At 66.4% G+C, this 112,511-nt stretch carries 105 protein-coding genes and 12 pseudogenes; 71 read left to right on the top strand and 46 right to left on the bottom strand.

The features are described from left to right. Positions 1–34: 34 nt before the first annotated feature. The 11 genes and pseudogenes from HYG77_RS33415 to HYG77_RS33370 all read right to left on the bottom strand — a co-directional run bounded on the left by HYG77_RS33415 (position 35) and on the right by HYG77_RS33370 (position 11,845). Entirely contained in the window at positions 35–1,876 is a 1,842-nt protein-coding gene (locus tag HYG77_RS33415; RefSeq protein WP_244461531.1) for a GAF domain-containing protein, read from the bottom strand. A 114-nt stretch (positions 1,877–1,990) separates the two neighbouring features. After that, complete coding sequence (locus HYG77_RS33410; protein ID WP_208963907.1) at positions 1,991–3,235, bottom strand: bifunctional 3,4-dihydroxy-2-butanone-4-phosphate synthase/GTP cyclohydrolase II; 1,245 nt, start codon at positions 3,233–3,235, stop codon at positions 1,991–1,993. A gap of 5 nt (positions 3,236–3,240) precedes the next feature. Beyond that, positions 3,241–3,735: a flavin reductase family protein gene (locus tag HYG77_RS33405; protein ID WP_208963906.1), complete on the bottom strand. Its 495-nt coding sequence runs from the start codon at positions 3,733–3,735 to the stop codon at positions 3,241–3,243. Positions 3,736–3,797: 62 nt separating this feature from the next. Next, positions 3,798–4,895, bottom strand: coding sequence for an LLM class flavin-dependent oxidoreductase (locus tag HYG77_RS33400; RefSeq protein ID WP_208963905.1), 1,098 nt, complete (start codon positions 4,893–4,895; stop codon positions 3,798–3,800). Between the two features lie 47 nt (positions 4,896–4,942). After that, positions 4,943–5,362, bottom strand: coding sequence for a nuclear transport factor 2 family protein (locus HYG77_RS33395; RefSeq protein ID WP_208963904.1), 420 nt, complete (start codon positions 5,360–5,362; stop codon positions 4,943–4,945). 173 nt (positions 5,363–5,535) lie between these two features. Continuing rightward, entirely contained in the window at positions 5,536–6,261 is a 726-nt protein-coding gene (locus HYG77_RS33390) for an SDR family oxidoreductase (protein WP_208963903.1), read from the bottom strand. Then, entirely contained in the window at positions 6,258–7,058 is an 801-nt protein-coding gene (locus HYG77_RS40155) for an alpha/beta hydrolase (protein ID WP_244461530.1), read from the bottom strand. The genes HYG77_RS33390 and HYG77_RS40155 overlap by 4 nt, the downstream gene beginning before the upstream one ends. A gap of 225 nt (positions 7,059–7,283) precedes the next feature. Then, positions 7,284–8,222, bottom strand: a pseudogene (locus HYG77_RS40150) (LLM class flavin-dependent oxidoreductase); the annotation flags it as partial. 72 nt (positions 8,223–8,294) lie between these two features. Beyond that, the gene (locus tag HYG77_RS33380; protein WP_208963901.1) at positions 8,295–9,932 is read right to left on the bottom strand and encodes a long-chain-fatty-acid--CoA ligase; all 1,638 of its coding nucleotides are present in this window, start codon (positions 9,930–9,932) and stop codon (positions 8,295–8,297) included. Further along, positions 9,929–10,969 (bottom strand): LLM class flavin-dependent oxidoreductase, encoded by a 1,041-nt coding sequence (locus tag HYG77_RS33375; protein WP_208963900.1) that lies wholly within the window; start codon positions 10,967–10,969, stop codon positions 9,929–9,931. Before HYG77_RS33375 ends, HYG77_RS33380 begins: the two co-directional genes overlap by 4 nt. 123 nt (positions 10,970–11,092) lie before the next feature. Continuing rightward, the gene (locus HYG77_RS33370; RefSeq protein ID WP_208963899.1) at positions 11,093–11,845 is read right to left on the bottom strand and encodes an SDR family NAD(P)-dependent oxidoreductase; all 753 of its coding nucleotides are present in this window, start codon (positions 11,843–11,845) and stop codon (positions 11,093–11,095) included. A gap of 279 nt (positions 11,846–12,124) precedes the next feature. Between HYG77_RS33370 and HYG77_RS33365 the strand changes: the two are divergent. Next, a pseudogene (locus HYG77_RS33365) lies at positions 12,125–12,506 on the top strand (4-hydroxyphenylacetate 3-hydroxylase N-terminal domain-containing protein); the annotation flags it as partial. A gap of 421 nt (positions 12,507–12,927) precedes the next feature. Beyond that, a complete protein-coding gene (locus HYG77_RS33360) occupies positions 12,928–13,329 on the top strand; it encodes an SPW repeat protein (RefSeq protein WP_244461470.1) in 402 nt (133 codons plus the stop codon). A gap of 1,008 nt (positions 13,330–14,337) precedes the next feature. Here HYG77_RS33360 and HYG77_RS33355 read toward each other — a convergent pair. The 4 genes and pseudogenes from HYG77_RS33355 to HYG77_RS33345 all read right to left on the bottom strand — a co-directional run bounded on the left by HYG77_RS33355 (position 14,338) and on the right by HYG77_RS33345 (position 17,510). After that, complete coding sequence (locus HYG77_RS33355) at positions 14,338–16,176, bottom strand: FAD-dependent oxidoreductase (protein ID WP_208963898.1); 1,839 nt, start codon at positions 16,174–16,176, stop codon at positions 14,338–14,340. A gap of 647 nt (positions 16,177–16,823) precedes the next feature. Next, positions 16,824–16,937: pseudogene (locus tag HYG77_RS40145) on the bottom strand (DNA starvation/stationary phase protection protein); the annotation flags it as partial. A 54-nt stretch (positions 16,938–16,991) separates the two neighbouring features. Continuing rightward, positions 16,992–17,222 carry a hypothetical protein gene (locus HYG77_RS33350; RefSeq protein ID WP_208963897.1) on the bottom strand — a complete coding sequence of 77 codons (231 nt, stop codon included), beginning with the start codon at positions 17,220–17,222 and terminating at the stop codon, positions 16,992–16,994. A gap of 60 nt (positions 17,223–17,282) precedes the next feature. Then, positions 17,283–17,510 (bottom strand): hypothetical protein, encoded by a 228-nt coding sequence (locus HYG77_RS33345; protein ID WP_208963896.1) that lies wholly within the window; start codon positions 17,508–17,510, stop codon positions 17,283–17,285. A 266-nt stretch (positions 17,511–17,776) separates the two neighbouring features. Between HYG77_RS33345 and HYG77_RS33340 the strand changes: the two genes are divergently transcribed. Then, positions 17,777–18,370 carry a TetR/AcrR family transcriptional regulator gene (locus HYG77_RS33340; RefSeq protein WP_208963895.1) on the top strand — a complete coding sequence of 198 codons (594 nt, stop codon included), beginning with the start codon at positions 17,777–17,779 and terminating at the stop codon, positions 18,368–18,370. A gap of 187 nt (positions 18,371–18,557) precedes the next feature. Here the strand turns inward: HYG77_RS33340 and HYG77_RS40140 are convergent. Then, positions 18,558–18,641, bottom strand: a pseudogene (locus HYG77_RS40140) (peptidase); the annotation flags it as partial. On the opposite strand from HYG77_RS40140, the pseudogene HYG77_RS33335 reads away from it, so the two are divergent. Then, positions 18,636–18,950, top strand: a pseudogene (locus HYG77_RS33335) (peptidase); the annotation flags it as partial. The pseudogenes HYG77_RS40140 and HYG77_RS33335 overlap by 6 nt on opposite strands. Positions 18,951–19,444: 494 nt before the next feature. Here HYG77_RS33335 and ygiD read toward each other — a convergent pair. Further along, positions 19,445–20,290: a 4,5-DOPA dioxygenase extradiol gene (gene ygiD, locus HYG77_RS33330; RefSeq protein ID WP_208964251.1), complete on the bottom strand. Its 846-nt coding sequence runs from the start codon at positions 20,288–20,290 to the stop codon at positions 19,445–19,447. Between the two features lie 616 nt (positions 20,291–20,906). Between ygiD and HYG77_RS33325 the strand changes: the two genes are divergently transcribed. Both HYG77_RS33325 and HYG77_RS33315 read left to right on the top strand, forming a co-directional pair. Continuing rightward, the gene (locus HYG77_RS33325; RefSeq protein WP_208964250.1) at positions 20,907–21,515 is read left to right on the top strand and encodes an NADPH-dependent FMN reductase; all 609 of its coding nucleotides are present in this window, start codon (positions 20,907–20,909) and stop codon (positions 21,513–21,515) included. A gap of 795 nt (positions 21,516–22,310) precedes the next feature. Continuing rightward, positions 22,311–22,918, top strand: a pseudogene (locus HYG77_RS33315) (hypothetical protein). Positions 22,919–23,398: 480 nt separating this feature from the next. On the opposite strand, the pseudogene HYG77_RS33310 reads toward HYG77_RS33315, so the two are convergent. Further along, positions 23,399–24,833, bottom strand: a pseudogene (locus tag HYG77_RS33310) (wax ester/triacylglycerol synthase family O-acyltransferase). A gap of 510 nt (positions 24,834–25,343) precedes the next feature. On the opposite strand from HYG77_RS33310, the gene HYG77_RS33305 reads away from it, so the two are divergent. The 3 genes from HYG77_RS33305 (at position 25,344) to HYG77_RS33295 (ending at position 26,920) form a co-directional block, all read left to right on the top strand. After that, positions 25,344–25,517, top strand: coding sequence for a hypothetical protein (locus tag HYG77_RS33305; protein ID WP_208963893.1), 174 nt, complete (start codon positions 25,344–25,346; stop codon positions 25,515–25,517). After that, positions 25,514–25,888 (top strand): hypothetical protein, encoded by a 375-nt coding sequence (locus tag HYG77_RS33300; RefSeq protein ID WP_208963892.1) that lies wholly within the window; start codon positions 25,514–25,516, stop codon positions 25,886–25,888. The genes HYG77_RS33305 and HYG77_RS33300 overlap by 4 nt, the downstream gene beginning before the upstream one ends. An 834-nt stretch (positions 25,889–26,722) precedes the next feature. Beyond that, positions 26,723–26,920, top strand: coding sequence for a hypothetical protein (locus HYG77_RS33295; protein ID WP_208963891.1), 198 nt, complete (start codon positions 26,723–26,725; stop codon positions 26,918–26,920). Between the two features lie 235 nt (positions 26,921–27,155). Here the strand turns inward: HYG77_RS33295 and HYG77_RS40135 are convergent, their stop codons facing one another. The 7 genes from HYG77_RS40135 to HYG77_RS33265 form a co-directional block, all read right to left on the bottom strand. Next, on the bottom strand, positions 27,156–27,506 hold the full coding sequence (locus HYG77_RS40135) for a hypothetical protein (RefSeq protein ID WP_244461529.1): 351 nt from the start codon (positions 27,504–27,506) through the stop codon (positions 27,156–27,158). Next, positions 27,491–27,796, bottom strand: a complete 306-nt coding sequence (locus HYG77_RS40130) for a transposase (RefSeq protein ID WP_244461469.1) — start codon at positions 27,794–27,796, stop codon at positions 27,491–27,493. The genes HYG77_RS40135 and HYG77_RS40130 overlap by 16 nt, the downstream gene beginning before the upstream one ends. 275 nt (positions 27,797–28,071) lie before the next feature. Continuing rightward, positions 28,072–30,723, bottom strand: a complete 2,652-nt coding sequence (locus tag HYG77_RS33285; protein WP_208963890.1) for an ATP-binding cassette domain-containing protein — start codon at positions 30,721–30,723, stop codon at positions 28,072–28,074. A 52-nt stretch (positions 30,724–30,775) separates the two neighbouring features. Next, positions 30,776–31,654 carry a branched-chain amino acid ABC transporter permease gene (locus tag HYG77_RS33280; protein WP_208963889.1) on the bottom strand — a complete coding sequence of 293 codons (879 nt, stop codon included), beginning with the start codon at positions 31,652–31,654 and terminating at the stop codon, positions 30,776–30,778. A gap of 29 nt (positions 31,655–31,683) precedes the next feature. Next, positions 31,684–32,874 carry an ABC transporter substrate-binding protein gene (locus tag HYG77_RS33275; RefSeq protein WP_208963888.1) on the bottom strand — a complete coding sequence of 397 codons (1,191 nt, stop codon included), beginning with the start codon at positions 32,872–32,874 and terminating at the stop codon, positions 31,684–31,686. A 175-nt stretch (positions 32,875–33,049) separates the two neighbouring features. Continuing rightward, a complete protein-coding gene (locus tag HYG77_RS33270) occupies positions 33,050–33,808 on the bottom strand; it encodes a class II aldolase/adducin family protein (RefSeq protein ID WP_208963887.1) in 759 nt (252 codons plus the stop codon). 53 nt (positions 33,809–33,861) lie between these two features. After that, positions 33,862–35,127: an amidohydrolase family protein gene (locus HYG77_RS33265; protein WP_208963886.1), complete on the bottom strand. Its 1,266-nt coding sequence runs from the start codon at positions 35,125–35,127 to the stop codon at positions 33,862–33,864. An 891-nt stretch (positions 35,128–36,018) separates the two neighbouring features. On the opposite strand from HYG77_RS33265, the gene HYG77_RS33260 reads away from it, so the two are divergent. The 7 genes from HYG77_RS33260 (at position 36,019) to HYG77_RS33230 (ending at position 44,067) form a co-directional block, all read left to right on the top strand. Beyond that, a complete protein-coding gene (locus HYG77_RS33260; RefSeq protein ID WP_208963885.1) occupies positions 36,019–37,866 on the top strand; it encodes a 2-oxoacid:acceptor oxidoreductase subunit alpha in 1,848 nt (615 codons plus the stop codon). A gap of 52 nt (positions 37,867–37,918) precedes the next feature. Further along, positions 37,919–38,968, top strand: a complete 1,050-nt coding sequence (locus HYG77_RS33255) for a 2-oxoacid:ferredoxin oxidoreductase subunit beta (protein WP_208964249.1) — start codon at positions 37,919–37,921, stop codon at positions 38,966–38,968. A 75-nt stretch (positions 38,969–39,043) separates the two neighbouring features. Continuing rightward, a complete protein-coding gene (locus HYG77_RS33250) occupies positions 39,044–39,904 on the top strand; it encodes a 3-hydroxybutyryl-CoA dehydrogenase (RefSeq protein ID WP_280123332.1) in 861 nt (286 codons plus the stop codon). A gap of 20 nt (positions 39,905–39,924) precedes the next feature. Continuing rightward, the gene (locus HYG77_RS33245) at positions 39,925–41,538 is read left to right on the top strand and encodes an AMP-binding protein (protein WP_208963884.1); all 1,614 of its coding nucleotides are present in this window, start codon (positions 39,925–39,927) and stop codon (positions 41,536–41,538) included. Next, positions 41,535–42,308, top strand: a complete 774-nt coding sequence (locus tag HYG77_RS33240; protein ID WP_208963883.1) for an SDR family oxidoreductase — start codon at positions 41,535–41,537, stop codon at positions 42,306–42,308. Before HYG77_RS33245 ends, HYG77_RS33240 begins: the two co-directional genes overlap by 4 nt. A 40-nt stretch (positions 42,309–42,348) precedes the next feature. After that, a complete protein-coding gene (locus tag HYG77_RS33235; RefSeq protein WP_208963882.1) occupies positions 42,349–43,398 on the top strand; it encodes an LLM class flavin-dependent oxidoreductase in 1,050 nt (349 codons plus the stop codon). A gap of 36 nt (positions 43,399–43,434) precedes the next feature. Then, entirely contained in the window at positions 43,435–44,067 is a 633-nt protein-coding gene (locus HYG77_RS33230; RefSeq protein WP_208963881.1) for a TetR/AcrR family transcriptional regulator, read from the top strand. Positions 44,068–44,094: 27 nt separating this feature from the next. Here HYG77_RS33230 and HYG77_RS33225 read toward each other — a convergent pair whose 3' ends face one another. After that, positions 44,095–44,847 (bottom strand): SDR family NAD(P)-dependent oxidoreductase, encoded by a 753-nt coding sequence (locus HYG77_RS33225; RefSeq protein ID WP_208963880.1) that lies wholly within the window; start codon positions 44,845–44,847, stop codon positions 44,095–44,097. Positions 44,848–45,075: 228 nt separating this feature from the next. Here HYG77_RS33225 and HYG77_RS33220 point away from each other — a divergent pair, with 228 nt between their 5' ends. The 12 genes from HYG77_RS33220 (at position 45,076) to HYG77_RS33165 (ending at position 54,449) form a co-directional block, all read left to right on the top strand. Next, on the top strand, positions 45,076–46,314 hold the full coding sequence (locus HYG77_RS33220) for a Rieske 2Fe-2S domain-containing protein (RefSeq protein WP_208963879.1): 1,239 nt from the start codon (positions 45,076–45,078) through the stop codon (positions 46,312–46,314). After that, positions 46,307–46,741: a nuclear transport factor 2 family protein gene (locus tag HYG77_RS33215; RefSeq protein WP_208963878.1), complete on the top strand. Its 435-nt coding sequence runs from the start codon at positions 46,307–46,309 to the stop codon at positions 46,739–46,741. Before HYG77_RS33220 ends, HYG77_RS33215 begins: the two co-directional genes overlap by 8 nt. Next, positions 46,738–48,399, top strand: a complete 1,662-nt coding sequence (locus HYG77_RS33210) for an FAD-dependent oxidoreductase (RefSeq protein WP_208963877.1) — start codon at positions 46,738–46,740, stop codon at positions 48,397–48,399. The genes HYG77_RS33215 and HYG77_RS33210 overlap by 4 nt, the downstream gene beginning before the upstream one ends. Beyond that, positions 48,396–48,746, top strand: coding sequence for a ferredoxin (fdxA, locus tag HYG77_RS33205; protein ID WP_208963876.1), 351 nt, complete (start codon positions 48,396–48,398; stop codon positions 48,744–48,746). Before HYG77_RS33210 ends, fdxA begins: the two co-directional genes overlap by 4 nt. Positions 48,747–48,792: 46 nt before the next feature. Next, on the top strand, positions 48,793–49,503 hold the full coding sequence (locus HYG77_RS33200) for a PIG-L deacetylase family protein (RefSeq protein WP_208963875.1): 711 nt from the start codon (positions 48,793–48,795) through the stop codon (positions 49,501–49,503). Continuing rightward, positions 49,500–50,201 carry a 4-carboxy-4-hydroxy-2-oxoadipate aldolase/oxaloacetate decarboxylase gene (locus HYG77_RS33195; protein WP_208963874.1) on the top strand — a complete coding sequence of 234 codons (702 nt, stop codon included), beginning with the start codon at positions 49,500–49,502 and terminating at the stop codon, positions 50,199–50,201. The genes HYG77_RS33200 and HYG77_RS33195 overlap by 4 nt, the downstream gene beginning before the upstream one ends. A gap of 37 nt (positions 50,202–50,238) precedes the next feature. Then, positions 50,239–51,144 (top strand): fumarylacetoacetate hydrolase family protein, encoded by a 906-nt coding sequence (locus tag HYG77_RS33190; RefSeq protein ID WP_208963873.1) that lies wholly within the window; start codon positions 50,239–50,241, stop codon positions 51,142–51,144. A 6-nt stretch (positions 51,145–51,150) separates the two neighbouring features. Beyond that, entirely contained in the window at positions 51,151–52,089 is a 939-nt protein-coding gene (locus HYG77_RS33185) for a hypothetical protein (RefSeq protein WP_208963872.1), read from the top strand. 32 nt (positions 52,090–52,121) lie between these two features. After that, positions 52,122–52,376, top strand: a complete 255-nt coding sequence (locus HYG77_RS33180) for an acyl-CoA dehydrogenase family protein (protein WP_208963871.1) — start codon at positions 52,122–52,124, stop codon at positions 52,374–52,376. A 162-nt stretch (positions 52,377–52,538) separates the two neighbouring features. Continuing rightward, positions 52,539–52,667: an acyl-CoA dehydrogenase family protein gene (locus tag HYG77_RS33175; protein WP_280123338.1), complete on the top strand. Its 129-nt coding sequence runs from the start codon at positions 52,539–52,541 to the stop codon at positions 52,665–52,667. A 28-nt stretch (positions 52,668–52,695) separates the two neighbouring features. Further along, the gene (locus tag HYG77_RS33170; protein WP_147437036.1) at positions 52,696–53,487 is read left to right on the top strand and encodes an enoyl-CoA hydratase/isomerase family protein; all 792 of its coding nucleotides are present in this window, start codon (positions 52,696–52,698) and stop codon (positions 53,485–53,487) included. A gap of 134 nt (positions 53,488–53,621) precedes the next feature. Beyond that, on the top strand, positions 53,622–54,449 hold the full coding sequence (locus tag HYG77_RS33165) for a siderophore-interacting protein (protein ID WP_348273599.1): 828 nt from the start codon (positions 53,622–53,624) through the stop codon (positions 54,447–54,449). A 183-nt stretch (positions 54,450–54,632) separates the two neighbouring features. Here the strand turns inward: HYG77_RS33165 and HYG77_RS33155 are convergent, their stop codons facing one another. After that, complete coding sequence (locus HYG77_RS33155) at positions 54,633–54,806, bottom strand: hypothetical protein (RefSeq protein ID WP_208963868.1); 174 nt, start codon at positions 54,804–54,806, stop codon at positions 54,633–54,635. Positions 54,807–54,879: 73 nt separating this feature from the next. Between HYG77_RS33155 and HYG77_RS33150 the strand changes: the two genes are divergently transcribed. Continuing rightward, the gene (locus tag HYG77_RS33150) at positions 54,880–55,272 is read left to right on the top strand and encodes an IclR family transcriptional regulator C-terminal domain-containing protein (protein WP_208963867.1); all 393 of its coding nucleotides are present in this window, start codon (positions 54,880–54,882) and stop codon (positions 55,270–55,272) included. Between the two features lie 278 nt (positions 55,273–55,550). Here HYG77_RS33150 and HYG77_RS33145 read toward each other — a convergent pair. Further along, positions 55,551–56,224: pseudogene (locus HYG77_RS33145) on the bottom strand (serine/threonine-protein kinase); the annotation flags it as partial. A 308-nt stretch (positions 56,225–56,532) separates the two neighbouring features. Between HYG77_RS33145 and HYG77_RS33140 the strand changes: the two are divergent. The 7 genes and pseudogenes from HYG77_RS33140 to HYG77_RS41035 all read left to right on the top strand — a co-directional run bounded on the left by HYG77_RS33140 (position 56,533) and on the right by HYG77_RS41035 (position 64,572). Next, entirely contained in the window at positions 56,533–57,705 is a 1,173-nt protein-coding gene (locus tag HYG77_RS33140; RefSeq protein ID WP_208963866.1) for a cytochrome P450, read from the top strand. A 58-nt stretch (positions 57,706–57,763) separates the two neighbouring features. Further along, a complete protein-coding gene (locus HYG77_RS33135) occupies positions 57,764–58,852 on the top strand; it encodes a zinc-binding dehydrogenase (RefSeq protein WP_208963865.1) in 1,089 nt (362 codons plus the stop codon). Beyond that, on the top strand, positions 58,849–60,315 hold the full coding sequence (locus HYG77_RS33130) for an aldehyde dehydrogenase family protein (protein ID WP_208963864.1): 1,467 nt from the start codon (positions 58,849–58,851) through the stop codon (positions 60,313–60,315). The genes HYG77_RS33135 and HYG77_RS33130 overlap by 4 nt, the downstream gene beginning before the upstream one ends. A 131-nt stretch (positions 60,316–60,446) precedes the next feature. Continuing rightward, entirely contained in the window at positions 60,447–61,448 is a 1,002-nt protein-coding gene (locus tag HYG77_RS33125) for a PDR/VanB family oxidoreductase (protein ID WP_208963863.1), read from the top strand. An 85-nt stretch (positions 61,449–61,533) separates the two neighbouring features. Beyond that, complete coding sequence (locus HYG77_RS33120) at positions 61,534–63,363, top strand: CoA-transferase (protein WP_208963862.1); 1,830 nt, start codon at positions 61,534–61,536, stop codon at positions 63,361–63,363. Continuing rightward, the gene (locus HYG77_RS33115) at positions 63,360–63,611 is read left to right on the top strand and encodes a hypothetical protein (RefSeq protein ID WP_208963861.1); all 252 of its coding nucleotides are present in this window, start codon (positions 63,360–63,362) and stop codon (positions 63,609–63,611) included. The genes HYG77_RS33120 and HYG77_RS33115 overlap by 4 nt, the downstream gene beginning before the upstream one ends. A 651-nt stretch (positions 63,612–64,262) precedes the next feature. Continuing rightward, positions 64,263–64,572, top strand: a pseudogene (locus HYG77_RS41035) (hypothetical protein). 117 nt (positions 64,573–64,689) lie between these two features. Here HYG77_RS41035 and HYG77_RS33110 read toward each other — a convergent pair. After that, positions 64,690–64,970, bottom strand: a pseudogene (locus HYG77_RS33110) (DUF4193 domain-containing protein). Positions 64,971–65,816: 846 nt separating this feature from the next. Then, the gene (locus tag HYG77_RS33105; RefSeq protein WP_208964247.1) at positions 65,817–66,431 is read right to left on the bottom strand and encodes a hypothetical protein; all 615 of its coding nucleotides are present in this window, start codon (positions 66,429–66,431) and stop codon (positions 65,817–65,819) included. A gap of 509 nt (positions 66,432–66,940) precedes the next feature. On the opposite strand from HYG77_RS33105, the gene HYG77_RS33100 reads away from it, so the two are divergent. Continuing rightward, a complete protein-coding gene (locus HYG77_RS33100; RefSeq protein WP_208963860.1) occupies positions 66,941–67,111 on the top strand; it encodes a hypothetical protein in 171 nt (56 codons plus the stop codon). Between the two features lie 363 nt (positions 67,112–67,474). Here the strand turns inward: HYG77_RS33100 and HYG77_RS33095 are convergent, their stop codons facing one another. Then, positions 67,475–67,918: a WhiB family transcriptional regulator gene (locus HYG77_RS33095; RefSeq protein WP_208963859.1), complete on the bottom strand. Its 444-nt coding sequence runs from the start codon at positions 67,916–67,918 to the stop codon at positions 67,475–67,477. Between the two features lie 709 nt (positions 67,919–68,627). Here HYG77_RS33095 and HYG77_RS33090 point away from each other — a divergent pair. Continuing rightward, positions 68,628–69,218, top strand: coding sequence for an HAD family acid phosphatase (locus tag HYG77_RS33090; RefSeq protein WP_244461468.1), 591 nt, complete (start codon positions 68,628–68,630; stop codon positions 69,216–69,218). A gap of 370 nt (positions 69,219–69,588) precedes the next feature. Here the strand turns inward: HYG77_RS33090 and HYG77_RS33085 are convergent, their stop codons facing one another. Next, entirely contained in the window at positions 69,589–69,789 is a 201-nt protein-coding gene (locus HYG77_RS33085) for a hypothetical protein (protein WP_208963857.1), read from the bottom strand. Positions 69,790–70,770: 981 nt separating this feature from the next. Between HYG77_RS33085 and HYG77_RS33080 the strand changes: the two genes are divergently transcribed. The 7 genes and pseudogenes from HYG77_RS33080 (at position 70,771) to HYG77_RS33050 (ending at position 74,500) form a co-directional block, all read left to right on the top strand. Beyond that, the gene (locus tag HYG77_RS33080; RefSeq protein WP_208963856.1) at positions 70,771–70,920 is read left to right on the top strand and encodes a hypothetical protein; all 150 of its coding nucleotides are present in this window, start codon (positions 70,771–70,773) and stop codon (positions 70,918–70,920) included. Between the two features lie 154 nt (positions 70,921–71,074). Beyond that, positions 71,075–71,376, top strand: a pseudogene (locus HYG77_RS33075) (hypothetical protein). An 84-nt stretch (positions 71,377–71,460) separates the two neighbouring features. Further along, positions 71,461–71,782 (top strand): annotated as a pseudogene (locus HYG77_RS33070) (hypothetical protein). Positions 71,783–72,016: 234 nt separating this feature from the next. Next, entirely contained in the window at positions 72,017–72,355 is a 339-nt protein-coding gene (locus HYG77_RS33065) for a hypothetical protein (RefSeq protein ID WP_208963854.1), read from the top strand. Then, positions 72,352–72,891 carry a hypothetical protein gene (locus tag HYG77_RS33060; RefSeq protein ID WP_208963853.1) on the top strand — a complete coding sequence of 180 codons (540 nt, stop codon included), beginning with the start codon at positions 72,352–72,354 and terminating at the stop codon, positions 72,889–72,891. Before HYG77_RS33065 ends, HYG77_RS33060 begins: the two co-directional genes overlap by 4 nt. A gap of 584 nt (positions 72,892–73,475) precedes the next feature. Continuing rightward, complete coding sequence (phoU, locus tag HYG77_RS33055) at positions 73,476–74,123, top strand: phosphate signaling complex protein PhoU (protein WP_208963852.1); 648 nt, start codon at positions 73,476–73,478, stop codon at positions 74,121–74,123. Between the two features lie 173 nt (positions 74,124–74,296). Then, positions 74,297–74,500, top strand: coding sequence for a hypothetical protein (locus tag HYG77_RS33050; protein ID WP_208963851.1), 204 nt, complete (start codon positions 74,297–74,299; stop codon positions 74,498–74,500). Positions 74,501–74,929: 429 nt separating this feature from the next. Here the strand turns inward: HYG77_RS33050 and HYG77_RS33045 are convergent, their stop codons facing one another. Further along, complete coding sequence (locus tag HYG77_RS33045; RefSeq protein ID WP_208963850.1) at positions 74,930–75,358, bottom strand: hypothetical protein; 429 nt, start codon at positions 75,356–75,358, stop codon at positions 74,930–74,932. A gap of 235 nt (positions 75,359–75,593) precedes the next feature. On the opposite strand from HYG77_RS33045, the gene HYG77_RS33040 reads away from it, so the two are divergent. Beyond that, a complete protein-coding gene (locus HYG77_RS33040; RefSeq protein ID WP_244461467.1) occupies positions 75,594–76,040 on the top strand; it encodes an antitoxin Xre/MbcA/ParS toxin-binding domain-containing protein in 447 nt (148 codons plus the stop codon). Beyond that, the gene (locus HYG77_RS33035; RefSeq protein WP_208963849.1) at positions 76,041–76,598 is read left to right on the top strand and encodes an RES family NAD+ phosphorylase; all 558 of its coding nucleotides are present in this window, start codon (positions 76,041–76,043) and stop codon (positions 76,596–76,598) included. A gap of 742 nt (positions 76,599–77,340) precedes the next feature. Here the strand turns inward: HYG77_RS33035 and HYG77_RS33030 are convergent. Further along, a complete protein-coding gene (locus HYG77_RS33030; protein WP_208963848.1) occupies positions 77,341–77,706 on the bottom strand; it encodes an enoyl-CoA hydratase-related protein in 366 nt (121 codons plus the stop codon). Positions 77,707–78,081: 375 nt separating this feature from the next. Here HYG77_RS33030 and HYG77_RS41030 point away from each other — a divergent pair, with 375 nt between their 5' ends. Then, positions 78,082–78,324 (top strand): transposase, encoded by a 243-nt coding sequence (locus HYG77_RS41030; RefSeq protein ID WP_348273598.1) that lies wholly within the window; start codon positions 78,082–78,084, stop codon positions 78,322–78,324. Between the two features lie 271 nt (positions 78,325–78,595). Here HYG77_RS41030 and HYG77_RS33020 read toward each other — a convergent pair whose 3' ends face one another. Genes HYG77_RS33020 through HYG77_RS33005 form a run of 4 tightly spaced genes read right to left on the bottom strand, consistent with a single transcriptional unit; the run spans position 78,596 to position 82,772 of the window. Further along, positions 78,596–79,111, bottom strand: coding sequence for a MarR family transcriptional regulator (locus HYG77_RS33020; protein WP_244461466.1), 516 nt, complete (start codon positions 79,109–79,111; stop codon positions 78,596–78,598). Positions 79,112–79,168: 57 nt separating this feature from the next. Continuing rightward, positions 79,169–80,719 (bottom strand): AMP-binding protein, encoded by a 1,551-nt coding sequence (locus HYG77_RS33015; RefSeq protein ID WP_208963847.1) that lies wholly within the window; start codon positions 80,717–80,719, stop codon positions 79,169–79,171. After that, positions 80,716–82,149 carry a pyruvate, phosphate dikinase gene (locus HYG77_RS33010; RefSeq protein ID WP_208963846.1) on the bottom strand — a complete coding sequence of 478 codons (1,434 nt, stop codon included), beginning with the start codon at positions 82,147–82,149 and terminating at the stop codon, positions 80,716–80,718. Before HYG77_RS33010 ends, HYG77_RS33015 begins: the two co-directional genes overlap by 4 nt. 14 nt (positions 82,150–82,163) lie before the next feature. Beyond that, positions 82,164–82,772 (bottom strand): hypothetical protein, encoded by a 609-nt coding sequence (locus HYG77_RS33005; protein ID WP_244461465.1) that lies wholly within the window; start codon positions 82,770–82,772, stop codon positions 82,164–82,166. A gap of 254 nt (positions 82,773–83,026) precedes the next feature. Between HYG77_RS33005 and HYG77_RS33000 the strand changes: the two genes are divergently transcribed. Genes HYG77_RS33000 through HYG77_RS32980 form a run of 5 tightly spaced genes read left to right on the top strand, consistent with a single transcriptional unit; the run spans position 83,027 to position 87,611 of the window. Continuing rightward, positions 83,027–83,650, top strand: coding sequence for a histidine phosphatase family protein (locus tag HYG77_RS33000; RefSeq protein WP_133987222.1), 624 nt, complete (start codon positions 83,027–83,029; stop codon positions 83,648–83,650). After that, on the top strand, positions 83,641–84,159 hold the full coding sequence (locus tag HYG77_RS32995) for a hypothetical protein (protein WP_208963845.1): 519 nt from the start codon (positions 83,641–83,643) through the stop codon (positions 84,157–84,159). Before HYG77_RS33000 ends, HYG77_RS32995 begins: the two co-directional genes overlap by 10 nt. Further along, a complete protein-coding gene (locus HYG77_RS32990; protein ID WP_208963844.1) occupies positions 84,156–85,586 on the top strand; it encodes an FAD-dependent oxidoreductase in 1,431 nt (476 codons plus the stop codon). Before HYG77_RS32995 ends, HYG77_RS32990 begins: the two co-directional genes overlap by 4 nt. Before the next feature lie 38 nt (positions 85,587–85,624). Next, positions 85,625–86,641 carry a thiamine pyrophosphate-dependent dehydrogenase E1 component subunit alpha gene (locus tag HYG77_RS32985; protein ID WP_208963843.1) on the top strand — a complete coding sequence of 339 codons (1,017 nt, stop codon included), beginning with the start codon at positions 85,625–85,627 and terminating at the stop codon, positions 86,639–86,641. Further along, positions 86,634–87,611 carry an alpha-ketoacid dehydrogenase subunit beta gene (locus HYG77_RS32980; protein ID WP_244461464.1) on the top strand — a complete coding sequence of 326 codons (978 nt, stop codon included), beginning with the start codon at positions 86,634–86,636 and terminating at the stop codon, positions 87,609–87,611. The genes HYG77_RS32985 and HYG77_RS32980 overlap by 8 nt, the downstream gene beginning before the upstream one ends. A 69-nt stretch (positions 87,612–87,680) precedes the next feature. Here the strand turns inward: HYG77_RS32980 and HYG77_RS32975 are convergent, their stop codons facing one another. Continuing rightward, a complete protein-coding gene (locus tag HYG77_RS32975; RefSeq protein WP_208963842.1) occupies positions 87,681–88,094 on the bottom strand; it encodes a VOC family protein in 414 nt (137 codons plus the stop codon). A gap of 97 nt (positions 88,095–88,191) precedes the next feature. Between HYG77_RS32975 and HYG77_RS32970 the strand changes: the two genes are divergently transcribed. The 6 genes from HYG77_RS32970 (at position 88,192) to HYG77_RS32945 (ending at position 92,906) form a co-directional block, all read left to right on the top strand. Next, positions 88,192–88,956 (top strand): SDR family oxidoreductase, encoded by a 765-nt coding sequence (locus HYG77_RS32970; protein WP_208963841.1) that lies wholly within the window; start codon positions 88,192–88,194, stop codon positions 88,954–88,956. Between the two features lie 52 nt (positions 88,957–89,008). Beyond that, complete coding sequence (locus tag HYG77_RS32965; protein WP_208963840.1) at positions 89,009–90,355, top strand: aromatic ring-hydroxylating dioxygenase subunit alpha; 1,347 nt, start codon at positions 89,009–89,011, stop codon at positions 90,353–90,355. Between the two features lies 1 nt (position 90,356). Continuing rightward, on the top strand, positions 90,357–90,560 hold the full coding sequence (locus HYG77_RS32960) for a hypothetical protein (protein WP_208963839.1): 204 nt from the start codon (positions 90,357–90,359) through the stop codon (positions 90,558–90,560). A gap of 15 nt (positions 90,561–90,575) precedes the next feature. Next, positions 90,576–91,355, top strand: a complete 780-nt coding sequence (locus HYG77_RS32955; RefSeq protein WP_208963838.1) for a ThuA domain-containing protein — start codon at positions 90,576–90,578, stop codon at positions 91,353–91,355. A gap of 36 nt (positions 91,356–91,391) precedes the next feature. Next, on the top strand, positions 91,392–91,859 hold the full coding sequence (locus HYG77_RS32950) for a VOC family protein (protein ID WP_208963837.1): 468 nt from the start codon (positions 91,392–91,394) through the stop codon (positions 91,857–91,859). A gap of 69 nt (positions 91,860–91,928) precedes the next feature. Continuing rightward, positions 91,929–92,906 (top strand): nitronate monooxygenase family protein, encoded by a 978-nt coding sequence (locus HYG77_RS32945; protein WP_133987203.1) that lies wholly within the window; start codon positions 91,929–91,931, stop codon positions 92,904–92,906. Positions 92,907–93,154: 248 nt separating this feature from the next. On the opposite strand, the gene HYG77_RS32940 is transcribed toward HYG77_RS32945, so the two are convergent. Together HYG77_RS32940 and HYG77_RS32935 are read right to left on the bottom strand one after the other, a co-directional pair. Beyond that, positions 93,155–93,703 carry a nuclear transport factor 2 family protein gene (locus HYG77_RS32940; protein ID WP_208963836.1) on the bottom strand — a complete coding sequence of 183 codons (549 nt, stop codon included), beginning with the start codon at positions 93,701–93,703 and terminating at the stop codon, positions 93,155–93,157. A 5-nt stretch (positions 93,704–93,708) separates the two neighbouring features. Then, positions 93,709–94,566, bottom strand: coding sequence for a MaoC family dehydratase (locus HYG77_RS32935; RefSeq protein WP_208963835.1), 858 nt, complete (start codon positions 94,564–94,566; stop codon positions 93,709–93,711). Between the two features lie 113 nt (positions 94,567–94,679). Here HYG77_RS32935 and HYG77_RS32930 point away from each other — a divergent pair, with 113 nt between their 5' ends. The 8 genes from HYG77_RS32930 to HYG77_RS32895 all read left to right on the top strand — a co-directional run bounded on the left by HYG77_RS32930 (position 94,680) and on the right by HYG77_RS32895 (position 102,058). After that, positions 94,680–95,072, top strand: coding sequence for an OB-fold domain-containing protein (locus HYG77_RS32930; RefSeq protein WP_208963834.1), 393 nt, complete (start codon positions 94,680–94,682; stop codon positions 95,070–95,072). A 2-nt stretch (positions 95,073–95,074) separates the two neighbouring features. Then, complete coding sequence (locus tag HYG77_RS32925; protein ID WP_208963833.1) at positions 95,075–96,277, top strand: thiolase family protein; 1,203 nt, start codon at positions 95,075–95,077, stop codon at positions 96,275–96,277. Between the two features lie 25 nt (positions 96,278–96,302). Beyond that, a complete protein-coding gene (locus HYG77_RS32920) occupies positions 96,303–97,448 on the top strand; it encodes a CaiB/BaiF CoA-transferase family protein (protein WP_208963832.1) in 1,146 nt (381 codons plus the stop codon). Then, positions 97,445–98,590, top strand: a complete 1,146-nt coding sequence (locus HYG77_RS32915) for an acyl-CoA dehydrogenase family protein (RefSeq protein ID WP_244461463.1) — start codon at positions 97,445–97,447, stop codon at positions 98,588–98,590. The genes HYG77_RS32920 and HYG77_RS32915 overlap by 4 nt, the downstream gene beginning before the upstream one ends. A 15-nt stretch (positions 98,591–98,605) precedes the next feature. After that, positions 98,606–99,559, top strand: a complete 954-nt coding sequence (locus HYG77_RS32910; protein WP_208963831.1) for an acyl-CoA dehydrogenase family protein — start codon at positions 98,606–98,608, stop codon at positions 99,557–99,559. A 65-nt stretch (positions 99,560–99,624) separates the two neighbouring features. Next, positions 99,625–100,842, top strand: a complete 1,218-nt coding sequence (locus tag HYG77_RS32905) for an acetyl-CoA C-acetyltransferase (protein ID WP_208963830.1) — start codon at positions 99,625–99,627, stop codon at positions 100,840–100,842. 22 nt (positions 100,843–100,864) lie between these two features. Further along, positions 100,865–101,653, top strand: a complete 789-nt coding sequence (locus tag HYG77_RS32900) for an enoyl-CoA hydratase/isomerase family protein (RefSeq protein ID WP_208963829.1) — start codon at positions 100,865–100,867, stop codon at positions 101,651–101,653. Between the two features lie 135 nt (positions 101,654–101,788). Next, a complete protein-coding gene (locus HYG77_RS32895; protein ID WP_208963828.1) occupies positions 101,789–102,058 on the top strand; it encodes a hypothetical protein in 270 nt (89 codons plus the stop codon). Between the two features lie 106 nt (positions 102,059–102,164). Here the strand turns inward: HYG77_RS32895 and HYG77_RS32890 are convergent, their stop codons facing one another. The 3 genes from HYG77_RS32890 to HYG77_RS32880 form a co-directional block, all read right to left on the bottom strand. Continuing rightward, positions 102,165–102,566: a hypothetical protein gene (locus tag HYG77_RS32890; protein ID WP_208963827.1), complete on the bottom strand. Its 402-nt coding sequence runs from the start codon at positions 102,564–102,566 to the stop codon at positions 102,165–102,167. A gap of 417 nt (positions 102,567–102,983) precedes the next feature. After that, positions 102,984–103,403 (bottom strand): nuclear transport factor 2 family protein, encoded by a 420-nt coding sequence (locus HYG77_RS32885; protein ID WP_208963826.1) that lies wholly within the window; start codon positions 103,401–103,403, stop codon positions 102,984–102,986. 43 nt (positions 103,404–103,446) lie between these two features. After that, a complete protein-coding gene (locus tag HYG77_RS32880; RefSeq protein ID WP_208963825.1) occupies positions 103,447–104,634 on the bottom strand; it encodes a cytochrome P450 in 1,188 nt (395 codons plus the stop codon). A gap of 366 nt (positions 104,635–105,000) precedes the next feature. Between HYG77_RS32880 and HYG77_RS32875 the strand changes: the two genes are divergently transcribed. Together HYG77_RS32875 and HYG77_RS40785 are read left to right on the top strand one after the other, a co-directional pair. Then, positions 105,001–106,434, top strand: coding sequence for an FAD-dependent oxidoreductase (locus HYG77_RS32875; protein WP_208963824.1), 1,434 nt, complete (start codon positions 105,001–105,003; stop codon positions 106,432–106,434). A 209-nt stretch (positions 106,435–106,643) separates the two neighbouring features. Beyond that, positions 106,644–108,377, top strand: coding sequence for a PEP-utilizing enzyme (locus HYG77_RS40785; protein ID WP_280123331.1), 1,734 nt, complete (start codon positions 106,644–106,646; stop codon positions 108,375–108,377). Between the two features lie 82 nt (positions 108,378–108,459). Here HYG77_RS40785 and HYG77_RS32865 read toward each other — a convergent pair whose 3' ends face one another. Continuing rightward, on the bottom strand, positions 108,460–109,107 hold the full coding sequence (locus tag HYG77_RS32865) for a histidine phosphatase family protein (protein ID WP_208963822.1): 648 nt from the start codon (positions 109,105–109,107) through the stop codon (positions 108,460–108,462). Positions 109,108–109,387: 280 nt separating this feature from the next. Here HYG77_RS32865 and HYG77_RS32860 point away from each other — a divergent pair, with 280 nt between their 5' ends. After that, a complete protein-coding gene (locus HYG77_RS32860; protein ID WP_208963821.1) occupies positions 109,388–110,368 on the top strand; it encodes a zinc-binding dehydrogenase in 981 nt (326 codons plus the stop codon). Then, complete coding sequence (locus tag HYG77_RS32855) at positions 110,365–111,375, top strand: LLM class flavin-dependent oxidoreductase (RefSeq protein ID WP_208963820.1); 1,011 nt, start codon at positions 110,365–110,367, stop codon at positions 111,373–111,375. Before HYG77_RS32860 ends, HYG77_RS32855 begins: the two co-directional genes overlap by 4 nt. Positions 111,376–111,514: 139 nt before the next feature. Here the strand turns inward: HYG77_RS32855 and HYG77_RS32850 are convergent, their stop codons facing one another. After that, positions 111,515–112,468 carry a PDR/VanB family oxidoreductase gene (locus HYG77_RS32850; RefSeq protein ID WP_208963819.1) on the bottom strand — a complete coding sequence of 318 codons (954 nt, stop codon included), beginning with the start codon at positions 112,466–112,468 and terminating at the stop codon, positions 111,515–111,517. Positions 112,469–112,511: the final 43 nt, after the last annotated feature.

The raw sequence follows: 112,511 nt of genomic DNA, 5'->3' as shown, positions 1-112,511 counted from the left end.
TCCTACAACGCTCTCTGGGTAGTGTCCGCGCTGGTCAGTGGGCTGCGAAGTCGAGAATTTGGAAGGCCAGGCGCGCGGAGAGCAACACGTCGAGGCTCGTCGGGTCCAGGCCGGTCAGTTCCTTGACCTTCCCCATTCGGTACCGCACCGTATTCTCGTGCACGTCCAGTGCGACAGCGGCGCCTTGCACGCGTCCCTCGGCCGCGACGAAGGCGCGCCACGTCTCGAGGAGCAGTCCGTCGTCGGCGCCCTGGACCACGTGGACGTAGTCGTGGGCGAAGCGGACTGCTTCCTTGACGCGGCCCGAGCTGACGACCACGCGGAACAGTCCGAGTTCGGTGACGTCGAGGACGCCGTCGGACCACTCGAACGATCGCGCAATGTCGGCGACCTCGCGCATCTCGCGCGCGGCAGGCGGGAAGTCGGTGACGTCGCGGCACACTCCGGAGATGACGGTCGTGCCGGTCGCGAGGTGTGGCTGCAGCGAGGTTCGCACGTGTCCGACTCGTTCGCGGACGGTCCGGAGTTCCTCGGCGGAGCCGCCGGCGGGCAACGGTATGAGCACGATGATGCTGCCGGGCAGCTTCACCGCCGCCGGTTCCTCGATGCCCAGGATCTCTCGGAAGCGGCGAGTGACCAGCCGTTGCGCCGCGGAGGCGGTCATCCGCGGATTCGCCGAAAGAGTGAACCGAACCAGCATGTGGGGATGGGTCAGATCGATGCCGAACTGCGGGCCGCGGCGCAGCAGGTGTTCCTTGTCGCGGGTGTTGCGCAGCAGGTCGGACAGGTAGTCATCGCGGGCCTGCCCCTGGGTCTCGATCTGCCGGCGTTCGGAGAGGATCTGCAGCGAGAGAACCGTCGCTCCGTGCTCGGCGAGGTTCGCATCCACGGTTTCGAGCGACCGGCCGACTTCGACGATACCGAGGTATCCGTTGGGTTGGCCTTCGATCACGAGACGGCACATCAGGTGCCGACGACCGAGCCCGACGGACAGGGTGGGCGGCACCACCGCGGACGGCCGCTCCGGGCTCAGCGCCGCGAGTTCGGCCTCGACCGACGGCATGCCGCGGATCTGATCGGAGATCACCGGGGGACGGTCGAGACCGAGTGTGGCGGGAGCAGCCCAGGCGAGCACCCGGAAATCCTCGTCGTAGAGCACGACGGGTTTGGCCGACAGTTCACTGAGCAGTGCCACCACGCTGTGGATGTCGGCGCCTTCGAGGACGGCATTGGTGAGCTTGCGGTGCACGTCGGCGAGGTACGCGAGTGTGTTGCGGCTGCGGGCAATTTCCGACGCCTGGTTGCGCAAGCGGACGTTGAGCATCGCTTGGCTGATGAACAGCGCGCTGAGCTGCGCGAACATCTCAGCGATCTCGATGTCTTCCTGGGTGTAGAGGTGCTCGCGGTCCTTGTTGTCGACGAAGAGCAGTCCGATGACCTCACCGTCGAACACCAGCGGGACGCCCAGCATTGCGTGCACCCGCCAGTGCTCCATAGTGCGCCGGTGTGGCCGCGGATCGTTGGTGACATCGTCGATGAGCACCGGTCGCGCGGTGTCGATGACCTCCCGGCTGAACCGGTCGCCGGCGACGCCCGACTCCTGTCGTTTGACGGCCTCGGTGATGTCTCCTTCGTCGGAGCAGTGACCTGCGGCGCCGCGGAAGCGGCCGTCAGGCTTCTTGAGGTAGAGCGACGAGCGTGACACCCCGATCACGCTGCAGAGTTTCACACACACCGAGCGCAGCAGCTGTTCGAGGTCGGCATCGCCGATGGCCTCGCCGGTGATCTCGGCGAAGGCGGTGATGACATCGCGTTCGCGTGGTCGTCCGGTCGGGGACAGCGTCGCGTCGCCGGTAGCGTCGGGATGCGGAGTCATCGTCTCGGTACCCATGCTCCGCAGCACTGCCATGCTTTGTCCCTCATTTCCGCGGATGCAGTCGCTGTATCCCTACCCTGCCGCCTTTGTGGAATATCACAACGTACCGCCTTCTCAGGTAGCGATTACTGTCGGGAGGGCGGTATCGAGGTCGTGTCCCATTCGGTCCCGCTTCGCGCGCAGGTACCGCACGTTGTGGGCGGTGATCACGGTGGGGAGCGTCACGCGGCCGACGATGTCGATCGAATAACCCTCCAAACCGCCAAGTTTGCTCGGGTTGTTGGTGATCAGCCGCATCCGGCGGACGCCGAGGTCGGCGAGGATGCGTGCGCCGACACCGTAGCTTCGTGAGTCGTCGGGCAGCCCCAGTGCGCGGTTGGCATCGACGGTGTCGAGTCCCTGTTCCTGCAGTGAGTAGGCGCGGATTTTGTGAGCGAGTCCGATCCCACGCCCTTCGTGGCCCCGCAGGTATACCAGCACTCCGCATCCCTCGCGGGCGATCTCGGCGAGGGCTCGTTCGAGTTGGGCTCCGCAGTCGCAGCGCAGGGAGCCGAGGATGTCACCGGTGAGACATTCGCTGTGCACCCGCACCAGCACTCCGTCCGGTGTGCGTCCTGCGGCCGCGACGTCGCCCATCACCAGCGCGAGGTGTTCGGTCCCGTCGAGGACCGACCGGAACGCCACCGCCCGGAACTGACCGAATTCGGTGGGCATGGCCGATTCGGCGACGAGTTCGACGAATGGTTCGGTTGCGGTGCGGTAACGGACCAGATCGGCGATGCGCAATATCGGTAGGTCGTGCTCGCGGGCGAACTCGATCAGGTCGGCGCCGCGGCGCATGGAGCCGTCCTCGGCGACGATCTCGCCGATCACTCCCACGTCACCGACACCGGCGAGCCGAAGCAGGTCGACGGTCGCCTCGGTATGGCCGGCGCGTGCCAGGACCCCGCCCTCACGGGCGCGCAGCGGGAAGATGTGGCCGGGTCGGCGCAGGTCCGCGGGCACCGTCGTATCGGCGGCGAGAGCGCGCACCGTGGCGGCTCGGTCTGCGGCGCTGACGCCGGTGCCGGTGGAGACGTGGTCGACGGTGACGGTGAAGGCGGTGCCGTGTGCATCGGTGTTGCGTTCGACCATGAGCGGGAGGTCGAGTGCGTCGGCGCGGTGCGTCGTCATCGGCGCGCAGACGATGCCGGTCGTATGCCGGACGATGAACGCCATCTGCTGGGTAGTGATCGACGCCGCGGCTGCGACGAGATCGCCTTCGTTCTCACGGTCGTCGTCGTCCACGACGACGACCATGCCGCCGGCGGCGAGGGTCTCGACCGCGAGTTCGACATCCTGGGCGGGGGTCCGTGGCATGGCGGCTACTCCTGTTCTGCGATGTGGGTGCCGAAGGTGCGCAGGTGATATGTCAGCGGCGGGTGATCCACCCGATCGGCGTGCTCGACGCGCCCGAGAACGACGACGTGGTCACCGCCATCGACCAGCCCGGCGGCACTGCATGCCACCCACCCGGGGACGCCGTCGATGCGGGGCACACCTGCGGACAGCGTCCATCCGATGCCGTCGAACTTGTCGATGCCCTTACGGGCGAAGGTCAGGGCTAGGTCGTCCTGACCACGGCCGAGGACGTTGATTCCGAACCTGCCGTGCTCACGTATCACCGTGAGCAGGTCGGAGCCGCGGTCGAGGGCGACCAGGACCATCGGAGGGTTCACCGACAGCGACGCGAAGGCGCTCACGGTGGTGCCGTGCGGGCGGGCATCGTCCAGTGCGGTCACCACCGTAACCGGGGTGCACACGCTGGCCATCACATCGCGGAATTCGATGGTGAAGTCTCGAGTGGCAGTGGAATTCATATTGTCCTCCGACGGGATGGGAAAGGCGGTGCCCGGTGTGCCCGGGCACCGCCCAGCTGGGGTCAGGCGCTGGCCGTAACCGGTGCCTTCATCTTCTGGAGCTCGGGGACTACCTTCTCGCCGTAGAGTTTCAGTGCCTTCTCGGCCTGGTCGATCGGCATGCCACCGAACGCGAAGGCGGCGTTGGCGAAGAAGTCACCGATCTTCTCGTGCCGGGCCGCGTACTTCTCGACGATCTGTTCTGGCGTGCCGTACACGTTGGCCTCGACGTAGGCGTCGGCGGCGGCTTCCATGCCGGCTTCGCGGATCATGTCCGCGCCCACCTGGTAGGTCTCGTAGCCCTTCGTGTTCCGCCAGTGCTCGCCGGCGAAGTCGTAGTGCTTGATGACCGACAGGAAGTAGCGGGTGGTGTGCGCGTAGGCGAGTCGGCGTGCTTCCTCCTCGTCCTCGTGGCAGACCACGAAGTCCTGGATGACCGGCGGCAGCGGCTCGGTGCCCCAGCGCTCGCGGTAGAGGTCGCGCCACCGGGTGATCGTCTCGACGTGCTTGTCGAACTCGAACTGCATGAAGGTCATCATGCGCACGCCGAGATCGGCGATGACCGGTACCGAGTCGGGCGACATCGCGGCGCCGAACAGACGGTCGCGTCCCCACTCGTACGCCGGGTTCGGGGCGGGGCGGATCTCGACCCGCGACTGCGGGTAGAACTCCCCGTCGGGGTTGTCGACGACGCCGGTGCGCAGGCCCTCGATGGTCATCTTGGCGCCTTCGATGAAGCGTCCACGCGCCTCGTCCATCGGGATTGCGAACGCGTCGTATTCCATCTTGGCCAGGCCGCGGCCCATGCCGTACAGGGCGCGACCACCCGACATCATGTCGAGCATCGTCATCTTCTCGACAACGCGGACGGGGTTGTTCCACGGCAGGATCACGGCACCGGTACCGAGCTTGACCGTCGAGGTGCGTGCCGCGAGATACGACATGATCTGCATGTTGTCCGGACACATCGAGTAGTCGTCGAAGTGGTGCTCAGCGGACCAGACGGCGTTGAAACCGTACTTTTCCGCGGCGACGCCCATTTCGAGCTCGCGGACGAACACCTCCTGATCACTGACGTTTTCGTGGTAGTTCTGGAAGACGAGCAGCATTCCGACATCCATGGATGTATCTCCTTGCGTAAGAGGGTGAATGGGGGAGTGGTTCGGGATCAGAGGAATACGGCCCGCGTGTGTTCGGTATCGAGGAACTCCTTGACGGACTGAATGAGTCCGTCTCGGACCTCGAAGACGAAGTGGTAGAGGTTGTTGTAGACGCGGCCGTTGTTCATCTCCGAGTACGACTCGGTTTCCACGGCGACACGGTCGCCTTCGGCGGTCCACGCAAGTGGGGTCAGCGCGATCGCGCCGGACTTGGTGTTGGCGGACAGGCCCGAGAGCATCTCGCGGAATTCCTGCTTGGTCTTGGTTCCGGAGATTCCCTCGATGGTGCCGGCCACCCACCAGGTGGCGGTGGGGGCGAGGTAGCCGAGGATCGCCTCGACGTTGCCGGTGGAGAAGACCTCCATGAATTCGGTGACGAGCTTCTTGTTGGCTGCTTCGAGGCTTCCAGTATTCGCGACGTTGTCCATGTGAGCTCCTTGGAGAGAGGAAATTCGGACGAATCCTGCAGTATGGGAAGGACTGACGAATCCTGCAGTATGGGAAGGACTTCCGAGCTGCTGATGTCGAGAGTAGCCGGGCCGCTGTGGTGTGGGTCACGCCGTCTTTCGGGTCGTTGTAGGCCGCTACAACGGCTCGGAGGTCAAGAGCGGGAGCTGAACGAGCTCATCAACCCGCCGTCGGTGGCCACGATGCTGCCAGTCATGTAGGTCGAATCCGCGACACCTACGATGACCTGCGCAATCTCTTCGGCACGGCCGGTACGGCCCATCGGGATCGCCCCGACAAGCCGCTCGCGCGCACGTCCGGTCAACGCCGAGGTCATGTCGGTATCCACGACCCCGGGGATCACCAGATTCACCCGGATGCCCCGTGGGGCCAGCTCGACGGCCAGCACCTGCGTCAATCCGCTGAGCCCGGCCTTCGCCGCGCCGTAGGCGACATCTCCGGGAAAACCCCGGAAACCCACGACGGCACCGACATTGATGATCGACGCGCCGTCCTGCAGGCGAGGGACCACCGTGCGGGCGAGTTCGAACGCCCCGGTGAGGTTGGTGGCGAGCACCTCGTCCCAGTGCGCACGCGAAAGGTCCCCGATCCGGCCGCCGCGATGCACGCCGGCGGCGTTGACCACCACGCCGAGCGAACCGAACGTCTCGAACACCGTGTCCACAGCGAGCCCCAGGGCGGCAGCGTCACTGATATCGGTGGGGATCTCCACGACCCGCTCGGGGTGCGTCCACTGCTCGGTGGCAGGCTTGCGGGCGAACACTGCGACCCGGTCGCCGCGCGCGGTGGCGTTCTCGACGACGGCGCGACCGATGCCGCGGGATCCGCCGGTGACCAGCCAGGTCTTGGGTGTGCTCATCGGTTCAGGAATCCTGTCAGCTCGGCGAGGTAGCGATCGCGCTCCTCGAGGAACGGTGCGTGGCCACTGGAGGTGAACTCGACGACCTCGGCGCGGTGGTTTAGCGTGGGCACGGCTTCGGCGGCGGAGAAGGGGACGAACGCGTCGGCGCGGCCGTGCAGCAGCAGGATCGGTACCTCGAGCGAGGCGATTTCCTTGCGTAGATCCACCGTGGCCAGATCGCGCAGTGAATCGTCGCCACGTGGGCCCATCGCCATGAACATGTCCCAGATCGAATCGAGCACGGCCTCGCCGGGATTCTCGGCGCACACCGCGGCGGCGACCCCGCGGAAGGTTTCGGCGCGGTTGGCGGCAGCCGACGCCAGCACGGCTTCGACGTCGGCGACGGCACCACCGTGTGGCCAGTCGTCGGTCGCGGTGTACCGCGGGGAGGCACCACCGGTGAGGACCAGCGCCGAGGCCCGGTCGCCGAGCTGCGCGACCGCCGCGGTGGCGACGGCGCCGCCGAGCGACCAGCCGTTGACCACCGGTCGATCGAGGCCGAGATGGTCGACGAGCCGGACGATGTCGGAGGCCAACGCGGCGATCGTGACGTCGTCGAAGTCCTTGTCGGAGCGGCCGCAGCACCGCAGATCGACGGTGACGACTTCGTTTCCGTTGGCAAGCAGCGCCGGGAGCGTGGTGTCCCAGGCGCGGGTGGTCGCGCCCCAGCCGTGGACCAGGACGATCGGCCGACCTTCACCGCGGTGGTGTTCGAAGTAGATGCTGCGGTCGTTCTCGACGGGCAGAAATCCCATGGTGTCCTCCTGTGCGAGTAGGGAAGTGGGGTTGAGCAGATGAGAAGAGGTGTGGGGCACCGGGTGGTCACGCAGGGCCCGGGGCACGACGGGTTCGCGGTCCCGGAAGCGGGGGATGATGTGTTCGGCGAACAGTTCGAGCGAGCGCATGACCTTTTCGTGCTCGAGTCCGCCGAAACGCATCCAGCAGATCAGGTGCTGCAGGCCGGTTTCGTCGTGTAGGGCGTCGATCTGCCGGATCAGCCCGTCGGGGTCGCCCACGTAGACGACGCCGCCATCGCGCAGGCCCTCGACGGTCATGCCGCCGGCCTCGTCGGTTGCGGTGACCAACTCGGCGTACCGCTCGTACGTCGGCGGCACCTCCGGGCCCTGTGGAACCGCAGCGAGAGCGGCGTCGAAGTACCAGGTCAACGCGTCGCGGGCGTTCTCTACCGCGGTCTCCTCGCTGTCGGCGAGGTGGATCTGCCAGTTCATCGGGAAATCGAGATCGAGGATGTCGCGGCCGTGATCGCGCAACCGGCGTTTCGCGTCGACGACGAACGCGTTCAGTTCGGGCATCGTCATCAAGGTGGGGGTGACCAACATGTTGTAGCCCTGGTCCGCGGCCAGGTCGAGGGTTTCGGGGCTGATCGAGGCGATGTAGATCGGCGGGGTCGGGCGCTGCACCGGGGTGGGCCGGCAGTCGACGTTGTCGAGGTGGAAGTGCTTGCCGTGAAAGGAGAATGGCTCGCCGACCGGCTTGCTCCACAGTCCTCGCACGATTTCGAGAGCTTCGACGAACACCTCCCGGCTCTCACCCTGTCTGTCGCCGACGCCCATGTTGTGGAATTCCTGCGGCTGGTAACCACGTCCCACGCCGAAGTCGAGGCGCCCACCGGAGAGGACGTCGACCATCGCGTAGTCCTCCGCGATGCGCACCGGCCAGTCGAAGGTCAGGTTGCTCACCGCGATGCCGATGCGCATCCGTTGGGTGCGTTCGGCGATCGCCGCGGCGGCGACCTGCGGCGAGGGCATCGACCCGTAGTCGGTGCCGTGGTGCTCGGCCAGCCATACCTCGTCGAAGCCGAGCCGCTCGGCGTAGGAGATCTGTTCGAGCATCTCCCGGTAGGCCCGCGCAAAATCGTGGTCCGGGCACTCCAGGACATAAAAGATTCCGAACCTCACGGTGTTCCTCCTCGTGACGGCGGATGCCCCTCTGCGGCGGGCCGGTGCAACCGACGCTAGAGCGAGGCGGCCTTACCCGAGAGAACCCGCGACCGAACCGTTGTGGGTATCCACAAAAAGCTGGTCCTCGACCGCACCGCGCAGGCGCTTCTTGTCGAGTTTGCCCACGCTGGTGCGGGGCAGGGACTCGACGATCTCGATGCGTTCGGGCAGCCACCACCGCGGGACGAGGGCAGCGAGGGCATCCAGTACCCCGGCGGAATCGAGGGAGTGGCCGGTCTCGGGAACAACGAACGCCAAGGGGCGTTCCTGCCACCGCTCGTGCACAACCGCGATCACCGCTGCCTCCGCGACGTGCGGAATCGTCGTCAGGGCCTGCTCGAGCGCGAGCGAGCTGATCCATTCACCGCCGCTCTTGATCAGGTCTTTCGCCCGATCGACGATGGTCAGGTAGCCCTCGGCGTCGATGGTTGCGATGTCGCCGGTGCGCAGCCAGCCGTCGACGAACGCCTCGGGGTGCTCGTCGCGGAAGTAGCGTTCGGCCACCCATGGACCGCGCATGAGCAGCTCACCGCTGTCCACTCCGTTGTGGGGAACTACAGCACCGTCGTCGTCGATGAGCTTCCACCGCAGGCCGGGCAGTAGACGGCCTTGCCGTCGGATGTAGTCGTAGCGTCGCCGCGGATTGCCGTCGGCCGAGCGGGGCGGGCGCGCGAAGGTGCCCATCGGAGACAACTCCGTCATGCCCCAGCCCTGGTAGGCCGGCACCCCGAGATCCTCTTCGATGCTGCGGATCAACTCCGCAGTCGGAGTCGAACCGCCGAGCACGAGCGCGCGCAGACACGTCAGGTCGGTACCCGAGGCGAGCGCGTGACGGACCAGATCGACCGCGACCGTCGGCACCATGCCGGTGTAGGTGACCTGTTCGCTTTCGAGGATCGCCACGATCTCCGGCACTGCGGGGTGAGCTCCGGGGAGCACCTGGTTGGCTCCGGTCATCAACGCGGCGAACGGAATACCCCAAGCATTGGCGTGGAACATCGGCACGACATGGCAGACGGTGTCGCGCTCGCCGATCGCGTGCCCGTCGACCAGGCATGCCGTGAACGTGTGCAGGTACAACGCCCGGTGCGAATATCCCACGCCCTTCGGTGACCCTGTTGTCCCGGACGTGTAGCACAGTGCCGCGAGGTCGTTCTCGTCCCGAGGCACCGGGTCGGTGAGCGGGTCGGCCGCGGCGATCAATCCGTCCTGGCTCGGCAGCGCGGCACCGTCGCCGTCGGTGGTGATCACCGGCATGTCGGGTCGTCGCGCCCGCGCGATGTCGAGCAGGGGAAGTAGCGAGGTGTCGGCGAAGACGATGCGGTCGTCGGCGTGGTCGACGATGTAGGCGATCTCGTCGGGTTCGAGCCGCAGGTTGACAGTGTGGAGCACGGCACCGGCCAGCGGGACCGCCAGATACAGCTCGAGATGGCGGTAGTGGTTCCATGCGAGGGTTGCGACGCGGTCGCCGGGCCGGACCCCGAGGTCGACCAGCGCCGCAGCCAGCCGGAAGACTCGGTCCGCGTAGTCGCCGTAGGTGTACTCGAAGGTCCTCTGGCCGTCCTGATATTGCGTGATCGTTTTCGCCGAGAACAGCTCTTGCGCCCGGAAGAGGAAGTCGGTGATCACCAGCGGACTGCTGGAACCGGGCGACGGTATTGGGGTCATGCGGAAACCTCCTGCCGGGCGGTGGCGACCGCGGCGCGTACCTGTGGAATCACTTTGGAGGTGAGCAGTTCGATGCGCGCGGAGCCGCTGTCGACCGGCTCGCCGGGCAGTTGCGCCCAGAAGTGCACGTCCTTGATCTGCGGGCGGGATGCCAGCAACGCCGTGAGTTCGATAACGGCGGTGTCGACATCCCACAACGTGAAGGCGCCGGCGTCGAGGAGGTCCTGCGGTGTCGCGAAGGTGGGAGTGGACTCGGGCGGCCCGAAGGCCCCCATCTCGATATATCCGTTGATCTGGTACAGAGCGTGCTCACCGATGCGGGCCCATTCGCGCTCGGGGTCGTCGGCCACCACCGCCCACTGGCCGGCGTAGATGCGACCGTCGTCCCGCGACCGGCCGACGCGCTCGAGGGCATCGAGATACATCTCGTGGTGCGCATTCTGCGTGCTCAGATACCCGTCTGCGATCCGCGCGGCCCGCTCGATGGCCGGTTCGGCCATCGCGCCCACCAGAAGGCGTGGGATGGATTCCGGTTGCGGAGTGACCGGGAGCGCTGGGAAGTCGAATCGTTTGCCGTGGAACTCGGCGGGTTCACCCGACCACGCGCGTCGGATCAGATCGATGCCTTCCTCGAGCAGGCTGGGCCGGTTGCGCAGGGCGCGTCCGAAGGCGGCGAACTCCGGTTGCCAATAGCCCTGCCCCACACCGAGGTCGAAGCGACCACCCGTGAGCAGCGACAGTGTCGCGGCGTCTTCGGCGAGCCGAATCGGGTTGTGCAGTGGGGAGACGATCAGGTTCGTGCCGATTCGCATCGATTCGGTCCGGGCTCCGATTGCGGCAGCGAGCACGAACGGCGACGGGGTGTACCCATCCGTCATGAAGTGGTGTTCGGTCAGCCAGACCGACTCGATTCCGCGGCTCTCGGCCCACGCAATCTGCTCGAGACTCTGTGCGTAGAAGTCGGTGAAGGTGCGCGGCCATCGCGCCGGGTTTCGGAAGTCGTACCACAGGCCGAAAGTGCAGTGCTGATCGTCCACGGCGCATCTCCTCGGATTTGCTCACATTGGTCATCGGTTATGTCGTGGATCACAGAATGTCGTGCTCGCCCCGGCCGGAGAAGAGGTCGGAGCGAGTGCGATTGTCGGTGGGCACAAACTCCGTCAGAAGTTGCCCTTGGCCGCCCAGCCACCGTCCACCGGGTAGATCTCGCCGGTGAGGAAGCTGCCCTCGCGCATGAGGTACGCGACCATCGAGGCGATCTCGGACGGCTGACCCAGGCGCCGGACGATGTGGGCATTGGCGTTCGCTTCGCGCATCTCGTCGGTGATGTCCGCGAGAATCGGGGTGTCGATCGTGCCCGGACAGATGGCGTTGATGAGAATGTTCTTGTCTCCGTACTCAACCGCGGCCTGCTTCGTGAGGGAGATGACCCCGCCCTTCGCGGCCGAATAGGACGCGAGATTCGGCAAGCCACGCAGCGCCGCCATCGACGAGACGTTGACGATCCGTCCACCGCCGCGCTCGATCATGTTCGGAATCACCGCCTGCATGCCCAGCCACACGCCCTTGAGGTCGGTGCCGATGACGTGATCCCACGCATCTTCGGTGAGCCCGACGACACTGTCCTCGCTGAGCATGTTGACCACACCCGCCACGTTGGCAAGCAAATCGACGCGGCCGTGTCGCTCGAGCACTTCGCGTCCGGTCACGGCCCAGTTGCTCTTGATCCGCACGTCGAGCACGTGCGCCTCGGCCTTGCCGCCGGCGGTGACGATGGCATCCACCGTGCGCGCCGTGTCCTGGATGTCTGCTGCGATCACCGTCGCGCCCTCGGCAGCCAATCGTTTCGCGGTGGCCTCCCCGATGCCTTGTGCAGCACCGGTGACGATCGCAATCTTCCCGTTCAGTGACATCTCTGACTCCCTCTCATGTGGTGAGCAAACTTGCGCGAGCTGGTCGAGTCTCGCCGTGAAAATGTGAGTCACACGCGGTGCACCGCAAAGGGAAGGCCCAGTGGGTGACTAGGCACTGTGAACCCCGCCTGGCGGGGTAGCCCTCGTTCAGGTGCACGTGACCGGCAATGCCTAAAGCGCCACGATACGAAGCAGGCGTGTTCTAGGGCACATCTTTCTGTACAGCATTTGGAACAAATTACAATCCGAATTCCGCCAGGCACGGGAGACAGCAGAAGCGTGAGGCTGGTCTGCCGCAAGTCCTACACCCAGCAGGCCGCCGTGATCGGCAGCCCGTCGTTCGACTACCCGCTGACGAGCCGGATGGACGAGAACGACACCATCTCGTCTTCGGTAAAGCTGTCGTGCCGTGGGAGAACGTCTTCGTGTACGGCGACGTCGACAAGACGCCCTTCTTCCTGTAGTCCGGATTCCTGCTGGACTACACCGGCAAAGATGCACCCGTCGCGCTGCGAAGCTCTACGTCACTGCCGGCCTGCCGATGAAGGCCCTCGACGCCACCGGAGCGGGCGGCTTCCGCAGCGTGCAGACCCGCGTGGACGATGTGATCGGCTGGCGAAACCTATTCTGGTCACGCACCGTATCGATGGTCCGTAATCCGGAGCCGTGAGCCGTGAGCCGTGGGTGGGCGACACGGTCATCCCGGACCGAATACCGCCTGACCTAGATTTCGAACCAACCCGGATGGGCGCGAGACGCACTACGACTTCGCCCTCGATCCCGTCCAACCCTGAGAACTGCCCTGAGAACGGAACACCATGCACGCCCTGATGGTCTCCTACGGCCAACCTACCGACCCCGAAGCCTTCCGCATACCGGCTCACATTGTCAGCACGGTGTCGTGATCCCCGCGGGCGACGGCTAAGGTGTCGGCGACATGTCCTCGCCGTGGTGGCGTCGTGTCGACCGTCTGCCTTTCGGTGCCGAAATCTCATCACCGGAATATCGCCTGGCCGTGGAGCGCTACACTTGACATAGCTACGATACCCGTAGCGTATCTTAATGTGGGAGGTGCCTGAACAATGACGGCCCAAACAATGACGATCCGGAATTCGTGGTCGGGATGGTCGGCGATGTTCCTCGGTGTTGTCACGATGTCGGCGTCGTGGTGGGCGGACACCACGCCCGTTGGTGCGGGGCTCACCCTGGGATTCGGTGCGTTGGTGACTATCTATGCGGCGTGGTCGCTGATCGCGCGGGATCCCACGAAGGATCACTGGGCGCTGTCGGTGGTGGGGTTGGCGCTCTTCATTGCGCCGTGGGTCGGGTTGTTCGCCAGTGACGGTGCGGCCTGGACCGCGTGGATCTGCGGCGCGTTGATCATGCTGGTTGGCGGCGGCGCGTATCTGAGTGACGAGTCGGCCAACGTGACCGAACAGGTGCAGGTGCACAATCGTGCGAGCTATGAGGCGTCGATCCGATGAAGCCCGGTCTCGCGGCGGCCGGTCGTCGCGGGAACGCGAACGCTGTACACGGCAGGAGGGACATCGGTCGATGTCCCTCCTGCTGTGTGCCTCAGGGACGCCGACGACGACGGTCGACTGCGCCAGGACCGCTGCCTTTGACCGATTGGTTGACTGCGTTACGAGGAACAAGAACGGTCCATGGGGAGTGATGGTGCGTCGAGATTCGCGAAACAGCGACGTTAATTTCAGCCGCGTCCAGGTGAATTACGAACCTATCGTCGAGCAGACGTCTTTGCTGGTCCCGCAGGGTAGTTCGACGAATTCCATCAACATTGTGTCGGAAGAGTGTCCTTGCGGGCAGGGTAACTTCGATCGAACGCGTCATCGCCCCGCTGCAGGAGCCGGCCAGCCGTCGACCAGGGGCCGGCGCAACGCAGTCGGCAAGCCGGGAGTGGTGCACCCCGGCCGAGCGCTCCGTCGATCATCGTGATCGACGAGGGTGGTCCGCTCGCGGAGTGCCGGCTTGGTCGGCGGACTCGATGAACGTGGCCCTTTGGGTGCGGTATTTCGGTGAGTGTTTCCTGGGGTGGACTGCCGCCACCGGTGATTTCGGTTCGGTTCGGGGAGGGGTGCGGGCGGCGCGTCGGCTATCTGAGGCGGGACCGTGGCCGTGTCCGAAACGATCCATACAGCGGAAGTCGACCCTCGCCGTGGTGCATCCGAAGACCGATCTGATCACCCCGATTCGGAGCTGAGGATTGGGTGACAGTGCTCATCGGGTGAACTGGTGTTCTCAGACGAGCTTTCGTTGCAGTTGCGCTGAGTCGAGCAGAGGGGTGTGCCCCTATGAGATGGGCAATGCGGTTTCGCAGGGGTAGGTTCTTCTCGGTTGGCTGTGTCGTGGGCCGGGGACTTACCAGGACGAGGGCACACGATGGGTCATGCGAATACCGGCAGCGAATGCTGTTGCCGGGGAAGGGGTTACCTCGACCGCCGTCTGGGCGGTCGAGGCCATCCATGAGATGCTCAGGCGTCCTTGTGACGGTTGGCTGCTTCGCGTCCTGCCAGGTAGCCGAAGACGAGCCCGAGGGAGATCGTTCCGCCGGCGCCTCCGTAGAAGCCCTTCGTGGGTGCGCCACCGGAATTGCCTGCGGCGTACAGGCCTGGGATGATGTTGCCTTCGGTGTCGAGCGCGCGCCCGGCTGCGTCGGTCTTCGGGCCGCCCACGGTGCCGAGCGCGCTGGCCTTCACCTCGAGCGCGTAGTACGGGGCGGTGTCGACCGGTCCCAGCACGCTCGACTTCGGGCTGTTCAGCACGGGTCGGATGATCTTCGCCAGGGGCCCGACCACGAGGGAACGGACGCGTTCGGGGTCGTTGTTCTTCGCTACCCGCCGGGCGAGTTTGCTCACGATCGGACCGATCGCCGCGGCGATGCCCTTGCGGGCCTTGGCGGCGGCGGCGGGGAACCGGGCGTCGGGTGAGTTGTTGCCCAGCCGGGGATTGTAGGCGCCGAAGTAGCGGTCGAACAGCGTGTCACCGCGGTGGAACTGCGGGTCACGCGCTCGTGCGGCCTCGGGATTGAACCGGTCGACCGTGCGGAGCAGCCCCGCCTCGTCGACCCCGATCGTGCATGCCAGCTCCGACAGGGTGCCGGCACGGTGGAGGTAGTCGGGCACCTCACCGCCCGGCGTGACGCTGAAGATTCCGTATTTCGTCCAGTAGTTGTGGTCGAAGATCAGCCACGCCGTGGCGTTCGGCATGGTGCCGGTCTCCGGGTCGACCTCGCGCATGATCTGTCCGAACTGGTCGTAGGGCAGGGCCTCGTTCGCGAAGCGTTCGCCCTTGGTGTTGACCATGATGCTGTGCGGCAGCGCGCGTTCGCCCAAAAACACTCGAGCGAGTGGGCGGCCTTCGAGCTCCTCGCCGGGCAGCTGCACCCCGGGCATCCACCAGGCGTCGTCCATGCCGGTCAGATCGGCGCCCACTTCCTGGGCCAGCTGCACCGCGATGCCGTCATGGCCCTTGGGGGAGACCTGCACGCCGAAGGGTGCGTCGAGGTAGGTGGTGGTGATGTCGGTTGAGCTCTCGAATCCGCCGCTGGCCAGCAGGACGCCCCTGGTGGCGCGCACCGTGTGCTCGACGCCGTCCGGCCGGACGACGATCCCGTGCACCCCGGACCCGTCCGTGATTAGCCGGATGGCGGGCGTCTCGACGCGTACGTCGATGCCGTTGCGCAGGCCCGCCTCGAGCAGGGCTCCGATCAAGGCCGGTCCGGCGAGCCAGACGTCGTCGATGCCGATCCCACCCAGTAGCCAGAACGGGAGCGGGTTCTTGGCCATGCCCGTCGCCAAGGCTGGTCGCACGAACTTCGCGTTCTCTCCCAGTCCCTTCGGGGAGTAGGGGCCGGGGAACAGTGCCCGGCCGACGGACGCGCCGTCGATGTCGGATCGGTAGTCCGGCCAGATCGTCGGGATCCACCCGAAAGGGGTGTGCTCTTCGATGAACCGGGCGACGTGCGGTCCGGTGTGAAGAAACTCCTCCACCAGATCGTGGTCGAGGAGCTGGTCGCGGCCTTGGCCGTAGATGTACCGTCGGGCCTGGTCCAGGTCGTCGTGCACCTTCAAGGCCTTGGTCGAGAAGCCGTGGTTGGGGATCCAGGCGGCACCCGCCGAGATCCCGGTTGCGCCTCCGACGATCTCGCGGGACTCGACCACGAGGACTCGTGCGCCCTCCTTGGCGGCGGTCAGTGCCGCCATCAGGCCGGCGCCGCCGGACCCGACGATCGCCACGTCCACCTCCTGGGGGATGCCCTTCTGGGACACGGTCCCGATGGAACCACTGTGCTGAGTCGAACTGCTAACCATGATCCTCCGTACTGTGAGTTTCGGTCGCACCCTTCCGGATCGGAAGGATGCGACACCTATATTTAGTTGAAAGATCAATCATGCTGGCCTATTTCCGTGTGAACCTGGCCCTGCGAAGGCCACTCGGACTCTTACTGGGAACGGTGCCCTACCGGCTCCGTGCCGCTCAGGGCTGACATGCTCATCTGCCGCGCGTCGAGCGCCCCCGTTGCGTCGACAACTGGGCGGGGCGAGGATTCGGCTGAGCCGATCCTGTTGACAGATCGAGACCCCGAATTGATCACGATTCGTCGCGACGGGAGCGTAGGGTAAGCGCGTCTGGGCAATGTGTAAGACGCTGTGCCCGACAATATTTGGGTAACTCGGTTTCGGGTGTTGTCCGATCGGCAGTGGGAAGCGATGCCGCCGGGACGTGCTTGATGATCTGCACGGAAAGGGCGAGAACGTCTTTCGCCCAGAGGGCAACCGTCCAAGCTAGCCGCAGTCGGCCCAGGCCGGTCGGATGGTGGAGAACCTGCCGCGCAGCGCGGCCAGGAGCCGGTGAGCGGGGTCGGGATCCTTTGCGATCGTTGAGGAATTGCTGACCGAGGCAACCGGTGCCGATCGTTCGTCGCGGCTCCACTTCGTTCGCGTACCGGCTGGCGGAGCTATCCGCTGAGCAACTGTCCGAGCCGACGGCGCTGGGCAGATGGTTGCGCGCTCTGGGCCTGCCACATCCAGTGCAGTTGCTCGAGTCGAGCGGTGATGCCGATCAGCAGGTCCAGCTCGTCTGCATGACTGCATTCCTGCGCGTCGACATTCGTGCACGCAGGACGTTACTGCGACAGTCTCACCTGGTTCGAACTCGACGAACTGACTTCTGCGGACGGCGGGGTGGGGAGGGTTCCGCCCTCGTTTTCCCATCGATCGAGTTGTTTCGCTTCGGGCGCGGGTCGGGAGGACTCGAACATGGCCTCGATGTGGGACTTGATGTCGACGGTGCTCATCGATCCGCCGTAGGCGACGGATCCGTAGAGGGTGTGGGTGGGTGTTCTCGACAGGTTCATTGCGGGGTTCCTGTTGTGGGTGGGCAAGATCCGGGTTGTGGTGGTGCCAGTGCGGGTTTGTCAGATCATCCGGGCCGCCAGGATGACGGCCGCGAACATCAGCAGGGCGATCAGGGCTCCGGTGGTCACCGACCGGGCGACGACTGCCGCGAACGCAGAGGTCGGCGCCGCCGCCGCGACCGCGATCAGCGGCACCACCGGTGACCGCGCCTCGCGGCCGGTGGTGGGGTTGTGTGCGTTCGTCGCCGGCAGCCGATCTGCTCGTTCGAGTGCGGATGTGGGTGTCATCTCCTGCTCCCTTCTCTGAAAGCGCATGTCGGTGGTGACGTCACTCCGGCCCCGGCGACCGGGTGGGGTCGTTGTTCCCCTCCGGCGGGCGGCGACGGCATCGGGTGGCGAACTGCGGGCCACGCCCGAGAGTTCGCTACGATACGATCAGCGTAGCGAATGATTCTGAGGGTTCGCTGAGCGTCTCCCACCGGCCACCCGCGCGGTGAGAACGCCCCGCCGACCCGAGAAAAGAATGTCCACGACCCGAGAGGACGCGACAAACGATGCCCACGACAGACGGTCCACCGCCGCAGGCCCTGCCGTACGCGCTGCGCGGACAACGCAGCGTTGCCCGGATCATCGAGGCCACCCTCGACTTGTTGCGCGCCCAGGGCCCGCAACGGGTCACCATCGACGCAGTGTCCGCACGCTCGGGTGTCGCGAAGACCACCATCTACCGGCACTACCAGGACCGGGCGCAGATGTTGCGGGCGGCGCTGGCGGCCGCCGTCGACGAGGACGCCCCCCGCATCCCGGGGGACCTGCCGATTCGGCAGCAACTGCTGTGGATGTTCGACGACACCCGCCGGGTCCTCGAGGAACAAGCCGGTATGGGGACGATCGCGGCGATCCTGACCGATCAGGACCCCGAGTTCACCGACCTGTTCCGCGCCGTCACCGCCGCCCGCCGCCGCACCATGATCGATGTTCTCGACGCCGGTATCGCCGCCGGCGCCCTTCCGTCGGACCTCGACACCGATCAGACCATCAACATCATCATCGGCTCCTACCTCGCCGCGGCGCTGCGTCACGGCACCGTCGCCGGCGACTGGGCCGACCGACTCCTGCGCACCCTGTGGCCTGACCTGGCCGAGTAAAGAGCGCCGATCACCGCGTCCCGCGACCGCACTAGAGCGGCGACGGCAGGCGGTGATCGGCACGCACCGAGAGCGAACTCTGTGTGTCGCGGGCATTACGTTCCCTGCGTACTTCGTACGCCACTGTGCCGGAGGACATTTCCGATCACCGCGCGGGCCGGCGAGCGTCGCCACCTGTTCCAGGCCTCGCGGCCAGCACCACCGGGTCGACCGTGGCCTGCGGCATGGAGCCGTGTCTACCCCGGTCGTGGACGGTGATCCGAATGCTGTCGACAACGACCCGGAGAACGCCACCCGGGTCGCGTCCCCGTTCGGCGAGCATTTCGGTGATCGCAGCCGGGTGATGCCGATGCAGACTGCGAGTGAGGATTTCAGCGACATCCCGACCGCGCTCGGTGTGCCGTGCACGTATTGGGGTTTCGGCGGCATCGACCCCGACACCTACCGCGAGGCAGAGCAGGCCGGGCGGGTATCGGAGGACATTCCGGTCAATCATTCCGCGTCCTTCGCCCCGGTGATCCAACCCACCCTCGACACCGGCACCGAGGCGTTGGTCGTCGCCGCACTCGCGTGGCTGTGACCCCGGCGGCGTGCGCTGCCGCGACACGGGTTTCGGTGCCGACCTGCACAACTTCAACCGGGAGTCCTGGCATCGACTTCACGGTCGGTGAATGCCGGCACGTCGAGCGCGTATTCGACCGCGACGAAACGGCCTTCGGTGCTGTCGGTGTCGGCTATCACCGGCCTGATCGACTGCCTGCGCACACTCGCCGAAACCGACGAGGAACGTAGACCGCGCTTCCCGTGCTATCGGGTGTGGTGGCGTAGGGGAAGCCCGATCCCTGGTGTTCGTCGTCCGGGTACTTCGCCTCGGGTAGGTGTCCCGCGGGCATTCGAGGGCGGGGTGGAGTCACGGGCCGACGTCGGGATCGACGCGGTAGCCTCCCTTCACCACCGCCCGACCTACTTCATGGGGTCCGCCGATGGGCCACGTTCACAAGCAGATGGATGTGCGGATCCGGCGAGGCCAGCCGTTCCGCGCTGCACCTGCTGTGGTGGTATCGGTCGCCGCTCTCAGATGTTGGAGGCATCTGGTGGGAGTTCTGCCGGCGGCAGGGGGGATCCGCCCAGTTCGGGGGTGTTCGGGCAGGGGAGATCGATCGTGTAGGCGGTCATCGACAGTGAGCCGTATGCGTAGCCGTCGACGAGGACATCGATGTCGGGTTTCGGTGAGGCGGCTGCGAGCCCGGCCAGATACAGGGCGGGGATGAAATGGTCCGGAGTCGGTACTGCCTGGGCGAAGTCGCGGTGGGCGTCGAGTGCCGCGAACTCGGTGGGGTTGGTGAGCATGCGGGTCTTGGCGTCTTCGTTGAATCGTCTGGCCCAGTGGTAACCGTCGTCGGCGAGTGCCCAGTTCATGCCGCGGAGGTTGTGGACGATGTTGCCGCTTGCCATGACGAGTATGCCGCGCTCGCGCAGCGGGGCCAGCTTCGCACCGAGCTCGAGGTGGTAGTCCAGCGGTTTGTCCGCGTTGATGCTCAGTTGGACGACGGGGATGGTGGCGTCGGGGAAGGCGTGGACGAGTACGGACCAGGTGCCGTGGTCGATTCCCCAGCTGTCGAGATCGGCACCGATCCAGGTGGGGTGGACGGCGTCGCTGATCTCGGTGGCGAGTTCGGGCAGTCCGGGTGCGGGGTAGTGCACGTCGAACAGCTCCGGGGGGAATCCGTAGAAGTCGTGGATGGTGCGCGGGCGCGGCATGGCGGTGACCGCGGTCGCGTTGATGTACCAGTGCGCGCTGACGACCAGGATCGCGCGGGGGCGGGGCACCGCCTCCCCGAACGCCTTCCATGCGGCGGTGTAGCGGTTGACCTGCACTGCGTTCATCGGGTTGCCGTGTCCGACGAACGCCGCAGGCATGGTGAGGTTCGATGTGCTGCCTGTCGCTGCGTCCACGAGTTGTCGACCTTCTTCCGTCCGAGGCAATATCATTGTCCGCGACCGTCCGCGATGGTGTGGCCTATAACGACGGTGCGGGTCGAGCCACTCGAACGGGGGCGTGTCCCCGGGTCGCTGGTCGCCCGCCTCGCGTGTGGGTAGTTCGGGAACGGTGACGTCCGCAGCCTGATCACCAGTGCGGCCCTCGGAGGCGACCCGCTGTTTCCGTGCCGCGTGCCGCGGGTGGCGATTGCCGCGACTTCCCTGTCTGATTCGGACGGCGGCTCTCGTGCTCACCTGACCGCATTCGTGTCGGCCGGCGGTGACAGGGGACCGTGATGCGTGACGGCCGGGTTCTTCGCGTCCTCCGGTGCAGTGTCCCGCGGATCACGCCGCTCACCTTCACGGTTCGTGACCGCCATCTCGATCGCGCCCACGATCCAGCGAACCGGTTCGGATCCTCGCCGGCGATGACCAACCCGTCGCCCTGGGTCGAGTCGGCCCGCGAACCGGATCGCGTCGCGTTCTCGATGGCATGACGAAGTTCGGGCGCGCGGATTGGTCGATCGCCGGCGACGCGGCCTACCGAACAGGGATGATGGAGGGAATCCGTCTCCGCGCGAAGGGAACACCGGTGAGCACCTACATGGTCGGTTACATCGTCGGAAGTCTGTCCTCCACCTCGATCAACCGGATCCTGGCCACCGCGCTGATTAACCTCGCCCCGGACGATCTGGAGTTCGTCGAGATCCCCATCGGGAATCTGCCGCTCTACAGCCAGGACTACGACGCCGATTACCCGCCCGAGGGGCGGGCGTTGAAGGAGGCGATCGCCGCGGTGGACGCGATCTTGTTCGTCACCCCGGAGTTCAATCGGTCGATCCCGGGGGCGTTGAAGAACGCGATCGACTGGGCCTCCCGGCCGTGGGGCCAGAATTCGTTCGACCACCTGCCCGCGGCCGTCATCGGCGCCTCCCCGGGCGCGATCGGCACGGCGGTGGGGCAGCAGAGTCTGCGCGCGGTGTTGAGCTTCACCAACGCGCGGCAGATGACCGCCCCGGAGGCGTACATCACGTTCAAGCCTGAGATCTACGGCGACGACGGCACGATCTCCGACGAGTCGACCGCGCAGTTCCTGCGGGGGTACATGCGGGAGTTCCGCGACCACATCGAGCGGGTGCTCACCGTCCTCCCGCGCACCCGATGAGGACACCGGCGGTGCCGCGGTGCTTAACAGGTGTTTGTCGGGTCTTCGGCCACTGGTCGTCGCCACTGCCAGTGGAGTTCGTCCCGGGAAGTTCCGAGTGGAGCCAACCGGGGCCGCCCACAAATACCCTATCGATCGCTGGAGGCAGTGATGACTGACAGTGACGGGCTGATCGGTGCGTGGAAACGGTTGTCGTAAGGCGATTCCGGTGGATGGGTCCGATTCGTCCGAGTCGCTGGGAAATGAGCCGCGCGGCCTGATCTTCTACACGCCCGACGGCTACATGTCGGCGCAGCTGTCCAAACCCGACCGTCCGAACTTCACCTCGGGGGACTGGTTCGCTTGGCGTGGACAGTGCACGGCAGTGATCCTCCAGCCACCACCAGACCCGCGGCAAACGGGGACATACACGTCAAGACAGCTATACGCGTGAGTACCCTGCCGCGCCCGAACTGTATTCGTGCAGTTCGGGTCGCCGAGGACTCCCGCCCCGCACCATCGCGTTGACGGATCGTGACCCGCCTGTTCGTGATCAACACCGGTGACCCGCGGTCCGCTCGTCGCGCGCTCCCCATGCGCCTGTTCGCGCCGCGGGACGCATACGGCCCGTTCGACTTCCACCCGGGCCGGGCGCTACCGGTGTGTGCCCCGCCCCGCGGGGTGGGCGGAGAACAATTGGGTACGCAGTGGCTGCGGCCGCGGGCCGTCGACGCCCGCCGGCGGTGGACCGCGACGGGTCGGCCACCGCGATGCACTTCACCGAGGGGATATGCGTCCCCGCGGAGGAGGCATCCAATGCTCATCCAAGTCATCCAGGGAAAGGTTTCGGATCTGCCGCGGCTGCGCGAATGCATGGACCGCTGGACCGACGAACTGCAACCGGGGGCCACCGGCTACCTCGGGTCCACCTCCGGCACCCGTGAGGACTGCGCGTACCTCGCGCTCGTTCGGTTCCTCTCGGAGGAGGCGGCCCGCCGCAACAGCGAGCGTCCCGAGCAGGGGCGCCTGATGGGCCGAGACGGAGCGGTGCTTCGACGGCCCGGTCTCGTTCATGGACTGCCCGGACGCGACCACGTGACTCGGCGGCGGCTCCGACGATGCCGGGTTCGTGCAGATCATGGAGGGCCACACCACCGACGCACAGCGGCTGCGGGAGCTTATGATCGAGGCCGGCGACAAGCTGCCCGGGGTGCGGCCCGAGATTATCGGCGGCACGTTCGGCTCCGCCGGCGACGGCGGATACGTCGAGGCCGTGTACTTCACCACCGAGTCCGAGGCCCGCTCACACGAGAAGATCACCGTCCCCGACGACCTGGGTTCGCTGTTCGAGGAGGAGGGCCCGCTGATGGGCGCAGGTCGACTACTTCGGCCTGCGCGAGCCGATGCTGGTCTCCGCCCGGTAACGACACCCCCCGCCGCGCGGCGCACCGGGCGCTCACCTCGGGCCGCGACGACGGGGGTGCTTTGGGGCGACCAGTCCACCTTGCGGGAGGGCCGGGGCGAGATCGTCCTCGCAAGGTGAGCGGCTGAAGGAGTATGTCATCGACTGCAGGGCATGGTATCCGGTACGGGTGAAGCGTTCCGTTGGGCTGAATCGGAGCCGGTACCGTCTTCGGCGCTGCGGATCGTGTTCCCGCGCAGGTCGGCTGCGGCGCCTCCGGGACACTCGGCACGGGGGACTCGTCGATGCGATGCGATGCGATGCGATGCGATGGCAGGCATGGTGTGCGCGAGGCGGTGACGCCGCGGTGGGCGAGGCCGGATGGATGTCTTCGCGACCGGTGGGTGGTGGTGGTTGCTGCCCGGGGGAGATTCGAGGTTCCGGCGCGCTGTTCGACGACGATGTCGTCATGGTCGCCCGGCGAGGATGCCGACGGGGTGATCTAGAGGCCGACGGTGGTGTCGAGGAGGTCGAGTTCGGTGTCGAGGTGGTCGAGCATCGGGGTCAGGTCGGGCAGGGTGCGGCGGCAGCCGGTGAGCGCGAAGACGATCTGGGTGTCGTTGCTGGTGCAGGTGATGTTCAGTGCCTGCCCGGTGGTGGGGGCGGAGACCGGGTACAGGGCGTCGAGGCGGGCGCCGTTCCAGAACAGCGGTGTGTTCGGTCCGGCAAGGTTGGAGATGACCAGGTTGAACGGGGGCCGCCACGGGCCGCGGCGGCCGATCAGCATCTCGACTCCGAGTGGTGCGGCGGCGAACGCGGACATCGCCAGTGCCTGTGCGGGGCTCATCGCCCGGAGGGCGGCCTTGCCCTCGCGCATGCAGGTGCGGATGGTGTCGAGTCGGGAGGCGGGGTCGGGGAGGTGGGTGGCCAGGTTGCACAGCAGAACCCCCACCCGGTTGCCCCCGGGCCCGGAATCCGATATGGAGTGAGCGTCGATGGGGTGCAGGGAGACCGGGACCATCGCGATCAGCGGTTGGTCGGGGAGGGCGCCGCGGGCGGACAGGTAGGCGCGTAGGGTGCCGGCGGACATGGCCAGGATGATGTCGTTGATGGTGGCATCGGCGTGTTTGGCCAGTAGCCGGACGCGTTCGAGTGGGAGGGTGCGGGCGGCGGCGTGGCGGACGCCGCCGGTCGGGACGTTCAGCAGGGTGTGCGGGGCGGTCAGCGACAGTGCACCGCCGCGGCCGCGGGCGGCCCGGTCAACGGTGCCGGCCAGTGCCGGGACCAGTCCGGCGACCTCCCCGGCCGCGGCGCGGGCGGCGTCCCACGCCCTCGCCGGCAGTCCGGATCCCGGGAGGCCGGCCGTGGTTCGGTCGCCGCCGGGTGCCTGCGGGTCCGGGACCGCGAAGATCCGGGGTTGGGGTTGCCAGGGGGCGGGCATGTGCGCCGGTGCGGGTCCTCGCTCATCACCCCGCGGAGCATTCGCATCGCCGACGTTCCGTCGGCGAGGGCGTGGTGGATCTTGGTGTAGACGGCGTAGCGGCCGTCGGCGAGGCCCTCGATCAGGTGCATCTCCCACAGCGGACGGCTGCGGTCGAGCAGGGTGGCGTGCAGGCGGGAGACCAGGGTCATCAATTGGTCCATTCCGCCCGGGGCGGGCAGGGCGTCCCGGCGGAGGTGATGGCCGAGATCCACCTCCTGCTCGGGCAGAGCGTCCCAACCCCACTGACCCAACGAGATCAGGGAGCGGCGGGCGCGTGTGCGCAGCAGCGGTGCCACCCGGTCGTCGGTGAGGGCGGCCTCGAACAGCGCCCGCACGTCCGCCGCGGCCGCCCCCTCCGGCGGGTGAACAGGGTCAGGCCGCCGACATGCATCGGATGGCCGGGGGATTCGCCCAGCAGGAACAGTGAATCGGTCGGCGCCATCGGCAACAACACGCACAAACCCCCTCGTCGTGTCGACCGCACGTCCCGCGGAACGATGCTCCTCGACCAACCGCCATCCAGGTCGCGGCAACGATCCGGTCAGGTAACGGAAAGACGCGTTTCGGGTCACAAACGGGTCTCCCTGATCTACTTGTACCGCACGCACGTCCGATCGCACCAGAGGACGAAGGTCCCTATTTCCGTTGCCGCTCAGGACAACACGCTCCCACGACGAACTGGACACGCGTTCGAGTGGCGGGCGGGGCGACGCCGGTGTACAACTGTTCACCACAGCGTCTGATGTGTGATGCGGGTCCCGTTTTGGTGTGACGGGAGGGAACAGAAAGCGCATGCGTGCTCCACGATTCCCCTCGGCGTGCGCCCTCCGCCCGGCCCGGGTCGCGGAACCTTACCGGGGCCGTCCCCCCGGCCGCGGGGACGACCCGGCACCCGCGGAATCCTCCCTGGCGCAGCGCCGCTCCCTTCCGTTCCCCTCCTGCCCGTCGATGAAAGGAAGCCCAATTGGCTACCGCCTCCACTGTCGCCCCCGCCCACCGCGCCGCCGCGCGGTCGATGAGCACCGCCGAGATCAAGCGCCGTGTCGAGGCGATGTTCGCCGACCACCGTGCCGGCGAGGATCCGGGCCCCGGTCGGTCGCCCGCACGGCCGGTCACCGGCGCGGCGGCGCACCGATGACCATCCGCGGAGCTCGTGGGGCGGCGGGACGGGTGCTGTTCATCGGCACCCCGTCCGCCCTCGGCGAGGTGGCCGGGTGGGCCGGGTTTCGGCAGTGGGCGGCCGAGAACGGTCTCACCCTCACCCGCGCCCTGTCGGATACTCCGGGTGCGATCGCGGCCGCGGTGGTCACCGACGACATCCGCGCCGGGCGGTGCACCGCGGAGCAGGTGGCGCCGCTCGCCCGGGCGCACGCCGCGCAGATCCCGTGTGTGAGCGTGCACGACGCCCCCACCGCGATCACGCATCGTCTCGCCTCCGGAATCGGATGTCCGAGAGGGAAATTTGCGCCCGGGTTGGCCGCCGCGAGGACCGGCGGGAGAACGCTGTGAATGTGATCAATATCGTGCTGCTCCTGTCGCTGCTGGTCGCGGCCGGTGTCGCCGTCGCGGCCGTGCAGCAACATCACCGCTAGCGTGCGTCTCGGCGCCGGCCACGCCCGCGCCCGACCTGGCAGGCTGCACGGCAAGTGGGCCCAGGGAACTACGTACCACCCAACGGCGACGACGCCGGCGAGTGTCAGGGCGTGAATCGACGGTCCTCGGGCCGGTGAGCCGGTTCCGGCTACCCGACTCCGGACTCGGGACGGTCGGCCCGCCGGATTCACGTCACGACGCCGGGCGCCGGAGCGCGTGGGCCGCGAGTGCTGGACGGTGGTGAACATCGGCCGAGCGTGGATCGCTCACGGAGGGACCGTGTGCAGGGTGTCGGGACCGACACCGATCTGGTCCACGAGTTTCGGCGACGTGTTTTCTGGTCATCGATTTCGAGCACATCGCCGCCGCGCGGGACGCCTCTGATTCGTCGTCCGGGGACGACCGCCGCCAACGAGCATCACGCGCGTGGCCGAGGCGGTCGTACCGGTAGAGCTCACGATCGGAGCGCGGCAGTCGTGCGGCGCCGCAGCTCCGTGGCCGCTCCGACCCGATGGCATCGGCGAGCTGGACTCGGCACACGACGTCGAACCGTCCACTGTGAAAGGGGGCAGGGTGGCCACGGCCCGAGTGCGCGGCCTCGAATGAGTCCGCGGCGCCTCGGGGCTCCCGGTAACTCGCCGAATGGTCAAGTTGTTCCGCCCGTGGACTTTCCGGCAGCGATCGAGCGGTTTCGTGGATTTAACCCGTTTAGTGGTGTGGAACTTCGCTGGCCGTGGCATATTGCTGGCCATGCCGAAGTACCAGGTGACTCTTCGCAACGGAACCTCGAGTGACAGAACCTTCGACTCGGACTTTCAGGCGATCAACGAGACGTACAGGCCTACTGCATCCCAAGCGGGCATCATCCAGATCACTCGCTACGAGGAAGATGGGGGCTTGACCGACGTGTGGTCGCATGCGGCCACGGGCCGGGCCAACCGCAGTTGATGTCCGTCATGCGCGGCGAGGCGACACGCTCACGGCACGGATGCGATCGCCGGAGTCGGTGATATGGACGATGACCGGTCGCTGGCCCACCTGTCAGCGGTCGGACGCGACCAGCTGCTGGTCGTCGTCTACGCCTGTCCGCCCCGGTTCGTTGTGGCACCCTGACATCTCATGTTCGTAAGAGAGCGTCCGGATACTCATGAGGTTCGTGCAAGTCGTCGAGTCATGAGGCCGATCACGGCGATGTACACCATGGTTTCGTGGTGGTCGGGTCTGGTTTCGTAGTCGCGGACGCAGCGGCGGTGCTTGTTGATCCAGGCGAAGGTCCGCTCCCACACCAGACCTGGGGCCGCCCGTGGAATCCGGTGCTGCCCGGGATGCGTTTGATGATCCAAATCCGAAGGGCGACGACCTGGTTCGCCCGGCCTATCAGCCGCCGGGGGTAGCCTCCGTCGGCCCAGACCAGCCGGATCGTGGAGAAGGTGTCACGCAGACGCGCGAGTAGTCGGAACGCGGCATCGCGGTCCTCGATCGACGCGGCGGTGACCATCCCGGCCAGCAGCAACCCGGTCACATCCGCCGCGATGTGTCGCGTGCGCCCATTCGTCCGTTTCCCGCCGTCCCATCGCGACTGGACCGGGGCACCGTGTCGGCGGCGGGCAGGTCTGCGAGTCGATGACCGCCGCGGTCGGGCATCGGTCTCGTCTGGCTCGCACCCGTAGCCGGTCTCGCAGCGCGTCGTGGATGCGCCGCCACCCCGGCTCGGACCCAGTGGGTGAACACGTCGTAGACGGTGGTCGGCGGCGGGAAGTCGGCGGGCAGCTGGCGCCACGCGATCCGGCCCCGCACCAGGTGCAAGATGGTGTCCAGGATCATTCGGCGGTAATGCTTTTCGGGCCGCCCGCTGGCCTGCCGTATTACCTGGCGGCAGCAGCGGTTCCAGCATCGCCCACTGCGCGTCAGCGACGAGGACGGATACACCGTGCGGCGATGCCCGCGCGCCGCGTGGGGCGGCCACGACGAACACTGCGGCATCAGCGCTGATGATATTGGTGGAATCCTGGGTGGCCCTGTCGACCTACTCCTGAGCCTATGAGGTGGATATAGTGAGACTTTGCCGGGGTGCCCTGTCGTAGGGGGTAGTCGCCTCGTCAGAAATATACTTCTTGCAATTCATGAAGCGATCCGCTGTTTCCCTCGAGTTCGACGAGAGACCCGTCCCGTAAGACGTACATCCGATCACAGACGCTTGCGAGGGTCTGGATGTTTTGGTCAACGACAAGCACACCCTCGCCGCTCTCGCGGGTAAGCCCCACCAACGCTTGCAGAGCTTCGCTGGTGGCCTTGGGGGATAGCCCCAGGCTGAGTTCGTCTACCATCAAGATGGAAGGCTTGGCGGCAAGTCCCCGGGCTATCGCGAGCATCTGTTGCTGGCCGCCACTCAAGAACCCGGCGGGGCGCTGCAATAGTGGCCTGAGTGCAGGGAATCGGCTCAGGATTTGATCTAGGTTTTCGTTGGTCAATTTGTGCCCGATCGCCAAGGCGCCGACCTGCAGGTTCTCTAGCACAGACAGTGATCCGACGACGCCCCTACCCTCGGGCACGTGGATCAATCCAGCCCTGGCTGCGTCCACCGGTGACGGGGGAACGGTGACCGCGTCAAGGTTGACCAGGCCATCACCGCGACCGATCATTCCGGACAGGGCTCGAAGCAACGTCGTCTTCCCCGCACCATTTCGGCCCGTAAGCCCCACGAGTTCCCCTCGGGAGACACGCAGGGAGATCTTGTCGAGGACGCACGCCGGCCCGTATCCTACGGTCAGGTCGGTCACTGCCAACCCCTGCGACGACGTATCTGTGCGAGATATTGTCAGCTGCAATGCCTTTGAGTATGGCAGAGCGCTATCAGCCGGTTCGACCGACGAGTAGCGAGGTGGTTCCCCCGCCGTGGAACCACCTGCACCCTCCCGGTGCAGCACTTCGACAGGCTTGCCGACGAACGCTTCCAGTACCCGCTCGTCGGATGTGACCTGGTCTGGCTGACCGGAGGCCAGTACCTTTCCCCCGTCCAGTACGGTGACCGTATCGGCCACCCGCCGAACAAAGGCGACATGGTGCGCGACAAGTAAGACCGTTACGCGTCCATTGGCACGAAGTTTGAGTATCGCGTCTTCGACGATGTGGATCTCGTGTTCTCCCAGTCCGGCAGTGGGCTCGTCGAGGAGCAGGATCGTCGGCTCTGCCACGAATGATCTAGCCAGGTCGACCAGTTTCCGGTCAGCTAGCGAGATTTCATCGGCTCGCTTGTTCCAGGTGGATTCTGCAACCCCGACCAGGCGCAGAGCCCCTTCGCACCTTGCTCGAGTGTCGGCGTCTGCTTTCCGCCCGAGAGTAGGGCGTAGCAGATCCACGAGCAACCAGCGCCGTTGCTGGCTCAAGAGTCCAAGTGCGACGTTCTCGACTGCGGACAAATCGTCGACGAGCGACGGATTCTGGAAGGTCCGCCCTACTCCAGCAGCACGAATTTCCGGTGGTGACAGCTTGGTAGTTGCAAGGCCATTGACTCGGATCTCTCCACTCGTCGGTCGGAGTAGACCGGTGATCGCGTTGATCAGCGTCGTCTTACCAGCACCGTTTGGTCCGATCAAGGCATGAATCTGTCCTTGGGTCACGGTGATGTCGACTCCACTCAGTGCATGTACTCCATCGAATGCCACACTCACGTCGGCAATCTCCATTGCGGCCGCAGTCGCTGCCACGTCGCATTCGTCGGCAAACGTCCGGCCAGAGTCCAGCTCTGCGAGATCGGCCTCCGGTGAGGTCTCGCAGGCTTCCATGCTTCCGGACTCGCCTCCCGTGCCAGTCAAAGTTCGCGGACGACTTGGTAGCCGCTTCGTGGTCGCACCGCCCCACCTGGACAGGGCTCCCAAGATTCCCGCCGGAGCCAGCACAACAAAGACAAGAAAAGTGATACTCGCGTACAGAGCCTGGTTCTCCGGAGCGCCTTGAAAGATGGAGGGTAGTGCCGCAAAAAAGAGTGCACCGAGCAATGGTCCCAATAATGTTCCCTGTCCTCCCACGACAACCATCGCCACCAGGGTGATAGATACCCCGGCGGAAAATGAATCTGGTGTGATGACGGTAAGTGCCTGGGCAATGACGACCCCGGCCAACGCTGCACCCAGGCCTGTGAAGACAAAGGCGGTCCACTTGGCTTGCTTGATCCTGACCCCGAGTAGGGACGCGACCTGCTCGCTCGACCGCACTAGCCGAAGTTCGTGACCGCGTCTTCCGCCGCCGAAATTTGAGGAGGAAAACAGAACGACAGCGAGAAAGCCGAACGCGAGGTAATACAAGCCGACGCCGTTGCCGAAATCGACACCAAGAACGTACAGATCGGGCACGAGCAGACCAGATTGGCTACCGGTGAGACTGACGAACGCACTTGACTGCAGACCTGCCGACACCACAAATGCCAGAAAGAAGGTGACAACGGCGGAACCAAAATGCGAAAGTTGGACCACCGCGAGTCCGATAATTCCGCATGCAATCAAGGTAAGTCCTACGCAAATGGTAAGCGCAATTATGGGAGACAGCCCGGCGGTTCTCGCCACGGTCCAGGCATACGCGGCGATTGCAACTAGAGCCCCATGTCCGAACGAAAGTTCGCCAAGATATCCCTGCCAGAGGTTCATTCCGACAGCTACTGCGCCCCAGGCCATGCTGAGTATCAGGACGTACTGCCACGAGGCGTCGCGGACGATCATCCCGAGGGCTGCAAGCGTTACAAGCGCCGTAGCCACGCCCGAATACCGTCGTAATACGGCTGTCGGTAACTGTCGCTGCACCGAGTGCTCAAACACGATGTACTCTCCGCTCTCCAAAAATTCCCTGTGGGCGAATGACGAGGACGGCAATCAGCGCCGCGAAGATGACGAGGTTGGCCGCGTCGGGTCCGAAGTAGGTTGCGACTACATTGCTCAGAAGACCAGCGCAGATCCCGCCGACAACCGCCCCAGTCAGGCTGGTGAGCCCAAAAGCGATCGCCGCTGTAAAAGCGTAGAGTAAGTAGCCTTCGAGCATAAAGGTCGAGACGTAGACACGGTTGGCGGATAAAAGGCTCACGATCGCGGCCAAGAAACTACTGATTCCCCAGGCGATCGCAAATAATCGATCGCTACGAACACCGAGTAGCCGGACCGTTTCGCGGGACTCGGCCATGGCGCGTGTGAGCAAACCGGCTCGGGTATATCGAAAAAAGAGACTGAAGCAGCCAAGGAGAACCCCTGCAACGGCGAACGTCTGTATCAGTGAATAGTTGATTTGGATCCCAAAGAGGCTGAAGCCGCCAGAGCTGAGAAGTTGAGGAAATTGGAATGGCTGACCGGCGCCCCTGAATCGGTCTACGAAAGCTGCTAATACCAGCGAGAGGGCGAGCGTCCTGATGATCACATTAGTTTTACCCGCACTCGGCTTGGGGCGAATGACGCCGTAGAATGTAAGAACACCCAACAAGGTGCTGAACAACAATCCGACGATGATGGCCACGCCAACTGGGACGCCGTACTCGACCATGACAGTCAAGGCCACGAAGGCGGCGGCGGTTCCCATCATTCCCTGGGCGAAGTTCACGGTGGCAGTCGCCTTGTACAACACAACCATCGCAAAGGATAGGAGTCCGTAGAGCATTCCGACGGTGACGCCGCTCAGGACCGTTTCCAGGAACAGACCCATGACACTCTCCTATATTTGGTGGGTGAGCCTCACGGCAGAACCGGTACGTTGACGGTCTCGGCTGCCTGGTATTGACCGTCCTTGACAGTGACTGTTGGCAGTGAAGTCAGACCCATGTGCGATTCTCGAGAGAAGGTCACGGGGGGGATGAGGGGACTCACCTGACGGTCCTGCATGGAGGCAAGTGCCGTGACCAGGCTCTCGCTGGTTGGGTCAGGTCCAGCGAGTTCGAGTCCCGCGACCACTGCCTGCGCGATCGCGCAACCGAACGTCGTCACTGTGTCGATCTGTGAGTCCGGGTAGTACTTTCGTACCGCTTGCAGGCAATCGACTGCGCTCGGGTCCGTGGGTGGCTTGGTGATAGCGAGGCTGAAGAGAAGTTCGTGTGCGCTCCGCGGTGTTCCCTGCAGGAAGGTCTCACCGGGAAGCGAGGTCGTACCGAGGATCGCCCTTCTCGGGAGCTGGTCCTTGCCGGCGAGGTAATTTACGATCTTGGTGGTCTCAGCGGGAGCGGAGGTGAAGACAACATAATCCGGCTTCGCCTCGGCGACTTGGAGTGCGACGGGGGTCACGTCGGCCCCGAACGGCACGATTGCCGTGCCGAGGAATGAGCCACCGCCATTTTGGACTGCAGCCTCGACCTTCGCCAGTATCGGATCATTCTGGTCGGACACCGTGCGGACAAGGAAAACGCTTCCTGGTCCGGTCTTCTCGTACGCTGCGGACACCAGAGCGTGTGCCTGGTCAGGGAAAGTGGGAACCATCGCGAAGGCCTGTGGGACTACTGCGTTGACGAAGGCCGGACTCGACTTCGCAGGGAAGAGAAGGGGAACGCCTGCCTTGTCCAGGACCGGGACGATCGCATCGATCGAGCCCGAACCAGAGCCGCCGACAATCGCTATGTTTCCGTCTGTGACCAGCTTCCGCACGTTCTGCACCGCGCGGGCCACATCGAGGCCGTCATCGAGCAGTGTCAGTTCGATCTTCTTCCCGTCCACGCCGCCGGCATCGTTGACTGCCCGAAAGATCGCCTGCTGCCCTTCGCTCAGGGCCTTGCCATAGCCCCCGGCCGGTCCACTGATTCCACTCGTCTCACCGAGTTTGATGACATCGCCTCGTGATCCGGCGTTACTTGCTGCCCCGCAGCCGGCGAGTGTCAGTGCTAGAGCAGCGGTGGTAAGCCCGCAAGCAAGTCTGCTGATGTGAGAGGACGTGAGCATGACACAACCTTCCGTGTTCGCATTCCCGACGGAATGGCAAAGCTGTCGTTGTCGAAGGACCCCCGCGCCGTATGCAGACCGGGGGTGGATAGCTCGAGGGGTCGACGATCCCCGATCAGGGTGATCAGCGCCCCTGGATGAGGGTACGTAGTTGCCGATCAGGGAATCGGGCAATTCATTCTGCGAGATCAGGCTGTTCTTGTATGATCCGCGCGAATATGGGCTGAAAATTGAACCATCCAGCGCTCTGATCGTAGAGTGCGGCTACCTCTCGAGCAGTCTCCGCGGGAATGGAGTCCGGCTGCCCGGCGGCTAGGGCGAGAAGCTGTGCCTGGCACGAGCGTTCGAGAGCGATGAACCACCACGCGGCCTCGTCGACCGTCGCGCCGACCGTCAGGATGCCATGATTCTTGAGGATCGCGGCGCGATTCGCACCCAAATTCGCTGCGAGGGAGCGACCATCGCTGTCGTCCAGCACGACGCCGTTGTACTGCTCAAAGACGGAGTGCCTCTCGTAGAAGGCGCATGCATCCTGGGTGATCGGATCCAACTTTCGACCGAACGCGGACCACGTCTTTCCATGCAGAGAGTGGCTGTGCGCGACGCCTACGACATCAGGTCTGGCGTCGTGCACACTGGAATGTATCGTGATTGCTGCTGGATTGACGGGACCTGTGCCCTCGACCAAGTTTCCCTCCGCATCGATTAGACATAGATCAGATGCGCGGATCTGGCTGAAGGACATACCCCAGGGATTGACCCAAAGGTGGTCGAGGTATTCGGGGTCGCGGGCGGTGATATGCCCGGTGACCCCGTCGTCGAGGCCGAACCTACTGAAAATCCTGAAGGCTGCGGCCAGGCGAATCTTCCTATGATTTCTCTCCTCGTCAAGCGAAAGAAATGTGGGCGGAGTTGGCAGATCAAGAGTATGCATTATCGGCTACTCCAGGGGAAGGTAATCGGCGTCGTAGATGGCCTTGATGACGGTTAATGCCGGGAAATGAGCGATGAATCGATTAGTGCCGAGGGGGGGAGCGGGTGTTGGTAGAGAGCACTCGCATTCCGGAAACAGAGCTTCTCGATCGTGTCGCGGGGTAGTGATTTCATGTCTCGACTGAAAAGTTCTTGCGAATCAGGCCACGAGGAGTCGGCATGCGGGTAGTCGGTCTCGACCATAACTTTCTCGGCGCCGATGATGTCGAGCATCCGGAATGCCGCTGGATCTTCTATCGACGTAAACCAAAAGTTTCGTCGCAGGATGTCGACTGGGTCCGGGTCTGACGTGCTCCATGTCTCCGAGCTGGCAGCCTGCCGGTACGAACGCGTGAGTCGCTCGATGATCATCGGCACCCATGAGACGCCGGATTCGGACAGTACGATCTTCAGCTTCGGAAAACGCAGTGGGATCCGGGAGAAGATCCAATCAACCACTGCCTGTATGGAGTTCAACGGGAAGAGTGCGACTGTGACATCTGCAGGGGATGCCGCACTCGGTTGGCAGATCGATCCCGAGGACCCCACGTGCAAGTTGACTACGGTCTCGGTCTCTTCGCATGCGCGAAAGAAGGGGTCCCAGTACTCGGAGTAGAGGGAGGGGAGCCCCAATCCCTCGGGGTTCTCCGAGAATGTTACCGACTGGAATCCGCGTTCCTTGTTGTTCCTGATCTCCAGTGCGGCTACCTCAGGGTCAAGGAGCCACGGCAATTGGCATGAGATGAATCTGTCGGGATACGCGCCGCACCATTCCTCGAGCATCCAGTCGTTGTAGGCCCGAACGGAGGCGAGACCGACCTCGCGATCACGCATTCCGCTCAACCGTTTGCCGGCGAATCCCCAGACGAAGGATGGAAAGTTGAGAGATGCGTATACCCCGTTGAGGTCCATATCTTTGACTCGTGAATGAACGTCCCACACACCGGTCCGGAAGTCTTCGTACTTTTGAGGCGCCAGGCTCCATTCTTCGATGGGCCTTCCGACTGCTCCGCACATTGTGAGGCGCATGGGGATTCGGTCGTCCTCAATGTGCCAATACGGGATGCCCTCCTGGTCGGGGACAACTGCTGGTACAAGGTCGCGATACCGCGAACTTGTACGACTGGTGAAGATATCGGCGGGCTCGAGAACATGATCGTCCACTGAGATGAGAGGGCACCATAATTCCCGAGGGCCGGGGTCTGGTAGAAATGTCGGCTCTGACCGAACGAGCCCTCTTCCCTGACTTTCGACATCCGGGTTGTGGATATCAAGCGCCATTACTGACTCCATTCGGTCGACATATCGCTCGGAGATGCTTTGGACCAGTTTTCTCATTCGTTTGGGCAGTGCGGAGTGTGAACCCCATCACGTTGCCCTAACGATTGGAAGGTATACGACCGTCGTAAGGCTGTCAACGGATTCTGTTGTTCACGAGGGCATTCGGGTCGGCGGCAAACTTCGAGGCGCAGGGAGCGCAGGGCGCGCGTGCGACCTGACTACCTGAATTTTTCTGCAGCGCGACCGGTGACGGGCCGCCCGGCATCGCGGTGACCCGGGTGGGTCGCGGGATGAGTGGCTGCGGGTCTTCTTCTGTCTCGGGGTGTCCGACGAGAACGCTGGGCCTGGGCGACTCGCCCGGGCGCCGCCAAGGTCGGCCGGAACCATCCGGCGCGGGGTCATGTCGGTCTGGGGAGATCTCATTCCGAACTGACACCGGTCCGATTCGGCGGTGGTGCATGCAGCAATGCGACGGCATGTGATGCGTTCAAAATGTACACAGTCGTCGTAGGCGCTTGTTCGTGATGGTGCACCGATGACGTGGGGCCTCGGGATCGGCGTTGGGGCATCCGGCCGTCTTGTCACTGAAATCTGCGCGATCAAGCAGTGGAAACCGATGGTGTCACCGACCGTGTCCTGGAGCCAAGGCGCGGCGTCCCGTGCATGGCGGGGCGTCGCGTGTAGGTGTTGGTTTGTTGAACGGGTGCGAGATGCGGCCGCTGCAACAGGAGGGGCGTGTGCGCGAGTCGCGATACAAGGCCATTGACCTTCCGTTCGGAAGGAGATAGATTTCACACATCTGAGCTCGGTTCGGTGATCGCCACCGATGACCGAGATAGTCGCGCCGTACGGTGCATGGTTTGAACGCGTCAGCGAGGAGTGGTGACCCCTATGGACTGCAGTTCCGTCGGCACCAAGCAACTATCGAATGTGATCATCCGGTTTGCCGGAGACTCCGGCGACGGCATCCAGCTGACCGGTGACAGATTCACGGGGGAGACGGCCTTCTTCGGAAACGATCTGGCTACCCTGCGGGACTTCCCTGCCGAGATTCGGGCACCGTCGGGAACGCTCGCAGGCGTGTCGTCATTCCAGTTGCACTTCGCGGACCACGGCATCCATACGGCCGGGGATGCGCCGGATGTCCTGGTGGCGATGAATCCCGCGGCACTGAAAGCGAATATCGGAGACCTCGAGGCCGGGGCCGAGATCATCGTCGACAGCGACCAGTTCAAGCGACGCACTCTGAAAAAGGTCGGATACGGCACCAACCCGCTCGAGGACGGCTCATTGGAGAGCTATCGCGTGCATGCCATTCCGCTTTCCTCGATCACGGTGGAGGCGCTACGCGGGTTCCCCATCAGCAACAAGGATGCCGAACGAGCAAAGAACATGTTCGCGCTCGGCCTGCTCTGCTGGATGTACGACCGTCCTACCGACTCGACCGTCGAGTACTTGCGCCGCAGGTTCGGCAAGCGTGCGGAGATCGCCGACGCCAACGTGGCCGCGTTCCAGGCGGGATATGCGTTCGGCGATACGACTGAAACCTTCGCAACCCGGTACGAGGTTCGTCCGGCCTATATGCCGGATGGTCGCTACCGCAACGTGTCTGGAAACCTTGCCCTCTGTTATGGGCTTCTCGCGGGAACTCAGACGGCAGGTATCCCGTTGTTCCTCGGCGCCTATCCCATCACGCCGGCGTCCGACCTGCTGCATGAACTTGCTCGCCACCAGGCGCAGGGGGTGCGGACATTTCAGGCCGAGGACGAGATCTCGGGGATCGCGGCAGCGATCGGCGCCTCGTTCGGTGGACATCTGGGGGTGACCTCCACGAGCGGTCCCGGCATGTCCCTCAAGGCCGAGGCTCTCGGTCTGGCGATTGCTCTGGAGTTGCCGCTGGTGGTGTGCAATGTTCAGAGGGCGGGCCCGTCGACTGGGATGCCGACGAAGACCGAGCAGGCGGATCTGCTGCAGGCGATGTTCGGTCGCAACGGCGAATCGCCCGTCCCGATTCTGGCTCCGCGCTCGCCGTCGGACTGCTTCGCGATCGCGTACGAGGCCGTCCGGATCGCGACGAAGTACCGAACGCCGGTCGTGATCCTCTCGGATGCACATCTGGCGAACGGATCGGAGCCGTGGCGGTTGCCCGACCTGAACCATCTCCCCGACATCCGAGTTGGATTTGCTACGGAGCCGAACCGCGGCGGCGAGTTCTGGCCGTATCTGAGGGACCCGGAGACCCTGGCAAGGCCGTGGACGGTGCCGGGCACGCCCGGTCTCGAGCACCGCATCGGCGGGCTGGAGAAGCTTGACGGCCGGGGAACCATCTCCTCGGATCCGGACAATCACGAGGCGATGGTGCGGGTCCGCGCGGCCAAGATCGCGGGCGTCGCGGCGGATATGCCATCTCTCGAGGTTGATGACCCGGGTGATCGGGCGGAGGTCCTCGTGCTCGGTTGGGGATCGACCTTCGGTGCGATTTCCTCCGCCGTGCGTGATGTTCGCGAACGCGGTGGCCACGTCGCGCAGGCCCATCTGCGCCACCTGAATCCTTTTCCGGCCAATACCGGCGACGCCCTGGCCCGCTACCGCACGGTGCTCGTCCCGGAACTCAATCTCGGTCAGCTCCGCATTCTGATCAAAGCCGCTTTTGACGTCCACGCCGTCGGATACAACCGCGTCCGCGGCCTGCCGTTCAGCTCGGCGGAACTCGCCGCGCAGATCGAGGAGCTGATCTGACATGCTCGAAAACCCTGTCCTGTTCGACAACCCTATCCGGTCGCCGACTCCGATGTCGGGCCTGGGTTTGGTTCCCGCCACCACCAGAACACTGACGTCCGAGGACTTCAAGACTGATCAGGAGGCGCGGTGGTGTCCCGGGTGCGGGGACTACGCGATTCTGGCGGCCGTTCAGGGATTACTGCCCGACCTCGGGCTTGCCCGCGAGAACATGGTCTTCATCTCGGGGATCGGTTGCTCGTCGAGGTTCCCTTACTACCTCAACACCTACGGGATGCACTCCATTCACGGTCGCGCCCCGGCCATCGCGACGGGTCTGGCGGTATCGCGCCCGGATCTGTCCGTGTGGGTCGTCACCGGTGACGGCGATGCCCTGTCCATCGGCGGAAACCATTTGATTCACGCACTTCGGCGGAACGTGAATCTGAAGATTCTGCTGTTCAACAACCAGATCTACGGCCTGACCAAAGGTCAGTACTCGCCGACCAGCGAGGCCGGCAAGGTCACCAAATCGACGCCGGCCGGATCGGTGGACCGGCCCCTCAATCCGATATCTCTGGCATTGGGTGCTGAGGCGACCTTCGTCGCGCGCACACTCGACTCCGACCGCACCCATCTCACCGGTGTCCTACGGGCGGCCGCGCAGCACCGTGGAACGGCGCTGGTGGAGATCCTGCAGAACTGCAACATCTTCAACGACGGCGCCTTCGACCCGCTGAAGAATCCCGACACCCGGGGTGAGACCACTATCCGGCTGCAGCACGGCGAACCGATGGTGTTCGGGACCACGACCAGAAGGGGCCTGCGAGCCGGCACGCGCGGCGGGTTGGAAGTCGTGGCGCTCGATGACGTGGATTCCGGCTCAGTGTTGGTTCACGATGTCCACGAGCACGATTCGTCGCTTGCCTTCATGCTTTCGCGCCTGGCGGACCGGCCCGACGGCGTCACTCCGCTCGGTATCTTCCGGGATGTGGCCCGTCCCGCCTACGACGATCTGGTCAACGAACAGATTGTCGAGGCAGGGGCCCAGGGCCGCGCACCCGATCTGTCCACGGTGATCGCGGGAAACGACACGTGGTTGGTGGGTCCGCAGCAGGACTAGGTCGCGGCCTGAGGGTCATTGTGATCGACCGTCGGGTGAATCAGATATCTGCAAACACTAGCTAGGGAGCAAGAATTGATTATCGATCAGGTAGGCGTCGTCGGTGGCGGCCTCATGGGAACCGGCATCGCGCGCGTCTGCGCGCTCGCTGGTGCCGACGTTGTGATCTGCGAGGCAGATTCGGACAAGGCAGACGCGGCACGGGCGAGGACCGAGAGCTCGCTCCGCCGTGCGGTGGCGGGTGGCAAGATCACCGACGCCGACTGCACCGGGGCGCTGTCCCGGCTCCGTTACACGGGCACGCTCGAGGAACTCGAGGACCGCGAGCTGGTCATCGAGGCCATCGTCGAGGACGAGACCGTGAAGCGCGAATTGTTCGCCGCGCTCGACAAGGTGGTGACCAGCCCCACCGCCGTCCTCGCCTCCAATACCTCCTCCATCTCGATCACCAAGTTGGCGGCGGCGACCACGCGCCCCGAACGTGTCGTCGGGTTGCACTTCTTCAATCCGGTGCCCGCGCTGCGCCTCGTCGAGCTCATCCCGACGCTGCACACGGAGGCGGCGACGATCGACCGTGTCGAGCGCTTCGCCACCGATGACCTGCAGAAGTTGGTGATCCGCTCCCAGGACCGGGCAGGGTTCGTCGTGAACGCGCTGCTGACGCCGTATCTACTCTCCGCCGTCCGGATGCTCGAGGCAGGCTTCGCCTCCGCCGCCGATATCGACCAGGGCATGGTGGAGGGCTGCGCTCACCCGATCGGGCCGCTGTCGCTCGCCGACTTCGTCGGCCTCGACATTCTGCTGGCGGCGTCAACCTCGATGTATGAGGAGTTCCGGGACCCGCAGTTCGCGCCGCCGCCGCTGCTGCTGCGCATGGTCGAGTCCGGGCTCCTGGGCGAAAAGACCGGACGCGGCTTCTTCACCTACGCGCAATGACCGGACCCGAAGGAGCGCCCATGCCCGAGAACACCCCACCCCTGAGTGTGGCACCGGACGTGCGGTGGTCGCTGCCCGATGCGACCGACGCCGGTACCGCGGTCACGGTGGCCCCCAACCTGATGTGGTCGTTGCGCCGAGCGGCGGGGCTGCACGGCGCCTCGGTCTCGGTGGTCGACGGCGACGTCCGGCTCAGTTACCCCGAGCTGTTGTCCTGGTGCGATCGCCTGGCGTCGGGATTGGCGCGGCGCGGGGCGGGGCGGGGCGACCGGATCGCGATCCTCGGGGCCAACAGCGCGGCGTATCTGGCCGCCTATTTCGGGGTGCCGGCAGCAGGCTACGTCCTGGTCCCGCTCAATGCGCGGCTCGCGGATGCGGAACTGCTGAAGGTGGTGCAGGACTGCGAGCCGGCGATCCTGGTCGCGGACCCGGCGCATCAGGCCCGCGCGGAAGCGCTTGCCAGGTCCGCCGGAACCGGTGCGATCGGTTTCGAGGAACTGCTCGCGCATCCGGCCGACGAGGGCGTCGCGGACCGCGATCCGGAGCCGAGCTCGACCGATCTGGCAGCGATCTTCTATACCGGCGGCACGACCGGACGCGCCAAGGGTGCCATGCTCACCCACGGCAACCTCGCTGCGAACGCGCTGCACATGATCGCCGGGCTCGGTTACGCGGTCGACGACGTCTATCTGCACTGCTCGCCGATGTTCCACCTCGGCGACGGGATGTCGACCTACCCGATGACCTGGGCCGGGGGACGACATGTGGTGATTCCCCGTTTCGATCCGGAGTCCGTGGTGGGCGCCATCGAGACCGAACGGGTCACCTGCACCTTCCTGGTACCGACCATGCTCACCCTGTTGCTCGAGTATCTCGACAGGATTGACCGAGTCCCCGACCTCTCATCGCTGCGACTCGTGGTGCATGGGGGCGCGCCCATTTCGCCCGCCCTGCTCGACCGGGCCATCGCGCGGCTGGGCTGCTCCTTCACCCAGTCGTATGGCATGACCGAGGCGGGACCGATTCTGAGCTTCCTGCCGAATGAAGACCGTCTGCTCGGCAGCGAGGTCCTTCGCTCCGCCGGCCGCCCCGTCGTGGGCGTCGAGGTGCGGGTGGTCCGGCCGGACGGCACCGACTGTGAGGTCGGCGAGATCGGCGAGATCGTCGGCCGCGGACCGAACTTCGCCGTCGGCTACTGGCGGCAACCCGAGGTCACCCGGGAACGGTTCCGGGACGGCTGGTATTGGTCGGGGGACCTGGCGTACCGCGACGAGAACTTGTACCTCTACATCGTCGGCCGGGCCGGGGACGCCATCATCAGCGGCGGCGAGAACGTCTACGCCGCCGAGGTCGAGGCCGCGCTCGCCCAGCACGGCGACGTCGTCGAGGCCGCGGTGATCGCCGTTCCGTCACCGCAATGGGGCGAACAGGTGCACGCCGCGGTGGTGATCCGCCCGGGTTCGGCGACGACCGAGGCCGACCTGGACCGGCACTGTCGCGAGCTGATCGCCGGCTACAAGATCCCCCGCTCCTACGAATTTCACACCCAGCTGCCTCGCACTGGGCCCGGCAAGATCGACAAATTGGCGCTGCGTCGTCCGCACTGGGTAGCGCACGAAAGGGATGTGTCATGACCAGTTCGAACAAGAGGCAGGAACGAGTCGCGCTCGTCACGGGTGCCTCCCGCGGAATCGGAGCCGCGTCCGCGCTGCGCCTGGCCGCACAGGGATACAGCATCGCGGTGAACTTCGCCAGGTCCAAGCCCGACGCCGAGGCGATCGTGAAGCAGATCATTGCGAACGGCGGCAGGGCCGTCGCTATCCAGGCGGATGTCTCGGAGGAGGGTGCGGGGGAGGACCTCGTCCGCGAAACCGATAGTCGGCTGGGCCCGCCGCTGGTGGTGGTCAACAACGCCGGGGTGCAGCGTTCCCGGGCGATGATCAAACAGACCCCAGACGAGTTCGATCAAATGCTCGACACCAATGTCCGCGGGGCCTGGTCGGTGACCCGGGCGGCGCTGCCCCACATGTACGACGCCGGTTGGGGGCGCGTGGTGTTCATCAGCTCGGTGCTCGGCGCGACCGGCGGCCCCGGCGACAGTGGGTACGGCGCCTCGAAGGGTGCCTTGCTGGCGATGTCGAAGAGCTTGGCGTTCGAGGTGTCACGTCGGGGTATCACCTCGAACGCGGTGCTGCCGGGGACGATCCTCACCGACATCGTCGGTGACGTCGATCCGGCGGTGCTCGAGGCCAACATCGCGGCGATTGCGGCGCGCCGTGGGGGAGAACCCAAGGAGGTTGCTGCCGTGGTCGCGTTCCTCTGTTCGGAGGACGCCTCCTACGTGAGCGGTGCCGAGATTGCGGTTCACGGCGGCGGCTGGGTCACCCTGCCCCCATCAAAATGAGCTGTCTGACAGTGGTATTCGAACAGCGGAGGTAAGCGCAATGCAGTATGGACTTGGCCTGTATACCGGGCAGGTACCGCCGGGTGAGGACATCACCTTTCGGGACGAGTACGCCCGGATCATCGAGCAGGCGAAGCTGGCCGAAGCGGTCGGTCTCGATTCGATCTGGCTGAGCGAACATCACGGGGCGGCCGACGGCTACCTGCCCTCGGTGCTGCCTCTCGCGTCGGCGATCCTCGCCTGCACCACCCGGCTGGTCGTGGGGACCGCGGTCCTCCTCGCGCCCTTCCACGACCCGCTCCGGCTGGCCGAGGACGTCGCGGTCCTCGACCAGATGTCCGGCGGGCGTTTCATCCTTGGCATGGGAACGGGATGGCGGCGCAGCGAATTCCGGGCCTTCGGCGCCAACCCGGCCACTCGGGGCCGGGCGCTCGAGGAGACCGTCGAGGTCCTGCGGCGCGCGTGGCAGGGTGAGCGATTCACCTTCGACGGGCGGGTGCACCAGATCGACAGCGCGATCGTCCGACCACAGCCGTTCACCCCGGGCGGCCCGCCCATCTGGTTGGGAGGCACCGGCCCGCGGGCACTCGCCCGCGCCGGGCGACTGGGCGACGGCTACTTCGGGGTGTGCGCTCCCTTCGACGCCATCATGTCGACCTATTCCCGCGTGCTCGAATCGGCACCCGACGAGCGACGGAACTCATTTTCGTTCGGTCAACTGCGATCGGGATTCATCGCCGACGATCCGGAACTCGGCTGGAAGATCGCCGGGAAAGGGATGACCTACACCCAGGATGTGCACGCCCGCTGGGCCGCCGAGGAGGCCGGTGATCCGGTCGCGCCGGATGCCAACCTCACACCGGAAGGGGCCGTGCGTCAGTACAATCTCATCGGCACCGCGGATGAGGTCACCGACGCCCTGCGGCCCTACGAACAGCGCTTCGCCGGCCGAACCGACTCGCACCTGTGCTTCCGCCTCTATCACCCCTACATGCCGCACGACGCGGTGCTCGACGCCATCCAGACGTTCGGTAGGCTAACGGTGCCCGGCCTGCGTGCCACGGCGGAAGGCCAACCGCCGCCGCGGTAAGCGTGGGCCACGCCTACCTGCCGGAGGGGAAAGACGATGCCACCCAAGCGCTCCGCCGAGCGGCACGCCGAAGTTCTGGACGCCGCCATCGAGCTGATCCGCCAGAAAGGCATCGACGGCACCAGCCTGCAGGACATCGCCGACGCCGTCGGCATCAAGAAAGGCAGCCTGAACACCTATTTCGCTTCCAAGGAAGAGCTGGTCGAGCTGATCCAGGCGCGCTTCACCGAGGTCGCGGATCACGAGCTCGTCAAGATTGCCGAGCGCAGCGACCTGGCGCCGGATCAGCGGCTTCGCGAGCTGCTCTACTTCCACGCCGAGCACTGCACCCTGCGTATATCGTCCCCCGTGCTGGTCGGCTTCATGCAGCTGTGGACCTCGCCATCCTCGCCGGACGGTCGTCATCAGCCCGCGGTGGTGCGTGAGTATCAGCGGACCTTCGAGGAGGTCGTCGCGGAGTGCTCACGCAAGCGCATCTTCCGTAAGGTCGATCCCGAGCTCACGGTGAACGGGCTCATGGGCAGCATGAGCTGGTGTGCATTCTGGTACCACGAGGACCAGCACGGACCGCTGCGGCCGCTGGTCGACAAGATCATCGACATGGCCTTCGACGGACTACGCACTCGACCGCGGGCTTCCGGCGGAGCGAAGGAGCGGGCGGCGAACTGACGCCCGCTCCTTCCCGCGCACTGCCTGTCACCGCTTGGACAGCCGGGCCCCGGCGTCGAGGCGGATGACCTCTCCGTTGAGCATTTCGTTGGCGACGATCGCGCACGCGAGCTCGGCGAATTCTGCCGGCTTGCCCAGGCGCGGCGGGTAGGCGACCGACGCGGTCAGTTGATCCTGCAACGCCGCGGGCAGGTCCGTGGTCAGCGTGGTCTCGAACGCTCCAGGTGCGATTGTGGCGCACCGGATCCCGTACTGTGCCAGTTCCCTCGCCGCCGGCAGTGTCATGCCGATGACACCTGATTTGGACGCGGCGTAGGCCAGCTGACCCTGTTGCCCCTCGTATGCGGCGATGCTCGCGGTGGTGACGATTACGCCACTCTCACCGCCATCGGGACGTTCGTTCATGCTCATTCGCCATGCCGCCGCGCGCAGGACGTGGAACGTGCCGAGTAGGTTCACCTCGATCACAGCTGCGAACCGAGCGGGATCGACCGGTCCGTCCTTGCCGATCAGGCGGAATCCGCCGGCGATTCCCGCGCAGTGCACGACGATGTCCACCCGGCCGAGCGCCGATACCGCCGCGTCGAAGGCCGCGTCGACCTCGGCGGCCGAGCCGACGTCCGCGGCGAGCGGAAGCCAGGTGTCGGTGGCCTCACCCCGCGGGGCCGTCAGGTCGAGAGCCGCGACTCGGGCGCCGCGCTGTGACAGCATCTGCGCGGTGGCGAGGCCCAACCCCGCGCCGGCGCCGGTGACCACGGCTACTGCTCCGGGAATCTGCATTGTTACCTCCTGTGTGTGATCGGACCCGCCTTCACGGTGTGGTGCGGGCCACGAATAAATGTCGATGTGATCCGGGTCTTGCTTTCCGCCACGAGACCGCGTTACCCTTCCGAGTGACAGGATAACAGTTCAGCCCCCTGGATGCAGCCAGCTCTTCGCCCGAAGGGCTTGGCCCCGAGGCTGATTCAGCCCGCCCAACTGTGAGGCGTGGACGAGTGGAGGATCCGCATGCTGTCGCATGAAGACAACGAACTCCTGACCCGAGTAGAGGGTGCAGCGCCGATGGGCGCGTACCTCCGCGAGTACTGGACGCCCGCGGTCCGCTCGGAGCGGTTGGTCGCCGACGGCGCGCCCGTGCAGGTCCGGCTGTTCGGTGAGAATTTCGTGGCCTTCCGAGCCACGAATGGACAAGTGGGCTTTCTGGACGAGGCGTGCCCGCACCGAGGGGCCTCGCTGGCACTGGCCCGCAACGAGGACTGCGCCCTACGGTGCATCTATCACGGCTGGAAGATCGACGTCACGGGCACGGTCGTGGAGGTGCCGTCCGAGCCCGCGGAGCGCCTGGCGGACATGGCCGACAAGATCGCGGTCGGCAAGTACCCCGCACGCGAGGCCGGCGGGGTGGTCTGGGTGTATCTCGGAGCCCACGACGATCCGCCGCCGTTTCCCCGGTTCCCGTTCGTCGATGTCCCCGCGGATCACGTCCGCGCCCTGGCAGCGGAGACGAATTGCAACTGGCTGCAGGCGGTGGAGGGCACGCTGGACTCCTCGCACGTGTCGATCCTTCACCAGTCGTGGTTGGGTCAGAGCAGCGGCAGCCTGGGCGAGACGGCGGAAGACTCGGCGCCGCGCTACGAATCCGATGACACCGGCTACGGCATCCGCTTCGCCGCCATCCGACACGCGGGCGCGGACCGGATGCACGTGCGGGTCACCGAATTCGTCATGCCGTGGACGGCGTACATCCCGACCGGAGACGAGGACCGGATCGCGATCATCGGGACACCGATCGACGACGAACACTCGCGGCAATGGTTCATCCGGTGGAATGATGACCATCCGCTCACCGAGGACACCGACACCCACTTCTGGTACCGCGACCTGACGGGAGCGCCGGACGACTTCGCCGAGCTGGTCCGCGGCAAGCAGAGCTGGGGTCAAGACCGGGCCCTCATGGCCGCGGGGCACTTCTCCGGCTTCACCAACCTGGTCCTCGAGGACGTCGCGATCCAGGAGAGCCAGGGCCCGATTGTCGACCGCAGCCGGGAGAAGCTGGGCACCAGCGACATCGCGGTAGTCAAGACCCGCCGAATGCTGCTGAACTCCGTTCGCACACATGAGAAGAACGCGGAGGTGTTCGGGCAGGCAGATCCGCTCGCCCGCCCGGGCACCGCCGGTGTCGCGATGACTCTTGACACCGGTGACGACTGGCGCACCGCGGCGACCGGTGAGGCGCGCTATGTCTAGCGCCACCGGTGTCGACTTCGCGGACTGGCAGGCGATCCGCGAGCTGACCGCAACCTACAACCGGTGCTTCGACAACGCAGATGCGACCGAGTGGGCCGGAACCTTCCTGCAATCGGGGCGCCTGGAAGTCGCGGGCGAAGGCGTCACGTACACCGGGCACACCGAGCTCGCTCAGTTCTGCCGGTCCCGTGGATGGGGCATCCTGCACATGACCCTCGATCCCGAGGTGACCGTCGACGGCGATCGCGCCGAGCAACGCTGCAACCTGCTGATGTTTCGCCGCTACCCGACCCAGGAACAGCCCACACTCATGGCGACCGGTCGCTACACGGACAACCTGGTCCGCACCCCCGACGGATGGCGCTTCGGCCTCAGGGTCGTTCAGTTGGACACGCGCCTCGGGGCGAGTAAGGAGCAGTCGCGATGAGATCTGACACTCGTGGCATTGACGTGAGAGCGGGCGAAGCCGACTCAGTGGCCGACGTCGTGGTGTTCGGCTCCGGCGCAGCGGGTCTCGCGGCTGCGGTAACCGCCGCCGCGGCAGGATGCACCGTGCAGCTATTCGAGAAGGCCGGCACCGTGGGTGGGACGACCGCGAAATCGGGTGGCGTCTACTGGATTCCCGGTAACCACCTGATGGACGAACGCGGCATCGACGATCCCGAGGACCGTGCCGTTCGATACATGGCCCGAGTCAGTGCCCCCGACCGCTACCGCCCCGACGATGCCCTGCTCGGGCTGACCAAATGGGAACACGACCTCATCAGCGGCTACTACGGGCTCGCATCCGAAGCGGTCGAGTTCCTCGGCGGCATCGGCGCGTTGCGCTCCACGATCGAGATGGCACTGCGGTTCCCGGACTACCACATGGGCCTGCCGGAACAGGGCGGGGTGTATGGCCGGGCCCTGTGCCCCGCCGACGACGAGGGCCGGCCGACCGGTGGTGCCGATCTTGTCGCGCAGTTGACCGCGGCCGCGCGGCGGCTGGGCGTCCGGGTCGCGACGCGTCAGGCGTTCACCGACCTGCTCGTCGACGGCGGTCGGGTGGTCGGTGCGGTCGTCCGCGATCTCGAGAACGCCCGCGACCGCGAGGTCCGGGCACGACTCGGTGTGGTGCTCGCGGTCGGGGGCTTCACCCACGACCCGGGACGCAGGGAACAGCACCTGCCCGCGCGGGTCTGGGGCGGGTGCGCCGCCCCGGCGAATACCGGTGACGCGCTCGGCGCCCTCGACTCCCTCGGGATCCCGCTGCACAACATGGAGTGTGCATGGTGGGACCAGGTCGCGATCGAGCACACTCACCAGGGCTCCACCGAGACGCGAGCCGGAATGTGGGTGGCCCCAGGCGATTCGTCGCTGATCGTGGATCTCGCCGGGCGCCGCGTCGGTAACGAGAAGCTGTTCTACAGTGATCGGGCCAAAATCCACCTCGGTGACGGTGCACCGGAGCTGTTGGTGCTGCTCTTCGACAGCCGAACCGAGCAACTGTTCTCCACCGAACAGTTCGCCTACCCGCTCGCGCTGCCGGGGGAATCCACCTCGCACCTCGTCTCGGGCGATAGCTGGGAACAGTTGTGCGCGGGGCTCGAGAGCCGATTGCACTCACTACGATCCGTGACCGGTGGCGCGCGATTGAGAAGTGACTTCCGGTCAAACCTCGCAGCGACCATCGCGCGGTTCAACGACTTGGCGGCCGCGGGCGTCGATGCAGACCACGGTCGTGGTGTCGAGCCGATCGAAAGGTTCTTCACCGGTGAACGGCGTGCCGGGGGCGGACCCAACCCGGTGATGGCGCCCCTGCACGAGGCGGGGCCATACCACGCGGTGCTGATCGGGCTCGGGACCCTTGACACCAAGGGCGGGCCGCGCACCACGACCACCGGCCAGGTGCTCGACGAAAACAGTGACCCGGTTCCCGGCCTGTACGCGGTGGGAAACTGCGCCGCGTCGCCGTCCAACGACGGCTACTGGGCGGCCGGCGCGACCATCGGCCCGGCCCTGGCGTTCGGCTACGGCGCCGGCCGGCACCTCGCCGCCCGGCGCGCTACCGACAACTACGTGCCAGCGCAGGGAGTTACCTCATGACCTTCATCATCGGGGCCCCGTGCGTGGACGTCATGGACCGATCCTGCCTGCAGGAATGTCCGGTCGACTGCATCTACGAGGGCGAACGCAAGCTGTACATCAACCCCGCCGAATGCATCGACTGCGGTGCCTGCGAGCCGGCCTGCCCGGTGGAGGCGATCGCCTCCGACCGGGACGACGACGAGGACTTCGAACCCTTCGTCGCCGACGCAATCGAGTTCTTCCAGACCGTGCTACCAGGCCGCGACGAACCCATCGGCTCTCCCGGCGGGGCCCGGAGCCTTGGACCCGTTGCGGCGGACAGCAGCTACGTCCGCGCGATACCGCGAGCCGGCTCCGACCACTGACCGCAACACCGACCTCGAGCGAACACGAAACAAGGAGACACGAGACATGACCAAAGTGACAGTCGTCAGCGCGCACGGCATGGACTGGGTATGGCGCACGGGCGGAACAATTCTCAAGTACGTCCAAGCCGGGGCGGACGTAACCGTCGTGTGCCTGTCGATGGGGGAGCGAGGTGAGTCCGCGTCGGCGTGGGCTGAGCCCGGCCAGACGGCCGAGAAGGTCCGAGCGCTCCGCCTGGGAGAGGCGGAGAAGGCCGCGGCCGTGGCCGGTGTGGAACTACGCACCTATGACTGGGGCGACTACCCGATGGCCATCGACGACGATCGCCGCCTCGAAATGGTTCGGCTGCTCCGCGAACTTCGACCCGATATCGTACTCACCCACGGCCGACGAGACCCCAACAACCCCGATCACGTCGCGACGGCCGACCTCGTCGAGGCCGCCGCGATCTGGTCACGTGCACACGGACGCCTGCCGGAGCTCCCCCGTTTCGTTGTCGGCCAAATCCACGGCTATGAACCGGAATTCCCCGAGTTCTGCGATTTCAAGCCGGACACCTACATCGACATCAGCGACGTCGCCGAGCAGAAGCTCGAGATGATGCGCTGCTCGCAGGTGCAGGAGTTCATGATCGACGTCTACGAGCAGCGGGCCCGGTACCGGGCGATCATGGCCGGGCTGCTACTGGGCAGGCAGGTCACCCACGCGGAGGCATTCGAAAGCTTCCTGCCCGCGGCCGGGGACCTGTTCCGATGACCAACCATCTGATCAGCCCGTCCATTCTCGACCACGTGGACCGGCGCGCGGGCCCGCTCTCGGCGGAGTTCGCCGATCTCGGGGTCGCGACCGTCCACGAGTCGCAGGGGCGCAGTGGGCTCATGGATCCGGCGATCAAGCCGCTGGTGGAGGGGTCCCGGGTAGCCGGCCCCGCCGTCACGTGCCTGAACCAGCCCGGTGACAACCTGATGCTGTTGGCCGCTTTGGACCTGTGCCAGGAGGGGGACGTGCTGGTCGTCGCCAATCTGGCGCCGTCGACGGCCGGGATGGTCGGCGAGATCATCGCGAGCATCCTGATTGCTCGCGGGGCGGCCGGGCTCGTCGTGGACGCCGGGATTCGCGATGTCCGCGAGCTGCGCCGGCTGCCGCTGCCGGTGTGGGCGAAAACGATCTCTGCCACCGGCACCACCAAGGGCGGCCCGGGCTGGGTGAACACCCCCGTCGTGGCCGGCGGCACCACGGTGCGGCCGGGCGATGTGGTCGTCGCCGACGACGACGGTGTCGTGGTCGTTCCTCTCGAATCGGCCGAGGAGGTCCTCGAGCGTGGCCGCGCCAGGGTCGAACGAGAGGCGCTGCTGCTCGAGGACATTGCGGCCGGCCGATGGCCGGGTCTCTCGCCCGAGTTACGGGATCAGCTGCGCATACTCGGTGTCCACCGGGTGCCCGGGCCGCAGTAGATCGCTTCTGTTCGTTCGTCCAATCGAGAGGTTTCCCATGCGTCTGTGTTCGTTCCTGTCCGAAGGTGTGCCCCACGTCGGTGTGGTCCGCGGCGATGATTCGGTCATCGACGTGACCAGGTTGGCGGAACTGCGCAGCGATGACCTGCCGCGCACGATGGCCGGATGGGTCGAACTCGGCATCGACGGGATCGACATGCTCGGACAGATCTGCGCCCGGGACGGATCCGACCATGTCGCCGGCGATGTCGGCGCGCTCACACTGGTCGCCCCGATGGGCCGCCTTCCACGAAACGTCATCTGCGTCGGAGTCAACTACCGCGAGCACATCGAGGAGTCCGAGCGCGCCGTCGGCGCGATCGACGTGCCCGACGCGCCGGTGTATTTCACCAAGGACGTGCGCAGCGTCTGCGGCCCCTTCGACGCCATCGCCTGGGACGAGCGGGTGAGCACACAGCTGGACTGGGAGGTCGAGTTGGCGGTGATCATCGGACGAGCCGGCCGCAACATTGCAGTGCCGGATGCGTTGAATCACGTCTTCGGGTACGCGGTGCTCAACGACGTCAGCGCCCGGGATGTGCAGCTGTCGCGGAATCAGTGGTGGAAGGGCAAGAGCATCGAAGGGTCGTCACCGTTCGGACCGTTCATCGTCACCCGCGACGAGATCCCCGATCCTCAGGATCTCGAGCTGAGGTGCTGGGTGGACGGCGTCGAGAAGCAGCGCTCACGGACCAACCTGATGATTCACGACGTCGCCACGCTCATCTCGGACCTGAGCAGGACGTTGACACTCGAACCCGGGGACGTCATCAGCACCGGCACCCCGGCCGGGGTCGGCCTGGCCAGCACACCCCAGCAGTGGCTACGCCCCGGATCCCTTCTGGAAAGCGAGATCACGGGGCTCGGCCGCCAGCACAACCGCATCATCGACACTGGAGCATGAGGACACATGGCAAACCTTGTAGGAGTTTACGGTACTTCCCACAGCCCCGCGCTGATCGCACCGGTCTCCGACTGGCCCGCGCTCGAGCCGAACATCCCGCGTCCGTCTCTGGATCATCTGGTCGGCAACGTGCGCGACCATTGGGACGAGCACCAGGCGCGCTTCGACAGCGCGACACAGCAACTACGCGCCTCGATCCTGGCGGCGGAGGCCGATGTGCTGCTCATTGTGGGCAGCGATCAGGGCGAGAACTTCGGTCCGCGATCCGCGCCGGTGTTCGAGATGTTCCTCGCCGACCATCTCGACGCCAGCGCCGCCAACCGGCGAGACGAGGGCCCCGACCAGTTCCGGGTGTCCATGCCGATCGCCCGCGACCTCGGCCTGGGTATTCTGAAGAACCTGTGTGACAACGGGTTCGATGTGGCACACACATCGGAGACCTCGGACGACTACGGTATCGGACACGCGGTCACTTGGCCGATGCGGTTCCTCGACCTCGCCGAATCCGGGCTCGCGCTGTTGCCCATCGTGACCAACGTGTGGAACCCGCCCAATGTGCCGAGCGTGCGCCGGTGTGTGGCATTCGGCCAGGCGCTGCGCGCGGCGATCAACGCCGACCCGTCGCCGGCGAGGGTCGCGGTACTGGCCTCGGGTGGCCTGAGCCACCTGGTGCTGGACGAGGAATTGGACTCGCGAGTGCTGGCTGCCATGCAATCGAGTGACCTCGAGACCTGGCGCAAGATCGAGGACGACGAACTCCGCCTGGCCCACGAGAAACACGGCCTGCCGCTGCGCCTCAACGGAACGGCGGAGATCACCGACTGGATCATCGCCGACGCCTGCGCCGACACCCCCGCGGAGATCATCGACTACGTACCGGCCTATCGCACCGAATCCGGCTACGGCGTCGGCATGTGCTTTGCTCGATGGGGCCTCCCAGCCTGATCCACATCCCCTTCAGGGCACCCGGAGAAATCATGTATGCCGCATCTCCCGACGAGGACGTCGAGCTAGCGCGGACCGTCAGACGATTCACGCAGACGGTGGTGAAGCCGCGCACGATCGAAATAGACCACCAAAACAAGTACCCGGATGACGTCTTCAAGGCCCTGCTCGGGGCGGACCTGCTCGGACTGGCGACACCGGAAGAATTCGGCGGGTCCGGCGCCGGAACCGGGGGCCTGACGATTGCCATCGAGGAGTCGCGAAGTACTCCAACACCGTTGCCCTGATGCTGCTGCTCACCCGACTGCCTGCCCTGCCCATTCTCATCGGCGGGTCCGAGGACAGCAAGGCCGCGGTGCCCCTGCTGTCGATGGCGAAGCTGATGGCGGCCGAGACCGCCGTCAAAGTCTCCGGCATCGCGGTCCAACTGCTCGGCGCCCGCCGGATACATCAAGGACCACCCGGTGGAGATGTATTACCGCGATGCCAAGCAGCTGATCATCGTCGAGGGAGCAAGCCAGATCCAAAAGAATTTCCTCGCCCAGGCGGTCTTCGACCGAACCCTGTGGTGGGACTAGCCACACACCGAACTAGAAGGGAATCACCATGTCACTGAACGGATATCATGGATCGGACGAGGACATCCTCCTCTCGATCGAGGACCGGATCGCCTGGATCACGTTCAACCGGCCGGAGACGTTGAACGCGTTCGGCCCCGCCCAGTTCCACCGTCTCGCCGACCTGCTCGACGGCCTCTCGGTCAACCCCGAGGTCGGCGTGGTGGTATTGACCGGCAGCGGCCGCGCCTTCTCGGCCGGCGGGGACGTGCGGGAGTTCACGAAGAAGGGCCTGGTTGACACGGGGGTGTACGCCCTGCGAGCTATGACGTCGATTCGATCCTGCCGCAAGCCCGTGATCGCGATGGTCAACGGGATCGCAGTCGGCGGCGGCAACGAGCTGGTCATCGCCGCCGACCTGGCGATCGCCGCGCGCAGTGCGCGCCTGGGTCAGGCCGGCACGATGATCGGGGCGTGCCCCGTCCTCGGCGGGACGAACGTTCTGCCGCTGCAGATCGGCGAGAAGAGGGCGAAGCAGATCGTCTTCTTCAGCGAGAAGGTCCCGGCGCAGCAGGCGTTCGAGTGGGGGTGGGTCAACGCGGTCGTCGACGATGCCGACCTGAAGTCGACCACACGCGAATGGGCCGAGCGGCTGCTCGCGCTGCATCCCCAGGCGCTTCAGATCGCCAAGGCCGGCAGCAACGTCTGGTGGAACTACTCCTACGACACCATGGTCAACGGCCTCGACATGATCGCCATGGGGGTGCCGGCCGAATCGGTCGACGAGGGACGCGACGCGTTCATGGAGAAGCGTCCGGCCGACTACTCGAAGTGGCGCTGAGACGTGCGCCGTTCTCTGTCACAGCCGTCGATCTCACTCGCGGATTGACCTGCCATGACTGTTGACACGTCCCTCGAGGACATCGTCGCCGACGCTGGCGAGACCGAACTCCCCGCTGACGAGAGGAGTGTGTGGTGCGCAAAATCATCACGATGACGGTGACCCGAACCGAGCGAATCGGCCCACACATGGTCCGGATATTCGCGGGAGGATCCGGCTTCGACGACTTCACCCCTCATGGTTCCACCGACGCCTACGTGAAGCTGGTCTTCTTCAAACCCGGTGTCGCGTATCCGGATACGGTCGATCTCGACGTCATTCGGGCCTGCTGTGCGCCCGAGGATCACCCGGTCCTGCGTACCTACACGATCCGGTCGGTGGACGACGACAGGCGGGAGGTCGCGATCGACTTCGTCGTTCATGGTGCGGAGGGTGTCGCCGGACCATGGGCGGACACCGTCGCCGCCGGGGAGGCCCTGCGGTTCATCGGCCCCGGCGGCGGATACTCGCCGAATCCCGAGGCCGACTGGCACCTGCTCGTCGGGGACGAGTCCGCTCTACCGGCGATTGCCGCCGCCGTCGAGGCGCTCCCCGACGACGCGACCGCGCAGGTGTTCGTCGAGGTCGCGGGGCCGCACGACGAGGTGGACTTCGAGACCTCGGCCCGCGTGGACGTGCACTGGGTCCACCGGGGGACCCCGCCCGATCGTGCCCCCGACCACCTGGTGGGCGACCGCGCGCCGCTGATCGCCGCCGTCCGCGGCGCGCGGTGGCTGCCTGGGCAGGTCCAGGCCTTCGTGCACGGCGAGGCCAGGACCGTGATGGCGAACCTGCGGCCGTACCTGCGCACGGAGCGCGCCGTCGACCCGAGGTGGCTGTCCATCTCGGGGTACTGGCGGCGCGGTCGTACCGAGGAGGGCTTCCGCGCCGAGAAGCGGGAACACGTCACGACCGAGAGGTGAGCCGGGACGGCCGGGCGCGGGTGCTGAGCGTGGCCACAACAAGGAGATGACATGACAACACACGCCGAACACAGGCCTCCGACAACGGTGCTGAACCGGATCTCGACGCTCCTCGACGCCTTCGACGGCCGCGGTCAGCTCACGCTGAACGAGGTCGCCGAGTACACCGGCCTTCCGCGCTCGTCAGCACATCGGATGCTGGTCAGCCTGGTCAAGCTGCGGTGGGTGCGTCGCGACGGGCACAGATACGAGCTCGGCATGCGCCTGGTCGAGCTGGGTTCGCTCGCCGTGCACCAGGCCGGCCTGCACCGCGTCGCCCTCCCGAGCCTGCACGAACTGCACCGGATGACCGGGCATGTCGTACACCTCGCCGTGCTCGACGGGCCGGACATTGTGTGCCTGGAGAAGATCGGGGGGGCGCGCGGCCGCCGTGATACCGACCCGCGTCGGCGGGCGGCTGCCCGCGCACTGCACGGGACTCGGAAAGGCACTCCTGAGCAATGCGCACCCGTCCGAACTGGACCGTGTCGGCGATCCGGTGCTGACGGGCAGTACCGAGAACTCGATCCCCTCGCGCGGGCGACTGCGCCGAGAGATCGCCGAGATTCGAAGGTCCGGAGTCGCGTACGACCGCCAGGAGATGGTCATCGGGTACGGCTGCATCGCCGCACCCGTCCGAGTTCCCGGGGCGTGCGCCTCCGCGATCTCGGTCTGCGGGCCCATCTCCCAGATCTGCGCCGACCCCAGGCTCGCCGACCATGTGCGGGTCACCGCGCTCGCCATCGCGCGCGCACTCACGGACGCGAGCCGCCACTCGGCCTGACGACGCCGCCACTAGGCCTGACCACGGAGCTACGGCGGGCGCGCGGCGCCGAACGCGTCCGCCAGGAAACTACTCGGGATCGGCGGCCACTCCGGACGCCATCGACCGCCGTCCAGCTTGCCCTGAACGGCCCGCCACCCAACAGGAGTCGGATGAGCCCAGGTCGAGTGCAGGTCGCGGCAGCCGGCACCAGGACGTCCTCGGGCTCCGGGGTGCGGTCCGCTGACGACAGGCAGGCAGCCAGCAGGAGCCGTCCCTGGAGCAGCGCGCGCGGTCGGTTCGAACGCCGCATGACCGGTGATCGTGCAGAAGAGCGTCGCGCCGAGGCGGTAGACGTCCGACGCCGGCGTGGGGGATCGCCCCCTGAAGACCTCCGGGGCGGTGTACGCCGGTGATCCGATAACCGCGCCGGTGGAGGTCTCGAAGCCGCCCGCCCGGGCGATGCCGAAGTCCGTCAGTTGCGGGTCGCCCTAGTCCGTGAGCAGGATGCTCGCCGGCTTCATGTCGCGGTGGAGGGGTGCCGAGTTGGTGCGCCGTCTCGAGCGCGCCGGCCACCTTCACCCCGAGGCGGAGGGCTTCGCCCCACGCGAACGGGCCCGACCAGCGGATTCGCACCTCCAGGGAGTCGTGTTCGTGATACTCCATCAGGATGTACGGCCGCCCGGTCGGGGCGGCGCCGACCTGGAGGATGTGGACGATGTTCGGGTGCCCGGACCCGCGGTCCATCGCGCACTGTTCGCGAAGGAACCGTTCGAGGTTCTCCGGGTCCGGATCGGAGGTGAGGACCTTGATCGCGACGGTGCGATCGAGGGGCATCTGCCGGCAGCGGTAGACGACGCCGAAGCCGCCGCGGCCGATCTCCTCCGCCCCCTCGAACCCGGCGGCGGCCAACTCCGCCGCGGATGCTCGGCGTCAGATCATGTTGTGTCGCAGATGGATCGGATCCGATTATCGACGGCTCTCAATCGCGCACATGGTGACTGAGTCATCAGACTAGCGCCGAAAGGGGGCTCGCGGGATCGTCGCCGGCCAAAAGAGCCGAGATACCGGGTATCCGGTTCTGTTGCCGGGCGCGCGAGTGGTGTGGCGGCCAGTCGGCGGGGTTCTGCTTTCAGATCGATGATGCGTTGAGCTCTGTGGGATTTCACGGAATCAGCCATTGACCTTCCGATCGGAAGGCTTTACTGTCTACGTAACGCCCAATGTGGCACACGACACAATCACCGGCTTCTGGCCGCCCATCCCAATTCTGGGGGAGCAATGGACATCAGCAACAGCAACTACGACAACCGTTACGTCGCCACTCTTGATGATCCTGAGGAGTTTCACAGCGACATGCGGGCCAAGTGTCCCGTCCAGCACAGCGAAAACCACGGCGGCTTCTGGGCGCTGACTCGTTATGAGGAGGTCGAGGCGGCGACTCGGGACACGGCACGGTTCTCGTCCCTCCCCACCATCACATTGCCATCGGTCGGTGCGCCGCGGCCGTTCATTCCCATGGAGTCGGACCCGCCGGAGCACTCGAAGTATCGGTCGCTGCTCAATGTCGTGTTCAGCGCGCGCAGGATCGCCGAACTCGAGGGTGAGATCCGCAAGCACGCCGTGGAACTGATCGAACGGTTCGCCGCGGCGGGCGAGGCGAATCTGGCGCGGGACCTGGCCTTCCCGCTGACCTCACGGGTGATCACCTGGCTGCTCGGAATTCCCGACGAGGACGTATCCCGTTTCAGTGCTTGGTCGCTGGGATTGGTCTCGGTCACCTCACCGGAGGAAGGGATGGCGTTGCAGATGGAAATCCGCGACTACTACGTTCGGCTGATTGCGGACCGCCGGGAGAACCCGACCAAAGACCTCGCCAGCCACCTGCTCGCGTCGACCATCGACGACCGTCCGGTCACCGAGGAGGAGGCGCTCGACATCTACCTGTCCCTGACCGGGGCGGGCGGCGAAACAACCGCCGCTGCGGCCAACCACATCTTCACCCTGATCGACCGTCACCCCGATCTGCGGTCGCAGCTGCAGGCGCGGCCCGAGTTGCTGCCCACCGCGATCGAAGAGTTCCTGCGCTACGTCACACCGGTCCCGGGCTTCGCCCGCACGACCACCTGTGAGGTCGAGGTAGCAGGGACAGTGATCCCGGAGGGCGAGCGGGTGTGGATGTCCTGGCTCTCGGCAAACCATGACGACGCCGCCTTCGAGGAACCGGCCACGATCGTCCTGGACCGAAGGCCGAACCGGCACCTCGCGTTCGGTGCGGGTGTGCACCGCTGCCCGGGAGCGCCGCTGGCCCGGCTCGAGCTCTCCATCATGGTCGACGAGGTCCTCCGCAGGATCCCGGACTACCGAGTGGTCGACCCGGCCGCGGTGCGGATCTCGGAGGGGCAGACGCGAGTCATCGGCTCACTTCCGATTGTCTTCACCCCTCAACAGTAAACGAACACAGCGTTATTCGGACGCTTCCCACACATCACACCACGTGCAGGAGATACACATGAGAGCTGCAGTCAGCCGCGGAGTCGGTCAGATCGAGATCGAGGAGCTGCCGGAGCCCAGCCCACAGGCGGGCGAGGTGAGGGTCCGCCTGGTGAGTTCCGGAATATGTCACACCGATGTCTCGGTGCTGGCCGGACACCTGCCCTCGCCGCGACCGATCGTCCTCGGACACGAAGGCGCAGGTGTTATCGACGAGCTCGGTCCGGGGGTAGACGGCCTCACCGTCGGCGATCACGTGATCTGCTCGATCATCACCTCCTGCCACGCGTGCTTCCAGTGCCTGCGCGGAGAGTACGCACTCTGCGAACGCGCGGTCGGCTTTTCAGGAACAATGCTTGATGGCACCACCAGACTCCGGTCCGGCGATGACGACGTGCACACCCTCTTTTGTCAGGGTTCCTTCGCCGAATACGCGGTCGTGCCGGCATCGGCGACGGTAAAGGTTCGACAAGACGCGCCGCTCGACAAGCTTGCTGGGCTCGGATGTGCCTGGTCGACAGGTTTGGGGGCAGCCATCGTCCGCGCGGAGGTCAGACCGGGAAGCAGTGTTGTCGTGATCGGCGCCGGTGGTGTCGGACTCGCGGCAATGATGGGTGCTCGGGCGATGGGGGCCACGTCGGTGATTGCGGTCGACATCGCCGCCCGCAAGCTCGACCGTGCCAAGGATCTGGGCCTGGCATCGCACACGATTACGGCATCCGGATCGGACGCGGTGGACGCGATCCGTGACCTCACCGGCGGCAGGGGCGCCGACTACGGGTTCGACGCGGTGGGGGCACAGGGCACCCTGGAGACCGCGCTGCAGTCCGTCCGTCCCGGCGGACTGGCGGTTGCGATCGGCGTGATGGACGCATCGGTGACCGCCACCTTCGACCTGTTCGGGTTCCTGATGCAAAAGCGGCTGACCGGCACCTACGCCGGGTCGATCCTCCCGCAGCGGGACATACCCGCCTTCGTCGACCTCTACATGGACGGGCGGCTGCCGCTGGATTCGGTCATCGACGCCACCTTCGCACTGGACGAGGTCCCCAAGGCCCTCGACCAGTTGGCCGCGAACGAAATCACCAAGGGAGTGGTGCTGCTGTGAGCGCACTGGATATGCAGATGTATGTCGACGGCCGGTGGCATGCGGGAAGTGACGGCGAGCGGATCCCGGTCATCAATCCGGCACGGACAAGTGAGATCGTCGGGTCGATACCGGACGGAACCGCAATCGACATCGATGTCGCAGTAACCGCCGCGAAGCGGGCCCAACTCGAGTGGGCGCGCCTTCCCCTCGCCGAGCGGGCGGCGATGGTCGCCGAGGCCGGCGCACAGCTGGCGGCGATCGACCCTTCGGCTCCGGAGACGCTGACCCGGGAGATGGGCAAGATTCTCGCGGAGTCGGTGATGGACTTCCAGTCCCCACCCTGGGCGTGGTCGCACTACCTCAACGATCTCGACGCGCTGGACCGTGTCCTCACCGACCGCCGGTGCGATGACACCGGCCGACTCGAGGTCCGCCGCCGTCCGGTCGGCGTCGTCGGGGCGATCGTCCCCTGGAACTGGCCGATCGCACTGCTGGGCGTCAAGCTCGGCCCGGCATTGCTCGCGGGCAACACGATCGTCGCCGTACCCTCCCCGTTCGCGTCACTGGGCGTGCTCAAGGCCATCGAGGCGATCGGCGCAGTGCTGCCCCCCGGCGTCGTCAACGTCGTCACCGGCACCGGCGAGCGCGTCGGTGCCGCGCTGAGCGCGCATCCCGACGTCGCAATGATCGCCTTCACCGGCGGACTCGAGGCCGGTCGAGCGGTCGCCCAGGCCCTCGGATCACGTTTGCGCAGAGGCGTGTTCGAGCTGGGCGGCAACGATCCCGCCGTACTGCTCGACGACGTGAAGGTCGATGACAACCTGATCCGCACATTGGTGGCCGCGTTCACCGTGACCTCCGGTCAGGTCTGCTTCGCGGTGAAGCGGCTGTATGTACATGACAGCCTGCTCGAGGAGGTCACCGCCAAGCTCGGTGATGCCCTACAGGACGTGGTCGTCGGCGACGGACTCGATCCCGGAGTGACGATGGGTCCCTTGGCCAACGAGCGCCAGTTCAAGCGGTTCACCGCGATGCTCGCGGAGGCCGAAGCCTCCGGTGCGAAGGTGCAGTCGTTCGGCCGCGCGAGGGACCAGGGTTCGTGGAGCGGCGGGTACTTCCACCTGCCCTCCTTGGTCACGCAGGTGCGCGCCGAGGAGCGAATCGTCGCCGACGAGCAGTTCGGACCCGCCCTGCCGATCGTAGGCTTCCACTCTGACAGTGAGGCCATCTCTCTTGTGAACGCGACACCGTACGGGTTGACCTCCAGCATCTGGACCACCGACCCGAGCCGAGCCTGGGCAATGGCCGGACACATCGACGCGGGCGTCACGTTCATCAACAAACACGGCATGGCCGCATTCGACCCCGGTGCCCCCTTCGGCGGGGTGAAGGACAGCGGCTACGGCCGTGAGATGGGGACCGAAGGTCTGCTCGAGTACACCTGGACACACCAAATCAACGATCGCCAGATCCTCGGGTAGTCACGCCAGACCGGTCCGACCGCGCCGCGGGCGAGGGCGTCCACATCGTGGCGCCACGATGTGGACGCACCAGACCACGACGCCAATTTAAAAAGAGCAACGACGAACAATTGTGAACGGGATGAATTCGCATGACAAACGCTGGCCTCGACGCTGATCTGCAGCGCGTGTATGAGCTGCTTGTGCAACAGGTGACGTGGGAGGCGGAGGATGTCGTCTCGATCCGGCTGGTCGATCCGAGTGGCGCGCAGCTCCCGGCCTGGACCCCGGGTGCGCATCTGGACCTGATCCTCCCCTCGGGGAAGATGCGCCAATATTCGCTGTGCGGGGACCCCGCTGACCGCGCGGCGTACACCGTCGCGGTGCTGCGGGACCAGCACGGCCGCGGCGGATCGCGCGAGATCCACGACACCGCATTGGTGGGGCGGTCGCTGTCCGTGCGGGGACCGCGCAACCACTTCGGCCTCGTCGACGCCCCCTCCTACCTGTTCCTGGCCGGGGGAATCGGAATCACTCCGATCCTCGCCATGGCGCGCGAGGTCAGTCGCCGCGGCGTTCCCTGGACCCTGATCTACGGCGGACGCAACGAGACGTCGATGGCCTTCCTCGACGACCTGGACAAACTCGGCACGGGGAACATCGAGGTCGTCCCCCAGGACCTGCACGGGATGCTCGACCTCGATACCGTGCTCGGCCGTGCGCCAAGCGATTCCGCGATCTACTGCTGTGGGCCCGAGGGCCTGATTCGAGCGGTCGAGGAGCATGCAGCCACGCGGTTCGCGCCGGATGCTCTGCACGTGGAGCGTTTCGGTGCGTCATCGAGCACCCCCCGCAGCGACGACGCAAGCCAGACGGAAACGGGCGACAACAGCTTCGAGGTCGAGCTGCGCCGCACCGGCACGGTGCTGACCGTGCCAACTGATCGCACGCTGATCGATGTTGTGCGCGATGCGATCCCGGACTTCCTCTCGGACTGCGAAGAGGGTTACTGCGGGGCCTGTGAAGTGCGCGTCCTCGAAGGCGAGCCGGAGCATCACGATCAGCTACTCACCGACCAGGAGCGCGCGTGCGGTGACCGGATGATCGTCTGCGTGGGGCGTTCGAAGTCTCCGCGACTGGTTCTCGACCTCTAGTACCCGCGCCCGAAGTCTTCTCGCGATCAACGGACTTCGAGGACGAGGCACCAGCCGGCATCACCAAACAGATTGGACTCTCAGGGTGGAACCCATCACCTTCCCCGACGTCGCAGTCCCCCTGCGGGCGGCCGACGCCTTCCGCTACGACGCCACCGCCACCGCCCCTGCCCACTCGCGGGTACGCCCGCTCGATCAGTTGATCGCAGACGAGGTCGTCTCGGGTGCCTCGATCCACTTCCCGTGGCTCTCCACGCGCGCCTATGCCGCACTGTTCGAGGTGATCCGGCAAGCCCGCTCCGGCCGCCTCCGCGGGCTGACGGTCATCTCCGCGTCGCTGCGCGCGGAGGTCGGGCTGCTAGTCGCCTCGGGCGGCGTGGACAAGCTCATCACCTCGTTCGCCGCGACCACCTATCCGGCGGTGCGCCCCAACCCTATTCTTGCCCAGGCGATGAAGGACGGATCGCTTGCCGTCGAGGAATGGTCCATCCTGGCACTGATCCAGCGGGTCCTCGCCGGCGCGCTCGGGTGGCCATTCGTGCCGGCAGGGACGATGGACGGAACGGACCTGCCGGCCGGCGCGTGGGACGGCGGTACGACCCGAATCGTGGATCCGTTCGACGGCACGGAATGCTCGGTCATGCCGGCGTTGCGCCCGGACGTGTCGCTGATCCACTGCCCGGTCGCCGACTGGGAGGGCAACGGCATCCTGTTCCCGCCGTTCGCGGAGGACGTCCACACCGTCTACGCCTCTCGCAGGGGCGTGATCCTCACCGCCGACCACATCGTGTCCCCGCCGGACCTGCGCCGCTGGGCCGGGCACGTGCGGGTACCCGCGGCCCGCGTGCTCGGTGTCGCCCACATACCGTTCGGCGCACACCCGGCGGCGTCACCGGTCCCGGTCCGGGTGGAGGGGGTCGCGGGCTACGGGGAGGACTATCAGTTCCTCACCGAACTGGGGCGTCTGCGGACGAGGGAGGACGCGGAGGTGTTCAGTCGCCGCTGGATCGACGAACCCGCACGCGGGGCGTACCTGAGCGGGCTGGGCCGTGAGCGGATCGAGCACCTCCTCGCGATGGACCTGGACGAGTCCTGGAAGATCGACGAACTCGACGCCGAACCGGAGTCACCCCGGGCCGGGTCGGTGACCCTGGGCGAGCGCCTGGCGGTCTCGGGAGCCCGCGCGATGGGGCAGATGAGCCAGGCGTCGGGTGTTCGGACGGTGGTCGCCGGAGCGGGACTCTCACACCTCGCCGCGGCACTCGGAAGGGCCACCCTGCTCGACAGCGAGCGCGTCGTGGACCTCGTCTTCGAGAGTGGGGTTCTCGGTTACGTGCCCAGACCCCATGACGCCACGCTCTCCAACACCCGGAACCTGCCCACCGCCCGCCACCTCAGCAGCACTCTCGAGGTGCTCGGCATGCTGCTGCCGTCGACGGTCGACACGACGATCGCCGTGCTCTCGGCGGGCGTCCTCGACAGCAGAGGCAACGCGAACAGCAACCGGACCCCGTCCGGCGACTTTCTGGTCGGTGGCGGGGGCAGCACCGATATCGCATCACGCGTCCCGACGATCGCCGTCGTGGCCGCCGACCGGCGAAAGTTCGTAGACGCTGCGGAGTTCGTGAGCTACCACGGCGCGAAGCTCGCCGTCATCGCGACGGACATCGGTCACCTCAGGAAACAGGACGATGTTTACGTTCTCGCTGCCTGGTTTACCGACATGGCGGCGGGACCCGACGACGCGCTCGCGCGCATCCGGGAGGCAACCGGGTGGGACGTCCAGCTCGCCGAAGACGTTCGTCCGTTGGCTGCACCGACCCCCGAGGAACTCGACTACCTCAGGGCGATCGACCCGGACGGCAATTTACTCGGGCGACGGCCCACACCGGACCTCTCGGGAGCTGCGAAATGAACGCTGAAGACAGGCAACTCATCCAGTTCGCCGCGAACTGGGCGCCATTCGGCGGTGCGCCTCCGGGGGAGATCTTCGTGACTTTCGGTATGTCCGTCGACAGGTACCAGAGCCGGCTCCGCCATATCCTCCACACGCGCGAGGGTGACTGGTTCGCCGATCGCGTCATGAAGGACGGGGGTGCCCGCGTGAATCCGGAAACACTGGGGTTGGCTGAATATCCACGACGCCACCTCCGGTTGGGGTAGTGACGAGTTCCCCGGGTACACAAGATTACTGGACTCGAAGGGTCCCAGCCGGTGATGTGCTGTCGTTGATTTGGGTGTCAGGGCTGGGTGAGCTCTAGTGGGATGTATGTCCAAAAGGGCGCGGTATCGGTGGGATGTGCGGGCGTTGTGGGCGACGCGAATCCAGCGTGTGTTCTCCGGTGGCCAGCGGAAAAACATCGAACGTGGTGGAGTGGTCGTCGGGGTTCTGTGGTGCCAGTGCAGGGTGGTGAGGAGCACCGGTTCGGGAGAAGATCACTGGAACACCGAAAACCACGCCCTGCCCCGATCCAGGTCGACGCACCCGCAGTCGACTTTACCGCTCGCACGGATGGAAGATTCAGGACCGCCGCGGGCTCTCCGATACCCGCCGTCGAGAACCGTCGATCACAACTTCACCCGAACCGACGTCGACGCCACCACAATTACTCGACATCGACATCGCACAGTCGGGGACTGTCGCGCCACTGAGTGTGGATTTGCTGCACCTGGTCCCCGCCGACGGCACCGTGCCGGCCGACTGCTCCGGCGGCGTTCCGATCGCGGAGGTGTTCGTACAGTTCGGGTCGCTACTGGACCTGTCGGTGCTTATGCTCGATCCCGGAGTTTCGCCGAGCGAAGAGGTGCATCACTATGGCCCGAAATAGCGGAAACCGGCAGGTTATTGGGCCAGAGTTGACGGTCGGTGTCCGGGGTGCTGTCCGCCGGAGCACCGAGGCCGACGTTACCGGTGCGATCATCGAGGACTACGCGGCACTGACCGACTGCGGCGGTCGTGGCACGAGTGGGCACCGGTGCATCGGTGGGCGATCGTGCTCGACGATGGGCGACTGGTCTTCGCCGACACCGAAGACCTGACCATCGATCCGAGTTCCCACCGTTCCACCCCGGACCAGGAGCGCGATCGGCCGTGCGCAATTCCGGCCGACATCGGGAAGAGTGATCGGCGGCCGAGCACGCCGCCCGCGGAGGCGTCCGGCCTGAGGAGTTCCGGGAGGCGCGCCCGGTGTTGCGCGGCCTCCCTGATCGACCCATGGCCCCCCGGGTCATCGGTATGTCCTTAGGCGCAGTCCCGGCAGATCAGCTGCGCAGCATCGGCGAGTCGGGTGCGGTGGTGGACGGGGAAGCAACTGCTGCAGGTGAATTCGTCGGCCTGTTCGGGATGACGCAGACGGTGAGTTCTTCGCCGGACAGGTCGGCGCCGGGCAGTTCGAAGGACTCGGCGGTGTCGATGTCCACGACGGGGGACTGGGTGTCTTTCCGGCTGGCGGTCAGTTGTTCGAGGGAGGTGTCCGTCTCGTCGGATTCGGTGACTCTGGGGGCGTCGTAGTCGGTGGCCATAGTTGTTCTACCTCATGCTCTGGGTGTAACGGACCCGTCAGGTTAGAGGATTCGGTTCCCGCGACACCCGCCCGGGGGCGGTGGGAACACGATTCGATGGGATGAATGGGATTGTGCTCGCTAGTTGTGTCCGTGCGACCTACCGAGATCGCGGAGCTTATCGGAAAGGCGATTTGGTCGGTTGCCCGTCCACATGGTGGGGACGCGGGAGGGAGGATGGATCCTGACGGGTGTTGCAGGAGCCTGTTGTTGTCCCTTCGACGACTCCACCGACCGAAGTCGGGGGTCCGGTCGGTGGAGTCGTCACGAATGTCGTTCCTGCCACGCTGGTTGTTACAGGATGTGCCGTCAGGGATCGGCCGAACTTCGGCTGGGCGGCGGGGTTATCGATCTTTTTGTCCGCGTCGAGGGTGCCGTCGCGGAGCGCCCCTTTGACGGCGCACAATCCTTTTCCAGGTTGATGATCGCGGGTTACCGCGACTCGGGGACGAGAAGCAATCTGATCGGTTGTACCCCTCAGCTGCGTCTTGGATGAAACGGTTCGTCGGCGTCGGTGCCACTGTTCGATGGGTCGTCGCCTGTGATTGTCGGTTCGCCGGCGTGGGGCGGTGTCATATGCCCGGTTCTCGACTCTGGCTTGGGATTCGGGTCACCGGTTGCATGGGCGGGCGAGCGGAGCCCGCCGGTCGGGCAGTAGATGCGTGGGTTGGTGACGTGGGCGACGAGACCGCCTCCGGCACGCAGCGGTAGCGACTGGGCCCTGACACGCGCGCGACCAGTCCGGGGTGGGGTGGTCAGTGACCCGACCGGCACGATTACGGGAGTAGTCGGTTCGGTGTTGCTGGGTTATCTCGGCGGCATGTCGAATTGTGTCCACTCTTGTTCCCACTGGCGCAACCGGTTACGGGCCAGCAGTGTGTGTGCGAGGACGGTGGGAAGCAGGACGGCGCCGGCGGCTGATGCCCATACTCCGACTGCGGCGCTCACGGCGAGCACGGTGTTGTCGCGGCTGCTGGGGATGGGGCCGGTGAGGTTACCGTCGGCGTCGACACTGATGGTGATCGTCTGACCCGACTTGGCGGGCCCCTCGGTGGGCACTGGTTCGGTGCGCTGCCCGTCCGCCGTGGACCAGCGGGCTCGGGCGGTGTCCTGGGTGCCGGCGGCGGAGCGAACCGGGACTTCCAGGGTGTCGGGTGCGGGGTGGGTGTCCTCGAGTAGAACGGCCGACACCTGATGCACGCCGGCGCGCAGTGCCTGGGTCTGGTGTTCGAGCCGGGTATGTGTCGCGGTTCCGAACGCGGCGGCGACGGGGATCGCCAACAGAATCAGTATTGCGGCGAGTAACACCACGGTGGCCTCGAGGCGGTCACTTCGGCGCATCAGGTGGTTCCGGCTCCACGGACCCAGCCGCCACCACCGGATCGGTGTGGCCGGCGCCGGCGCCGATTCCTCGGGGCGCATTTCGTTCACCCCCAGCAAGGGTCGTTTCTCTTGCTTTGATTGTGCGACGAAAGTGGGGTGCTGTCGCCTACACCGTGTTCTGGGGGATTGAGAACTGCGGGGATCGCAGGCCTGTCGCTGCGTCGACACCCATAGGTCGAGTTCCCCATCGCCCACCTCCGTGAGGTCGTCGTGGTTCCGCGCCGGTCGTCGACCCTCTCGAGGAGTGCGACGAGCTTCTCGGCGCTGGTGAGGTCGGTGTCGGAGTCTGTTGTCGAGGAAGGTGTCCTTCGTGCTGAAGGCCTGGGCGTCGAGGTGGTTCCGCAGCGAAGCTGGACAGGGGAGTGCAACTCGGATGTGGGTGCTCTCGGCGGGGAGGTGACCACGGTTGGGGATCGCCGGGGAATCTGATTTTGGTCTCGGCGCGGGTGGGGACTGCATCCGCGGAAGGCTCAGCGTTCGGACATCACTCGGCAGGCCCGATGGGTGGGGACCGTCCCCGGTGGTACGCGGTAGACGGGTGATGTGGGATGACTTCCCACGACGCGATTCGACGGTGGGTCGCGCAGCAGATGTGCCTGGACCTCGAGACCGCCGATCCGGCCGTCCTGGCTTACCTCGACGAGGTGACGGCGGTGGCCGAGGCGGGATATGTGCGGTCCCTTCTCGAGTTCGGGAGTTACTGTCCCTTGGTCGGTTGATCCCGGTGTCGATTTCGTGGATGGCGAGGCAGAGATGGATGCCGCCGGCGGCGATGGCTGTCCGGCTGACGTACTGTCCCTTTGCCGGAGCGTTCGCCGTGCCTGCGTCGATATCACCCGGCCATTTCACGATGCTCTCGCACGCCCGGCGCTGGCTCGGGGGGCCGACTGCTGGGTGTTCGGAGGTGAGAGGGCACTGCCGGGGAGCTGGGAGATCGGAGTGCACCCAGCGCGCCCCGATCCGATGAGGAACCCACGATCGCCACCGTGGCGGCGAGGATCAGGACGAGCGCACAGGGTGTCATCGTGCGGGGATGGTTCGATCGATCCGCTCAGGAGGATTGCTTCGCCGGAGGAGCGCGATTATCGGATGGGAACTGAGGAGCGCTGTCCGCTCGTTGACGGAGGCACGTTCACCAGTTCCGGTCGCGGAGCGGGGCAGGCGCCGTACCGATGGACCGCGGAGGAGTGGTCACGGTGGCGTTCCTTCGGATCTGCTGTGTTCGTCGCTGCGGGTGTGTTGGGGCGGTGACGAGCTGTTCGGCGGGTACGCCGTGTGTGGTGGGCGCGCTCATTTTCGGACATGCCGCCCCAGATGCCGTAAGTCTCGGCGGCGGTGAGGGCGTGGGCGCGGCAGTCGGCGAGCACGGGGCAGGCTTGGCAGATTTGTTTGGCGGCGCGCTCACGTTGGCTCCGGATCGAGCGGCGTTCGCCGTCGGGGGAGAAGAAGATTTCGGTGTCGGCGCCGCGGCAGGAGGCGTGGTGCTGCCAGTCCGGGTTGATGCGGTGGTGCGAATGATCAGGCACTACGGGATAAGTCGCTTTCGGAGTCGAGCGGTGAAACGATTCGCCGGCAAGAGCGGGCACGCACTGGTGCGAATGGTGGGATCGCGCCGAACGCTGACGGTCTGCACAGTCGATCGATGCGGGTGTGTGGTTGGTGTGGCCTCCTTGAAACAGCGTTCGCGAAAACCGTGGTACGGCAATACTTCACGAACGCATCACGGTTCACTTCGGCGCTGAGGAGTCCGTCAGGCAGTGACTGCTGTAGTCGCTGCGGCGCCTCATCCGCAGCCGAAGCGGGGTGAGTGTTGCGTTGATGCCTTGTCTCGACATCGGTGGTCTGGAAGACGTCCGGGTGTCCGGAGGTTTCCACACACCGTTCCTCGTCTCGTGAGCGAGTCAACCGGTGTGATTGCGATGCTATCGGCCCTCTGGTGGACGGTTGAGAAGAATCGCTCGGAAGTAACTGGCATCACATTGGCAGTCTCGGGCGTCGCGAGCTGACGTCAGCGCCCGGCTGACGTCGGCGAACGGGCTGCGCGGCTGATTCGACACCTTGGTATCCGATTGTGTGGCCGGTCCGCCTACCGTCAGAAGCTCGCCGAAGGCCCGAGGAAGCTGCGGGTACATGCACGGTTCTCCGGTGGGCGCGGTCCGAAGCTATCCCTAGTGCCTTCGCCCGTGTGGGCGTGGCACCAGCATGTCTGCCGGCCGTGTGATTAGGGTCGGGGAGGTGACCGGGAACGAGCGGGTGGTGATGTTCGACCTCGACGGCGGGCTGGCGGACCTGTCAGAATTTGCTGAATATTTGACCGTCGGTGATGCGGGTGGGAACCGTCGGCAGGCGTGGCAGCGGTTCTTCGAGCACGTCGGGCAGGCCGCGGTTATCGAGCCGGGCCGAGATCTGGTGGAGGCGGTGGCCGCGCTGGGGTTCGTGGTGGTGTATTCCACGACCAGGCCGGTTTCGTCCGCGGCGCAGACCCGGATATGGCTGAGCAGGAACGGATTTCCCTCTGGTCGGGCGTTGTTGTGCCGGTCTCGTGAGGATTACCGTTCCGCGGTCGAGGTCAAGGCCGGCCATTGCCGGGCCGTGGGGCGGTGGTTGTCGGCGTTCGTCGACGACGAACCGGAAACCGTGGACGCGCTGCGGTTCCGCGGGGTGCGGGCGCACTCGTTCGGCGAGTTGTCCGGGCTGCGGGTGCGGGAGTTGCGGGCCATGCTGACCGCCGGGACCGGCGGGAGGTCGACCGGCCACACGATGCGTCGGCCACGCGGTCAGGGACACCGCGATGCGCCGCACCGCAGGCGCGGCGCGGTGACGTAGGGAGCGGACTGAGCCGGTTCCCCGGACTGGGATGGGCCGTCGCCGGAACGATCGAGGGCGGTGCTGACGCTGTCCGCCCGTATCGCCGGCTTTCGCGGTCCGGCGGGTCGCCGGGGCCGCGCTGAGCTGTTGTCCGCCCTGTACTGCCTGGATCTGGGGTTGAAGGTTGCTTACAGGGGAGGTGCGGGTTATGCCGATCGTGACCGGACCCGTGCGTGGTGTCGTGATACCAGGAGAAATTCCTCGTTAGCGGAGGCGACCGAGGCGGCCCACCTGCCTCAACATCCAGACCGTGTAGTCCCGGCGGTTGCGGTGGGCGTTGCTCGACTGGGTCACCGTGTGTGATTGTGGGGTAAGTGTTTGCGGGTGGTCAGTGACGGTCGCCGTCGTCGACCCAGTAGCTGAAGGTGTATCTGCTGATGCCGGGTGAATCGGTGATCAGGATGGTCTGTAGGGACAGATCGGACCAGGTGTGGACGCCTTGGGCCCGCAACTGAGCGACGGCCTGCGCCTGCGCGTCCTCTGCGGCGGAGCCGGCCGGCAACTCCAGTGACAGGCGTTCGATTCCCACCGGAACACAGTAAGCCAGCAGCACGGCCCGTATTCTTCCCCCCGTCCCCGGGGGCGGGGCGGCCTCGGCGAGTGTGACGAAGGAGGAGATCGGGCCGTGCGGACCGGATATCGGTGTTGGTGGTCCTCAATGGTGTCCCGAGCGCTCTCGATCATTGTTGGCAGGCAGTCCAATCCGCTTCCTTGATCGTGCGCGCAGCGGATGCCAGCGCGAGACTGGACGGACACGATCGGAGCGACGGGCCACGGGCGACGCGCTTCGTGGTCGCAGGGACTTGCGACGGTGGGGTCGAGGACAATCCGGAAGCGGCGGCGATGGCCGGGTTGGCGGGTGGGACAGCCAGCCGCAGCCCCCACCTAGGTATCAGCTGGGGGGCGTTACACGGTCAACTCGCTCGTAATGGCGAGCGGCGCATCAGTGATCGTGGTGAGCGGGGAGTGTTCATGTCCAGCGAGTGTGATCCAGGCCATGGCACATTTTTTCACCCACCCGAATTACCGACCGGTAAGTGCGATTCCGCGAGTTGACTGCTGGATACATGATGATTCGGTGACACTGCCGAGTCCGGGGTCGGGGTGCGCCTGCGGCGGAGTCGGCGATGGCGGAACCGTCGTTTCTGCGTCGCCGGAGCCGGGTCTGGGGAATCCGGCATCCGTTGGCGAATAAAAGACTTGGGGGTAATTCTGCTGTGCCGCAATCTCTTGCCGTATCTTCGGAGCTGTTCACGCGGTCGACGGTTCCGGGAAGGTTCGAACACCCCTGTGTGAGGTGAGGCACGGTAGTTTCTGTGGGGGGAGTCGGGCGTCGGGAATGGGTGGTTGCGACGTTGACGTCGAACCTGAACCGTCCAGGCCGCGATTCGGGTATGGGTGTCGGTACTTCGGCCGATGTGCAGGTGCCGACATCGGTTCACTGTGTGGTGCATTGTCACCGACGGTGCCATGGAGAAATCTTGCACGTTGAGGGAAGAGAAGTGTTGTGATGGCACGGACTACGGCAAATTTGGGCGCTCATGTGCTGCATGCGCTGCATGTGTTGCGTGTGAGTGTGGTGGGCATCGTTCTCTACGCCGGGTTGGTCATCGGGGTGGTTGTGGTGGCGGTGTGGAAGTTCCCGATGCCGGGCGTGTAGGCCCGCAGGCGGGTGTGGCCGGCCGGCGGCCGGTGGTGGAATCCCGCTACCTCGTTCGGGTATCACCGGGCGCAGTTCGGTCACACGCGAGGGGGGTGGTGCCCGCGGGTTCGGGTAATCGCTTCATCGAGGTGCGGTGCCCACGCCGGGCACCCTGGCCGGTGGGAAAGGACGAGCGAAGTTCGGGACGGGTCTGGGCGCGTTGATCGGTCTACTGGTGGTGGCGCTGGTGGTGGTTCCGCTCTCGTTCGCTGTGGCGGTACGTGCGGATGCGACGACCCGACGCCTTATCGGATCGCGGGCGCCCGAGGAGAACCGGGGTGGATTGCTCGCGGTGGCGGAGGAGGTGGTCGGTGTGATCGGTGGCGGCAGCGGGCGACGCGGGCATGGCTGATCTGCGGCGGCGCCTCGCTGCTCGCGGTGCTGGTCGTGGGTGTGCTGATCTGTATCGGGTAAGGCCCGCGACGTCCGCTCGCGTACAGGGCCGGTCGGTGCATGTGCTCGATCTCGGGTGTTCGGCGAGCGAAGAGGTGCACCACCATGGCCGGAAACAGCGGCAAGCGGCCGGTCGATGGCCCGGAGTTGACGATCGGTGTCCGGGTATTGGTCCACGGGCGCGCCGAGGCCGACCTCACCGGTGAGGTGGTCGAGGATTACGCGGCAGTGACCGACCCGGGCGGTGGTGGGCACGAGTGGGCGCCGGTGCATCGGTGGGCGGTCGCGCTCGACGACCGGCGGCTGGTTTTTGCCCACACCGAAGACCTGACCATCGATCCGGGCTTTTCTCGCTCCGCCCCGGAACCGAACCCACACCCGGATTCGGATTCGGATTCGGCCACCCGGCCGGCATCGGGCAGAGTGATCGGCGGCAGAGCATGCCGCCCGCGGATGCGTTCGACCTGAGAAGTTTCGGGAAGGCGTGGCGCCCGGTGATTCGCAGGGTCTCGATCTATCCCGAGGCCCATTCGTATAGGCGGGTGGGGGTCGGGTTGTCGCTGTGTGAGTGGGGGGTGACCTGCGTAAACGGTGGCTGGACCCGTACACTGTGGGCACCGACCGCAGCGGTAGTCGGCCTGAAGTAATGAGGGAGCGAGAGATGACCGTCGTCAACATGAAGGTCACCCGGCAGAAGCTCATGCAGACCGCGATCCTGAACAAGGTCGAGCGCGAGCATCTGCCCCTCGACACCGTCCGCGTACGCCGCAGTCTGCAGAGTGTCCGCGAGCATGTGAGTCGCAGCCCGTACTTCACCGACTTCCTGGATCGGTGGGAACGCATCGTCGAGGACAACGACGTCGAGACCCTTCGTCGGATCGTGGAGTCGGACGACGAGACCGGGAACGAGATGCGCAACCTTTCCCCGCTGCACGTGCTGCTGACCGAGGATGAACGCATGAAGGTCCTCGATGATCTGCGTGAGCTCGTCCTGAAGTGAACCGCGAGGAGCTCGAGCAGGTCATCAAGGCGGCCTGCGCGAACCTCGACGAGGGTCAGGTGATTGTCTTCGGCTCCCAGTCGATCCTCGGGACCTACGACGAAACGGAGTTGCCGGAGTACGCGACGTTGTCGCGTGAGGTCGATGTGTTTCCGCGGAGCGGCATCGACGCTCCGGCGTCGCCGGCAGTGGTGGAGAAGATCCTCACGCTCAACGGACGCCTCGGTGAAGGCTCACCGTTTCATGAGTCTTTCGGCGTGTACGTCGAGGACGGGTCGGAATACGGGCGGACGGGCTTTTGTCTCGATCCGGTCGACCTGTGTGCGTCCAAGGCCATTGCTGGTCGTGAGAAGGACCGCGTGTTCGTGGCGGCTCTCGTGGAGGACGGGATCGTCACTGCCACCCAGATTCTGGGCCGCATCGACGATTACGGGATCGAGTGGCCCGACACCTACGACGCTGACAAGGATGTAGCACTCGGTCGGGCCCGGAACTGGCTTGCCGGCCTCGAGAAATTCGACGACGGCCGCGGCTGATCGGGACGAAGCCGCGCCGGACCAAGCCTGAGCGCAGACCGCGGGGCGACCGTGATCGCCCTCGCTGGCACCTCCTGTCGGCGGGGATCCCAGCGGGGGCGACCCGGGCGATCCTCGACGGGAAAGCAGAGGCACTGAACGCCCTTCTGAGGGCGGTGGGCCCGGATCGGGACCTGGTTTGACGTACCGGACCCGCTGACCCCGAGATGGCGCGCCTGGGACCTGGAAACGGCCCTGTGGGCGTTGCCGGGGATCGCCGGGATGAAGGCGACGAACCTGATCGCCGGCCCACACCCCCCGGCTGTTTCCGATCTGCGGTTTCGGTGGTCAGTCAGGTCCTGGGCACCGAGCGGACACGTCTGTACCCGGTTCGGAAGGCCCTTCGCGCCGACGGCGGAGCGTGGCATCGCCGGTTGCTGGTCGATCCGGGAGGAGGCCGGCCCCCCCGAACAGATCTCGGCCTTGCGCGTGTTCGACGTGATCGCGTGGATGGAAGGCAAGAACCGCGGCCTCGGAGAGCGCTCTGAACTGGGAAGATGACAGGTCCCGGTGCTGTCTTCGGCAGGTGCACGAGGATGATGGGTATGCGGATGAAGTTTCACGAGCAGCTCGACGAGCTGACAGACCGTCTGGCGTCGATGTGCCGGCTGGCCGGGGAGGCGGTCCAGGCGGCGACCGAGGCTCTGGTGCTCGCTGACCTGCCGCTGGCGGAGCGGGTGTTCGACCTGAACGAACAGATCGAGGAACTGCGCGGTCCGTGTGAGGACCTGGCGATGGCGCTGTTGGCGTTGCAGGGCCCGGTGGCGCGTGATCTCCGTCAGGTTGTCACCGGTGTGCACCTGGTGGCGGATCTGAGCCGGATGGGCGGGCTGGTGCAGCATGTGGCCGAAAGTGTCCGCCGGCGTCATCCCGAGCACGTCGCTTCCGGTGCGGCGGAGGAGTTGCTCTCCGAGATGGGGCGGGTGGCGGCCGAGTTGGCCGGCCTCGCCGAACGGGTCCTGCGCACACACGATCCCGAACTGGCAGCCGAGATCGGTAGACGCGACGACGAGCTCGACGACCTGCACCGGCGGTTGCTCACCCTGATCGAGGATCCGGCCTGGACCGGCAGCATCCCGGCCGCGGTCGATGTGACCTTGTTGGGGCGTTTCTACGAGCGCTTCGGCGACCATGCCGTCGTGGTCGGGCGCCGGGTGATTTTCCTCGTCACCGGGGAACAGATGGCCTCGTAGGTCGTCGCCGCCACGGGCCGCGTCGCCGCGGCAGTTCCGGGGGTGGACTTCGCCCTGCCGTTAGTGTGCGCGTTCGTGCCGATGGCGGCGCTGGTGGCATGGTCCTTCATGACGATGGAGCTGCTCTTCACCCCGACTGAACCTGCTATTCGGGTTGTTCGAGGGCGTCGGTGATGCGTTCGTGGACCGGAGGTTTCGAGGTTCTGGCCGGCGGTGCGGGCGGCAGCATGGGCGCGGGTGTATTCGTCGGCTGGGCCGGATGGGGATGCGGTGGCGGGGCCTGGGGTGGGTTGCTGGTTCAGGTCGTGCTGGAGGTGCACACACATCTCGTCGATGCGCAGAGATGCAAGCTCGGTGAGGATCTTCGGTACTGGTAGTGCCTGAGCAAGGCCGTTTGGCGCCGGCTGTCCTCGAGGGCCTTCGTCGTTCACGCCGGTGATTGGGATGTGCCCGGCGACCGGGGCGGAGCCGCCGGTGCGCTGACACCCCCGAGCCTGCTCGTGGGTGCCGGGGCGGTGACACGCCGCGAGGGGGAGTTGGTGATGGACTGCTCGACATCGCAAGGAGCCCTGTGATCTTCGCGGTGGGTTGGTGGGCCGCGGTGGCCGATTGTCGGGGGCGGGTGGTTTCGCCCGTGAGGTGAGCATCGGGTGAGGCACCGGCTAACAGCGGACGGGATCGGTGTCGTCTACCCGTGGTTCTATCTGGTCATCGCGTTTCCTCTTGGAGCGAGGATCGGTTGCCTCGCAGGGCATCTCGTAGCCCACCGAGGGTGGCGGCTCGCACGCACCGGAGAATGCCCGCTGTCAGCGAGGGAAGAGGTGTTCCATCAGTTGGCCCGGGGCGCCCTCGTCACAGGCGGGGAGGATGTCCATCCACACACGCAGTGGTGCCCGTCCGATCACGGGTACGTCGACGAATACGAGGGAGCGCTGCGGCGAGGTCCAGTCGCGCATGTCGAGTGTCGAGCAGCCGGGGGTCGGTTCGAAGCCGCTGGTGCACAGCACGCTCACCCCGGGCTCGACGGGAGTCAGAACGCGGGTTCCCGGCACGTCGGGGTTCCAGAAGCCGGGGTCCTGCGGACCGAGCACGTCGTTGACGAACACGAGGGAGCCCCGCGGAATCGGCGGGGCGGCGGGGCCGGCACCGGCGGGGGCCGAGCCGATCAGAACCGTCGCAGCGGCCAGAGCGAGAGTGGCGCCGGTACGCCGTCCGGAGGAGATCGGCGAGGCCATGTCGGACTCCTCGGTCTGCGAATGTGCGGAAAGCGTGTCCTCACGTTAGCCGTTGTCCCACGTCGAGCGGCCGCTTCGGGTGACTGATCGGGAATCGAAGATTCTGGCGTAATCAGGAGCAGGTCAGGCGGTTCGCTAGCCATTCAATGATTCTTCGGTGTGCTCCGGCCCGGCTCAGGGTCACGGCCGCGGGGACCGGGTGTTACCCAACACAAATGTTGGGTAGGATGGGTGTATGGCGACGGTAAAGGCGCGAGACGAGGCAACGGCGGCGGCTGCGGCGAAGAAGGCCGCGGGGCGTGCGGCGCGGGCAAGTGGTCACGCGGGGAGGTCGCCGCGGGTGGCCGCCGATGATCCGTTGTCGGCGGAGCGGGTGCGGTACCTGACCGGCGCGTTCGGTGGCACGCAGCTGGCGGCGATCGTCGGGGTGAACCGGTCGCAGCCCTCGCGGTGGATCAAGGGTGTGGAGCGGCCGGGCCCGGCCGCGGCGCCGTTGTTGATCGACCTCGAGCACGTCCTGGCCCGCGCCCGCCTGGTCTGGGGGGAGACGGCCGCCCACACCTGGCTCGAGAGCGCCAACGCATATCTCGACGGGGCGCGTCCGCTCGATGTGCTGCAACTGTCCGGTCCTGCTCCGGTGCTCGAAGCGTTGGATGCGCAGGCGTGGGGCGGGGCCGCCTGAGTGCTGGTCTACCGCATCTTCCCGTACCTGTCCGCGGCGGCACCGGGGCAGCCGGGGCACCCCATGTATGAGCATCGGCCGCAGCGCGGCGGCCGGATCGATCACCCGGATTATCACGTCTGGTACCTCTCCCGACTGGCGGAGGCGGCCTGCGGGGAAAGTTTCGGGAACCTCGCCCGCTGGGAGGCGTCGATGCTGGAGTTCCCGCTACTCCCTGGTTCGCGGCGGGCGCTCGGGGTGTTCGAGTTGCCTTATGATCTGCGGGTCCTCGATTTGGACGACCCGGCCCAGTTGGTGCGGTTGGGGTTGCGCCCGACCCAGGTGGTGACCCGGAATCTGACGGTCACCCAGGGGTGGGGGCATCGGATCTGGTCGGAGACCGAACCCCACACGGCGGATCGGGCGTGGCAGGCGGTGTCGTGGTGGTCGTATCACCGCCCGCAGTGGTCGGTGCTGGCCTCCTGGCTGCGGCCCGAACTGGTGCGGGTCGAACCCCTGGACCTGGAGCATCCGGCGATCCTCGACTCGGCGAAAGCCCTGCAGCGCATCCTAATGTGACGGGTGCCGGAATCGCTGCCTCGCGCGTGAACGACGCGAAGTGCACCCGACGCGGCGGGCGGTGTCGGCCACCGCGGCCAAGCGGCGCGCTTCTTCCGTTTCGGAATCAGGTGCGCGAGCAAGACGACGACCGCGCCGACGACGAGCCCGGACGAGTGCGGACATCACGGACGAGTGAGCCGATCCGCAGCGTCGCACCGAAGCGGCGGAAAGTGGGGAAGCTGATCGGGTTACCAATCGGGACCCGCCCGAACTACCGGTACCCTGCGTTCCAGTTAGACCGGACGCGGCACAAATCCATGACCAGGTGAAGTACGCGAACCGGCGGCTCGCGGTGGCACAGGGCCTGTACGGTGCGGCGTCGTGGTGGCCGACGGGTACGGACATTCTCGACGGTCGCAGCCCGCTCGAGGATCTCGAGGCCGGTGAGCTGACCGAGATCGCGGGCGACAATGTCCCCGACACGGCCCGCCGGGGCATGCGAGCGAGTGCGAACCTCTCACGGCGCACCCGTGCACACCGAGATCATCGCGGCCGGAACCGAGTTATGGCGGATCCACCGCACCGACAGTCCGTTCTCGCCGAACGGTGTTCGACTCGACTGCCATCGACCATCGACCCCCGCACGATGCGGGTGCCGCGGCAAGGCCCGGTTCGACCCGTCCACGACAACCACATCTACCCGGCGGATCACACCTCGGCGGCTACCTGTAGGTCGGATGAACGATGGGCGCCCCGTGATTCAGGTCGGTATTGGGGTTTTGGGTGGCTCGTCACTCCACTGAGGAGTTCGACCCTCGAGCACCGCGCGGACGCCCTCGTCGAAGTCGGATCGGTCCATCAGGTCCACCTGCCCTGCGACCTCGCGTGCAAATGACGCTTTCATTTCCGCCAACGCTGCCTGATTGACAGCGGAGAGCCCGTAAGCGAGTGCAACTGCCGGACCGGCCGCCCGTCGTCGCGCAGCAGCGGTGACCTCGTCGAGGAAGGACGACACCGCATGCACCCGATCGGTCAGCCCAACGGCGACCAATGTCTCGGCATCGAGCTCCTCTTCCAGCAGCACCATGCGCTGAGCGAGAGCACGGCCGAGGCTGGCGGCCAGCAAACGCGGACGCTCCACCATCCGGCATCAGACCGACCCCTGAGAAACCCAACCGAAACCGGGTCCGTGCGGAGACCAGCAACAGGTCACAGGCCAGAGCCAGGGAGACACCCACGCCGACTACCAGACGTCCACGGCGGCAACTACGGGACGCGGCAGCTCGACCAGGCGCATCACCAGGGCGTCACCTCGTGCAGCAACGCCTCGGAGCCGGCGCGGTCCAGTCGCTCACGGTTACGGCGCGGTCGCCTACCTGGCCGCCTACGATGTTGACCGCGCCCAAGTATTCGGTCGTTGCGAGGGCACCACCGGCATCATTCCGTTCGCCCGTCTCGTCGAGCAGGTCATGACCCAGGAGCCTTACGCCTCAGCTGACCGGTGTTCTGGATTGTTGACAACGGCTCGTCTCACGGTGGACAAGCCGCGGTCGATCGCCTCGCCGAACAATTCCCCAACGCCATCATGGTGCACACACCCGTCCACGCGTCCTGGTTGAACCAGATCGAGATCTTCTTCTCCGGTGTCCAACGAAAAGTGGTCACATCCAACAACTTCTCCGACACCGACGAGGTCGCTGCCCGCCTGTCCGCTTTCGAGACCCACTACAACCAGGCCGCTTAGCCGTTCAAATGGAAGTTCACAACGACCGACCTGTCCGACGTCCTGACCAGACTCGACGACCACAAACCTGCCCACCCATGACCGAGCACATCTCCGCCCAGCCCCGCGCTGCCTGACCCCCGACGAACTTACGAGCGCGACCACTTAGCCGGGCTGGGCCACTGGGTCGGGGACATCCTGCAGTTCCAGAGGCCTTCCTGCGCCGTTGAATACCCAAGCCTTCAGTGTGGCGTCCTTTCGGGAGATGACCGTGATACACGCAGGGTGAGAATCAGGCGTCCCCGGCGCTCTGCCGCATGGCGGTCAGCGCGTCGTGCAGCTGGGTCACATCAGTCGGGCTGCTACCACGCATTCCGAAGTCGATGGCCGTCAGAGCGCGGGTCGCGGTGTCGATGGCCTCGCGACCCTTCTGGGTGATCGTCACGCAGGTGGCCCGGCGATCGGTGGGGTGCGGACTGCGCGCGAGGAGCTCGCGCTGCTCGAGCCGATCGGTGGCCAGCGTCGCGGTCGTCGCATGCACCATCAGGTTGCGGGCGAGGCTGGATATCAGCCGGGTCCCGTGCTCGGAGAGCTGCAGCGTCATGAGCAACAGGTAGTCGGTCATGTTGAGCCCGTGCTTCTTGAGCTCCGAGTCCACCTCGTCGGCCACCAGGCGCTGATACCGGAGCAGCGAGGTGAGGGTGAGGAACCGCTGTTCGTCACCGTCGAGCTTCTGCTGCTCCCAGTAGTGCCGAGCCCAATCCACCGGGTCGGTCATCGTGTCCGGTGTGACCTCTGTGCTTGTCACTCGTTTACCCACCATTCTCATTAGTCTACTCATCGAGTTTTCGGCCGGAGGGCCGACTCACCGAGCGGCGCCGAGATGGTCGCCGAGCGAGCGGATCTCGCCGGAACCACTCCCGGGCAGGCGACGCATCGCCTTCTTGTCCAGCTTCCCCACCGCGGTGCGCGGCAGCGATTCGGTCAGGTAGACCTGCCGGGGGATCTTGTAGCCGGCCAGTCGGCTCCGCGCGAACTGCTCGAGCTCGGAGCGATCCGGCGGAGATGACGGATCGGCAGGAACGATGAGCGCGGCAAGGCTCTCGCCCATCTCGTCGTGTGGCAACCCGAAGCATGCGACGTCGGCGACCGACGGATGTTGGGCCAGAGCCTGTTCGACTTCGGCGGGATAGATGTTGACGCCGCCCGAGACGACCATGTCCGACAGACGGTCGGTGATCCAGACGTAGCCGTCGCTGTCCATCCTCCCGATCTCGCCGAGGGTGAACTCCTGGCCACTGCCGGCGCCGATGATGTAGTTGATCCCGTGGCCGCTGGTGTCGCGGAACCACAGTGGGCCTTCGGTGTCCGGTGGCGCCGGCTGCCCGTCGTCGCCGAGGATGTAGGCCTCGAAAGGAGGTACCGCGCGACCGACCGATCCGGGACGCTCCAGCCACTCCGACGAGCTGATCATGCAGGTCGTACCGACCTCACTGGCGCCGTAACTCTCCCAGACGCGATCGCCGAGCCAGTCGATCATGGCATGTTTCACCGGTACCGGGCACTTCGCGCCGACCTGCAGGACGTAGCACAGCGAGCTCAGATCGGCGGTGCGGAGGCGCTCCTCGGGTAGCGCCAGCAGTCGCTGGAAATGTGTCGGAACCATGATCGTGGAGCCGATCCGGTCCCGTTCGATGGCCGCGAGCACTGCCTCCGCCCCGAACTTGCCGATCACTGTGACCGGCGCACCCCCGGCCAGAAGTCGGGTCCCGGTGAGCGGACCCGAGTGATACATCGGGCCGACCACCAGGTGCCTGCCGAAATCCACCATCCGGTTCTGCGCCAGGCCGGCCAGATGCCGGGTGATGTCGGCGCCACCCACCCATGAGGTGAACGGCAACTCGACGCCCTTCGGCCGTCCGGTGGTGCCGGAGGTGTACACCAGCGTCCGGCGGGGTGTCAGATCGGTCGGCGGCTCGGCGGGATCACGGGCCCAGTCCCGCCATGCGGCGACGCCGGCGGGCAGCGGTTCGGCGGATCGGCCCCAGGCGGCGACCGTGGTGATGCCGGCGAGTCGTGCGGCCTCGGCGGCGACTGGCGCGGTCCCGCGGTCACACAGCACCGCCCGTGCCCCGGAATCCTCCAGGATGTACGCGGTCTCGGCCGCCGTCAGATGCGAGTTGACCGCGACGGCCGACGAGCCCGCCAGAGTGCAGGCGACATATCCGAGCAGGGTCTCGGCGGAGTTGCCTGCGAGGATCGCCACCCGTCGCCGGGTGCCGAGATCGGCGGCGATCAGGGCGTTGACGGCGGGACGCAGCCGTTCGTCGACGTCGCGCCAGCTCAGCGCGCACTCGTCGTCGCGGAGCGCCACTTCGTCGGGACGCTCCCCGGCGAGCCGGGCGGCGAAGGTCATCGCGTTACCGCCACAGGCGTTTCCGTCGCCCAGTCACGCAGTTGCACGACGGCGTCGTGTTCCTTGCCGTGGACGTCGGCCAGCGGCAGGATGCCCTCGAAGATCTCGCCGTTGGTGCCGTCGACCGTCACGGTCTTCCCGATGAGGGAGTCCAGGACGCCCTGCCCACACCCGACGATGCACGGCGTGCCGAGTTCTCGACTGACCACCGCGGCGTGGCTTGTGGCTCCGCCGATCTCGGTGATGATGGCCTCGGAGACCACCATGCCGGCCACATCGTCGGGGTCGGTGGTGGGACGGGCCAGGATCACCGGGATACCGTCATCGGAAAGTTTCTCTGCCGCTTCGCAATCGGAGACCACACGGCCGCTGGCCACGCCCGGACACGCGGGCAGTCCGGAGGCGACCAGGGTGGCGTCGCGGCGCGCCACCGGATCAACGTGGGGTGCGGTTGCCGCCGCGATCTGGGCATCGGTGGCCAGGGCCACCGCCTCCTGCCGCGTGATGATGCCCTCCTGGGCGAGGGTCACCGCGATCCGGACCGCCGCCTGCGGCGAGCGCTTGGCCGCGCGCGTCTGCAGGAGCCAGAGTCGCCCGTTCTCGACGGTGAACTCGATGTCCTGGGCATCGCGACTGTGTCGCTCCAAGGCTTCCGAGGCCGCCATCAGCTGGGCGTGGACCTCGGGCAACTGCTTCTCGAGTTCTTCGAGGTGCAAGGCGTCGAACCGGCCGGACACCACGTCCTCGCCCTGGCCGCCGGGCAGCCACTCGCCGTACGGGGCGGGATCGCCGGTCAGCGGGTTGCGGCTGAACAGGACGCCGGTGCCGGAGTTCTCGTCGTAGTTGCCGAAGACCATCGCCTGAACGGTCACCGCGGTGCCGCCCTCGTGACTGATGTCGTGGTGCGCGCGGTAGGAGCGAGCTCGTGGTGAGTTCCAGGAGGCGAACACCGCCTCCGCCGCGAGGATCAGGTCGTCCCAGGGCACGCCGGTGGCCTCGGTCCCGACCACCCGGGAGAACTGCTCGACGAACCGTCGGTGGGTGTCGGCAGCGAAGTCGGGACTGCCGCTGTATTCCGCCACGCGGCGCTCCACGTCGGTATTCATCCCGAGGTTGAGGACGGTGTCCATCATGCCGGGCATGCTCTGCGCGCCGCCGGAGCGAACCGAGACGAGCAGCGGCGCGGTGTCGCAGCTGAGGCGGCGGCCGGTCTCGACCTGCAACCGGTCGATGCCATCACTCATGTGCTGCATGATGCGGTCGGTGAGCCGACCGCTGTTGGCACTGACCTCCGCGCAGAACGCGGTGGACAGGACGAATGCCGGCGGCACCGGCATCCCCAGGGCACGCATCCGGTTGATGCTGCGGGCCTTGCCGCCGACGAGGGCGGGATCCAAATCGGGAGCATCTCCCAGCCAGATGAACGTCATCGGTATGTTCCCTCCTAGACGGCGCGGCCGGCGGCCGCTTCTTCGGCCCGGCTGAGGCCGAGCATTCCGATCAGTTCTTCGTGAAGTTCGAACCACACGGTGTGGTAGCTGTCGGCGATGGGCCGCGCGACGAAGCCCTTGTCGCCCGCGGTGATCTGCTCGATCGCGTTGGCGAAGCGGGCCCGGTAGGTGGCCAGCCGGGGCGCGATCGCCGACATGCGGTCGACCAGCGGGGTGAAGCTGTCGTCGAGCGCGACCAGTCGCGCGATGATCTGACCGTCGTAAGTGGCGTCCGTGTGGTCGTTAGGTGCACCGTCACGGAGTTGCCAGTCGGTAATGATGTGCTTGAGATCGCTGTTGTGGTCGTCGAATTCGCCGTAGAGCACGCTCAGTGCGGTCTGATCGATGCCCTCGCGTTCCGCGGCCACCAGGGTGGCGAGACGTTCGCGGCCCTCCGGGGTGAGGCGCACGGACGGCTCGCCCTTGACGAGGCCGGTATCGCGCAGCTCGGCCAGGACGGCGCTCGCCGCGTCGACGTCGAGACCGGTCGATGCCGCGGCGAGTTCGGGCGACAGGCGGCCCTTCATGCGGGCCGCCTGCAGGATGGTGAGCTCGTGGGCCACGATTCTCCTCTTTCGTTGCGCGTGACTGGATGAGGTTCTCTATAGCGCAATCATCTATCGCAAGATAATCTACGGATAGAGTATTAACCGAAAGTGGCTGAGACGTCAATCACAGGAGCCGCTGGGCCGCGGCCGCGGCCACGTCCGCGCGTACCGACCGGGCCGGCACGAAGGTTTACTCTACGCATGGAAAATCTAGTGTTAGAGTAATTGGGGCATGAGGCAGTGCCCACACCGAGGAAGGTGGGTCGACAGTGATCCTCTCGATGGTCCGTCACGGAGAGCCGGCCCGAGCCGCGTCCGGAGAGCTCCAGAACGATCCGCCGCTGAGTCCTCTCGGCGTCGCGCAGATGCAGGAAACCGGAGGGCTGCTGCGGGCCGACGGCTATGACGCGGTGTTCGCCTCGAATCTGCGCCGGGCGACCGAGAGCGCCCGGTGTGCGCTCGGCCCCGACGTCCCGGTCAGCGAGGTCGCCGACCTCGCGGAGTTCGACCGAGACAGCGACTATCTGCACTACGAAGACGGTGCCGACGTGTGGCAGCGATACCGCGAAGGAGACCTGAGCCCCTGGGGGACGACCGCCGAGGAGTTCCGGCAGCGGGTGGTGACCGCGCTCGAGGCGATCCGGATCGAGCACGTCGGCGAGCGGGTGGTCGCGGTGTGCCACGGCGGAGTCATCAACATCTTCTTGGCCTGGATACTCGGCGAGTCGGCGCTACGCCTGTTCGCGCCCGACTACGGCTCGGTCAGCCGTTTCGAGTACCGCGCGGACGCGGGGTGGTCGGTCCGCGAACTGAACGCCCGGCCGCCGACACGCGCCCCCGGAGCTCCGGTCAGGAGTGTTCCGGTGGCGAGGGCGGGTGCCTCGTGGAACTGATCTTCGTCCAACATGCCGACCCTGCGACCCGGGACGTCGACGGTGGTGGCGCATTCGTGCCCGGCGCGACAGGTGGACACCAGGCGCCGGCCGTCGCGCGGCGGCTCGGCGCGGAAGGTGGATGGGATGCGCTCTACGCCGCGGGCCCACCGGTTGCCGACACCGCGGCCGCGATCGGCGCGGCGACCGGGTTGACGCCCAGGTCGAGTCCCGCGACCGCGGACGCCGTCGACGCCGTGATCGCCGATCACCCCGGGCAGCGGGTGCTCGTCTGCGCCTGCCCCCAGGTGATCGACGAGATCGTGCGCCGGGCTTTCGGCGTGGCCGCGCAGGTGGTCCGTTCGCCCGACCCGACCGGCATCACCCGGATCATGGCGTCCCGCGCCGGGCACCGGGAAATCGTGTCCCTCAACGACACCGCACACCTTCGCGTCGGAGAACCGTTCCGAAACGTCGCGAACCACGACAACTCCCTGAACCACAACGAAACTGGGAAGGCTCAACCATGACAACCCCCGACTTCGACGTCATCGTCATCGGCTCCGGTGCGGCCGGATTGTCCGCCGGATTGTCCGCGCTCGAGCACGGCGCCTCGGTCCTCATCGTCGAATCGCAAGGCGAGGTCGGCGGGTCGTCCCGGCTGTCCGGCGGCGTCGTCATGGCGAGCCGGAGCACGTTGCAGCAGGCCGCCGGCATCGACGATGCAGAGGGCAACCTGTTCCGGGAATACATGTCTCTCAACGCTTGGGATCTCTCGGCCGGGCCGGTGCGACGCTGGGCCGACTCCCTCGGCGAGACGATCGACTGGTTGCAGGGCCACGGAGTGCCCTTCTACGAGCAGCTCATCTTCGGCGGTGACGAGAGCCGCCCTCGCGGGCACTGTGTCGAGGGCGGCGGACAGGCGCTGGTCAAGGCGCTGGCGGCGGCCTACACCGCGCGCGGCGGTGAGATCGCCTTCGGGCGTCGGGTCGGCTCGCTGGCCGTCGAGGGCGGTGACGTCGTCGGAGTCGTGTCGGGCGGAGAGACGCTGACCGCTGCGGCCGTGGTGCTGGCAAGCGGCGGATTCGGTGCCAACCCGGACCGTCTCGCCGAGTGCTACCCGTCGGCGTGGGTGCCCGGTGAGAGCTTCTACATCGGGGCCGACGGCGCGCAGGGTGATCACCTGGACTTCGCCGAGCAGCTCGGCGTCCAGCTCACCGGATTCGACCGGGGTCTGCGGATGCTGAACCCCGGTGTCGACAAGGTCCACGAGGCCTTCCTGCCCGGCTGGACCATCCTGGTCGACCGGCACGGCCGGCGATTCGCCGACGAGACCGCGCCTTACGGAATCCTCGACGCGCTGATGCGAAACCGGGGCAACGTCGGCTACGTGATCTTCGACGAGGCCTGCCTGAACCCGCCTGCCGCGCTCGCCGACCGCTACCGCGACGCCTACAAGCAGGTCTGGCCCAACCATGCCGCGTTCCGTCCGAAGCATTACACCGCCGAGGTCATGGAGTTGTTCGCCGAACACGAGCGCGTGCACATCGCCGACACGGTCGAAGCGCTGGCAGCGTCGATCGGAATCCCGGACGTCGACCTCCGCGGTGAGATCGACCGCTACAACGACCTCGTCGCACTCGGCGAGGACGCCGACTACGCCAAACCGGCCAAGTTCCTCAACCCGCTGACCACCGGTCCGTTCTACGCCGTCGAGGTCCGCCCGACCGCGATCGCGCACACCGGCTTCGGCCTCAAGATCGATGAGGCCGGGCGGGTGCTGGCCCGCACCGGTCAGGTGATCCCCGGGCTGTACGCGGCAGGTGAATGTACCGGCGGAATCTCGGGCCGGGTCTACGTGGGCTCGGGAAGTTCCCTGGCCAGCGCCACCGGATTCGGCCGCATCTGCGGCCAGACCGTCACCGAACGACTCAGCCAGACGCCGGTCTCGGTGTGAACCGTAAATCACCGTCTTCGACCCGACAGGAGGGGCAGATGTCCTCAGATGATGGCGTAACCGCCGGCCTCAGCGACGACGAGCTCGCCGAGATGTATCACCTCATGCTCGTCACGACCCTGGCCGACGAGCGTTCGGCTCGCGAGGCCAAGGCGGGCAGGCTCCAGGCGGCCTTCTACCCGGTGCGGGGTATGGAGGCAGTGTGCGCGGCGATGGGCGCGGTGCTCGACGCGGACGACAAGATGGTGTCGACCTACCGGAACCTCGGCGATGCCCTCGCCAAAGGAGCCACGCTGCGCTCGATCATGGCCGAGCTCTACGGTCGGGCACCCGGGATGTCCGGGGGCAAGGGCGGCCCGATGCATCTGCAGGATCAGGCCGTCGGGTTCACCGCGACCACCGGCATCGTCGGGCAGGGGCTGCCGCTGGCGGTCGGCCTGGCCATGGCGACCCAGCTCGACGGCGAATCCCGGGCGATAGTCACCACTTTCGGTGACGGCGCGACGTCCATCGGGACCTATCACGAGTCGATGAACTTCGCCGCACTGTGGAAGTTGCCGATCGTGTTCATCTGCCAGAACAACCAGTGGGGTGAGCACACCGCGATCGCTGACTACGCGCCCGACGTCGAACTCGCCAAACGGGCCGCGTCGTATGCGATGCCGACGCAGCGCGTCGACGGGTTCGATCCATTCGCCTCGACGCGGGCGATCCGCGAGGCGGTGGAACGTGCCCGCGCCGGCGGGGGGCCGACGTTCCTGGAGTTCATGCACTACCGGCTGACCGGCCACACCGGCACCGCGGATTTCAGTTACGTCCCCAAAGACGAACTCGCCGCGGCGATGGAGCGTGACCCGGCCCCCAACTTCCGCCGCTGGCTGGCCGAGCACGGGATCTTCGACGACGACGCGCTCACCGAGATCGAGCGACGGGCACAGGCCGACGTCGACGACGCCTTCACCTATGCCGAAGCGAGTCCATTTCCCGACCCAGCGACCATCGACTCCGATGTGTTCGCCGACCCCGAGTTCGTTCGGAGCCTGAACCATGACTGAGAAGAAGACCATGACGATGGCTGCGGCCATCAACTCCGGTTTCCACAGAGCGATGGCGGCCGACCCGAAGATCGTCGTCCTCGGCGAGGACGTCGAGGACCCGATCGGCGGCCCGTTCAAGACCAGTAAGGGATTGTCGAGCGAGTACGGCCGAGATCGCGTGCGCTCCACCCCGATCGCCGAGGGCACCATCGCGGGCACCGCGGTCGGCCTCGCCCTCGGCGGCTACCGGCCGGTCGCCGAGATCATGTTCTTCGACTTCATCACCCTGGCACTCGATCAGGTGGTGAACCATGCCGCGAAACTGCGGTACATGACCGGCGGGGCGACGCCCACACCGATCCTGGTGACCACCGTCATCGGCAGCAGCCACTTCGGCGCGCAGCACGCACAGTCGCTGGAGGCGTGGTTCATGCACGTGCCGGGGATCAATGTGGTCATGCCGTCCAATCCGGTCGATGCCAAGGGACTGTTGCAGTCGTGCCTGGAGTCGCCGGACCCGTGCCTGTTCATCCAGCATTCGGGACTGCTCTATTCGACCAAGGAACCGGTCGACGAGGGTCGGTACTCGATTCCGCTGGGTAAGGCGGCGACGCTGCGCACCGGCGAGGACGTCACCCTGGTCACCTACGGAACCGGCGTCGGAGTCTGCACCCAGGCGGCGGAAGCACTGGCGGAGAATGGGATCGAGGCCGAGATCATCGACCTGCGCAGTCTGGTCCCGCTGGACATCCCGACCGTGCTGGAGTCGGTGGAGCGTACGCGGCGGTGCGTCGTGGTGCACGAGGCCACCGAGTTCTGTGGGCCGGGGGCCGAGATCAGCGCCCGCATCCACGAGTCCTTGTTCAACGAGTTGCTCGCGCCGGTCGGCCGCGTCGGGGCGAAGTTCACACCCGTCCCGTTCTCCAAGGCGCTCAACGGTTTTCCGACCGTCGAGCGTGTCGTCGCTAAAGTTCGGGAGCTGTGCTGAGCCAAGCGGGGTCCGCACCGCCGCCGTGAGAGGGCAGCGACGGCGGTGCGGGGATTGTGTGCGGCGGCCTCAGAGAGTGCCGCCGCGCTGCACCAGCTCGATGATGTTGCCGTCGGGGTCCGCGACGAAGGCGATCCAGGCGCCGGGGCGGACCTCGACCGGTTCGTCGACCACCGATCCCGTGTCCGATGCGCGGCAGGCCTCGAGGAGTTCGGACAGATTCGCCACCGAGATGGTGAGATACCGGATGCCGGTGCCGTCGCCGATACCGCCGATGGCGGCGGTCGCCGTGGGTTCGGCGTCGTAGACGAGGACCTTCAATACGGTGTCGCCGAGCTGGAACCGGCTGATCGAGAAGCCGTCCATTTGAATCGGATCGAGCTGGGGGCGGCCCATCGTCGTGCCGTAGAACTCGGTCATTCGATCGGGGTTCGTGGTCACGATGCCGAAGTCGACGACGGGCTTGGAGAGAACGATGGTCACGGGATTCTCCGCTTTCGATGAGGGGTGTCGGACGCTTTACTCTAGACATAAATAATCGAAATATGGAATACTTAGGACACCAGATGAAAGGGCGACCATGGATCTCGGTCTGAACGGAATGCGCGCGGTGATCACCGGCGCGAGTCGCGGAATCGGCCTGCGCATCGCGGAGGTTCTCGCCGCCGAGGGGTGCCGGCTCGTGATCGGTGCCCGCAGCGAGGGGCCGCTGACAGAAGCGGCCGAGGGGCTGCGGAAGTCAGGGGCCGAAGCCCACCCGCTGTCGGTGGATGTCGCAGATCCCGACGCGGCGCGCAGCTTCATCGGCGCCGCGGCCGACGCGCTCGGCGGAGTGGACATCCTGATCTCCAACGCATCGCCGGGAAGCGTCAAGGGCGATGACGCCTGGGTGACCAGTGCACGCGGCGATCTGCAGGCGTTTGCGATCCTCGCCGACGCCGCCCGTCCGCATCTTGCGCAGTCCGATGCGGGTTCGGTGGTCGCGATCAGCTCGACCAGTGCCCTCGACGTCGATCTCCCGTCCGGACCCAACTCGTTCGGTGCCATCAAAGCGGCCGTCCTGCACCACGCATCGGCACTCGCCCGCAGCTGGGCCGCCGAGGGCATCCGGGTCAACACGGTCTCACCGGGACCGATCGAGTTCGCGGGCGGTGCCTGGGACACGGTCCGGCAGGCTCGGCCGGAGACCTATCAGACCGTCGTCGACCGGGTGCCGCTCGGTCGGCTGGGCACCGTCGACGACGTTGCACACGGCGTGGCCTTCCTGGTCAGTCGTCGCGCGGCGTTCTGTACCGGCGTGAACCTCGTGGTCGACGGAGGCCTGTTGTCCCGGGTGCAGCACTGAATCCGGGCCTTTCGGAACTGGAAACACAGACAAGTCGGGAAGTGGAGGAGTCATGGGCGAGCGGTTGGATGTCGGGGATCGGCTGTTGTCCTACCAGGACGTGCTCGATTTGGACACACATGAAGTGCCCAAACACATTCGGCAGGAGAACCGGGGTGAGTTCTCGTGGACCGAGGCGTCGATCGAGCGGTACACCAGCCGCGAGTGGCATCTCCGTGAGAAGGATCGGGTGTGGAAGCGGACGTGGCAGTTCGTCTGCCGGGAGGAGAACATCCCGGACGTCGGCGACCACATCGTCTACACCGTGGCCGACCTGCAGTACCTGGTGATCCGATCGGCGCCGGACACCATCCGGGCCTATCCCAACGCCTGTCTGCACCGGGGGCGCCAGCTGAAGGACTTCGACGGCTGGTGCTCGGAGATCCGCTGTTCCTTCCACGGCATGAGCTGGGACCTCGACGGGGCACTGAAGCAGATCCCGGCGCCCTGGGAATTCCCGCACGTCGAGAAAGACGATTTCTCGCTGCCTGCGGTGAGCGTCGGCACCTGGGCGGGTTTCGTGTTCATCAACCCCGATCCCGACGCCGAGCCGCTCGACGACTACCTGGGTGAGCTGACCGAGCACTTCGCCAAGTGGAAGCTCGAGGACCGCTACATCCAGGCCCATGTGTCAAAGGTCCTGCGCTGCAACTGGAAGGTCGCGCAGGAGGCGTACATGGAGTGCTGGCACGCCGCGGCGACCCATCCGCAGACCGTGCCCTACGCGGCCTTCGGGGTGTGCCAGGTCGACTGCTACGACAACTTCGCCCGGTTCGTCACCCCGTCGGAGGTCGTCGGCCCGATGACCCTCGGCGATCCCACGACCGAGGAGATGCTCAAGGCGACCATGGACGTCCGCGTCGACGAAGACCTGCCGGTCCAGCCCCTCGAGGGCGAGACCGCGCGTGACTTCGTGGTCCGCAACTCGCGCGAGAAGTGGCGGGGTCTGATCGGCGACGAGATCGAGGACTGGGCCGATTGCGAACTGGTGGACAACTTCACCTACACCGTTTTCCCGAACATGATGCCGTGGGGCGGCGTGCACCGGCTCTGTTACCGGTTCCGGCCATACGGCGACAACCATCGCGAGTCGATCATGGACGTCTTCCTGATCGGGCCGTACACCGGTGAGCGGCCGCCGCCGGCCGAGGAGATCAAGCTCGACGCCGACACCTCGTTCGGTAGCCGGTCGGAGCTGGGGCTGGTCGGGAACATCCTCGACCAGGATGTCTACAACATGGAGAAGGTCCAGTACGGCATGGAGGCCGCCTCCAAGAAGACGGTCACCTTCGCGCAGTACCAGGAGGACAACATCCGCTGGATGCATCAGCTGATGGACGCCTACATGGAGGAGGACTGACATGCACGGACTGCGACATCCGTACAGCGGTGCACTCTACGAGCCACTCGGTGAGCGGCGGGTCCAGGTCACGCAGCGTGACGGCAAGGTTGCCGTCTTCACCGCGGACGGCCGCTGGGTCTCCGGCGACAAGATCGGTGCCGACCCGCAGCTGACCGGATGGGTGGCCGCCGACCGCGGCGTCCACCGGATGGCCGAGAAGTGATGGGCGCCAAGTCCTATGGCTGAGAACGACAAGCGGGTACTCGCGGTCACCCGGGGGCACAAGTTCGAGCGCAACGGGTTCGCGGCGATGCTCGACGGTCTGGACGGCCTCGCGGTCAGTCAGGCGGAGCAACCTGCCGCGGAGGCCTTCTTCCGCCCCGAAATCGCCGCCGAATGGGATGCGTACCTCATGTACGACATGCCCGGCTACACCTTCCATCCCGACCACAGCCCACCAGACCTGCACGAGCCGTCGGCGGAGTTCCGGCGGAACTTCCTGGCTGCCGTCGAGCGGGGGCACGGCTTCGTGTTCATGCACCATGCCCTGGCCTCCTGGCCGACCTGGCCGGAGTACGCCGGCGTCATGGGCGGACGATTCCGCTTCCTGCGGGACGAGGACGCCCCGGATTCGGGGTACCGCCACGAGGTGAACCAGACGATCTCGGTCACCGACCCTGTTCATCCGGTCACCGCCGGACTCGTCGACGGCTTCGAGATCACCGACGAGACCTATCTGTGCGAGGTCTCGCCGGACATCCGGCCGCTCCTGACGACGCGTTCGGCACTGACCGTCGACAACCACTGGTCCACCTGGAACGCGGTTCTGGGCCGACGCGACACCAACGACGGTTGGCACCACGAGCCCGGCGCAGGCGTCGTGGCGTGGGAACGCCCGCACGACCGCAGCCGCATCGTCTACCTCCAGTTCGGCGACGGACCGTCGGCGTACGGCAATCCATCGTTCCAGCGACTGCTGCACAACGCACTGCACTGGGTTGCCGACCGCCCGGCGTGACCTGAGACCCGCACCAACCGACGAAACGAGCCCCTGATGGCTGCCCAGATCCCCTATCACTCCGGCATTCTCGTCGACGACCTCGGCAAGGCCACGGCCGGTCTGAGCGGTGAGATCTCTTACGAGTTCAACACCCCGACGACGCTCACCGTGCCCCGGTTCGACGACCGGATCGCCGGCACCGAAGGGCCGATGGAGCTGACGGTGACCTACAGCCGGACCGGCCCGCACCGGCTCGAGCTGATCGCCGCCCACGGCACGGGTATCTATGCGGCAGAACGGATCGGGTTGCATCATGTCGGGGTCTGGGAGTCCGACATCGTGCGGCGGCTCGATTCCCTCGACGCCGACCCGCTGATCACCGTCGAGGCAGTGCTGTGGCGGTCGACGGGGGAGATCTCGGCCGTCTACGCCACAAGCCCCGTGACCCACACCCGGATCGAGTACGTCAACGACGACCGACGCGAGCAACTCGAGCGCTGGTTCGACACCGGCAGCTTCTGACCGCCGACGTTCTTATCGCCCTTTCCGGACCGCGCCAACGGCCCGAAATCGTTCTGTAGGAGTTTTGCTGTGATCAAGACACGCTTCACCGACATCTTCGGAGTCGACCACCCGATCGTCTGCGGCGGCATGACGGCCGTGGGCAAGGCCGAACTCATCGCGGCCGTGGCCGAGGCCGGAGCGCTCGGCTTCCTCACCGCCCTGACGCAGCCGACCCCCGAGGCGCTGGCCGCGGAGATCGGCCGGGTGCGCGACCTCACCGACAAGCCGTTCGGCGTCAACCTCACCATCCTGCCGACGGTGGATCCGGTGCCCTACGACGAGTACCGCGACGCGATTATCGAGGGCGGGGTCTCGATCGTCGAAACCGCAGGCGCCAACCCGGAACCGCACATGCCCGCCTTCAAGGCGGCCGGGGTGAAGGTCGTCCACAAGGCCGTGGCCATTCGGCATGCCCTCAAGGCCGAGCGGGTCGGGGTCGACGCCATCAGCATCGACGGCTTCGAATGCGCCGGACATCCCGGCGACGACGACGTGCCCGGTCTGGTCCTCATCAACGCGGCGGCGCGCTCGTTGTCGATCCCGATCGTCGCCTCCGGGGGTTTCGCCAACGGCGCAGGCCTCGTCGCCGCGCTCGCGTTGGGCGCGGACGCGATCAACATGGGCACCCGATTCGTGGCCACCACCGAGGCGCCGGTGCACGAGAACGTCAAACAGCAGATCGTGGCGAATGACGAGCGGTCGACGATTCTCGTGTTCCGGGAGTTCCGCAACACCGCACGGGTCGCCCGCAACGCGGTCTCCGAAGAGATCGCGGCCATCTCGGCGCGTCCCGGCGCGACGTTCGCCGACGTGGCCCACCTGGCGTCGGGTGAGCGCGGCCGACGCGAGGTGCTGGCCGAGGGAAACATGGACGGCGGCATGTGGTGGGCAGGCCAGGCGCAGGGTCTCATCGACGAGGTGCGCAGCTGTCGCGAGGTGGTCGGCTCCATCGTCGCCGAGGCGGAGGCGCTCATCGGGGAGCGGATGCCCAAGCTGCTCGCCTGATCGCGGAGCACGACCGAGGACGACCGCCGCCGGGATCTTCCGGCGGCGGTCGTCCTGATCTGATGACACGGTGCGTCTGATGACACGGTGCGTCTGATGACACGGTGCGTCTGATGACACGGTGCGTCTGATGACACGGTGCGTCTGATGACACGGTGCGTCTGATGACACGGTGCGTCTGATGACACGGTGCGTCTGATGACACGGTGCGTCTGATGACACGGTGCGTGTGATCACCGGGCGTCTGATCACCCGGCGCGGGTGGCCGGGCCCAGGTGCGGCAACTCGCCCGACTCCAACCGACGCCGGATTCGATGGCGCTCACCGGCGTAGATGTGCTCGCCTTCGATCAGTCCGTCCGACGAGATCGGCCACAGGACGGTGGTGCGGTGGGTGACTAGGTGGTAGTCGTCCGGGCGGATGGTCTCACCGGCTTCGGTCGCGGTGGCGCCGCCCAGATCCCGGCCGAGGATGGCGTACTGGAAGTCACCCTCGGTGACGACGCACGATTCGTCGACCACCACCCGGTGGATCACGTAGTCGAGCCGGTTGCGGTCGGCTGCCTGAAGTGCGGTGTACCACTGCACCACCTCGTCGCGGCCGGACGGGCCGACGCTGTCGGAGGCTCCCCACACCCGGTATTCGGGATGCGGGACGAGAGTCGCCATGAGGGCGGGCATGTTCCCGGCCACCTCTTCCACGACATGCCGCGCGACCACCTCGAGGTTGCGCAGGCGGACCGGGTCGGACTCGGCGGAGATCCGGTCGAGCAGGGGCTGCCAGCCAGGTGTGTTCATGCCGATCAACCCACACTCGCCAGGCCGCCGGTGAGGACCTCTTTGTCGTCGCGGCCGCGCATCCGGAAGCCGACCGTCGTGTCGTCGCGATGCCACAGGTCGACGGTCAGGGTGTCGCCGGGCCAGACGGGGCCGGCGAATCGTGCCGACATCGACCGCAGGGTCGCATCCTTGCCCGCCACGGCGAGCGCGGCACGCCCGGCGAAGCCGAAGGTGCAGAGCCCGTGCAGGATGGGGTGGTCCAGTCCGGCCCGTGCGGCGAACGCCGGGTCGGAGTGCAGCGGGTTGCGGTCGCCGGACAGGCGGTAGATCAGCGCCTGATCCGGGTGGGTCTCGTAGGTCAGCGTGGTGATCCTGCTGTCGTCGGTGGGTGCCTCGGTCGACTTTCCGGCCGACTCTGCCGGTCCGCGCGCGCCGCCCCAGCCGCCGACCCCACGGATGAACAGGCCGGCCGAACTGCGCCACAGCACGCGGCCGTCGGCATCGGTGCCGGTGGTCTGCGCGACGATCAGCGCGGCCTTGTCCTTGTCCCACATTTCGGTGATCTCGGTGACCGCCTGCGCCTCGCCCTCGACGGGGATGTCGCCGAGGATCTCGACTCGCTGATCGGCGTGGAGCAGCTTTGCCCAGTCGAATCGGCCGACCTGCTTGAGGACGCTGAAGTCGACGCCGAGCGTCACCGGCATCGTCGGGACCATGCGCTGCTCGACGCCCTTGGTGTTGTCGGTCGTGAACTGTAGATCGGCGGTGCCCGCGCCCACACCCAGTGCATAGAGCATGCAGTCGCGCGAGGTCCAGCGGACCGTCTTGGGGGCGGATCTGGCGCCGATCGCTGCGGGGTCGAAGGGCTGTGGGTCGGACATGGCGTCTCCTCGGGGCGGTTGTCATCCAGATGGTCGTGTAGTAAATACTCTAGTACTCTATTATTTAGTTGGCTAGGTCCTGCCGGGCCCGGCCCGACCCCGGAAGGCGTGAGATGACGCAGACCATTCCAGCGGTGGATTACCTGGTGCTCGGCGATGAGCCACACCTGGTCGCGCAGGCCTGTGCACAGTGCGGCGCCCTCTACTTTGACCGGCGCAACGCCTGCGCCAGGTGCTTTGCCACGGAGTTCGGCACCCGCCCGCTGGCCACCGAAGGCGTGCTGCGCGCCTACACGATCGTCGAGCGCGGTGCGAAGAACGGCCCGTTCACCTCGGCCGTCGTGGAGCTCGAGGGTGGCGGGATCGTCAAGGCGAACCTGCTGGGTGTCACCGATCCCGAAGTGATCCAACCCGAGATGAAGGTCCGTTTGGCGACCTTCGAGGCCTCCGCCGACGACGACGGCACCGTCGCCGTCGCCTTCGGATTCGAACCGATCGGAGCATGACCATGAGTGACAACGTGTGGATCATCGGCGCATCGATGACGAAGTTCGGCCGCTTCGCCGACCAGGATCTGCTGGATCTGGCGTCGACGGCCTCCCTCGACGCCCTCGCCGACTCGGGGCAGGGCATGGCCGACATGGGGATGCTCACGATGGGCAACGTCTACGAGGCCAACTCGCACAACGGTCAGCGGTTGCAGAAGCAGATCGGCCAGACCGGTATCCCCGTCTACAACGTGGTCAACGCCTGTGCCACCGGCGCGACCGCGGTGCGTGTGGCGATGATGGGCATCAAGGCCGGTGAATGCGACATGGCCCTCGCCGTGGGCGTCGAGAAGATGGGCAAGATGGGCATGCTCGGCGGAGCTGCCCGCAAGGCCGGCGACAAGAAGATCTTCACGCCCAAGGGTCGTTACGGCGCCGTGGTGAAACCCGAGGGTCTGCTCGGTACCGGCCTGATGCCGGGTGTCTTCGCCCAGGCGGGCACCGAATACGCCCTCACGCACGGTGTCACCACCGAGCAGTTCGCCAAGGTCGCGGTGAAGAACCATCTCCACTCGACACTCAACCCGCTCGCCCAGTACCGCAAGGAGTTCTCCCTCGACGAGGTACTCGGCGCCGAGGTGATCGGCTACCCCAACACGCTGCCGATGTGCTGCCCGACCGGCGACGGCGCCGCCGCGGTGGTGCTGGTCTCGGATGCGAAGCTCAAGACCCTCGACCCCGACGTGCGACGTCGGGCGATCAAGATCAGCGCCTCGGTGATGACCTCGGACCCGTGGGCGGACGGTGGCCAGGTCCAGCCCGATGTCAACACCCTGACCCGACTGGCCGCCGACCAGGCCTACGAGGCCGCCGGAATCGGCCCCGAGGATCTCGACCTGGTGGAACTGCACGACTGTTTCGCCACCGCCGAGCTCATCCACTACGACAACCTGCGGCTCTGCGAGCCCGGCGGTGCCGGCGACTTCATCGACTCCGGCGCGCCGATGCGCGACGGCCGGATTCCGGTGAACGTGTCGGGCGGCCTGCTGTCCAAGGGCCATCCCATCGGCGCCACCGGCATCGCCAACCTGTACGAGGTCGCCACGCACCTGCGGGGCGAGGCGGGTGACCGGCAGATCGAGGGCGCCAAGGTGGGTCTGACCCACGTCATCGGCCTCGCATCGGCCTGCGCGGTGCACGTCCTGGAAGCGCCCGCGGCATGATCGCCGGCATCGACGGGAGTCGCTGATGTCCGGCCCACTCGACGGACTGCGGGTACTGGAGATCGCCAGCGCCGCACCGGCTCCCTTCGCCTGCATGATGCTCGCCGACTTCGGCGCCGACGTGGTCACGGTGGACCGGCCGGCCAAACCCGGCCGTACGCCGCGTCGTCCCAAGGACCCGCTCGTCCGCTCGCGCCGGTCGGTGGTCGCCGATCTCAAGACCCCCGAGGGGGTGGCCACGGTACGACGCCTCGCGACCCGGGCCGACATCCTCGTCGAGGGCTTCCGCCCGGGCGTCATGGAACGTCTGGGTCTGGGTCCCGAGGTCCTGGCCGAGCTCAACCCGGGCCTGATCTTCGCCCGGATGACCGGCTACGGGCAGGACGGTCCGCTGGCGCCGCGCGCAGGCCACGACATCAACTACATCGCCGTCGCCGGTGCACTCGAGCCGATCGGTCGGGCCGGGCAACGGCCGCTGCCGCCGCTGAACCTGGTGGGCGACTTCGGCGGTGGCGGGATGCTGTTGGCGGTGGGCATCCTCGCCGCACTGCACGAGCGCTCGCAGTCGGGTCGGGGGCAGGTGGTCGACGCCGCCATGGTCGACGGCGCGGCACTGCTGACCGCCTTCGTCCACGGCGTGCGGGCAGAAGGCCATTGGTCCGACGAACGCGGCACCAACCTGCTCGACGGCGGCGCACCGTTCTACGACACCTATCGCACCGCCGACGGCGGGCACATGGCGGTGGGAGCGCTGGAACGCCGCTTCTATGAGCAGTTGCTGGTCGGTCTCGGGCTCGACGACGACCCGTCCCTGCCGGGGCAGATGGACCGGGACGGCTGGGCGCATCTGCACACCAGGTTCGCGGAGGCCTTCGCCTCCCGTACCCGGGACGAGTGGTCGGCGGTGTTCGCCGATCTCGACGCCTGTGTGTCGCCGGTGCTGGCACCGCACGAGGCGCCGGATGGTGAACATGCGACTGCCCGTGCAGGTTTCGTCGACGTCGCAGGGGTACGCCAGCCTGCACCCGCGCCGCGGTTCTCCCGGACGCCTGCGACCGAGCCGACTCCGCCCCGGCTACCCGGCGAGGACACCGAGCAGGTACTGACCGATTGGGACTGCATGCCCGCCTTGGCCGGCATCCGCACAGACAACGAGGTGGCTGCGTCGTGACGACCGCAGAGACGCTGATGGTCCCGGAGACCGTCGCCGAGGCACGCACGGGATTCCGGACGTGGCTGGCCGAGAACCGGGCACCGCTGGAACAGTTCCGGGAGACCGGCGGCGAACTGACCGAAATCTTCGACCGGCTCCGCCGACTGCAGCGGATGCTGTACGACGCCGGCTGGATCCGGTTGGGCTGGCCGGAATCCGCCGGCGGGCTCGGCGGCCGGCGGATCCTGCGCAGCATCATCAGCGAGGAACTCGCCCACGCCGGCTATCCGCCACCGTTCTCCTTCGCGACCCAGGAGGTGCTTGGTCCGGCGGTCGCCGAGTTCGCCCCGGCCGAGCTGGCCGCGGTGGCGCTGCCGCGACTGCTCCAGGGTGAGGAGACGTGGTGCCAGGGCTTCTCCGAGCCGGGAGCGGGCAGCGACCTCGCTTCACTGCGGCTCAAGGCGGTCCGCGTCGACGGCGGCTGGCAGGTCTCTGGCGAAAAGGTCTGGACCAGCTGGGCACAGCTCGCCGACCGGTGCCTGCTCCTGGCCCGCACCGGGCCGTCGGACTCCGGCCACCGGGGCATCTCGGCATTCCTGCTCGACATGAACACCCCCGGCATCACGGTCAGCCGTTTGCGCAGCATGAACGGCGACGACGAGTTCTGCTCACTGTTCTTCGACAACGTCGTCATTCCCGAGGGCCGACTCCTCGGCGAGGTCGACGGCGGCTGGGCGGTGGCCACGCATGTGCTTGCCGGTGAGCGGGGCGCCGCGGCGTGGCAGCGGCAGATCTGGTTGCGGTCGCGGCTCGACGAGCTCGCCGCCGATCCGGCCGCCGACGTCGGGGACGACGCGATCGGCGAGTCCCTGGAACTGCTGACCGCGCTGCGGCTGCTGTCGCGGCGCACTGTGGCCAGGTTGTCCGCAGACGAGCCGGTGGGTTCGACCACCTCGCTGGACAAGCTGGCCATGTCGACGGCCGAGAAGTTCCTGTTCGACGTGGCCCTGGCCGGCAAGTCCGCCGACACCGTGTTCGGACACCCCGACGAGAAGTGGCGCAACGACTACCTCTACAGCCGCGCCTCGTCGATCTACGGCGGCGCCGTCGAGATTCAGCGCAACATCATCGCCGAACGCCTGCTGGGCCTGCCCCGCTGAGGTTGGAGACATTTCATGGACGACGACGACATCACCCAGATCACCGAAGCGTTGCGTCAGACGGTCGAGGCCGACCCGGCGGCGGCGCGGAAGGCGATCACCGAGTTCGGCTGGCTGGAACTCCTCGACGATCAGGCGCAGATCGCGGTGAGCACGCTGCTGCCGATCTGGGGTCGATCGCTGGCGCAGGGCAGTCTGCTCGATCCGATTCTGGTGCGCGCCGGTGGTGTCGCCGACCCGGCGGGATTGCGAGTGGTGCTCCCGGCGCTCGGCAGCACTCGCGCCCCGGGTCGACTCGTCGGAGATCGCGTCGAGATCGACGGGGTGCTCGCCACCGGCGATGGCCCGATCCTGGTCGTGATGGCGACCGACGGCGGACTCACCCTCGCGCTGTGCGACGACCCTGGTGTCGTCGCGGGTGATCCGTTGGACCCGTCGGCCGGGTGGGCGCGGCTCACCGGATCACCGGCGGTTCTCGAGAAGCGCACGCCAAGAGGCATCGATCCCGATGTCGCGTGGTCGGCGATGCTGGCGGCAGGCCGTCGGGCGCTGGCCTACGAACTGATCGGCGTGAGCGAGAAGATGCTGGAGATGACCGTCGAGCATGTCGCGTCCCGGCACCAGTTCGGCCGGGCCCTCGGGTCTTTTCAGGCGGTCAAGCACCAGCTGGCCGACGTGAAGCTCTGGACCGAGGTGGCCCGACTCGCGGCCGATGCCGCCTGGGAGGACGGTGGCGAGGTGTCGGCGGCACTGGCCAAGGCGGCGGCCGTACGTGCCTCGGCAGCGGCCCGTCGGAGCTGTCAGCAGCTTCTCGGCGGCATGGGCTTCACCTGGGAACACGACTTCCACCGCTATCTACGCCGGGCTCTGACCCTCGAGCCGATGCTCGGCGGTGGCCCCGGCCTGCACCGCGAACTCGGTGCCGCACTGCGCTCCGGCGCGGTGAGTCACGACCTGATCGCGCTGTGAGCGCACCGACACCAACCATCCGGACGACGACAATCGTTGCACCGTAGGAACTTTGAGGAGACGCCATGTCCGAAGCGTGGATCATAGACGGCGTGCGCACCCCGCGCGGCAAAGGCAAACCGTCCGGCGCGCTGCACGGCGTGCACCCGCAGGAACTGCTCGGCGGTCTGCTGAGCGCGCTCACCGAACGCGGCCTGGCCCCCGAGGACGTCGCCGACGTCATCATGGGCAACGGCGAGCACGCCGGCGATCACGCCAATGACGTCGCCCGATCCGCGGTGCTCACGGCGGGTTGGCCGGTCAGTGTGCCGGGACTGACCCTCAACCGCTTCTGCGGCGGTGGGCAGCAGGCGGTCATGGCCGCGGCCACCGGCGTCCTCGCCGGCTGGCAGGACGTCGTGGTGGCCGGCGGCGTCGAATCCATGTCCCGGCACAGCTACGGTCAGCCCCTCGACGCGGGGAACCCGGTACTGCGTGAGCGGTATCCGATGGTGCCGCAGGGGATCTCGGCGGATCTCATCGCCACCCTGGAAGGGTTCGGCCGATCGGACGTGGATGCCTTCGCGGCCCGCAGCCAGGAGCTTGCGGCAACGGCGATCAAGGAGGATCGCTTCGCGCGCAGTCTGATTCCGGTGACCGGGGCCGACGGCACCGTCCTGCTCGACCGCGACGAGCACGCGCGCCCGGGCACCACCGCGGAGTCGCTTACCACGCTGCCGCCGTCGTTCGAACGCTCCGGAGCCAAGCCCCGCGACGATCAGGGCCGCTCCTATGACGACATGGCCCGCGCGGTCTACCCGGCCGCCGGCGAGATCCAGCACGTCCATCATGCAGGCAACTCGTCGGGCGTCGTCGACGGCGCCGCAGCCGTGGTCGTCGCCTCTGACCGGTACGCCAGGGCGCACGGACTGACCCCCCGGGCCCGCATCGTCACCGGCGCGGTGCTCGGTGCCGAGCCGGTCATCATGCTCACCGCACCCGGACCGGCGTCGGAGCAGTGCCTGCGTCAGGCCGGGATGAGCGTCGCCGACATCGACCTCTGGGAGATCAACGAGGCCTTCGCTGCTGTCCCGCTGAAGGTCATGAAGGACTTGGCGATCGACCCCGACCGGGTCAACGTCAACGGAGGAGCCATCGCGCTCGGGCACCCGATCGGTGCCACCGGCGCGATGCTCCTCCAGACCGTCATCGACGAACTGGAACGCCGCGACCTGTCGACCGGGTTGGTGACGATGTGCACCGGCGGCGGGATGGCCACGGCCACAATCGTGGAACGAATCTGACCGGTACCGATCGAGGAGAGTCATGAATCATCAGACAGTCACGGTCGAGCTGCACGATCACGTCGCCGAACTACGGCTCGACCGTCCCGAGGTCCTCAACGCGTTCGACGACGCCCTGGTCAACGAACTGCCGGGGGTGCTGATCGACCTCGCCCGTGACAACGATGTCCGGGCAGTCGCGTGGACCTCCAGCGGCCGGCACTTCTCGGCGGGCGGCGACATGGAGACGATCCTGGCAGGACACGACGATCTCACCGTGCTGCTCCGCGGCGTCGACGACGGTCGTCGGCTGTTCCGAGCCTTCGCCGACTTCCCCAAACCTCTGGTGACGGCGGTGCAGGGAAGCAGTTTCGGGGTCGCGACGAGCCTTGTGTTCACCTCGGATGCGGTGGTCGTGACGCCCACGACGAAACTCGCGGATCCGCACGTCCACATGGGTCTGGTGGCCGGTGACGGCGGCGCGGTCACCTGGCCGCTGAGCGCCGGTCTGGCGCGCGCCAAACGCAAGCTGCTCTGGGGCGAGCCGCTCACCGGTCGCGAGGCCTTCGAGCTTGGGCTGGCCACCGATCTGGTCGAGTCGGACGACGGGCTCCGCGATCGCGCGCTGGAGTTGGCCGCGCACGTGGCGGGCCTGCCCCCGATCGCGACCCAGCTGACCAAGCGGGCACTCAACCGGGTGCTGTCGCAGGCCACCGACCAGGTGCTCGACACCGGCTTCTATCTCGAAGCGCTTTCCAACCGCAGCAACGACGCGGTCGAGGCCGTGACTGCCTTCAAGGAGAAGCGTCAGGGGAATTGGTCGGGGAGCTGACCCCGCCGGGCCGGCGCCGGGGATCGGCTGAGCGCACCGGACCGCCGACGCGGTGATCGGGCGCTTGTGATCCGGGGTTGACCTTCGCCGGGCACTTCCTCTGGCCGTCCGCTCACGATCGAGCGGAGCATCGCCATGTGTACCGTGGTGTCGGCGACGCCGTCGTCGAAGGACGCCAGTCTGGTGCCGGTGGGGCCGGCCTCGATCCCCTCACCGAGAGTCCGGTACATCGCGACGGTCGGCCCAACCAGCCGGCTGCTGGCGCCCGGCCAGAGCGCGCGAAAGACTGTTGGACGCATCCAGTTCCATGAGTGCAGCGTCGGTGGTGGTCTTCGCGCGGCCCGACGGCGCCGGCGGAGCATCGAGGACGCGGGCCCCGACCCGTCGTTGATCGGGATCTATTGAAGTGAGTCGTACGCCGGGCGAGCCGCCTCTCCGCTGAGGACATCGATGACATTCGATCGACGAGGGCGTGCCGCGACCAACTAGACCGTCCGGCTACCTCCGGCGATCATGCCTGGTCTGCCCGATGCCGCGGTGAATCGAGATCGCGGATGCGAAGCAAACTTCGCACCAAGGCAAAACCCTCCGGCTGGGCGAAAATTCGGTCACCCCAGTGTGAGTCGTCGAAGTAGGCCTCAAGCATCAGTAGGCGTTCGGAATCGAACACCTCGCCAGTAAGTGTCTGGCCGGGTTCGTCGATCGGGGCGGTCCCATTCTCGCTCTGCACACGATTCACGACCAGTCGCCGTGCCGCATAGGCGTCTTTCATCAACGAGGACAACGAGTCGGTGAGGTTGTCGGCCTCTGCGAGCGCCGCCGGTCTCTCCAAACCCGAAGGGCGGTCCACCTCGAGATGCTCTCCGAAGAGCACACGAAGTTCCTGCAGGACCTGCTCTCCTTCGATGTGCAAGACTCGATCGCCTTCGATCTCACCAGCGGACGGTTGGTTTCGAGCAATTACCTGGTGATCCAGCGCCGGCGGAAACTCCGCTCCGGGCGGATTGAACTGCAACGATGCTGCGGGCCACACATCCGAGGTCTGTTCGAAACGGCGCAGATGTCCCATTGGGCGTCGAAAGTTCGGTGTGGTAATGCACAAGAGCCTTGCTGGCGGCCAATTCTTCCAAGGCCCAGCGCGTGTGTACTTCGACGTGGCGTTCGCATTGCGTAAGTGATCTTGCCCGGCTGGGCTGAAAAGCTTCGATCTGCTTGAGCATGTTCACGCTTGTGGTGCTCATTTCCGATCGCTTAAGTCGTCGACTGCACCAGCTCGATCAGCCGTGGTGTGCGATTTCGACTGATCGAGCTGGTAAACGGAGGCTGTGGTTTACGGGGTCAGGTAATCGACCATCGCCTTGGTGTCCTTGTAGTAGACGTCGATCTCGACGATCTGATCGTTCTCGAAGCGGTACACCTCGACCATCGGGATGGAGAGCGTTCCGTCGGCGCCGTCACGCTTGAAGGTGGCGGTCTGGCGGGTGATCACGTTCTGCTCGTCGACGTCGAAGATGTCGATGTCGCTGACGGTCAGGTTGGCCAGGGACTGGATCTTGGTCATGAGGGCGCGCAGGCCCTCCTTGCCCTTCCATTCGCCGCCGTAGGGCAGTTCGGCCGCCTCGCGGACCACGATGTTCTCGTGGAACGGGTCGGCCTGACCCTCCACGCTGGCGTCGGTGAGGTCGCCGTTGATGCCTTCGTCGGCGAGTCCGAGTGTGCCGCGGACGATTTGGGCTGCACGTGATGCCATGACTTCAGTTCTCCTGTTTGGTTGAAGCGGTGTTCGGGGTGGGTCAGAGGTTGTCGACGCGATCGAAGGCGAGGACGAGCCGGGTGGGGGCGTACACGGCGCCGGCCTGATAGATCGGTCCGGCGTCCGGTCCGGACGGGCGCACGTTGGTGATGCGGCCGAGTAGTTCGTCGAAGGCGATGTCGATCTGCATCCGGGCGAAGGTGGCGCCCAGGCAGCGATGCGTCCCGTGACCGAACGCCAGGTGGTTCTTGTCTTTCCGGTCGAAGTCGAGGATGTCGGCGCCCGGGAAGTGTTCGGCGTCCCGATTGGCTGAGGAGTACATCAGCATCAGGATGTCGCCCTTGGTGAGTTGCTGGTCGCCGAGGACGACGTCGCGCATCACGATGCGTCGCAGGGCCAGGACCGGTGACTGCTGCCGCAGCAGTTCGTCGAGGTCGTTCTTCACCCAGTTCTTCTGCCGCAGGCGATGTTCCAGATCGGGTTCATGCGCGAGGGTGGCCGCGATGTTGGAGATCGCGCCGCGGGTGGTGTCGAGTCCGCCGATGAACAAGACGGTGACCACACCGATTTGTTCTTCCATGGTGAGAGCGCGACCGTCGACGGTGGCGCTCGCGATGGCGGAGATGATGCTGCCGTCGTCGACCGTCTCGGCCCGTTCGGCGAGATACTCCGCGGCGAGGACCGCGAGTCCCTGATAGGACTCCGGACTGTTCTCCCGGACGATACGCTCGACGGCCTTCACGGCACGCTGCAGACGCGACGGGTCGTCCTCGTCGAAGACGATCTTCGCGGCGGCCGACGAGGTGAACGGGATGGCGAAGTCGTCGATGAAGTCAACCTGCCCCTTGTCGAGGAACTTCTCGATGACGGTGCGGGCGAGATCGCGGAGGACCGGCTCGTACTTCATCAGGTGAGGCCGGGTGAAGAACGGGTTGAGGAACTTCCGGAAGTCTTCGTGCAGAGGGGGATCCACATCCAGGGGTGGCAGACGCACCGGGCTCGGCAGCGGTGTGGACTCGGTCGAGGAGTAGACCTCCGGATTCGAGAGGACCTCCTTGAGCAGCGGGAAGGTGGTGACCAGGTACATCCCTCCGTGTGCGCGGGTGTGGGCCACCGGGCAGGTGCTGCGGGCGTGCTCCATCACCTCGTTCATCCGAGCGAAGCAGGTGTCGTCGAAGAGGTCGAAGTCTGCGAGTTGGTGATCGAGGGAGGTTTCGGTTGTGGACATGGTGCTGCCCTCCTTGGGACTGCGAGTGCCTGGTATAGGTCTACGGATCAACTAGTGAGTTGTAGAGCACACTAGGGTGATTGCGATCACATGTCCAGGACTTCGACGACTTCCTGCGGACGTTGGCGTCACGGCGATCGTGGAATTTCCTGGGATCATGCCTGGTAGCATCGATTGCACAAAAGGTCGTGACATGGATAATCGCATGATCTATTGTCTACGAATGGTCGATGTGATTCCGGCCACAGCCTCCGCCGCGGTTCCTTGCGGCGGCACCGGGCGCTGGCCCGGTGGACTACCAGGCGAGTCCTCGGCGGGCAGTCGGCGTCCGTCGCGCGGCTTTGTCCGTCGTCTCAGAGGAGAGAAATGTCCCACTCCGATACCCAGTCGCTGGATTGCGACCTGTTGATCGTCGGCCTCGGCATGACCGGTGCCTGCGCGGCGCTGGAAGCCCGTGCTCGAGGGGCTGATGTGCTGATCCTGGAGCGTGCCACCTCGGGTGGTGGCACCAGCGCGATGACCGAGGGGGTGATCTACCTCGGTGGTGGCACCCGTCTGCAGCGTGACCTCGGCGTCGACGACGACCCGGACGCGATGTACCGCTTCATGGACGCGATCTGCAACGTGTCGAACAAGGCTGTGTTGCGCCGCTACTGCGACGGCAGCCCAGAGCACTTCGATTGGCTGGAGGCGCAGGGCGTTCCGTTCACCCGGGAGCTGTACAAGGACAAGCACATCTGCCCGCCCCAGGGCCCGGGTCTCTACAGCAGTGGTAACGAAAAGGTCTGGCCGTACCGCGAATTCGCGACACCGGCTTATCGCGGGCACCTGGTGAACGGTCCGTCGGGCAATGCCGGGTCGAAGATGATGGAAGTGCTGCTGAAGCGCTGCGAAGACGAGGGTGTGCGCGTGATCGGCGACGCACGAGTCCTCGATCTCACGACCGACGCTGCGGGCCGGGTCGACGGAGCCACGTTCCGCCGCTACGGCGAAGACCACACAGCCAGTGCTCGTAAGGGTGTTCTGCTGGCCACCGGCGGATTCCAGATGAACGAGAAGATGGTCGCCCGCGACTACCCGTTCCTGCTCGAGAACGGTGTGCCGATCGGCGAGGACTCCAGTGACGGGTCCGGGATCGAGATGGCCCAGGCGATCGGTGCCGACGTCGAGTCGCCGGGCGCGATCCACGCGACGGCGAGCATCTACCCGCCCGGAGATCTGGTACGCGGCATCATCGTCAACAAGTTCGGCCAGCGGTTCGTCGCCGAGGACAGCTATCACGGCCGGACCGCCGCCTTCGTCTTCGATCAGCCGGATCGCAAGGCGTATCTCATCGTCGACTCCGAGACCTTCGACTACCCGCAGTTCTCCGAGCAGTTCGGCTATGCGCTCGTGGACGGTTGGGAGACGGTGCCGGAAATGGAAGCGGGACTGGGGGTTCCGGAGGGGGCGCTGCAGCGCACGCTCGACGATTACAACGAGTTCGCGGCGGTCGGCCGCGACCCTCGGTTCGGCAAGCATCCGGATTGGCTGGTCCCGCTGAAGAACGGCCCGTATGCAGCCATCAATCTCTCGGCCGACGTCGTGAAGTACCACTACCACTCGCTCGGCGGGCTCCGGGTGGACGAGGAGGCCCGGGTCGTCGCCGCGAACGGCGCGCCGGTGCCGGGACTCTATGCGGCCGGAAGTTGTGCCGCGAGTGTGATCCAGACGGCCAAGGGCTATGGCAGCGGCATGATGCTCGGCGGCGGTTCGTTCTTCGGCAGGGTGGCTGCCCGGCATTGCCTCGCCGCGGTGTGATCGCAAACGACATGAAAGCACAAGAGCGCCGGCCGGTAGCTGCGGGCGAGGGCCGGCGCTCAAAGTGTTCCACGACTCAATAGTCTATTGACAACTAATCTAGTGCTAGACAAACTGGTGTGGCGTAGATAACACCGCATCGGTGGGCGCGACCGGGCGGTCGTGGTGAGTCGCCACCTGACGAGAGAGACGGAAAACCAATGGTTGACATGAACAAGCCCTGGGTGGTCGACAGTCGCCTGAGCGAGCGCTTCCCGGTCTACACCCGCGGCAATGCGGGTGAGGTGGCCGGTATGGTCGCCTCGCCGCTGCAGCAGACCGTGATCAGCGGGTGGCGCTCGGAGACCGCCTGGCGCCGGGCGCTCATCGACTTCGGCGCCTTCGACGAGTGCGAGTTCAGTCCGGACTCGCTCGACATCATCGGTGTGGCGCACGGCTACATCTACATCAACCTGTCCATCCAGCGAGTGTTCGGCGTCCGGATGCCTGGTGCCAGTGCGGAACTCATGGACCGCACCTATCTGGGGTCCAGCACCGGTGCACCGGAGTATGTGGAGCAACCGGGTGACAGTGCTCCGCAGTATGCCGAGCGGATCGGTGCGAGCATCGGCCGGGTCATGGGCACCACCTCGCGTCCCGACCTCGAGGCGGATTCGCAGCGCGCGCTGGAGTTGCGTCGAGCCCGGCCCGATTACTCCGCGATGTCCGACCATGAACTGGTCGCGTACTCGAACCGGGTCAACGACGAGTACACCGCCGACTTCCTGCGCAAGCACATGCTGATGATGTACGAGTCGTCGATCGTCACCGGATTCCTCGACGAGGCACTGGGCCGGTTCGATGATTCGACACTCGGTGTCCGGTTGATGGGTGGCTGGGGTGGGGTGGCCTCCGCGGCGCCGGCCATCGAGCTGTGGCGGATCGGCAGGCTGGCCGCGGCCTCGGACCTCGTCACCAAGGAGTTCGAGGTCGGCGTCGACGGTGTCCTCGACCGGCTGCGCAGCCGCGGTGAGGTCGAGGCGAGGTCCTTCGTCGAGCAGTTCGACGGGTTCATCTTCGAGTACGGCTCGCGCTCGTCGCAGGAGTGGGACATCTTCCCGCCGGATTGGGAGTCGCATCCGGAGATGGTGGCGACCCTCGTCAACCAGTTCCGCAAGCTGCCGGAAGACAGCTCGCCGGAAGCCACCGGCAAGAAGGTGTCGCAGGGCCGCGAAGCACTGCTCGAGGAGCTGAGGGTTCGGCTCGCCGACGACGCCGAAGGATGGGGCCAGCTGCAGGCCGCGGTCGCGGCGCTGTCGGTGTGGATGCCCGCCCGCGAGCTGAGCAAGACCAACTTCATCAAGGCGCTGCACGAGACCCGCCTCCCGCTGCGGGAGCTGGGCAAGCGCTTCGCCGACCGAGGTGTCCTCGAGTCCTTCGACGACCTGGCGCTGCTGCGGCTCGACGAGGTGAGCGCACTGATCGACGATCCGTCGGTGGTGTCGGTGATCGCTGAGCGCAAGGAGTGGATCGCCGAGCTCGAACGCCGGGAGCCGCCCTTCGTCGTGGTCGCCGGTGACGTGCCGAGTCCGACGACGTGGGAGCGGCGGACCGGACCGTCGGCGCTACCGGTGGCCGGTCCGGGCGAGACCCTCTCGGGTCTGGGAGCCTGCCCGGGCTCGGCGACCGGCGTGGCCCGCGTGATCATGGACCCCTCGGAGGCCGAGGAGCTCGAACCCGGCGAGATCCTCGTGGCTCCCGAGACCGACCCGGGGTGGACGCCGCTGTTCACCACCTGCGCGGGCGTCGTGGTCAACGTCGGCTCGCCGCTGAGTCACGCGGCCATCGTCAGTCGTGAACTGGGCATTCCGGCGGTTCTCGCGGTGGAGCAGGCCACCAAGCGGATCAAGTCGGGCACGTTGCTGACCGTCGACGGCACGACCGGGACGGTGACGGTGCACTGAGGTCTCACCTCGAAGCCAGCCAGGCGTGGCCTCCACGAGAGGAACGCCTGGCCAGCTTCGTGTTTGTGTTCGGTACCCACGGTCAGTGGCTGACGAGGTCGCCGGCCGGGAGGTGGCCGGTCTCGTTGAGTGACTGCACCACCCAACGGCCCCCGTGATGCCGCACCCGGGTGATCGAGGCGTGGGCGGCGAAGAAGAACATGCTCGGTTCGACGCCGAGCAGCGACGCGATGAAGGCGCTGATCGCGCCACCGTGACTGACTGCGACGACGGTCTGATCCGGGTGATCGGCGGCGATCGTGGTGAGTGCCTCGGTGAGGCGGGTGCGGACAGCGGCGCTGTCCTCGGTGACGTCTCCGTGCATCTCGACTTCACGAAGATCGGCGCGGGTGGCGACGGTCAAGGGCGCCTGGGCCTCCCGGACGATCGCCTGGGCCGTGGCGGCGGCGCGCGTCAGATGGCTGGCATAGACGGCCGAAACCGACTGGGCGGCGAGGCGTCTGGCCGCCAGGTGGGCCTGGCGCTCGCCGAGGGCCGACAGTGGGGGCCCGGCCGCTCCACCGGCGGCGAGGTCCGCGTCGAGGAAGGACTGCTGCGCGTGGCGAACCAGGATCACCTCGGTCCAGGGCTTGTCGATCAGCAACTCCTCGCGCAGCTGTGAACGTGCCGCATGGAGGATGTTGGTGTCGTATTCGAGGGTGCGCTCTGGCGTGGGTGTGGGCGGCTGCATGACTGACTCCCAAGTTGTTGATCACTAGACCATCGATGATTCCAGCGTACCGGCCGACAGGCTAAAGCTCTATTGACAAATACTCGATAACACGACAATCTAGGGGTGTTCCAGGTTACCGACCTTCCTGGGTGGCAGCGCTCCGGGAGGCCCCCGCCGTTCGTGGCGGTCGAGGATCGGAGTCGGCATTCCCATCACCACTGACAGCGCCGTCGCGACGGCCGGACTGTCCGAGAATCATCAGCAGGTCGCACTGGTCTCCCGGCCGGGCGTCGTCGACGTGATCGACGTCGACGAGCCGAAGCCCGCAGCCGGTGAGGTCACGGTCTCCATCGATCTCTGCGGTGTCTGCGTGACCGAGGTCCGCGCGTACTCCACCGGGGCCGGCCACGGGCCGACGCTGTGTGGCCACGAGTGGACGGGCCGGCTCGTCGAGGTCGGCGAGTCGGTCGACCGTCTCGCGCTCGGGCAGCGGGTCGTCGTCGGGGTGCCCGATCCGTGTGGCGACTGCGACTCCTGCCGTGCCGGACGCCCAGAGTTCTGCGCCCTCGTCATGTCGGTGGCGCGGGGTCGAGACGTCGCGCCCGAGCAGCCGCATGGTGGCTTTGCCCGACTGCTGACGGTGCCCGCGTATCGCGTCGTCCCGGTCCCCGACAAGGTCTCGGAAGTCGCGGCGGCCCTCGTCGAGCCCGCAGCTGTCGCCTGGCACGCGATTCGTCGCGGCGTGGTCGCCACCGGCGAGCGCGTGCTCGTCCTCGGGGCCGGTCCCATCGGACTCCTCGTGGTGCAGTGTGCGCGTGCGGTCGGTGCGGCCGAGGTGAACGTCGTCGAACTCTCCGCGTCTCGCTGTCTCGCCGCGGAGGCCTCCGGTGCACATCGGGTGGCGGCCACCGTCACCGAGGTCTCCGACGACCACGACGTCGTCGTCGAATGCACCGGCGCCCCCGACATGGTCGAGCAGGCCCTCGCGGCCCTGCGCCAGGGCGGACGTGTGGTGCTGGTCGGAGACGCCGGGCAGGCGACGATCTCGCCGCGGATGTGGCTGGCCAAGGAAGCGACGCTGATCGCGGCTGCCGGTTATACGCGCGCGGAGATCGTGGAGACCCTGCAACTGATCGCCGACCGAGGTATCGAACCCGAGAAGTTGCACACCCGCACCGTCGGCATCGGTTCCCTGGCGGACGGCCTGGCCGGCCTGACGGCGGCCGACACCGACGACATCAAGATCGTGCTCGATCCGAGGATCAAGGAGAACTCATGAAGATCGGACTGCGCTACGACATGCGCGCACCGGACCTCGGCCCGGGGTCGCCGAGCCCCGGCGACCTGTACAAGGCGGCCGTCGAACAGTGCATCTGGGCCGACCGAAAAGGTTTCGACACCGTCTATCTGGCCGAACACCACGGTGCGGAGGACAACTACTGCCCGTCGCCGCTGATTCTGGCGGCCGCCATCGCCGGCGCCACCGAACAGATCGAACTGCACTTCTCGGCACTGTGCATCACAATGCACGACCCGCTGCGGCTGGCCGAAGACCTCGCGGTCCTCGACCTCATCGCCGGTCCTGGCCGTGTGCTGATCACCGCCGGCATCGGCTATCGACCCCAGGAGTTCGACATGTTCGGCGTCGACTTTCCGAACCGGGGCAAGGTCTTCGAGGAGAAGCTCGAAATTATCCGAACCGCCTGGCGCGAAGCGGAATTCGATCACCGCGGCTCCCGGGTCAGCGTGACGCCCCGTCCCGGCACCCCCGGTGGGCCGACGATCTACATCGGCGGAAACGCGAAACCGTCGGCGCGCCGAGCTGCCCGGATGGGTCTGGGGTACCGGCCGGCGACCGAGGAGCTGTACCGCTTCTACGCCGAGGAATGCGTCAAGCAGGGACACCCGGAACCGGAACCCTTCCCGCGGCACGGCCCGGCGTTCGTCTACGTGGCAGAGGATCCCGAAGCCGCGCTGGCGGAGGTCGCTCCCCATGTGATGCACGCCAGCAACATGTACGCGTCCTGGGCGGGGGAGCGTTCCAATGCCACCGTCAACGGGTACTGGCGTGAGAAGAGCGACCTCGACTCGATCCGCGACGACCCGTCGATGTGGATCCTCAGTCCCGACGACGCGGTCCGACGACTCTCGGAGCTCGACGACGACTACGAGTTGCGGCTGCATCCGCTGCTCGGCGGTCTGCCGCCCGAATTATCCTGGCGGAGTCTGGAATTACTCGCCGACAAGGTCCTCCCGCAGGTCCGCGCCGTCTCACCGGTGAGCTAGGAAGCCGTCGCATAGTCGCTGTCGCACCGCCCCGGTGAGGTCACACCTCGCCGGGGCGGTGCTCTCTTCGCGGTGGCACAGCACGACGCCGGTGAGTGACGGAGCATCACTCACCGGCGTCGGTGATGGTTGTGAACGGTCAGAGATCGAGCACGAGGCGCTCACCCTTGCAACGGCTGGTGCAGATCATCATGACGTCGTTCGCCGCCTGCTCGTCCTCGGTCAGGTAGTCGTCACGGTGATCGGGGGTGCCGTCGAGCACCGGGGTCTCACATTCGCCGCAATAACCTTCCTCGCAGGAGAACGGCTGTTCGGGCAACACTTTTCGAACCTCGCCGAGGATCGTGGCGCCATCCGGGATCGTGAGCGTGATCCCGGACTGGGCGAGCTCCACCTCGAAGGACTCACCGCTGTGGTCGATTGGCCCGCTCGCCGCGAAACGCTCGAAGTGCAGCGCGCCGAGGTGGTCGTGCTCGGCGAACTCCTGGGCGACCGCGTCGATCATCGCGCCGGGCCCGCACGTGTAGATCTCGGCGCCCGCGGGTGCCTCGGCGAGGATGCGGCGAAGGTCCGGATGTCCGCGCTCGGCCTCGACCCACAGGTCGACGGCGTCGCCGTGTGCGGCGATCGTCTCCCGGTAGGCCATCGAGGACTCTGTGCGTCCACCGTAGATCAGCCGCCAGCCGGCGCCGCGGCGTCGGGCCTCGGAGACCATCGGGATCATCGGCGTGATGCCGATTCCGCCGCCGATGAACACGTAGTTGTCTGCGTCGACGAGTTCGAAATTGTTCTTGGGCGGGCGTACCTCGAAAATCACGTCGGCGGTGGCGATCTCGTGGATCTCGCGGGACCCGCCGCGGCCTTCCGGCTCGTTGAGCACGGCGATGGTGTAGCTGCGCAGATCTGCCGGATCGCCACACAGAGAGTACTGGCGCAGCAGACCGGAGGGAAGCCGGAGCTCGACATGGGCTCCCGGCTGCCAGGCCGGCAGGTCGCGGCCGGTCGCGTCCTCGAGGGTGATCTCGATGATCCGGTCGGCTATAACGCGAGCTGCGGTGACCCGCATCTTGAGGAGTGCGACTGTGGTGAACATGGGCGGTCCTATCGGTACTCGTGCCCGGTGGGCGCCGACTCTG

The organism is Rhodococcus sp. ZPP, assembly GCF_017656075.1.
In the GTDB taxonomy this organism is placed as follows: Bacteria; Actinomycetota; Actinomycetes; order Mycobacteriales; family Mycobacteriaceae; genus Rhodococcus_F; species Rhodococcus_F oxybenzonivorans.
This window is presented reverse-complemented; position numbering and strand designations above follow the sequence as displayed.

What these genes read in the sequence shown, in the direction of transcription:
- HYG77_RS32930 (WP_208963834.1), top strand. Translation starts at nt 94,680, where the DNA reads ATGACGCAGACCATTCCAGCGGTGGATTACCTGGTGCTCGGCGATGAG.
- HYG77_RS32970 (WP_208963841.1), top strand. Translation starts at nt 88,192, where the DNA reads ATGGATCTCGGTCTGAACGGAATGCGCGCGGTGATCACCGGCGCGAGT.
- HYG77_RS33345 (WP_208963896.1), bottom strand. Translation starts at nt 17,510, where the DNA reads ATGACACCCACATCCGCACTCGAACGAGCAGATCGGCTGCCGGCGACG.
- HYG77_RS33395 (WP_208963904.1), bottom strand. Translation starts at nt 5,362, where the DNA reads ATGGACAACGTCGCGAATACTGGAAGCCTCGAAGCAGCCAACAAGAAG.
- HYG77_RS33040 (WP_244461467.1), top strand. Translation starts at nt 75,594, where the DNA reads ATGGCGACGGTAAAGGCGCGAGACGAGGCAACGGCGGCGGCTGCGGCG.
- HYG77_RS32940 (WP_208963836.1), bottom strand. Translation starts at nt 93,703, where the DNA reads ATGAACACACCTGGCTGGCAGCCCCTGCTCGACCGGATCTCCGCCGAG.
- HYG77_RS33405 (WP_208963906.1), bottom strand. Translation starts at nt 3,735, where the DNA reads ATGAATTCCACTGCCACTCGAGACTTCACCATCGAATTCCGCGATGTG.
- fdxA (WP_208963876.1), top strand. Translation starts at nt 48,396, where the DNA reads ATGACCTTCATCATCGGGGCCCCGTGCGTGGACGTCATGGACCGATCC.
- HYG77_RS32990 (WP_208963844.1), top strand. Translation starts at nt 84,156, where the DNA reads ATGACAACCCCCGACTTCGACGTCATCGTCATCGGCTCCGGTGCGGCC.
- HYG77_RS33390 (WP_208963903.1), bottom strand. Translation starts at nt 6,261, where the DNA reads ATGAGCACACCCAAGACCTGGCTGGTCACCGGCGGATCCCGCGGCATC.
- HYG77_RS33135 (WP_208963865.1), top strand. Translation starts at nt 57,764, where the DNA reads ATGAGAGCTGCAGTCAGCCGCGGAGTCGGTCAGATCGAGATCGAGGAG.
- HYG77_RS33185 (WP_208963872.1), top strand. Translation starts at nt 51,151, where the DNA reads ATGGCAAACCTTGTAGGAGTTTACGGTACTTCCCACAGCCCCGCGCTG.
- HYG77_RS33235 (WP_208963882.1), top strand. Translation starts at nt 42,349, where the DNA reads ATGCAGTATGGACTTGGCCTGTATACCGGGCAGGTACCGCCGGGTGAG.
- HYG77_RS33015 (WP_208963847.1), bottom strand. Translation starts at nt 80,719, where the DNA reads ATGACCTTCGCCGCCCGGCTCGCCGGGGAGCGTCCCGACGAAGTGGCG.
- HYG77_RS32960 (WP_208963839.1), top strand. Translation starts at nt 90,357, where the DNA reads ATGCACGGACTGCGACATCCGTACAGCGGTGCACTCTACGAGCCACTC.
- HYG77_RS33265 (WP_208963886.1), bottom strand. Translation starts at nt 35,127, where the DNA reads ATGGCGCTTGATATCCACAACCCGGATGTCGAAAGTCAGGGAAGAGGG.
- HYG77_RS33340 (WP_208963895.1), top strand. Translation starts at nt 17,777, where the DNA reads ATGCCCACGACAGACGGTCCACCGCCGCAGGCCCTGCCGTACGCGCTG.
- HYG77_RS40130 (WP_244461469.1), bottom strand. Translation starts at nt 27,796, where the DNA reads ATGATCCTGGACACCATCTTGCACCTGGTGCGGGGCCGGATCGCGTGG.
- HYG77_RS33240 (WP_208963883.1), top strand. Translation starts at nt 41,535, where the DNA reads ATGACCAGTTCGAACAAGAGGCAGGAACGAGTCGCGCTCGTCACGGGT.
- HYG77_RS32955 (WP_208963838.1), top strand. Translation starts at nt 90,576, where the DNA reads ATGGCTGAGAACGACAAGCGGGTACTCGCGGTCACCCGGGGGCACAAG.
- HYG77_RS33140 (WP_208963866.1), top strand. Translation starts at nt 56,533, where the DNA reads ATGGACATCAGCAACAGCAACTACGACAACCGTTACGTCGCCACTCTT.
- HYG77_RS33080 (WP_208963856.1), top strand. Translation starts at nt 70,771, where the DNA reads ATGGCACGGACTACGGCAAATTTGGGCGCTCATGTGCTGCATGCGCTG.
- HYG77_RS33115 (WP_208963861.1), top strand. Translation starts at nt 63,360, where the DNA reads ATGAACGCTGAAGACAGGCAACTCATCCAGTTCGCCGCGAACTGGGCG.
- HYG77_RS33260 (WP_208963885.1), top strand. Translation starts at nt 36,019, where the DNA reads ATGGACTGCAGTTCCGTCGGCACCAAGCAACTATCGAATGTGATCATC.
- HYG77_RS32850 (WP_208963819.1), bottom strand. Translation starts at nt 112,468, where the DNA reads ATGTTCACCACAGTCGCACTCCTCAAGATGCGGGTCACCGCAGCTCGC.
- HYG77_RS32925 (WP_208963833.1), top strand. Translation starts at nt 95,075, where the DNA reads ATGAGTGACAACGTGTGGATCATCGGCGCATCGATGACGAAGTTCGGC.
- HYG77_RS32965 (WP_208963840.1), top strand. Translation starts at nt 89,009, where the DNA reads ATGGGCGAGCGGTTGGATGTCGGGGATCGGCTGTTGTCCTACCAGGAC.
- HYG77_RS32900 (WP_208963829.1), top strand. Translation starts at nt 100,865, where the DNA reads ATGAATCATCAGACAGTCACGGTCGAGCTGCACGATCACGTCGCCGAA.
- HYG77_RS33215 (WP_208963878.1), top strand. Translation starts at nt 46,307, where the DNA reads ATGTCTAGCGCCACCGGTGTCGACTTCGCGGACTGGCAGGCGATCCGC.
- HYG77_RS33380 (WP_208963901.1), bottom strand. Translation starts at nt 9,932, where the DNA reads ATGACCCCAATACCGTCGCCCGGTTCCAGCAGTCCGCTGGTGATCACC.
- HYG77_RS33125 (WP_208963863.1), top strand. Translation starts at nt 60,447, where the DNA reads ATGACAAACGCTGGCCTCGACGCTGATCTGCAGCGCGTGTATGAGCTG.
- HYG77_RS33230 (WP_208963881.1), top strand. Translation starts at nt 43,435, where the DNA reads ATGCCACCCAAGCGCTCCGCCGAGCGGCACGCCGAAGTTCTGGACGCC.
- HYG77_RS32875 (WP_208963824.1), top strand. Translation starts at nt 105,001, where the DNA reads ATGTCCCACTCCGATACCCAGTCGCTGGATTGCGACCTGTTGATCGTC.
- HYG77_RS32935 (WP_208963835.1), bottom strand. Translation starts at nt 94,566, where the DNA reads ATGTCCGACCCACAGCCCTTCGACCCCGCAGCGATCGGCGCCAGATCC.
- HYG77_RS33295 (WP_208963891.1), top strand. Translation starts at nt 26,723, where the DNA reads ATGCCGAAGTACCAGGTGACTCTTCGCAACGGAACCTCGAGTGACAGA.
- HYG77_RS33155 (WP_208963868.1), bottom strand. Translation starts at nt 54,806, where the DNA reads ATGCCCGGTCATCCGGTGCAGTTCGTGCAGGCTCGGGAGGGCGACGCG.
- HYG77_RS33355 (WP_208963898.1), bottom strand. Translation starts at nt 16,176, where the DNA reads ATGGTTAGCAGTTCGACTCAGCACAGTGGTTCCATCGGGACCGTGTCC.
- HYG77_RS33045 (WP_208963850.1), bottom strand. Translation starts at nt 75,358, where the DNA reads ATGGCCTCGCCGATCTCCTCCGGACGGCGTACCGGCGCCACTCTCGCT.
- HYG77_RS33370 (WP_208963899.1), bottom strand. Translation starts at nt 11,845, where the DNA reads ATGTCACTGAACGGGAAGATTGCGATCGTCACCGGTGCTGCACAAGGC.
- phoU (WP_208963852.1), top strand. Translation starts at nt 73,476, where the DNA reads ATGCGGATGAAGTTTCACGAGCAGCTCGACGAGCTGACAGACCGTCTG.
- HYG77_RS33325 (WP_208964250.1), top strand. Translation starts at nt 20,907, where the DNA reads ATGGAGGGAATCCGTCTCCGCGCGAAGGGAACACCGGTGAGCACCTAC.
- HYG77_RS33210 (WP_208963877.1), top strand. Translation starts at nt 46,738, where the DNA reads ATGAGATCTGACACTCGTGGCATTGACGTGAGAGCGGGCGAAGCCGAC.
- HYG77_RS33010 (WP_208963846.1), bottom strand. Translation starts at nt 82,149, where the DNA reads ATGACGTTCATCTGGCTGGGAGATGCTCCCGATTTGGATCCCGCCCTC.
- HYG77_RS33280 (WP_208963889.1), bottom strand. Translation starts at nt 31,654, where the DNA reads ATGGGTCTGTTCCTGGAAACGGTCCTGAGCGGCGTCACCGTCGGAATG.
- HYG77_RS32910 (WP_208963831.1), top strand. Translation starts at nt 98,606, where the DNA reads ATGGACGACGACGACATCACCCAGATCACCGAAGCGTTGCGTCAGACG.
- HYG77_RS33190 (WP_208963873.1), top strand. Translation starts at nt 50,239, where the DNA reads ATGCGTCTGTGTTCGTTCCTGTCCGAAGGTGTGCCCCACGTCGGTGTG.
- HYG77_RS33400 (WP_208963905.1), bottom strand. Translation starts at nt 4,895, where the DNA reads ATGGATGTCGGAATGCTGCTCGTCTTCCAGAACTACCACGAAAACGTC.
- HYG77_RS33170 (WP_147437036.1), top strand. Translation starts at nt 52,696, where the DNA reads ATGTCACTGAACGGATATCATGGATCGGACGAGGACATCCTCCTCTCG.
- HYG77_RS33270 (WP_208963887.1), bottom strand. Translation starts at nt 33,808, where the DNA reads ATGCATACTCTTGATCTGCCAACTCCGCCCACATTTCTTTCGCTTGAC.
- HYG77_RS33220 (WP_208963879.1), top strand. Translation starts at nt 45,076, where the DNA reads ATGCTGTCGCATGAAGACAACGAACTCCTGACCCGAGTAGAGGGTGCA.
- HYG77_RS33225 (WP_208963880.1), bottom strand. Translation starts at nt 44,847, where the DNA reads ATGCAGATTCCCGGAGCAGTAGCCGTGGTCACCGGCGCCGGCGCGGGG.
- HYG77_RS33360 (WP_244461470.1), top strand. Translation starts at nt 12,928, where the DNA reads ATGACGGCCCAAACAATGACGATCCGGAATTCGTGGTCGGGATGGTCG.
- HYG77_RS33300 (WP_208963892.1), top strand. Translation starts at nt 25,514, where the DNA reads ATGACCATCCGCGGAGCTCGTGGGGCGGCGGGACGGGTGCTGTTCATC.
- HYG77_RS32905 (WP_208963830.1), top strand. Translation starts at nt 99,625, where the DNA reads ATGTCCGAAGCGTGGATCATAGACGGCGTGCGCACCCCGCGCGGCAAA.
- HYG77_RS32880 (WP_208963825.1), bottom strand. Translation starts at nt 104,634, where the DNA reads ATGTCCACAACCGAAACCTCCCTCGATCACCAACTCGCAGACTTCGAC.
- HYG77_RS33105 (WP_208964247.1), bottom strand. Translation starts at nt 66,431, where the DNA reads ATGCGCCCCGAGGAATCGGCGCCGGCGCCGGCCACACCGATCCGGTGG.
- HYG77_RS40155 (WP_244461530.1), bottom strand. Translation starts at nt 7,058, where the DNA reads ATGGGATTTCTGCCCGTCGAGAACGACCGCAGCATCTACTTCGAACAC.
- HYG77_RS33410 (WP_208963907.1), bottom strand. Translation starts at nt 3,235, where the DNA reads ATGCCACGGACCCCCGCCCAGGATGTCGAACTCGCGGTCGAGACCCTC.
- HYG77_RS32985 (WP_208963843.1), top strand. Translation starts at nt 85,625, where the DNA reads ATGTCCTCAGATGATGGCGTAACCGCCGGCCTCAGCGACGACGAGCTC.
- ygiD (WP_208964251.1), bottom strand. Translation starts at nt 20,290, where the DNA reads ATGCCTGCGGCGTTCGTCGGACACGGCAACCCGATGAACGCAGTGCAG.
- HYG77_RS40785 (WP_280123331.1), top strand. Translation starts at nt 106,644, where the DNA reads ATGAACAAGCCCTGGGTGGTCGACAGTCGCCTGAGCGAGCGCTTCCCG.
- HYG77_RS33050 (WP_208963851.1), top strand. Translation starts at nt 74,297, where the DNA reads ATGCGTTCGTGGACCGGAGGTTTCGAGGTTCTGGCCGGCGGTGCGGGC.
- HYG77_RS33415 (WP_244461531.1), bottom strand. Translation starts at nt 1,876, where the DNA reads ATGACTCCGCATCCCGACGCTACCGGCGACGCGACGCTGTCCCCGACC.
- HYG77_RS33100 (WP_208963860.1), top strand. Translation starts at nt 66,941, where the DNA reads ATGACTTCCCACGACGCGATTCGACGGTGGGTCGCGCAGCAGATGTGC.
- HYG77_RS33255 (WP_208964249.1), top strand. Translation starts at nt 37,919, where the DNA reads ATGTCGGGCCTGGGTTTGGTTCCCGCCACCACCAGAACACTGACGTCC.
- HYG77_RS32980 (WP_244461464.1), top strand. Translation starts at nt 86,634, where the DNA reads ATGACTGAGAAGAAGACCATGACGATGGCTGCGGCCATCAACTCCGGT.
- HYG77_RS33180 (WP_208963871.1), top strand. Translation starts at nt 52,122, where the DNA reads ATGTATGCCGCATCTCCCGACGAGGACGTCGAGCTAGCGCGGACCGTC.
- HYG77_RS33065 (WP_208963854.1), top strand. Translation starts at nt 72,017, where the DNA reads ATGACCGTCGTCAACATGAAGGTCACCCGGCAGAAGCTCATGCAGACC.
- HYG77_RS32855 (WP_208963820.1), top strand. Translation starts at nt 110,365, where the DNA reads ATGAAGATCGGACTGCGCTACGACATGCGCGCACCGGACCTCGGCCCG.
- HYG77_RS33245 (WP_208963884.1), top strand. Translation starts at nt 39,925, where the DNA reads ATGCCCGAGAACACCCCACCCCTGAGTGTGGCACCGGACGTGCGGTGG.
- HYG77_RS33195 (WP_208963874.1), top strand. Translation starts at nt 49,500, where the DNA reads ATGACCAACCATCTGATCAGCCCGTCCATTCTCGACCACGTGGACCGG.
- HYG77_RS33275 (WP_208963888.1), bottom strand. Translation starts at nt 32,874, where the DNA reads ATGCTCACGTCCTCTCACATCAGCAGACTTGCTTGCGGGCTTACCACC.
- HYG77_RS33200 (WP_208963875.1), top strand. Translation starts at nt 48,793, where the DNA reads ATGACCAAAGTGACAGTCGTCAGCGCGCACGGCATGGACTGGGTATGG.
- HYG77_RS32950 (WP_208963837.1), top strand. Translation starts at nt 91,392, where the DNA reads ATGGCTGCCCAGATCCCCTATCACTCCGGCATTCTCGTCGACGACCTC.
- HYG77_RS33350 (WP_208963897.1), bottom strand. Translation starts at nt 17,222, where the DNA reads ATGAACCTGTCGAGAACACCCACCCACACCCTCTACGGATCCGTCGCC.
- HYG77_RS32865 (WP_208963822.1), bottom strand. Translation starts at nt 109,107, where the DNA reads ATGCAGCCGCCCACACCCACGCCAGAGCGCACCCTCGAATACGACACC.
- HYG77_RS32895 (WP_208963828.1), top strand. Translation starts at nt 101,789, where the DNA reads ATGTGTACCGTGGTGTCGGCGACGCCGTCGTCGAAGGACGCCAGTCTG.
- HYG77_RS32920 (WP_208963832.1), top strand. Translation starts at nt 96,303, where the DNA reads ATGTCCGGCCCACTCGACGGACTGCGGGTACTGGAGATCGCCAGCGCC.
- HYG77_RS32885 (WP_208963826.1), bottom strand. Translation starts at nt 103,403, where the DNA reads ATGGCATCACGTGCAGCCCAAATCGTCCGCGGCACACTCGGACTCGCC.